Raw genomic sequence first — 101,251 nt, 5'->3', positions numbered from 1 at the left:
TCGTCACGTGCGATCGCAAAAATTCATTTTTTTCTAAACCATTTCAGGGGCGAGTGCTGTAACTAGTATTATGAAATAAATGTAAGGTTGCTCATGCTCTGGCTTTTAGGTCTTCACATCTTCGGTCTTCTGATCTGGTTGGCAACCGTGTTGTATTTGCCAATCTTAATTGCTACTGAGTCGAAAATGCGCGAAGACTTTATCGATATTCCATTTGGAATGGGGTCGGTAGCGCGGCTGATATTCGCGTATGTGGCTTCGCCCGCGGCTATCATTTCTATTATTGCGGGAACATTGGTCTTTGTAATAAACGACACCCTTACTTTCTGGCTGATGGTGAAACTAACCATTGTGACGATACTGGTGATATTGCACGCGAGCCTTGGGCTACTGATAACGCGCCTTGAACGCCAGGAAATGCGTTTTCTGGCAGGCTTTAGCTGGTGCTTTCTGATAGCGATATTTTGCGGCGTCGGAAGCATACTGTTTGTGGTCCTGGCAAAACCTGCTGCACCTGGTTTTGTGCCATGGCCAATCTAGGGCTCAACTTAGCGTTCATTATTTTGAGGCGCGTAAGGTAAGGTTAAATGTGGTCAGCGATAGCGTCATTACTGCTAGAACGGCGTGAGCCCAGGCTGCGACAATATGGCGAATAATACGTACAGTAAAAACATCAATGGCACCGGCAAGGCTGGCCAAAACACCAAATGCCAGTCCAGCAGCAGTAAGCCAAAAACTGGCTTCAGCCCAGAAAGGATCGCTGGTAAGGATAAATACAATATCTGTGACAATGAGTATGAGCAAAAACGCGATGGGAAAATGGATCAGGGCTGGATGTAGCGCATGCCCCCTAAGTGAAGCGCGGCTGCTGATTATTGAATTCGACATAGAAGCGTCAGATCCTAAATACCGTTTAAGGAGTGAGTTTGGTAAATAGAGTAACAGAATATCTTTTCACTGCCAGTGCCTTATTGTTGGCAGGTTGCAGTGAGCCGTATTCCATTCTCGCCCCGGCAGGTCCGTCAGCCAAGGCGGTTACCACAATCTGGTGGGGCATGCTCACGGTTGGAGTCGTGGTATTACTGGGGATTTGCTCACTCTGGTGGTATGCCAGCTTCCGACGCAATCGTAAATATAGCGATGCAGATGTAGATGAGCGCGCTGTGCGAATTGATGTGCATGCCAGACAATGGGCGTGGGATGTAACCTATCCGCAACATGATATTGAACTAACAGATGAAATTCATATTCCTGTCGATACGCCAATTGATATTCATGTGACTAGTGCGGACGTGATTCATGGCTTCTGGGTGCCACGGCTAGGAGGAAAGATTGATGCGATCCCGGGGCACACGAACATCGTGCGTTTGCAAGCCGATGAAGTAGGTGAGTTCGGTGGCCAATGCGCCGAATATTGCGGCCTTTCTCACGCTAAAATGCATTTTAAAGTCATTGCTCATTCTGCTGAGAAGTTTGATGCATGGCTCGTCCAACAAGGTAAAACACAATGAATGGCAAATCAGAACTACACAAAAATTTTGCCAAGGTATGGGATAACCTACCTGGGTGGGGCAATCTTGCAGCGGTAAACCATACTTCTATCAGTCAGCGATTCATGCTAACCGGGGTGATCTTTTTTCTCGTAGGCATTTTGCTGGCAATGCTGATCCGCTCGCAATTGGCGTTGCCAGGTCAGACACTCATTACTGCCGACCTGTATTCACAGGTTTTTACTATGCACGGCACTATTATGATGTTCTTGTTTGCCATTCCGGTTCTGGAAGGCGCGGCGATGTATCTTATTCCAAAGATGATCGGCACGCGCGATCTAGTCTTTCCCCGTTTGAGCGCCTTAGGCTATTACTGTTACCTCTTTGGAGGGTTGATTTTGCTGTCAAGTCTGGTGCTAGGCATCGCGCCTAATTCGGGCTGGTTTATGTACACACCCTTATCCAGCGACGACTATTCCGCTGGCGCGGGCTCAGACTTCTGGCTACTCGGAGTGACTTTTGTAGAAATATCTGCAGTATCAGCAGGTATTGAGCTTACCGTCTCGATTTTGCGTACAAGAGCGCCGGGCATGAGTTTGAGCAAAATGCCTATTTTCTGCTGGTATATTCTCGCGATGGCGTTAATGATCGTGTTCGGTTTTCCTCCGCTGATTCTGGCTAGCATTCTGTTAGAGCTTGAGCGGGCAGCGCAAATGCCTTTTTTTGATCCTAACGCTGGTGGTGACCCTATTTTATGGCAGCATTTGTTCTGGTTATTCGGCCATCCTGAAGTTTACATTATTTTTCTGCCGGCAGCGGGTATGGTCTCCACTATATTGCCAGTGTTCGCGGGTCGACCGCTGGTGGGATATCGTTGGGTTGTATTATCAGTAATCATCACTGGGTTTATCAGCTTTGGCTTATGGGTACACCACATGTTTACCGTCGGGATCCCTCATTTGGCCCAGGCATTTTTTTCCATTGCCAGCATGCTGGTGGCGATTCCCACAGGCATTCAGATTTTCGTTTGGTTAACGACATTGTGGGTAGGCCGTGTTCGGTTTGAACTGCCGATGCTATGGATTTTTGGCTTTTTGTTTATCTTCGTTTGCGGTGGGTTGACTGGTGTGATGCTAGCACTGGTGCCCTTTGACTGGCAGGTGCACGATACGCACTTTGTAGTGGCGCATTTTCATTATGTGCTTATTGGCGGAATGTTCTTTCCGCTGATCGCCGCCCTATATTACTGGTTGCCCCATTTTTCCGGACGAATGCCGTCTATGAGAATGGGACGCTGGGCGTTTGGCTTGGTGTTTGTCGGATTTAATTCAACGTTTCTGATCATGCACCTAACTGGTCTGTTGGGCATGCCACGCCGAGTGTTTACTTACGAAAGTGGCCTGGGCTGGGATTGGTTAAATCTGAGTTCTTCCATTGGTGGCTTCGTGCTCGCGATTGGTATTCTAATGCTCGTCTTAGATGTGACGCTACATTTTCGATATGGTCGAAAGGCTTCATCTAATCCTTGGCAAGCTGATACATTGGAATGGGCCACGGGCATGCCGCCGGTGTCTTACAATTTTGCCAGTATCCCTGAGGTAAAATCACGTCATCCACTATGGGACGACCCGTCGTTGATTAATAGCATTCCAGCTGGCGAACATGGCTTAAAAAGTATTAAGCACGGGCGACGGGAACTGTATGGAACAGATGCGATTAGTGGCAAGCTAAAAGAAGTTATTCATATTCCCAGCCATTCGTGGTGGCCTCTAATTTGTGCGGCTACCCTGGCGGGGTTGTGCATCAGCCTGGTGTCTAAAGCGTATATGGTCGGCATCTTTTTCGCCATATTGGGTCTAGGCTTCTTTTTACGCTGGAGTTGGGAGAACGGCACGCACAAGACGATGGCACCACTGACGGATGAAGAAGCGAGCCGGGGAGAGCCGCCTCTGCACTCGCGTACCTTTGACGGCCCAGGGTTATGGGGTATGTGTGTGACTCTGTTAGCTGACGGCACCTTATATTTGTCGCTGCTTTTCGGTTGGTTATATTTGTGGACAGTTTCACCAAATAAAACCTTACCTGACGTGTCGGCAATTTCGCCGGTTTTAATGGGGCTAAGTGGTGCGTTACTGACCATTGCAGTGACTTTGTATCGCCGTCTGAATCGCTATTTGCGCCGTGAGCAAGAGAAGTCGCTCGCTAAGTGGCTTTGGCTCGTTTCAGCCTGTGGAATGGGTCATGTTGGACTATTGGCTTTCATCACTGTTTCGAGTGACCTGCAATTTACGACTAATGCGTATGATGCCGTATTGTTGGTGATGCTGGCCTTTTTGCTTTTCCACAGTATCATCAGCGTGATCACCACTACGCTCCAGGCACTGCGGGTTAGTTATGATTACATCAGTACAAAGCTGTCCTATGAAATTGTCGTAATGAGCCCCATGTGGTTGTTTACACTTGTTATTTTTTGGCTAAGCTTCGCAAGCTTTTTGATCTTACCAACAATATGGGAGGCTAAATGAAAGTTTCCCGCGCGCACCCTTGGCATCTTGTGGCCGGGTTTGTGATTTGGGCGCTCTGGTTTGTATTTACTTATGGCGGAGTCGCGGTGGCTTGTCAGCTGGCTAAACCTGCGGCCGAGGCGGGCCCATTTAATTGGATAAACCTTAGTTTTTTAATTCCTACGTTTCTTATTGTTATCTATTTGGGAATTTGCGCCTTTAAGTCGTGGCACGTAGCGGCAAATGCAGAAAATGAGTCGCGCTTTTTACTGCGTGTAGCGGCGACAAGTTATCTTGCTTCGGCCATTTCGACGCTGGCTGTTGGCATTCCTCTTTTGGCGATGGCACCATGTATTTAATTATTCTCGTAGCAACGTTATTGTTTTGGTCAACCGGTGCATGGGCGCACAACCCCTTTACCAGTGGTGGCCAGGACGCGTTTTCCGCTAGCCTTACGGCGGTGATAGTACTGATATTCTGGATAATCTATGTATGGGGCTGCCGCTACGCTACCGCAGTTGTATGGCGGAGATGGCTATTTCATATCACCATTTTGATCACCTTTTTTACCATTTTGGGTCCGTTGGACGAATGGGCTGAACATAGCTCTGCTGCGCATATGACCCAGCATATGTTTATGATGGTAATAATAGCGCCAGCTTTCGCTTTGGCTCGGCCATTGCCACAGTTCTACAGGGCTTGTGGAGCATATGGGGAAAGATTATGGAAATATGCATTTAAAATCACTCAATATCCGATGGTATGCACCTACTTTCACGGTATGATGATCTGGTTCTGGCACATCCCGAAATTTTATATGTTGGCGTTGGAGAATCCCTGGATTCACGTATTCGAACACGCCTGCTTTCTGATATCGGCGGTATGGTTTTGGTGGGCCTGCTTACATGCCTTTACCCGTAAAGTTCCCTATGCGTTGCTGGCACTGTTGGTGACGCTAATGCACACGGGCTTTTTAGGTGCGTTTCTTACCTTTGGCAGCACTCCTTTTTACGGTGAATCCCGCAACCTTGCCGATCAGCAATTAGCGGGACTTATCATGTGGGTAGTAGGTGGAGTGCCCTACATCACCGCAGCATTTTGGGTGGGGCATCGCTGGTATAGACAGCTACAACGAAAATCGCTGACTGTTTAATTAGAAGGATTTGTACGTGAGGACTACCGGCCTCGGAGGATAGTTAGCAATCTTGTCATAGAAAGCGCGCCATTACGCGCTTTCTCGTCACCAAATCAAAGCTTGTTAATTAGGCAGCTTCAAGTTCAGCTTTAACCGATGACAGCGCAACATGGTCGTCCATCTCAATAATCATTTTTGCCATGAGCTGCGGATAACCTTTAGCCAGAGCAGCAATTTCCTTACCATCTTTGCGAAAAACTGCGAGGTATTGTTCGTCTTCCGGTGTGCCCACCGCTTCGATTTCGTCCCACTCTTTTGCGTGGCCTACGTATTCAAACTTTACATCAAATTGCTGTGTCCAGAAATAAGGTGTGCGATCAAATGCTTTACGTTCGGCAGGGTAGGCTAGGCTCGCGAGTATATTTTCTGCTGCGCAACGACCATGCTGCTGGGCTAGTCGCCAGTGCTCAATGTGCATTTCTTCGCCATTATACGGATAACTGGTAATATCACCCACCGCATAGACATCTTCAGCAGCTTCAAGGAATTCGTTCACTTTCACCAATCCCTGATGCGTTAATGTAAAGCTATTGAGTAAATCTTTATCAGTCGTTATGCCGGTAGCTAGCAGCACCAGATTGGTTTCCAACGTTTCGCCACTTTCCAGCTTCACTGCGGTTACTTTTTCAGTACCATGAAATCCACTTACTGTGCCCTCGACAAACTCGACGTCATGCTTCTCGTGTAAATCACGGAAATACTGCCCGATTTGGGTTCCAAATTGTTTTTCAAACGGCACCGCATCAGGTGCGATAACCTTTACCCGTATATTGTCGCTACGCTGCTTTAATGAAGCGGCCACTTCCAGACTAATAAAACTGTTGCCAACAATGGTAATATTGTTCGTGTTTTCAACGTCAGCTAATAGACGTTCCACATGCTCAATATTTCGAAGCGTATGGATCCCCAACAAATTAACGCCGGGTAAATCCGGCCGTATGGGGATCCCGCCTGTGGCAATAAGTAATCGATCGTATGTCAACGATTGACCATCATATAGCTCAATTTGATGGGCGGCAGTATCAATTCCGGATACTTTAGCCACTAGGCGTGTAACTTCTGTGATATCCATGTCGTCTTGATTAACAAGGGGGTCTACCTCATCAGGTTCCATGTCGCCCGCTGTCACAGCTTTGGTAAGCAGTGTTCGGTCATAAGGTGCATCTGCTTCTGGATCAACAACAGTGATCCGACCGTGGTAACGATTGTTCACCAGACTTTGCAGAGCGGCAGCGCCTGCTGCGCCAGCGCCGACAATCACAATATGAGAATGTGCGTTAACTGCAGTTAATCGGTTTTGTCGTTTATCGGTGCTGTCGGTGGCCTGTTCGGGATCCACAAGTACCTCGCCGTCACGTATTTCAACCGCATACCGAGATAATCCTGTTAGTGCAGGTGGTTCGCATACATCAGCAGAGGCGATATCAAAAGTGCCTTTATGCCATGGGCAAACCAACTTGCCTCGACATACTGCACCATCTTCAAGAGGCGCACCTTTATGAGGGCAATCGGCGCTGCTGGCATAAACGTTTTCACCGTCACGAATGAGAAGAATTTCTGTATCGTTAAGGGTAACGCGTTTAGGTTTGAGGTTTTCAAGGCGGTCTGCAGGACCGGCTGAGATAAATGACATGAGAGGCTCCTTATCCAAATGGGCGCCGACACCGTGTGCCAGCAAGGAAGTATTGCGAGACTCTAGACCATCAAGTTTTATTCCTATTTGCGCATTGAAAACATTAAATTTCATTTTACGGTCGTGCAATCTTACTTATTCAATTAAAATCATTAGCCTATGGCATTTATTAACCAACGCGGTGTGGCAGCAAAGGCTCCTTGCATGATGGCTCCCCAAACCAATCGTGTTTTTACTACAAAGTATATTCCTGTCGTTCGCAAGTTTTACACTGTCCCGCCGCATTATCGATTATCAAGCAGACGCGGCGCGTTTCCCTAAATTGCCGAAGTTGATTAGATTTTGTCTATTTTCATCGTTTTCTCTCTGTCAATGACCCGAAACGCGGGTTGATTCGTTACTCAATAGTAACCCTCTTAATTTTAGGTTTCTGGCAAGGACTTATTGATGGCACAACAAGCAGCAGAAAAGCGGATTGTTCTGATAACTGGTGCATCTGGCGGCGTAGGCAGTGCACTTTGTGAGGTGCTGAAAAAAGATTATCACCTTATTGGGTTGGATTTGACACCTTGCGAAAGTGCCCATGAAAGTTACGAGTGCGATTTTACCTCCAAAGACTCCATTTCCCTTGCGCTGTATAAAATTCATGAAAAACATGGCGGTCATATTGCCTGCGTGATTCACCTTGCCGCCTATTATGATTTCTCGGGCGAAGACAACCCCTTGTATGAGGCTCTCAATGTAAAGGGAACGGCGGATTTTCTAACCGAACTGCAGCGCTTTGATGTGGATCATTTCATCTATTCCTCCACCATGCTTATTCATCGGGCAGGCGTCCCTGGAGAAAAAATTACCGAGGATACGCCCATCGAGCCAGGCTGGGCCTATCCGCAGTCTAAAGCCGATGCCGAAGAAGCCATTCGCAGCCATCATGGCAAAATTCCCTATACCCTGTTACGAATGGCAGGCTTGTACGATGACCACACCGCTGTTCCCACTTTAAGCTATCAGATCGCCCGCATTTACGAGCGGCAATTTAAGAGTTGGGTGTACTCGGGCGATAGAATGGCCGGACAAGCTTTTTTGCATAAAGACGATATGGTGTCATTGTTTACCGAGCTGGTTAAAAAGCGCCATGAAGTGCCCAAAAAAAATGTACTATTGGCCGGCGAAGACAGCGTAATGGGTTATCAGGCGCTGCAAAATCGAATTGGTCATTTGATTTATGGTGAACGAGAGTGGAACACCATCGAAATACCAGAGTATGTTGCTAAATATGGGGCTTGGTTGGAAGAAAAAACCGAGCCAGTGGTGCCTGACGCCTTTGATCATGGAGAAAAGCCGTTCATCAAACCCTTCATGATTGATTTATCAAGTGATCATTATGACCTTAATCTCAGCCGGGTGAAGGAACAGTTAAATTGGCGACCACAGCACCACATTTATGATGCACTGGAACGGTTAATTGACAATCTGAAAAAAGATCCGCCAGGTTGGTATAAAGCCAATGGCATCACTTTGCCAGACTGGATGCAAACGGCGAAGGAAAAAGAAGTTAACGCCAACGCAATTCGTGAAAAGCACGAAGATCATTATCGTGACGCCCATAGCAACTTTATTTGGGCCCACTTTATGAATATCGGGTTGGCGTTCTGGTTGTTAACCGCGCCATTTTTGTTGGGGTATGAAAGCCGCGCAATGACGATTAGTGACATGGGGTCGGGACTGGCACTGCTGGTGTTTGCCGGTTTAAGTCTGTCATGGCGAATGAGCCAGGCTCGCTGGGCCGCGGGAATTGTCGGATTTTGGGTGCTCTCGGCACCGTTGGTGTTCTGGGCTCCTACGGCGGGGGCCTATCTGAACGGCACGTTAGTGGGCATGCTGATTATTGCTTTTGCCGTGTGCTCGCGGCCAACGCCCGGTGTATCACTAATAGCGGCGGAGACCGGCCCCAATATTCCGCCCGGTTGGGAGTTTAATCCGTCAAGCTGGGTGCAACGGATGCCTATTATTTTGCTCGCATTTGTAGGTTTTTTTATTTCACGCTATTTGTGTGCCTTCCAGTTAGGACATATAGACGCGGTATGGGAACCGTTTTTTGCAGGCGGGGGCGGTGACCCGAAAAATGGCACCGAAGAAATTATCACATCTGAGGTATCTGAGGCGTGGCCGGTTCCCGACGCCGGGTTAGGTGCTATGACTTATGCGCTGGAAATTCTTACCGGCCTGATGGGGTCAACCCGCCGCTGGCGCACCATGCCCTGGTTGGTAATGCTGTTCGGCATTATGATTGTGCCATTAGGCGTGGTGTCGATTTTCTTCATTATTATTCAGCCCATCGTTATTGGAACCTGGTGTACACTTTGCCTGGTTGGTGCAGCAGCCATGCTGATTCAAATTCCTTATTCGCTGGATGAGCTGGTGGCAACTACTGAATTCTTATGGCGTCGTAAAAAGCAAGGTCGCCCATTGCTACGTATTTTCTTTACCGGCGATACTGATACAGGAGCCTGGGAGGGTGATGAAAGAGAGTTTGAACGGGGCCCCATAACAGTATTTAAAGACATGATTGCAGGAGGAGTTACTTTGCCCTGGAATCTTGCGCTCTGCATTCCTGTCGGAGTTTGGCTTATGTCCACTCGTTTGACGCTGGGGACCGAGGGCAGCACGGCTAATGCTGATCATGTGGTGGGAGCTCTGGTCCTGACAGTCGTTGTTACTGCTACTGCCGAGTCTGGGCGCATGGCACGTTATGCGCTTGTTCCTCTAGGCCTGGCATTATTTACCACGCCATTTCTGCTCGGTGCCCCTCTGGTTTCAGTTGTTTCAAGCTTGCTATGTGGCGCATTGCTAATTGGGTTGAGTTTACGAAAAGGTCATATTAGAGCAAGCTACGGGAAATGGGATAAATTCATTGTTTAGGAAAATAAGAGGGCTTCTTCAATCAGGTTATCCCTCTTGTCGGCAAAAAGCATGGATAATAAGCTGCTCCCACAGGTCGCGCTAGAGGCATGTAAATGAATAAGTCTGTTTACGTCAAAATCGCTTGGAAATATACCGGCAGTATCCCTTGGTAATCACATCATTACCTCTTATCACTTACCAATTTACGAAACTCAAATCGCCAAGACGAATGAACAAAAATTTCAAAAAGCCTGACTTGCCGAGTTACAGCGCTCTTCAATGATCTTGGCCTTTTTGTTAATAGCATAAAGATGGAGCACATACTGAAGAGCATTTGAAGATTGCGAAGAGTCTGGAGGTATGCCTCCTTTGGTTATCTTTACAGCATCTAACTTCAAGAAGTAAAGCTTGACTTGACCGTCTGGAAATTTGAACCTGTCTCTGACAGTTTTGGCTGAGATGAACCCGTTAACTCCTTCTGACTCTATCCATCTGCTTAAAACTGGGAGCATACCTTCAAGTGGAACAAGCTCAATTAGCCATCGAGCCATACCAACAATTGGAGATAGTGCTATTAAATAGCGTTCAAGTTCATCAGTACTTCGAAAATTGACGTAATTGTGCCCATGTTGTTTGTTTTCGAACAAATAGTTTGCCGCCCAGCGGATCTCCGCAGCCTTGTCTTCAGGCAAGGTCGAAAGCCTTTTGCTTATCGTAAAGCAATCGGTCATTTCTATTGCGCTATTTACCATCGGAGGGGTTAGCTTTTTTGAGCCTGTTGGATAGAGCCTGCTTTGTCCTCGTTTAGTCCAATATTTGTTGTGCTCTTTAATTTTTTTCGCAGCTAAGACGACCGACTCAGCCCATGAGAAGTTTTGAGCAAGTGATGTCGCAATAACACTTATTTCCACTCCTCTATCAAATTTCCGCAGAATTTGGTCACATTCAGAAAGTAAGTGATTTTGATTGTTAATTTCAAATAACTTGTTCACAGATGTTACCTCCTTTTCGCGTGAGCCAACCTTTTGTATGTACTTTAAGTGATGGTCAAGCATACCTTTCATGAAACAATCGGAGATTTCCGTTTTATCGCTTTGGTCGTTAGTTACCATTTTCTTCCATCGGTCCGCTGTTGATGGGCGTACATTTGTCAAATTCGCCCAAAAATTAATGTCGTATTTTGAAACCTCAACATAACCTGCTTCGTGGATAAGTAAGTCAGTAAAATGGCAATACGTTGATAAAGTTGTGTTCGGAGATAAATGACCTGCCAATGCGCTTAATTGGTAAAAGTCGTCTTGAGTGTTACCGTTGAGTAGCACGTCTTTGATTCTGCTCGCATGCTCATGAGAGTAAGGCGTGAGCCTCGTTAATGATTTATCTGAGCCAAACAGGACAATTGTGAGATATGAAATAAGCGAATGCCTTAATTGGTACATGGGGCAGCTGCACGCCATGTAGGCTGAAAGTGCTGAGCTCACTACCTTAAAAATGGCATTAATATTGAAGAGACGGTCAAAGCGGTGATCAGATGAAAACAGCAATCGGTTGAGCGAATTCTGTGTTTCTTGCTTTCTGTTGCTACAATACGCGAGCAACAAGTTTCGTTCGTTCTCCTTAAGCAAGGCCGAAAGAGGGATTTTTCGATAACCTGAATAGCTTTTCACCGAGTAATATTCGTTTGCTCTGACGGTTATGGTAAGAAGGTTTACCGTGTTCAAGTCTGATTGCTTTAGCTTAACCACTTCAAACGGTCTAAGTCCTACTCGTCTCATAAGAATGAGCATAAGATGAAGCTGCTTTATTGTGTGCGGCGATTCATTTGGAAACAGCTTAGGTAGGTCTTCAATGAGTTGCAGGAAAGCGGTTTCGTTAACAGTAGTACTTCGAACATGCGCTTGCTGCCGACCAGATGTTTCCATATTTTCGGGAAGCGGTAAGGAATAGGAAGAATTGATAAAAATGAAAAATTTGTTGAGGTCATCTATGGCGCGCTGATCTCTTTTCTCTCGTAAGTTAACGAGTTCGGAATAGACCTCTGACATTGCCCCTTCATCGTGAGAAATTAAATCGCATTGTCTTGTAACTTGAAGCCATGCTCGACCGATGTTTGATATAAATCGTAGAGCTGTAGATGGTGCTTTCCAGCTCCCTTGGTTAAATTCACTGAGTATGAAATCAGCCAGAATTACTTCAGGAGAAATGTCACTATCCAGTTTGATTATCAATTGTTTTAGCGACTTTTTTACGTCTACCGCATTTCGCTTTCTTCCATATTCATCTGTTTTTCGAGTTGATTGACGCAGTTCTGCCAAAAAAATTTTTTCATAATAAGAGTTATGCTCTGTGGACTGCTTTTCACGTGAAGAAGTTAATACGCCACTACTTTCGGACATTTCTATGAACATTGGGCGGGACGCAATAATTTAAGACATAGCAGAATGATCGGAGCAGCTCGTTATTTTACCTCGTATGGTTGCGCCCAGAAAAGCAGGGCAGCTGTGTGTATGAAGCCGTTCAAACACAAGAGAAAGGCCGTGAAGCCACGAATCGCTTTTGAAAACGTTAACCGATGCATCAGGTAGCGTTCGATTTAAAAGGTCTTCGATATAACAGAATGCGTTTTTCTGCAATGGCAATATGCTTTTGCCGCACTTTAAAACGCCAACAAGTGCTGCAAAAGAAATTGGGTCTGGATACCAACTTCGACTTGTAAATCTATTTTCGTCAATTACGTAATTCGTTGGATGCGCTTCAGAATTAAAGATAAGATGAACAGACAGATAACCATGGTGATAGGTTATAAATTTGTTCTTATCTTCCAATTTTGCGGCAAGGGCATCTAACATCTCATGATTGCAGAGTCCGCCATGAACTGTGGACAAAAAAAACAACCACTGTAATCTGAGCTCTGAAGCTGGAACATAGGTAGTTTCAATTTCATGCAGAACTAAGTGGTAAGCTTTTATCAGAAGCTTGAAACATGCCTCCGCACTGCTGTCAAATGTAGTTTGCCTTTGAGGTTTAGTTCTAAATGGTCGACCAATCAGTCTCTCATGGAGAACCGACTTAAGGATTGTAGTCCTTTTTGATTTGCCCATTCTGCAATCAATTTCATCGAATAGCTTTCTCAACTCCTCAGTTTTATTCTCATGTGTAGCATCTTTCCAATAGTCTCGCTTGGTCAAATCCGCTATCAATTGATCGGCACAATACTCAGCCTGTCTTTTAATTGGCGTTCCAGTCGTCAGCTTGTATTCTTCGATAGCGGAATATTGTGTAATCATTGAAACACCTGGTTAACACGTATTAACGGAACTGAGAATTCATGTACAACCATCTCTATTTCATCTCGGACCTCATAGAGCCATTCAAATGAAGCGCAAGAAAAACGCGAAAATGAGTGTTCAAGCGGACGGTGATGCCCCATGTAAGCAGCAATTTTGTGGCGGCAAACTCCTCTATTTACCAACTCGGTTGCTAAAGTATGGCGGTGCCAGTTCAAAGGTAGAGGAAGATCGTCTCTGAACAAATTCTTTAGGTATGACTCTGTTACAGGTGAAAAATCTTTACCACGCCAACTGTGAAAAAGTGGCTTTTTGCTGCGTAAAATCGCCTGTATGCCCTCTGCTATTTCAGGAGAGCGTAGTGCAATCTTAGAAGCGAGTAGAGTAAGAAACTGAACATACTCAGAAACAACAGTTTTTCCCAGTTTTCCGAGTGGTATTATTCGGGTTGAGCTTGGCCCCTTATCAGTAATCTGAAGGTACTCATAATCATCTGTAAAGCGATCGAGCTTTTTAAATGGTGACTCGCACGGTCGATGAAGCGTTAGCAATTGGAGGAGTTGCAAGATGTAAGCTGAATACCAAGTAAAGAGTGCTTGCGGACGATTGAACTCAATACTATCTTCCAGCTGCTCTGTAATGAATGAGAAAGCTTTTTTTACACCTTTTGCATTCAAAGCCCATTTTGAGCCGAACCTACCTGAAACCTCGAGTAAGCCGACTTTTTCAGGAGTCTGGCAAATCCAAGCAACGTATTTAGCGTGCTTTTCTCTGATTGATTTCGTTTGAAAATTCACATAATAATGTTGCATGTGAACGTCTTTATCAGTGGACTGGATAAAGTCCATTTCAAATGAATTAAGGTCGAAACGCTTACCTTCAAATCGAATTACGTTTTCCAAACGCCGCAACGTAATCTTTTCATGAGGAGGGGATAGCTCAGAAAGTAATTGCTTCAAGCCCTTCTCAATTTCAGCAAAAGCTGGTCTGGAATCCCTGATTTCTTCAAGCTGCCTTGCAAAGGGAGCTGGGATAATAATAAATGCATTTTTAGAACTGTGATGAAACGAATCGCGCCAACCCAACGGAACTACGGTTGACTGAAATAACCATGTCGAACCCAAGAGTCCATTTCCCGTCGGATCCAATCTGAGATGCACTGTATCACTCAATAAAAGTTGAAGGCTTCGTCCGCTCAGCAGAATGCACATCCCCATACATGCAAGACTATTGTGGGCATTGGCTACAAAGTACCGGGCAACAGATCTAATACTATCTTCATCAATCCTGGTCGGCTGGGAAGTCAGTTTTTTTATATTCCGTCTGGCGTGTTCTACACCGTAACGCTTCTTAGTCATATTCATGTGCCTTGAGAATCCGATAAGCTGGTATATAACGAGCCGTTGCGCTTCTTCAGGTGTCTCCGGATGGTATTTCTATCCGCGCCAAGTAACTTTGTAACTTTGGCTGTCGGGGAGGTGATAGTGGGCAGTTCTAATAAACCATCTTGTAAGTGAGGTGGGCAGTTAAGAGCAAAAGCATAAGCCGCACTCAAAACCGATGAATATTCAGTGCTAGTCAGCAACTTGAATAAGATGTATTCCCAAGATAATTCTGTAATAAGACTGTCAGCTACATCGTCAACGGAGAGTAAATGGATTTTCGCATCGCGAGGGCAAGTTTCTATATATGACCAGCCTGAGAACAGTGCAAAACGGCCTTGTGGTAACTTGGTTGCATAAGGTAGTTCTTGGAAAGCGGTCGTCATTCTGGAATAGAATTTTCGCGAACCGATATAGCGACAAATGGCTAAACAATCATACGCACCCAAAGCAAGATCGTGTATCTGAAGCTTGCTGACACTGACACGCTTTACAGCCCCGACAATTCCATTCATAAGTGACTCTCCAACAGCGTAATAAACACTATTGTAAGGAGTTTTAACTCAAGAAAGCCGGACTGAAGAGAAGCATAACTTCACTTTCTTTTTTGCTCAGAAGAAACTAGGTATTTTTAAGGGGTTTTTTATCTTAATTTGGGTAAAAAAGTTTTGAAAACGTCTTGGTCTTAGAAGGTATATGACTTTTGCCTTCTCGCTTCGTCGCCTTGAATGTGATGAAAAATAATGTGTCATTTTTTCGTCTGAAGATAATAGTGCCCTTCGCAGTGCGTTAAATGTTTATGCAAATTTGTCCCTTGAGTAAAGGTGGATGGAGGCGCTTTGTTAGAATTTAACGGGCTGTTCAATTCAAGGCGGTAGACCAACTTTTGCACGAACCATAGCTTCCAGGTCGAAGAGCGATGCATCAGGCATACATGGATATGTTTTAGCTTTTGAGCATAACAAAGCTAACTGTTCTTCTATTGTCTCGTAGTCTCTCTTAAAATCAAGATTAATGCCAAATGGAGCTTGCGTGATAATTTTTTGTACACGAGAATCAAGAGGTATGGTCCAAACTGAGTAACCTCGATATTGCCAAAAATTTCTACTTTGCTTCGGGCCAATCCCTCGTATATCAGTTAATAATTTTGCTGCAGAACGTTCGATTTTCAATCGCTCCTCTCTCTGATCAACGTCTACAGATAAAATTTTACGTTGGTACAACTTAATCCTATGCCAGTTTGTCTCGTCAGAAAGCCATTCAAAAGCTTCGAGTAAAAATTGTACTTTTTTGCGATTATCAGTGAAGCCCTGAACGTACTTCGCAATATTAGTTTCGTTTGAACAAACCTCGCTCCACTTAAGGTATGGTGAGCCTAAAGCAATTTTAGTTCTATTATTACCGCCAGTTGACCTTTGCCGAGTCGATAAAATTGAGACCATTAAACCTTGCCAAGCCCCATCAATATTTTTTCTTCTCTTTCTTCCTTCAGTATTTCTCAAATAGCGGGTCTTGAAGAAGGAGTTATCTGGCAAAGAATGCCCCATCTTTTGTAGTTCTTAACAACTCTTACTGAATCTTTCATTTGATAATTGCACCCTAATAGAAAATTGTACACAAACATTTTGTCACTTCGGAAAAATACATCTTTCACATACTACTGCACGGATAAAAATTTAATTTATATGAGTCCTTCAGACGACGGGACTAAAGCCAAGCTCACCGTTAGTTTGAAAAGTTAATCAAGCAAACTGTTGCCGGCGTAGACTTTGAGTACAGACTAAAAAAGCAGATCGAAGGATGAAGCTTTCTGAGCCAAAAATAAAACTTAACAAGCATGAAAACTACTCTAAATAAGTTGTTCGGAAACATCCCGCGAACGGTTCGGGTGGTCGATATATGTTCAATTTGAACATATATTTTGGACGACTTGTTGTGACTTGACCGTGACCACCGGGGTTAATTGTTGTAAATTGAACTCAGGCTTAATGGGGGTTAAGTTATTGATTAATTGTGTGAAGTCTGTTTTCGCCGGTTATCCCCGAACTATGCCGTTTGGCGTTAATGCTCTCCGGAGGCAAAGGTCATAGGCTCAAGTTTGTAGCAAGTATCTCTAGAGGTAAAATGACCAGTTACGTATCAAAATAGATCCGACCCTCGCATTGTTAAAGCTTCAAGTTGATGGTTAATACGATCTAGAGATGAATTGTCTAATACGGTTTTTTTAGACAAAGCATAGTGTTTGGTTAATGAGTTATGATTCATAATTGGAATAACAGGCTTTTGTTTATATTCTATGAACCAGCCAGGAATAACTACTACGGGACTAGCTACCACACTCATACCGGTGCTTTGAGTTAACTGCTTACTTAGCCAATCTGCTTGTCGCTTTGCTTGCTCAACCGTCGACGTATCTGTGTAATGTGGGAACTGAATTTTTTCGCCCTCTACGGTTAGTTTGTGAGAACTCTTAGAGTTTTTTACGTTTGGTTTCCGCCTTCCTTTAGTTTCGATAGCTAACACACCTCCAGGGAACGTTAGTACATGGTCAATATTGAAATTAGGTGCCTGTACGTCGTGAAAAACTCGTACTCTATTGTCTGATATTTTCGACAAAGCGAATGAAACTGCCCACTCGGCTTCTATTCCTAATCTGGCGATTCTAATTTTACTGAAGGCTCTTAATGCTTTGGACAGCGAATAAATAGCGGCTGCAAAAAAGATAATGCCGTATATCAACCAGTTCTTTGATACGTCCACGAAACCTAGCAGCTCAGCAATTGTTGGTAATGAAAAAGGCAGTTGGAAATATAAGGTTGAGAGTAGTGCATATACCAACATGTCTAGCGAAGAGTCTCTATGCTGCTGCAACAATGTAAAGGCAGGGATTCGTGCCGTACGTGCATAGTCAAAAGGTATACGTGATTTTTTATCTGTAATCTTGTTGTAGCAAGCGGCGAAAAGTATCACTAACGCGAAGGGGAAAAGAGATATCGTCATTACGAAAAATATTTCCATGTACAGTCCTTGTTTCAAAGTACTTTAAAATTTTAAGTTGAAATGATGAGTCCGCGAACCTTTGCATTTACCTAGATTATTCACAATTCAACTCAATAACTCCCAAGTCACATTCATCGGTTTTTCACTCTCATGACTTATATATTTCACCTCGCCATAGAACATAAAAGGTGAGGCTGTTCTCCCTCTCAATTTACTCTCTCGAACGAAAAGATAAACGCGGCTACCCAATTTCTGATGTTGAATTATTTCTCTGCCACGCTTATTACTTGGTGAAGTGCTGTTTTGCGACTGCCAATGAAAATGTTTATCGTCAATAAAGTAATCATGGTATTGATGTTCGCTGCCTTTCCCTTGTTTGTTTAGGGTAACCAACAAAATTTGAACACTCTTTTCTTTGAGTACGACATGACCCGATTGCCAATTTCCAGGGTTAAAATCTTCATTAAACAGTGGTGGGATCTCTTCACGCATTAGTTCTTGACCTACAAAAAGCTCAAGCGGGTCGACTTTTCCTTTTAGACGCGCGAAAGTCACCATTTCTTCACTTGCCATGAGATCATCATAATCTGGATTAGCTGCTCTCAATATATAAGAGCCATCTGGATTTTTGAGTACTTTTCTCAGCAAGTACTGATTGTCGCCAGTTTCATCCTGCCTTTCGATGGCGACTATTGTATTGCTAATACTACCAGCATTATTTGGTGTAATTTGCTCTAAAAGCAGGTAGTCACCATCATAAATAGGGTTCTTACCGCCGTTCATGGAATTACCAGATGCACGAGCGATGAAATGTCGAGAGTTGTCTATATTTCCATAGCCATATGGTGCATTTACAAGTTCGGACGCCTCCGCGTTGCCCGTTTTGAAATGCCCGCAAGCTATTTTGATGTCAGGGAAAAAGGGAAGCTGCACTTTCTCGTGAAACTGAACGATATTATTGGAAGAAGGGGCCGTTATAGCTAACTTCTTATGTCTGTATTTGGCAAGACGTTGGTTATTAATCTCAACGGTCATTGCTAAAAACAAATCATGTTGAATTGCTGTGATACTTTGTTTGAAATGAAATTGCTGATTGCTAATGTTAAACCATGAAACCTTCGATTCAGGCTCTTCAGTACACCAAAACTTAATCGGATTACTGCGCCAATGGGCTCGCCATTCTGATTTATTTAACGACGCCAATTGTTGTTTGCTTCCCGGTAAATCTAAAATCCATTCTGGGTTATCTAAAAACCACTGTCGTGCCCACTCTGCTAAATCATCAACACTTACCTGAGATTGAAAAGCTTTATGCTCAATTAACGTGGCGATTAATACTAACTTGTAGCACTTCGAAGTACGAGTAACAGCTAGATCTTTAAACCACTGTAGGTGCTCTTCAAGCACTTCCAGTTCGTCAGCTTTGAGGTCGCCCTTGCTATCAACAAACTCCCACCATGATCCCCTATTTCGTCTAAGCTTTTCTAAGCTCGCGCCTGACTGATAGAGCTCTGTATAAGTAGGCCTTCTACCTAAGGTTTCTTTTAACTTATCGTATTGGATATCAAGCTCGTCTTCAGATAGGCTTGTTAGGAAATCGATAAATTCTAAGTCAAAGTTTACGTAACAACCGGCTGGAAGTAGTTTATTGGCATTTTTTGCAAGGTCGACCATTTTTTTACGGCCTTGCGAGCCATCTATAATGCTAGCTAATAACATTTCTGGGCGGTTTAAAAAGCTATGGTGATTACCCACAAAGTCTAAAATAATAAGCCTATCCTTTCCTTCGCTTTTACGAAGGCCGCGCCCCATTTGCTGTAGAAAAAGTATCTTCGATTCAGTAGGCCTGAGCATTAATACGGTATCTATCTTCGGTAAATCGACGCCTTCATTGAATAGGTCTACCGAAAATAATATTTTAATTTTACCGTTGTTAAGTTTCTCTAAGGCTTCGCTGCGCGTAAGTGAAGAGTCCGAGTGAACACTCGCTGCTGCTACACCTTGTTGATTAAAGTAATCTGCCATGTAATCGGCGTGTTTGCGCGATACGCAAAAAGCCAGTGATACATCTTGAGACTTTGACTTCCACTCAGTGAAAACATGTTTTGCGCGGCCTTTGGTCGCTAATTTATTAGATAGCTTTTCGGGGTCGAATTTACCATTGCGCCAGGGCAGGTGCTCGTAATCTACTTCTTTGTCGAAAATACCGAAATAAGAAAAAGGGCATAGCACATCTGCTTTTACGCCATCGAACAGGTCTTGCTGGTAAATAAGATTGTTGTCACATAGTTCGAGGATATCGCTACCGTCAGTCCTATTCGGTGTTGCGGTTAAACCTAACAAAAATGACGGCGTGAAATGCTCTAATAATCGTTGATAACCACCCGCAGCGGCATGATGAAACTCATCCACAACGATATAATCAAAAGCAACAGCTGGAAACTTAGCTAGATGAGACGACTGTCCAATTGTTTGGATAGAGGCAAATAGAAAGTCATATTCTTCATCCTTTTGCCCTCCACTGTATCGACCTACCTTTTTGTTTGGGTGTATCTTAAGAAAGCTAGCCTCTGCTTGAAGTAATATCTCTTCTCGATGTGCTACAAAAAGTACTTTTTTTGCATTTATCTGCGCAACATCAAAAGCCGCTAAGTATGTTTTACCCATACCTGTTGCTAGTACCACTAGACCTTTCTGAATCCCTCCTTCTCGAGCCTGCTCTAGTGCTGCTAGTGCTGTTACTTGGTGCACTCTTGGCTCCGGAATTTCATGCTCTTTTTCATCTGGTAAAGATGCAGCAGAGTGAGTTGGTGTAACAACTCTTGCAGTGTTGTACCTAATTTCGTAATCAGCTATTAGGTCATAAGTTAATGGCTTAACTTGAGGCAAAGTGAAGAGGTAGCGATACTGCTCTCGAATTTCCTCAATTCTAGCTATCGCTTCTCTATCGTTGTCGTTTGGATAGTCAATTCGGTAGTTCCACTCAATACCGTCGGTAAGTGCAGTTTTACTGATGTTGCTAGAGCCAACAAACGCTCTGGCTGAGGTTAACGTTTTGCCACTATTTTTGACAAAAATATATGACTTTAAATGAAAGCTGGTGGCTTGCTTACTTTCAAAGATTTGAATTTCAGCACCTCGTTCCTTAAGCAACATTAAACGCTTCAAGGCTTGTGGTTCAGTTATGTTCATATAGTCTGAAGTCAGCAATGACAACTTTACATTGCGCTCTTCCGAATTCATCGCATCTTCAATGTCTTGAATGATAAGGCTTAGGCCCGACATACGAATAAACGAAACTGCGATTTCTATACTTGTCGCATTTTTTAGGGCGTCGCGAATTTCATGTAGAAGGTACTGCTTGTTTCTACCGGTAACCAGATAATTTGAGGCAGTCATTATCCCCTCACCACTTCAACCGTAACCCACTTTACATCATCACGCTGCAAGCCATCTTGGCTTGGAACAGGGTTTAAATTGCGTGCAGTTAGTCCGTTGCTTTGCGCTAAAGTCGCCAATTCCTCATAACTGACAGGGTGCATGGGCCTTGCATCATCATTGGGGCCGAAACGAAGGCTTATATACATGATTCCATTTTCTGAAAGTAAATCAGCTAAACGGTTTAACGCGAGTGGCCTTTCAGATTCTGGTAAATGCATCCAAACAGCAGAAAGCAGTATTAGGTCGTATGTTTTTGGCGCTTGGGGTAGGGCGGTAAGCGCAGGTAAGCTGGCGCTACACCATGTAACACTGTTATGTGAATTGGCTTGCGCTAGCTTTCTTAGCTCATTTGCAGGCTCTACAGCTATTACTTTCCATCCTTTTTCGGCTAACCAATTTGCATCGCGGCCACTGCCAGCGCCTACGTCTAACGCAAAGCCTGCTTCAGCTTGCTGTAAAGATGCTTTCCAATCAGTGTGCACACTTTCTGCATCAACCGAATTGTATAAGTCGAAGTAATGCTGCGCTTTTTCGCTGTAATGCTTAATGGTGTTTTTTGTACTGCTAGTCAAAATGTCGATGCCTCCCTGATCTGAGGTACAGATTATCGCATTCCCACAAACGCAGCCACCTTACCATTTTGTAAAATCTCTTTTTAGAAACTTAAATAGCAATAATTATCATTTAAATTAGCTTTAATTTATCTTATACTCCCCCGCCGTAAAGTTCTTAACCCTTCATAACCAAATAACAGAGAAAACCATGAAACTAAGCAGTTTATTTGCACTAACGCCTATCGCGTTTGCTTTGTCGGTAAATGCGCAAACAACTCATAGCGATACAGTAGAAGTTAAAGAAGCAGACGTAGAAAAAATTCGTATTGTAGGTGTTCGCCAAAACCGAGTTAGCCGCGGTGCAACTGGCTTAACCATGGAAATCAGTGAAACGCCTCAGTCTATCAGTATTCTTTCTGAAGACCTTATGCAGTCGTTCGGTGCGTTCAATATTAACGACGCACTAAAGCTAGCACCAGGTATTAACGTAGAAGAGTGGGAAACTAACCGTACTAACTACACCGCACGTGGTTTTGAAATTAAAAACACCCAAATTGATGGTGTAGGCCTGCCTAACGACTGGGGTATTGTCACCGGTTCGGTTGAAGCTTACGGCTACGAAGAAATTGAAGTTATTCGTGGTGCGAACGGCCTGCTTACTGGTGTAGGTAACGCGTCAGGCACCATCAACTATGTGCGCAAGCGTCCTACTAACGAAGAAGGCGGCGAAGTGGGTGCAAGCATTGGCTCTTACAACTTCAAGCGCGTTCAGGGCGATTACTCTATGCTGCTTACAGAAGACGGCAGCTGGGCGGCGCGCGTAGTAGGTAGCTTTGAAGATAAAGAGTCTCACCTAGATGGTTTAGAAAACGATCGCGGCTTTGTATACGGCGTTATTGATGGACAGCTAACTGATAACGCAACGATAACCTTCGGTTTGTCATACCAAGACGCCAATACCGACGGCAACACGTGGGGCGGGCTAGTATTTAACTATACCGACGGTACGCAAGCTGAGTGGGATATTAATGACACCACTACGCAAGAATGGACTAAGTGGGATACTGAAACCACTAACGCCTTTGTTGAACTAGACTATGAGTTCGACAACGATTGGCAATTGCTACTTAGCTATAACTTCCGTGGATACGAAGATGAAAGTAAGCTGTTTTATGCTTACGGTGCCATTGATAAAGAGACTGGCCTTGGTTTAGTTGGCTGGCCAGGTCGTTACGATTCTGAAATTGACTCTCACCTGTTAGAAGGCCGTGTATTCGGTGATTTCGAGCTGTTTGGTCGCAGCCATGAAGTTAACTTTGGTGTAAGTCACGCTACTAGCGACGACGTGTCTTTTGTTCATGCGTTTGACTACGCTACTACTCCTGCATACGGCCCAACACCAGCATTCCCGTACGGCTTGGATGCGATTGCTGAGCCTGAGTGGTTAGGCGTGTCTGAGTACTCAAATATTGAGCAAACACTAACGCGTTACTTCGGCTCTGCTCGATTCAGCGTAACAGACGCAATGCACATCATCGCTGGTTTTAACGCGATCGACTTCGAGCGTACTGGCCAAAACGCGGGCGCGGTTATCGATAACTCAGAAAGCGAAGCCAGCCCTTATGTTGGTGCGACTTACGCGGTAACAGAAGATGTTAATGCTTATGTGAGCTACTCTGACGTGTACCAGCCACAAGAACAGTATGACGTAAACGGCCAATACCTTGACCCAACTAAGGGTAAGAACTTTGAAGCGGGCTTCAAGGCACAGTGGTTCGACGACAGACTACTAACAACTTTCGCTTACTTCACCGCTGAACAAGATAACTTGGCAGCATATGCAGGTACTAACCCTGAAACTCTTCAGTACTACTACAAAGGCGTATCGGTAGAGTCTGACGGTTTTGAAATTGAGCTAGCGGGCCAGTTAACTGATGATCTGCGCATTAACGCGTCTTACACCAACATTGATGTAGAAGACGAGCAAGGTAACGACGCTAACCTATGGGCACCACGTGATGTAGTGACGTTCCAACTAGGTTACACCGTACCGCAAGCGCCAGAAATTGAAGTAGGTTTTGGCGGTAGATGGCAGTCTGAAATCAGCAACGTTGACTACAATGTTAAGCAGGGCGCATACTTCCTAGGTAACGTTTATGCTTCTCACGCGTTTACTGAAGATTTCACTGTTCGCATGAACATCAACAATATCTTCGACAAGAAGTACATTAACAGCCTACATACGGTTGGTTACTACGGTGCGGGAATCAACGCTCAGTTGAGTGCATCATATACGTTCTAATATGAACCAAAACATGAATAATAAAAATGCGGCTTCGGCCGCATTTTTCTTTTCAATTATGACTACTGATATTTCTTAAGCTCTAGTCGTGACACCATGCCTTTATGCACTTCGTCAGGGCCATCAGCTAAGCGAAGGGCTCTTGCACCAGCGGCAAATCGCGCTAGTGGGAAGTCGCTACACATACCCGCACCGCCGTGAATTTGTAGTGCCATATCTACCACGCTTTGTAGCATATTCGGCACCACCACTTTAATGGCTGAGATTTCGGTCATAGCGTGCTTTACACCTAAGTTGTCAATTTTCCAAGCGGCGTGGAGCGTGAGCAAGCGCGCTTGCTCAATAGCCATGCGAGCATCGGCTACGCGTTCTAAGTTGCCACCTAAGCGTATGATTGGTTTACCAAACGCAACCCGTTCGTGACCGCGTTTAAGTGCAAGCTCTAGCGCTTTTTCTGCCATGCCGATAGCGCGCATGCAGTGGTGAATACGGCCTGGGCCCAAACGCCCTTGTGCAATAGCAAAGCCTTTGCCTAAACCCATAATTAAGTTGTCTTTGCTCACGCGCACATTATCGAAATGCATCTCTCCGTGGCCGTAAGGCGCATCGTAATCGCCGTAGGCATCCAGCATGCGCTTAATGGTAATTCCCGGTGTATCAAGCGGCACTACGACCATACTGTGGCGACTGTGCTTGTCGTTATCGGGGTTAGATAAGCCCATGAATATAGTTATAGCAGCGTTAGGATGGCCTAACCCTGTCGACCACCACTTTTTACCGTTAATGACTACGTCATCGCCATCTTCAATAATGGTTGCGGCCATATTGGTGGCGTCAGATGATGCAACATCAGGCTCTGTCATACCAAACACTGAGCGTATTTCACCTGCAAGCAATGGTTTAAGCCATTTCTCCTTTTGGGCGTCGTTGCCGAAGTGATACAGCACTTCCATATTGCCGGTATCAGGCGCATTACAGTTAAAAATCTCTGGTGCAAAGAGGTATTTCCCCATGCGCTCTGCCATAGGTGCATATTCAAGCGTGGTAAGACCCTGGCCTAGCTCGGCATCGGGCAAAAACAGGTTGGCTAACCCTGCTTCACGCGCTTTTGCTTTAAGCGCTTCAGTACCAGGGTGCAGCTTCCAGGCTTTCCAGTCGCCGTGATTATTTTCTTTATGGTGAAAGTCGTAAACTTCATCTTCAATTGGCGCTATATGCTCGGCTATAAAATTATCGAGCTTCTCTAGTAAGGCTTTGGTTTTGTCGTTATGTGAAAAATCCATAGGGCACCTTTTAACATTCATTGAATTTGTACTAATTAAATATAGAGAGTAATTGCTTCGCATCTCGCATTTGGGTCGCCGCAAGTTAAAATGTAGGGGCTGTCTCTAAAGCGTGCGATAACGGTTCGTTAAACGCATAGTAAAGAAAGTTGTTAAGTGAATGAAATGAAATATAATCCTTAAATAGTGTGAATTTCATTCATGGTGGTGGCAATGTTCGAAAACAGACAATTCGAGAAGTTGGATCTAAACCTGCTCAAGGTTTTTGAAGCGCTTTGGCAGCATAGGAATATGACCCGCGTAGCTGAAGCGCTTCACATTACGCCATCGGCCGTTAGCCATGCCATGCGCAGGTTCAGGGATATTTTGGGCGACCCACTTTTTGTTAAAGAAAAACAAAGCATGTTGCCTACTGCGGCCTGCGAACGGTTAGCGCCCGCTATTCTAAAAGCCCTAAGCGATATCCGAAACGCATTAGGGGAGTTTACCGACTTCGATCCGTTACACAGCCATCAGCGCTTTGTTATTGCCATGCAAGAGTCTCTAGAATTAGGCGTTTTACCTGTTCTGCTTTCAACCCTTGAAAAACAAGCTCCTAATGTCGAAATAGTAAGCACTCGCTTACATCGAGATACAATGCTGGCAGACTTAACAAATCGAAACCTCCACCTTGTCATTGATATTGGTCGCGCTGTTGCCGCGCCCATCTCTCACTCACTATTGCGCCGCGACACCTACAAGGTGCTTATGAATAAGCAAAACCCGCTGGCACAAAATATAGATAAGAAAAAGTATGTGGCGGCACGCCATATAACGGTGTCGAATCGAGCAAAAGGGGCGTCGGTAGAAGAAATTGCGCTGCAGCAACTAGGTATAAGCCGTCCTTCATTATGGCGTTGCCAAAACTATCGCGCCGCGGCAGATGTGGTGGCTAGCACTAACGCTTTGTTAACTTTGCCAGGCTCTGTGGCCGATGCGGTAAGCGATGATAACCTGATTAGCACCAAACTGCCGTATCAGCTTCCCGCGTTGGAAACTCACCTATACTGGCATAGCCAGCAGGAAGGCGAGCCCGGGCTAATGTGGTTACGCAATTTAATGCTACACTTGTTCGCTGAATCTGGTCTTACCAGGTAGGTTCTGATAGGATTCAGCGCTATAGACATTATCACGCAGCTCACACTTTACCAGCGCTTAGCGGGGTTCAGTGCTAGCGTACATGAGGTATGTCAGATACCACGGTTGGCGCGTGTTTTGGTGAAAAGGAAGCAGTAATGAATATTCACACACTTGCAGGCTACATACAGCATATTTATCTTGTTGAAGACAGCAAGGGGTTGCTGTTGCTTGATGGCTGTAGCCGCGCCGATGTAGACAACGTGTGTCGATACATTACGCAAACCTTAGGTCGTCCGTTAAGTGACTTAAAGCTGATTGTGGTTACACATATGCATCCAGATCACGCCGGAGGCGCCATTAAACTACGTGAACGTACTGGTGCGCATGTGGCATCTCATCCCAAAGCCATTAATTGGTATGCTGGGTTTGCTGGGCGTACTGCTCACGGCATAGATTTGTTGCTAACCTGGTGGGTGGCCAATCGTATTGGCAAGCCAAGAATGCCTATTTGGTACAATCCAATACTAGCGCCAGATATGACGCTTGCCGACAATCAGTTACTGCCTGGTTTTCCTGATTGGCAGGTTATGTACACGCCGGGCCATACCGACCACGATTTAACGCTTAAACACATTCCAACGCAGCAGGCCTACATTGCCGATGTATTGGTACAGGTGAAAGGTGAGCTGGTACCGCCATATCCGTTGTGTCACCCAAACCAATATCGCGAAAGCTTAAAGAAGCTGGCCCAGTCACATATTGATACATTCTTTTGTGCTCACGTTCCGCCCACCAAAAAGTCAGATATCGATTTTGAACACGTTATTGAAAACGCGCCGCGCAAACCTAAGAATCACTGGCATTCCAGTAAAAATCGCATAAAGAAAAAGCTATTCAATAAGACTCGCGAGCATTAGTTTATTAGCTGTCGCTAACGTTACTTATTTACGAAGCGGCGTGTTTAGCTGGCACTGCCCTTGCTTTTCTCCCTTAATAACCACATTAATCCTATAGGCATATCTATAATAACGAGAGGGCAATAATGTATAGGCCACACTCTCTGGATATTATTTTTAAAGGTTTAGGTTTAAGGGAATAGGAACTGCAAAAGGCAGAATACAAACAAAATAATGCAAAAAAATATCGCTACGCTTTTTGACAAGACTCGGGCAATGGCGTCGCTAACTGGCGACAAACTTAGCAGTGTGTTTAACAAAGAAACCCACCGATTCACCATTACCGGGCTAAGTCGAAGCGGTAAATCTATGCTGTTCACCAGCCTTATCACTATGCTGAAAAGCCGTAGTGAAGAGGGCTATGCGTGTTTGCCTTTGCTACGTTATTTGCCGCCATCCCAAGTGCTTGATATGCGCATAGAGCCTATTGAAGGCTACAAACCGTTCCCGCATATACAGAACATTGCTGATCTTGAAAACGGCCAATGGCCTAAAGCCACCGAAGAAGCATTCGGTTTTAAGCTGGTGGTGCGTTTAAAAGAAACCGCGTCATTGAAGCGTCATGTACTGCCTCATAGCGATGTGGTGTTTGAGTTTATCGATTACCCTGGAGAATGGGTGACCGACATTCCCATGCTAAGTAAAACCTATGCTCATTGGTCAGACTCTGCGTGGGCTCAGCTTAGCAGTGGGCCGCAGCAGTATTTTGCCAACCAGTGGAAAGCGTTTGTTAATCAGTTTGATTTTGAGCAAGAGCCAACCGAACAGCGCATTCAGTTGCTGGTTAATGCCTATCGCGATTATTTGGTAGAAGCGAAGGCCAACGGCATATCTCTTCTTCAGCCGGGCAGTTTTTTATTGGAATCGAGCGACTTCGATTGGCAGGCCTTTGGTTTTACGCCGCTTCCGTCTAGCATCACCAGCGATGTATCACATCCTTGGTTTAAGATATTCGACAAACACTTTGCTAAATTCCAAAGTGGGTGGTTAACGCCGCTGAAGCAGTCCATTTTCAAAGAAACCGACAAGCAGATAATTCTTGTCGATTTGTTTGAAGGGCTTAACTACAGCAGACAGCATTTGTATCAGTTAAAAGAAACTCTGAGTCATTTGGCCGACACCTTTGTGTACGGGCAAAGCACGTGGTTTTCACGCAATGTGCTGAAAAAAGAACAAATAGGCAGAGTGGCGTTTGTGGCCACTAAGTCTGATTTAGTGCCTGTAAGTCAGCGCGCTAACTTACTTAATTTACTTACCCAAATTACCGAAGGGGCGAGAGCACGGTTTGACGGTAAACCCATACAATTCGAGCATTTTTTAGTGTCTAGCATGCAAGTAACCGATGAAGGTAGTAATGATGATGCTATTCGTTACAAAGACACTGATGGCCGCTATGTAGAATCTACGTTCGAACCTATTCCCAGCACTCTGAAAGAGATGGAAGAGGGTAGCCACTTTCCAGTACCTGATGTGAGTGTACCTAGCGATTTTAAGGCGCGTATTTTAGCAGGTAAGGGCGTAGATAGATTGCTTCAGTTTTTACTGGGCAAAGGAGAGTAAGAATGAGCGATAAACCTTATACATTTGACGAAAGCCCAGAAGAAATAAGCCAGTCTACGCTTAGACGCGATGCAATTTACGGCGATGTCGGTGAGGAAGAGCAGCATAATGCGGTGACTGGATATGGTAAACCTAATAATGACAATGAAAGTGATGCGGTAACAAAACCGCAGTACAAAGCCAAAGTTAAAACACAAACCTTAGACATAGCGCAGCCTGAAACCAAACTCCCGCAACAAGTTACCGAGGATGTATGGGAAGTGGATACTAAAAAAGGTGGCCTGTCGTTAGGTACGGCAACATTAGGATTTGGCGTTGTTTCATTAATTGGCTTTTTCGTTTTTGAAGCTTATACCACCCTTGCGGCAAACGTTTCTGAACACCCCATCGGTACAGGTGTACTAGGCGCGCTATTAGTTGGGTTTGTTAGCTGCTTTAGTTTTTTGAGTTTTAAAGAGTGGCGAGGCTACAAGCAAGTAAATACGGCAATGGAAGATGCAAGCGTTATCCGAGATTTGCTGGCTAGTAATGGGGTAGAGCCCTTAGCGAAACAAAAGCCTTCAGCGGGAGGAGAGCCTTCAGCGCAAAAGGAGCCTTCAGCGAAACAAAATCCATCAGCGGGAACAGAAGCATCGCCACAGAAAATAGATCGCGTGCTAAGTCAGCACGGCAAACGCTTTTCACGAGGGTCTTACGCGGCGCATTGTTTCGACCGTTATAAGCAGCAGCTTCAAGACGATATGTCAGGCCCAGAACGATTAGGTCTGTACGAAGACACGGTACTAAAACCTGTTCAGGAAAAGGCGCACAAAGTGCTGAATAAAGAGTCGGTGACCGCCGGAAGCCTTGCATTTATAAGCCCAAATAATCTTATTCAAACTTTTGCTGTGGTATGGATTAGCTTTCGTACCATTCGTAGAATGGCCCGCGTGTATGGACTAAGGCCAAGTACAGCAGGGAACTGGAAGTTATTAAAAGTGTTGGCGCAAAACATTGCGGCGCAAGGCGTGTTTGACTTAGCTACCGACGAAGTTGCCAATCAAATTGGCGGCAGCTTGTCAGCGAAGTTTATGGAGAATTCAGCTGAAGCGATTGCTGCGGGTGCGCTCAACGCCCGTTTAGGGCGAGCGTTGATCAAATTACTTAAATAGCACGTCTTGCCTGCTTGTTAGGCTGCGCTAGTGATTTTGAGCAGCCAAATTACAACAACGGTGTGTTAGCGAAAGCCCCAAAAGGTTGCAGTCATTACGTTATAGCGCCTTTTTAGTGGGTACTGCTACGTTAGCAAAGATTAATCCCGCCACTAGCGACATAAAGATAAGAAATACTTCTTGCCCCAAATGGTCGGCCTTCACAAAGTCTTGGCCTGTCATAAACGAGTTCAAGCCAATATAGGTTTTAGACCCCGGCACCAGCACTATAAGCCCGTGCATAGCCACAATAGTTGCGGGTTGGTTAGCAATGCGGGTGAACGCATTAGCAAAAATGCCTAACGCAAATGCACCCACGAATGCACCTAGCCCAGGGCTCATGTAGTCAGAGCTCCATGCGGTAGCACTGTAGGCAATAAATGCTGCTGCCAATGCCCATGGAATGTGTTTAATACGCGTTCTGAATATTGCAACTAGGGCAATACACAGCAAGAATACCGCTAGCCAAGTAGCCCAGTAAGGCAGCGATTCTGCAGGGGTATACACGTTTTCACCAAATGCACTAAAGCCCACTGACACACCCAAAAAAGCACCGAAATACAGCTTAAACAGCTGCATGATGGCGTCCATAGTACGAGCCGTGCCCGACACCATGTTTCGCGATGAAAGCTCGGCAAGGCCCATTGTCAGCGCTAGTCCGGGTACAAATACAATCACCGATGAAAGCACAACCAGCGGAATGTTAATGCCAGGGTCAACGTATTGACCAATAGCACAGGCAAGAATGCCGCCAACGAACGCGGTGACAGGCTCTAGCATCAAGTTTACGCGTTTAGACTGCTGTGCCCATAAGGTCCAAAGATAAGCCACAATACCCAAGGCACCCGACCAGCCAATTTCACTCCAGCTTGCACCCATTAGCATAGCAAACGCGCCGGTGGCCATAGCAAAGGCTACGCCTGTAACCCATTTACCGTAAGGGCTGCCCATGGCATCTATTTCATTTAAGCGCTTGTCAGCTTCACTTAAGGTTAATTTGCCCGACAGCAGTTCGCTGGCCAGTTCATCGGTGAGCGACAACGCGTTCATGTCTAGCTCGCCTGGAAGCAAACGCGCAGCGTGGTTATATTCGTCTTCGTGACGGTCGCTCCAGATAACAAAAGTGAGTGAAGTTGGCGTCGAAATAAATGAAGCGTGTACACCTAAATACTTAGCGACTTCGCCAAGGTAAGCTTCAAGACGGAACGCAGGGGTACCGTACTTGTGCAGCATTTTGCCTAGCTTCACTATAAATCTACGAATTTGAATAAATTCAACGGTATCCAACGCACTGCCCTTTAGTTTTGATAAATCTAATATGAGATAAATGAGACAAAAAAGCCAGACGCATAGGTAAAGTGTCTGGCTAAAATTTGGGCGGATTGTACGGAGGGTTTTGCACGAAAGCAAAACAAATTTTCTCTTATTTTCCCTTACAAAAACTAATCGATTAATCCATTAAAAGTGCGCTATTTTAGCGCGAGTTTTCAAACGAAAAATACAGGTATTCTTGCGCTTAAACACGTTCTGTAAACGGCATCCAGTCTTTCCATACGGGTTCCAGTCCTTTCATTGAAAGTGCGCTCACGACATCTGATACAGATCGGTTGTCGTCAATATCGAATTGATTTAGTGCCTTCGATGGGGCGCTGTAACCGCCAGGCTGTGTTTGCGACGCTGCACTCATAGACGTTATGCCAAGTGGCATTACGCCATCCCGAAATACTGCCGACTCTCGGGTAGACAGCGAGAGTTCTGCTTGTGGGTTAAAAATGCGGTGGGCGCATATTAGCTGCAGCAAATCTCGCTCGTTAGGGAGTTTACTGTTGGTGAGGGCGTTGCCGCCAGTGCTGTTACCTTCACAGCTACGAAGGCGCGGAAAAGCAATAGATACACGGCTTTGCCAGTAGTGTTGCTGTATTAACTTGCCGTGAAGGGCGGTCATGGCGCTATCAACCCGCCAGTCGCCTAAACCCAGTAGTGCGCCAATGCCTATTTTATCAATGCCGGCTTTCCCTATGCGATCGGAGGCTTCTAAGCGCCATAGGAAGTCCTGTTTTTTACCTCGAGTGTGGTAATTAGCGTAATGCTGCGGTGAGTAGGTTTCTTGATACACTAACACCGCGTCTAAGCCCAGGTGCTTCAAGGTTTCATATTGCTCGCGCTTTAAAGGTTGTACCTCCATCATAAGGTAGCTCACCTTTTCGCGAATGGCGCTTAGTGTTTGCTCAAAATATTCCATCCCCACTTTGGTTTCATGTTCGCCAGTAACCAGTAACACCTGTGAAAAGCCTAAATCTTTGATGGCTTCAATTTCGGTCAACACTTCGCTTATAGACAGGGTTTTGCGCTTTATTTTGTTGCTCATTGTAAAGCCGCAGTAGGTACATTCGTTGGCACACAAGTTTGATAAATACAAAGGTACAAACAGCTGCATGGTATTGCCAAAGCGATGGCGAGTAATTGCTTTAGCGCGATAGGCCATGGCTTCTAAGTACTTAGCGCCAGCGGGAGAGATCAGCGCCATGAAGTCGTCTAAAGAAAGTGTATCTTTACCTAACGCTCGTTCTACGTCGCCTGCTGTTTTGCTGTTTATCGACATGGCCACATGCGGCAAGTCTTGCTGCATTAATGCCTGCGCTACCTTCATACCGCCGGCTCCAAAAAGGCGGTAAGCGGGCTAGAGGCTTGGGCAAAACTGCTGGTAGCACCAAGTCCAGCTTCAAAGACTTTTCGCCCCGTTTCTACGGCACTTGCGAAAGCTGCTGCCATAGCAACTGGGTCCTTAGCCGTGGCGATGGCCGTATTCACCAATACTGCGTCTACTCCCAGCTCCATGGCCGCCATAGCTTCGCTTGGCTTACCAATGCCTGCATCTACAATGACGGGTATCGACGCTTGCTCAACAATAATTTGCAAAAAGGGTTTGGTTTGTAAGCCCTGATTACTGCCAATAGGCGCGCCCAATGGCATAACGGCAGCGCAGCCTACCTCTTCTAAGCGTTTACATAAAACGGGGTCTGCTCCGCAGTAAGGCAAAACGTGAAACCCTTTTTTAACCAGTGCCTCTGCGGCAAGCAGGGTTTCGATGGGGTCGGGCAACAAGTAGCGTTGGTCTGGATGAATTTCCAGCTTCACCCAAGGGCTACCTAATGCTTCGTACGCAAGTTCGGCGGCGAATATGGCTTCTTTTGCGTTCTTAGCTCCCGACGTGTTCGGCAAAAGAGTAACGCCCAATGCTTTTAATGCCGAAAGCGTTTCATCTTGTGAGCTATGGCTGGCGACACGCTTCATTGCCAAGGTCACCATGCTGCTCTTGGCTGCCTGTACCGCGCTTTTCATGGTGTCCGGGTTACTAAATTTGCCAGTGCCAGTTAACAGGCGGGAAGGGAAGGTGTGATTTGCGAGTGTTAGCATTTTAGCCTCCTGCCACTAGGGTGAAGATATCCACGGTATCGTTGTTACTTAAGTAGGTTGTTGGCCATTCATTCTTGCTGATAATGGCGGCATTTTTGGCAACGGCGGTGCCTTCGTCTTTCAATTGTTTAAGAGCAATTAATTCACTAAGTGATATAGGAGAAATCACGCTCATTGGTTGATTGTTCACGTTGATATTAATTTGGGTCATTGGCATACCTCACAAGAAGAAGAGGGGGGAAGCTTGAAACTTTGAAGCGTACCTTGGCCTGCATGGGCGTTTACGTAATGGCCCCATTTAATATCGGCATCGAAGCCTCTTGCCAGAAATAACAAGGCTTGGGTAGCTTGGTGGCATGCTGCCATGCCTACTACTGGGCCCAGTACGCCTTTGCTAACGCAATCCTCGCGTACGGCAACATTATTCACTAAACACTCGTAGCAACCGCAGGTGGCTGAGTTTTGAGGCAAGTTCAGCGCTTGCCAGGTAAGCCCACTGGCTGCGGCAATAAAAAGCGGAATAGATGCGCGAAACGAGGCCAGGTTTATCTGTCTTCGTACCGTCACGTTGTCGGTACAATCCAGCACGCAGGTGGCTGATGCAATTAATGTTGGTAAGTTGTTACTATCAGCAAATAAGCTTTTAAACTGTATGTTTAAATGCGAATTCACTTTACGCAGTTCATTGTAAAGCGACTTGGCTTTAAGCTCGCCCAGGTGCATTTCGTTGTAGCTTAGCTGGCGCTGCAAATTACTAATGTCGACGGTGTCACCATCTATAAGTGTAATGTTGCCCACGCCTGCGCCTGCTAAATAGCGGGCGGTTAAGCTGCCTAATCCTCCTAAACCAACGATAACAGCGTGTGCACTCGCCAAATTAAGCTGTCCGTCGTGATCAATGCAATCAAGTAAAAGTTGTCTGCTGTAGCGACGTATATCCTGATGCGCTAACTGCTGGCCCACTGAGTGACTAAGTGAATGAGTAGCTGAATGACTAAGCAAATCCAGCCTCCTGAACCAATGCTTGGTAGGCTTTTAGCGGGTGTTCTGCCTGAGTGATTGCACTTACCACAGCAATGCCGTTAACGCCGGTTTTAGCTACATCGCCTATGCGCGATAAGTTAATACCACCAATAGCAACGGTGGGAATGCCATCGCAAAGCTGCACATATTTTTCTAATCGTGCTACACCTTGAGGCTTCGAAGGCATGTCTTTGGTATTGGTGGGGAAGATATGACCAAGGGCAATGTAAGATGGGTTTAAAGCGCGAACACGTTGAATTTCAGCGAAGCCGTGCGTTGATATTCCAAGCCGTAAACCCGCACTACGGATGGCGTTTAGGTCTGCGGTGTCGATATCCTCTTGTCCCAAGTGCACTCCGTAAGCCCCGAGTTCTATGGCCAGCTCCCAATAGTCATTAATGAATAATTGGCAGTCGGTGTGTTTCACCAATTCTATTGCCTCTTTTATTTGCTGACGAATGTCTTCTTGGGAGCCTTGTTTAACCCGCAGCTGCATGATTTTTACGCCCGTTGGCCAGAGGCGGGCTATCCATTGCACGCTATCCACTACAGGGTAGATGCCTAAATGAGTATGAGTAAGTGCAGGAAAGTGGCCTTCTTTACAAGACGAGGCTTCAAGAAGGGTATCCTTATCCCGCTCTTTTTCATTGGCAGTGGCACCACGTTGGTGAAAGGTCACCAGCGGAAAGCTCTCTGGTTTTGCGGGAAAGCCGTTGGTTCGTGCAAAGTAGGCGGTTAATTCGTTACTTATGGCGTTTGCGTTAGCCGCTGCGCATTGCTTTGGTAGTGTATGGCCACGAACTTCGCTGACGTAAGCATTAGCAAGCGTAAGTGCGTCTTCAATGCAGTAGTCGTGCACAATGAATGCCGCTAATGCGCTGGCTAACATACAGCCTGTGCCGCGAAGGTTGCCGTTAGCGTATTTCGGCTGGCTAAAACGAAGAGTGTGAGAGGCACAAACAAAAATATCGCTTACATTTTTTTGCCAGTGGGCGTGACCGCCTTTCACGTACACGCTCTTTGCGCCTTTACCCCTTAGCCGATTGATTGCAGTTAGCAAGCTCGCTTCATCAACAACAGGCAAATGGGTGAGCCACGCAAGCTCATCGATATTTGGCGTAACGATATCTACCGTATTCAACAGTTCGTCAACTACGCTTTCGCTTAACTCACTCAGCACGCCACCGGACGAGGTAGACAGTACAGGGTCCCATACAACGAAGGGGCGAGGGTTAGATGTTTTTTGAATACGTGCACACAACAACAGCGCTTGCTCATCATTAGCAATAGCGCCAATCTTAATAGCGCGTGGCGGGGTATCTTCAAACAGCACCTGCCACTGCTGATTTAATGCCGACGCGCACATGCTTTCCTTACTAAGCATGATTGAGTTGGACTGGACGGTAAGCTGTGTAGTGAGCACACAAGCATGGATGTTCAGATCGGCCAATGTAATGGCGTCGCGGGTAACGCCCGCACCACCGCTACAGTCAACGCCTCCCACACACCACACTACAGGAAGTGCAGTGGTGAGGTTGTTGGATGCAGGGCTTATGGACGCTTTCGCCATCATGGTAGCTCTACCTTGCTATCTGCAGTGTGATAAAGCTCTGCGCCAGACTGATTGAAGGCCTGGGCCATCTCTTTCATACCTTTTTCTTTCTCAAACTCTTGCTGCTGTGCTTGTTTAGCCACATCGCGCACTTCCTGAGAAATTTTCATGCTGCAAAATTTAGGGCCGCACATAGAGCAGAAATGCGCAACTTTGCCAGACGCCTGCGGCAAGGTTTCATCGTGATAAGCGCGCGCGGTATGTGGGTCGAGAGCTAAATTGAACTGGTCTTCCCACCTGAATTCAAAACGAGCTTTCGACATGGCGTTGTCGCGAATTTGTGCACCTGGGTGTCCTTTCGCCAAGTCGGCAGCGTGGGCTGCAATTTTGTAGGTGATCAGCCCCTGTTTAACGTCTTCTTTGTTAGGTAGGCCCAAATGCTCTTTAGGTGTTACATAGCACAGCATTGCGCAGCCATACCAACCAATCATGGCGGCACCTATACCTGAAGTGAAGTGATCGTAGCCAGGAGCGATATCGGTGGTGAGGGGGCCAAGGGTATAAAACGGCGCTTCGTGGCAGTGCTTAAGCTGCTCTTCCATGTTCGCTTTAATCATATGCATTGGCACATGCCCCGGGCCTTCAATCATTACCTGAACATCGTACTCCCATGCAATTTTCGTCAGCTCACCAAGGGTACGTAATTCAGAGAATTGCGCGTCGTCGTTAGCGTCAGCTACGCTACCAGGGCGCAAGCCATCACCTAGCGACAGCGCCACATCGTACTTAGCGCAAATTTCGCAAATATCGTGAAAGTGCTCATACAGAAAGCTTTGCTGGTGGTGGCTTAAGCACCACTTTGCCATTATCGAACCGCCGCGCGATACAATGCCGGTTACCCGCTTTGCGGTAAGGTGTACGTACTCAAGCAGCACGCCAGCGTGAATGGTGAAGTAGTCTACGCCTTGTTCAGCTTGCTCAATTAGGGTGTCTTTAAACATCTCCCACGTTAAGTCTTCGGCTACACCGTTTACTTTTTCTAGCGCTTGATAGATGGGGACGGTGCCAAGAGGAACAGGACTGTTTCGCAGCAGCCACTCTCGGGTTTCGTGAATATTTCTGCCGGTAGATAAATCCATGATGGTATCGGCGCCCCAGCGCGTTGACCACACCAGCTTTTCTACCTCTTCTTCAATAGACGAGGTGACTGCTGAATTACCAATATTGGCGTTAATCTTTACTAGAAAGTTACGCCCTATAATCATTGGTTCTAACTCGGGGTGGTTGATGTTGCATGGAATAATGGCGCGGCCTGCGGCCACTTCCTGGCGTACAAATTCTGGCGTGATGGTATCGGGTAAATTCGCACCAAAGTGCTCGCCTTTGTGCTGTTGCGTCAGTTCGGCATCTTTAATGGCTTGGCGGCCCATATTCTCGCGAATGGCAATGTATTCCATTTCAGGGGTAATAATGCCCTGTCTTGCGTAGTGAAGCTGGGTTACGTTTTTACCTGCTTTTGCTTTTAGTGGTTTGCGGCTGCGAATAAAGCGGAAATCTTCGGTAAAAATGTCGTTTTCACGCTCTTTCGCAAAGCTTGACGAAACGCCCTCTAATTCAAGGGTATCGCTGCGCTCTTCAATCCACTTTTGGCGAAGTGGGTTTAAACCTTTGTGTACATCTATGTTTTCTAGCGGGTCGCCATAAGGGCCAGAGGTGTCGTACACAGGAATGGGCGGATTCGGCTCTAAAATAGGGTTGTCTTCGGTTCCACCCACTAAACTGTCGTGTTGGTGAATAAGGCGCATGGCCACACGAATATCGTCACGGCTGCCACACTCGTAGTGGCGTGTTGAATTTGGGTAAGCTTCGCCCGCAAGTTCATTAATGAATTGTTGTGCTTGTTGGCGCTGTTCGCGTCTGTTCGACATAGCATTTTACCTTGTAAATTTAGGTTCTAAAAATGCTTGTCAGGAGTGAAGGAGAATACAAAGTGTAAGTGTAGAAGGGGATAACTCCGTTACTTTAGCGAGATTGTTGGTAAAGGTTTTGGTGATTGCAGCCCTTTACACCCTTGATGTTGACTTGGCGATAAACTTAAACAGTTTACCTTGAGTGACGAGCAGCACCGTCATGGGTGTGTCTATATCAACAACAGCAAAACAACTTCGCTTCACAACGCTAAACTACGGTTTAACATTGTGCACATTGTATTTTCTTGTTCCCTTCGCAGGTATTAGCCTGATCAGGTTCTACGGATCCCACTTTCGCGGTCTCAGCTTACTGGGTTAACAGTGAAGCACTCCGACAAGTTGTTTAAGTCAATTCGGGTTGTTGTTGAAACAACCCGAATTGAGAATTCCTTTTTACTATATCTTCAATTTTACGGGTAATACAAGTACTACCAGAAAGCTAAATGAATATTCATCTAGCTGGCTAGCTGCTGACCTTCCTTGTAAAGCTGAAGTGCAGTGGCTGTGTCGTGCTTGCGTTCGCTAATTGCAGACAGCAGCAATAAGTCTTCTTTGCGCGACTTCATTTTAGTGGCTTTAAGCAGGGCTTTTTCTGCCAACACATCATCGCCTGAGTTAAATGCAACTTGGCCTAGCGTGGAGTATAGCGACACGTTTTCTTCGTCTTGCTTTATCCAGCTTTCAAGCAGTCGTAGTGATGGCGATGCATCAGGAATATTAAGCTGCGTGAACAGCGGAAACAGGGCGCTATTCGGGCCACGTTTTTGCCATTCAACTAGCAAATTCTGTGCGTCGGCATGCATACCTTGGTCAAGTAACTGTTGAATGTAGGCCGCGCGGTAAGCATCGTCGTGACGAAGCTTACGAGGTAGGGTTTCCCAATACGATTTAAGCTCGACAGCGCCTTGTTTGCTGGCAATTTCGGCAAACTTACCTTTGGCGATGCGCTGGCTCCATGTAGTGTAGTCTGCTTTGGGCAATGCTTTACGCCAGCCTGACAAATTTTCTTGAAGTACTTGCCATTTACCTAGCTTGGCAAGAATTTGCGCTTTTAACTGCACAACTTGCTTGTTTTCACGGTCTTGCTCGTCAAGCTCGTTAAGTTTCTCTAGTGCCGCATCGTATTTTTCTTCAGCCATATCAATACGCGCGTGCATGACCGTTGCGGCTACTTTCGCTTTTGGAAAGTCAGTTGCCTGAACAAGGAAATAACGGGCTTTGGCTAAATCGTTATTGGCAAAAGCAATTTGCGCTGACGCCAAATAGTTAACGCCTTCGAAATCGCCGTTGGTGGTTTTGCTTAGCGCCTTTTGAGCCGTATCAAAATCACCTGCAGCCATTGCGTGTAAGCCGTCGTAAAACGCACGCTTACGTTTGCGCTCACCCAAAGTGCCGAACCATTTATGTGAACCTGTGATCAGGCTTAACGCCCACAATACAAGTCGAGATAGTACGTACCAGGCAATGACGGCACCTATCACTAAAATACAAAAGCTAATCACCGTCATTTCAACAGCGGTATTACCCAGTGATATGAGTACGTAGCCCTTATCGCCTAACAACATTGGGCCAACAATTAGTGCAACAACGAATGCGGCTAATACCGCAAGGGCAATAGCTAACCATTTCATAGTGCACTAGCTCCTTGTCCGAACACCTGCTTAACGCGGCTATCCAGTAAACGCTCTAGCGGTTTTTGTGACGCTAGCTCAGTTGGGATAGGTCGCGAAATATCGGTAGCAATGAGGTTTTGTAGTGCATCTACAAAACCCGTTACCTGGCTTTTTTCTGTGTCGAACTTTTCAATAATTAACGTTTGAGCGTATTGAAGCGACTGGCTGTAAAGTCCTGCATCGCCCTGAAGCGCGGCAGTTTGCGCGTGCATAAGCTGCAGACGAAGCTGCTCTTTTGCTAGGAACTGGGCTTCTAGTGAAAGCACTGGTTCAACCGGGCCTTCAATAGTTTTCACCGTAAGAAAATCGTTCACCAGTGAACGCCACACTTTTGCAAGGTTCTCCTGCCAGTCGTCAGCTGACTCCGATAAGGTCGTGTCTTCTGCATTGGCGTCTTCTGGTTTTTCGAAGGTATCAAGTGGCAGTTTGTCAATTTGAGCAATCATGCCTGTAAGCGCGAGAGCGACGGAACTTTGTGATACAGGGTTAAGCTGTTGTAAGGTTTGAATATCTTCAGCAAGGTTTGCGCGAACCGGAAGTACCGATGGGTCGGCCAACGACTTTAAGCGTTTATCTGCGTTAACTAGCAGCAAAATTGCTGTGCGTACGTCGTTTTCCAACCAAAGCTTTCTGCCTGCCATGCGAACTAAGTAATCAGCTTCAGCAATGAGCCAGTCTGCCGGGCGGCGACCTTCCATATTATTTAGTTGCTCAAGCGTCGATTCAGCTTGCAGCGTCAGCTTTTCGTTTTGCGCTTTTAACTCGGCTACCGTGCTTTCTAACGTCTGGTTGGTGCGAGCTACTTTGTCGATAGAGGCAACAAGACCAGCGCGCTCACGCTCAATAGTGTTTAGCTGAGAGGTCGTCGTTTGAAGTGCAGATTCAGAGTCCTTGCTTGCCGACTGTTGCTGCATGTAATACCAGTAACCTGCGCCAGCCATACCAAGCACAATAAGGAAAAGGATGATTACAACAAACCACAGTAGACCATTTCCCGACGATTTCTTTTTAGCAGCACCCGATGGTGTTGATTCACTGTGCGTGGCAGAAGATTCGATAACGTCTTTTTCAGCTTCCACTTTCACGAGTTCCTCTTTTTGTGGGCTACTTTCATTGTTGTTGGCCATTCAATACTCCCAGTTATCCTTTACCCAGGCGATGAGTGCCTGATCGGTGGCTCGCTGACAAACCGCTACCTCTTTAATGCCTTGGCTAGTGAGGGTTTTGGCAATTCGATCACTCACTGTTAACCATTTAATAGATTTAAGTGCTTGGCCAAATTGCGCAATTAGTTGCAGTGCCATTGCTTCGCTTGTAGCGATAATGCCGCTAACTTCGCCCATTTTCCACCGTTTTGTGTAAATTGGGCTTGTAAGTTGCTCTCTCTTATAAACGCAAAAGCTATTAACTAAAATACCTTTTTCGTCTAATCCTGTGGCTATGGCGTCGCGCCCACCTTCACCCTTAATGATAACGACATGCTGACAGTTTGCCTCATTAAGTTGGTGCATTGCCAGTATACCTTCGGATGTATGGGCTTCGGGAATAGCAACCTGCGCCGATGAAAACGCCTGAAGTCCCGCTTGTAATTTTCGTGCAGTGGCATCGCCCACAGCTATGATCAATGGTAATTCGTTAGCCGTTTCGCGTAAGCCTTCAATAACGGTGTCTACAGCATATACGCTGGTAACAACAATTGCGTTTACTGCATTTGACGCTAAAAATTCTGCAGCAGCTTTTCTTTCAGACGAAATATCAATGATGTTAGACGTGGCAATGCCTACCGCGTCAATTCCGGCTTTTTCAAAGGCAGAAGCGCTTGCTTTTAACTTTGGCAGTGGGCGTGTAAACAGCAACATACTATCGAATTTTCATCCTTTTATTTTACTGCGTAAACCTGCACGCATTCGACAAACTATAACTTAGTTATAAAGCGCCTTTAAGATTTCACCGGCACCTTGCTCAAGAAGGGATTCCGCTACTTCAACACCAATATCTGCGGCTTTTTCTCGCGACGCTGTAGCAGAAGCAAAGAGCAGTTCTGAACCATCTGGCTTACCAACCATACCGGTTAGTGTCAGCACATCGCCATCAAGCGTGGCAAAGCTACCAATAGGTACTTGGCAGCCGCCTTCCAATCTCTCGTTCATGGCGCGTTCCGCAGTAACGCGTGTATTGGTGTCCGTATGGTTCAGCGCCTGTAGCAACTTAATTAGCTCTTCATCGTCGTTACGGCACTCAATACCTACGGCACCTTGTCCAACGGCGGGTAGTGAAATATCAGCGGGTAACGGCATGCGAATACGAGATTCCATTTCAAGGCGAATAAGGCCAGCAGAAGCTAAGATAATGGCGTCGTACTCACCTGCGTCTAGCTTGGCTAGACGAGTATTCACGTTTCCGCGCAGGTCCTTGATGATAAGGTCAGGGCGATACTTGCGAATTTGGCATTGTCTGCGAAGGCTAGACGTACCTACTACTGCGCCCTGGGGCAGGGCATCTAAACTGTCGTGGTTATTTGAAACAAAAGCGTCGAACGGGTTTTCTCGCTCACAAATAGCGTGAAGGCCAAAACCTTCAGGAAATTCAACGGGTACGTCTTTCATAGAGTGCACGGCAATATCGGCACGGCCTTCAAGCATGGCAATTTCAAGCTCTTTTATGAAAAGTCCTTTACCACCAATTTTCGCCAGAGGTGTATCTAAAATTTTGTCGCCCTGCGTGCTCATAGGCACAAGCTCAACGGTCATTGACGGATAATGCTCCAACAATTTTGCCTTCACATACTCTGCTTGCCAAAGCGCTAAAGCACTTTTTCTAGTAGCAATTCGAACGGTGCGGGTAGTGTTGAGGTGACTCATGGCTATTCCAAACTATATAAAAAGAAACTAAAACGATGTATCACATAACGTCATACGATATATCCCGTAGTATACGCATTTTCTGTATTAATGTTTGAAATTAGGCACAGTTTTCTCCTTGGTTATTATTGAACATTCAGTCTATGCTGAAAGGAATAATGGTTAATTAGTTTTAAATGCGGAGATAAGTCTTTTTATGGACAGTTCGTCGTTGCGTCAATTACTTAGAAGTGCCCAGCAAGATGAAGCGGAAGCAAAACGAAGGCGCTTAACGCTATATTTCATATCTTATGTTGGTGGCACCATTATGGCGTTTATGGCGTGGATCAACATGGGTACAAACAACCCATTGCTCGTTGGAACGCTGGCGGGGTCAGCTGCTTTTGTGTACGCCAATGTGGCGTTATCCCATATGTTCCCTCGCGTTGATGTCTTCTATTATCTAGCAGGCTTAGTGGTAGCATTTACCATAAACGGCTTGGTTTACACCGGCGGCCTCAATAACACCGGGCTTTATTTTATCTTTCCCCTGCTTTTTATTCAGATAATTGTTGTGCGTTTTAAGCCCGCTATGGTTTACGTGGCAGTAACTCTGGGTATCGCTATTTTTATGCTCTACAATCAAGAAAAAATAGTGGCTGAGTACCCAGCAGAACATGTTTCCCGTTTCCTAATCGCTACGTTCTGTTTCATTTGCGTCGCCTTTATAGGTGAAAATTTCTGGCATCAAAGCAGAAAAGAAATGCTGCGTGAAAATTTAGAGCGCATGCGTCAGGCTAATACCGATCCACTTACAAAACTTCCCAATAGGCGGTTTCTTGAAGCTGTTTTTTTTGAACGCGCAATGCAAGATCCCGGTGCTCATTTCCCATTAAGTGCGGTGGTGGTAGATATTGACCATTTCAAAACAATCAACGATACCTATGGCCACGATATTGGTGACGAAGTGCTTATACACATCACTCGCCTAATGAAAGAAGCAGTAAGAACTACTGACGTGGTGGCAAGAACCGGTGGTGAAGAGTTTTTGGTCCTATTCCCTCATGCAACGTTGAGCCAAGCGGTAAAATTAGCGGAAAAAATAAGGAAGGTGGTTGAAGCTAATCCGTTTGTAGAGGGTGATGTGAATCACTCGATAACCGCAAGCTTTGGTGTAGCCACAGCGCTTACTGATACAAACTTGCACGCTTGTTTGAAGCAGGCCGATGACAACCTTTACAAAGCTAAAAATGCGGGGCGCAACAGAGTCGTCGAATAGTTTTGGAATAAACATGAAATAAAGAAGAGACGGAAGGCGCGACTTTTCAATCGACAGACGTGTACCCACTTACGCTAAGAAGAAAGCTGGCTTTTGTTGCTTCACCAGCTTTCTCTTTTGTTTAAATACTAGGGCCTGTTGATCTTTATTATATGAACGTAATTTGCAGCAAGAACCAACAGGCTCTTAAGGCATTACCCTAGAACTTTTTGAAGCCAAGCACTTATGTCGTTAAGCTCTTGCATACAAACATTGTGCTGCATGGTGTAAGTCTGCCACGTGGCATTAAAGCCACTTCCGCTCAGCGTTTTAAACGCAGCATTGCCCATAAATACCGGCACCACTTCGTCTTGCTCACCATGTGCCATCATAATTGGCGTTTCACGGTTTATATCGTTTGCTTCGCTTCCAAGAAGTGATGGCTCGCACATGTAGGTAGATAGAGCGATAACACCTGCAAATTTATTGGCATATCTAGGTGCTAAGTGCAGAGCAATAACACCGCCCTGAGAAAATCCTGCAAGTACAATACGTTCGCTAGGAATGCCACTTTCAATTTGTGCTTCGATAAGCGCTTCTACCTGAGCAGCCGACTCTTTTACACCTTCTAAGTCCGCACGGCTTTCAAAATCTAACGATTTGATATCGTACCAAGCGCGCATTCTCATGCCGCCATTGATAGTCACAGGGCGTTCTGGAGCGTGAGGAAAGAGAAATTTAACCGCCATTGATTCGGGTAATTTTAGCTCGGGCACAATAGGCGCAAAACCATGGCCTGAATCGCCAAGACCGTGAAGCCAGATAACGCAGGCATCAGGCGTAGTGGATGGGTTTATCTCTACGCACGGCAGAAGTTGCTGAGTCATGCTTTATTTCCTAGTTTTGGGGTCAGAGTACATTTAGGGCCAGAAAAAGTACTCTGACCCCATTAATTTTTGCTGTGGTAACCCATCGGCATAAGCTTGGTAAAGTGATCCAAGTTTTCACTATGCAATGAAAGGTACGGCACAACCGCTTAATATGCTATCATTGCCACTTGAAATCACCACATTTTGAAAGAATTTTAATACCCTATGGCTTCACTACTCGGCAACTTATTCATTCTTGCAGCTCCTTCTGGAGCAGGAAAATCAAGCCTTATAAAGGCGCTAATGGAAAAGTATGAAAGCAATACAGCTACGCCAATGCAGGTGTCTGTATCTCATACAACACGTCAACCTCGTCCGGGTGAAGTCGACGGCGTGCACTACCATTTTGTGAGCCGAGAGCAGTTTGAAGCGCTGATTGAACAGGGTGTGTTTTTTGAATACGCAGAAGTATTTGGCAATTATTACGGCACATCCCGCGTGACAATTGAACAAACTTTGCACCGTGGCATTGACGTATTTCTAGATATCGATTGGCAGGGCGCGCGCCAAGTTAAAAAGCTTATGCCAGACACATGCGGTATTTTCATTCTTCCGCCTTCACTCGACGTGCTAGAGCAGCGTTTAAATAATCGCGGTCAAGACAGTGAAGAAGTCATTGCAGGGCGTATGGCGCAAGCCGTAGCTGAAATGTCTCATTTCAATGAATTCGAAAGTGTAATTATCAACGACGACTTCGCGACTGCATTAAACGATTTGGAAGCCATCGTTACAGCACAGCGACTTCGCACGGGAAAACAACAAATGCGCCATCAAGTGCTATTGGACGAACTGCTCGGTAGCGCGTAAGCTTAACTTAACAACACGTGTTTTGTTTTAGCATCGAACGATCGCTGCATAAATTGCATGATCTGACTGCTTCAAATTCAAACAAAACGCTAGGATCGCGCCACGTATCTGTGTATACTACGCGGCCGTTTTTTGAATAACTTGCTCAACCTAATTTTCGGAGAAATACATGGCTCGCGTAACTGTAGAAGATGCCGTAGATAAAATTGGTAACCGCTTTGACCTAGTGCTTGTTGCTGCACGCCGTGCACGTCAAATTGCCACTGAAGGCAAAGATCCTATGGTTGACGTTCAAAACGATAAGCCAACTGTTACAGCACTTCGTGAAATTGAAGAAGGTTTGGTAACGGCTGCTACGCTTGAACAAGCAGAACTTCAAGCTCAAGAGCAGCAAGAACATGCTGAATTTGCATCAGTAGCAAACATCCTATCTGATCAATAAAACCTCTTTTTAACGGTTTTATCGGTATTTTAGCGCCAGTGCTTTGAAAAAAGCACTGGCGCTTTACTTTTGGCGTATTGGCTTCTTGCACAATTAAACGTATTCTTAGGGTTGTAACGTTAGATAAGGGTCACGCTTCACTGTGTATTTGTTTGAAGGTTTAAAGCAGAAAGTTTTAGAGTACTTACCAGCCGACCGCGTTCAGTTGGTACAAGAATCTTTTGTGCTTGCGCAAGAAGCGCATGACGGACAAATGCGTTCAAGCGGCGATCCGTACATTACTCACCCAGTTGCAGTTGCCGGTATTTTGGCTGACATGCACCTTGATCACGAAACGATCATGGCGGCACTCCTTCACGACGTTATTGAAGATACCCATTACAGCAAAGAAGACTTAGCCGAAGCTTTTGGCGATACCGTTGCTGAACTGGTAGAAGGTGTTAGTAAGCTAGATAAACTCGCGTTTAGCACTAAACAGGAAGCGCAGGCGGAGAACTTCCGTAAAATGATGATGGCCATGGTGCAAGACATCAGGGTTATTCTTATCAAGCTTGCTGATCGCACGCACAACATGCGCACGCTCGGGTCATTACGACCAGACAAGCGCCGCCGCATTGCGCTAGAAACGCTAGAGATCTACGCGCCAATCGCCCACCGCTTGGGTATTCACGACATTAAAAATGAGCTTGAAGATTTAGGTTTTCAGGCCATGTATCCTATGCGCCATCGCGCACTAAAGTCTGCTGTGCGCCAGGCCCGCGGTAATCGTAAAGAGATTATCGAAAACATTCGCGAAGAGCTGAACACTCGTTTAGACGCCTACCAAATTGAGTCGAATGTATTGGGTCGCGAAAAACACTTGTATTCCATTTACCGCAAAATGAAAAACAAAGAACTTATGTTCAATGAGGTAATGGATATTTATGCGTTTCGCATCGTTGTTCAATCGGTAGATAACTGTTATCGCGCCCTCGGTGCTATGCATGGGCTGTACAAGCCTATTGAAAACCGTTTTAAAGATTATATCGCTATCCCTCGAACCAACGGCTATCAGTCGTTGCATACGTCATTAATTGGCCCGCACGGCATTCCTGTGGAAATTCAAATTCGAACCCAGGAAATGGACCAAATGGCAGACAAAGGAGTGGCGGCGCACTGGCTTTACAAAGAGCCTGGCGATAATGGCACCACTGCACAGCTTCGAGCGCGCAAGTGGATGCAAAGCCTGCTTGAGCTTCAGCAATCGGCCAGCTCATCCTTTGAATTCATCGAATCGGTAAAAACCGACCTGTTCCCTGATGAAATTTACGTATTTACACCAGACGGACGTATTATCGAGTTGCCAATGGGCGCAACCGCCGTTGACTTCGCTTATGCCGTGCATTCCGATGTGGGTAATACCTGCGTAGGTGTGCGCGTAGAGCGCAGAAACTTTAGCTTAAGCAAGCCGCTTGAAAACGGTCAAACCGTGGAAATTATTACCTCGCCGAAAGCGAAGCCTAATGCGAACTGGCTAAACTTTGTTGTGAGCGCTCGCGCGCGAACCCGTATTCGTCAGTATCTGCGTAAACAGCACTCTCAAGAAGCGGTCAACATGGGTAACCGTCTACTTCGCCATGCGTTAGGCAGCGTGAAATTAGACGATATTCCAAACGAAGATATCGAACGTGTGGTGGCCGAAACTAAGCATGCTAATTTTGACGATTTGCTAGTAGATATCGGGCTTGGTAACGAGCTAAGCGCAATTGTAGCGCGCCGTTTATTGGGTGAAAGCACAACAGACTTATCAGACAAGAAAGGTAATGTGGCTATTCGCGGCACAGAAGGCCTGCTTGTTCACTATTCTCGTTGTTGCCATCCTATTCCAGACGATGAAATTGTAGCGGTTTTAAGCCCAGGCCGCGGCATGACTATTCACCAAATTGGGTGTAACAATATTCGCAAGCTTACGCGAGAAGAACCTCAACGCGTATTGCCCATGCAGTGGGACGACAACCCGCAAGGCGAATTTAAAGCGTCATTGCGTATAGAGTTGTTTAACCATCAGGGCACACTGGCAACTTTAACGAACACCATTTCAGGGTGCGATTCCAATATCATTGGTCTGCAAACTGAAGAGAAAGAGAGTAATATCTACTTTATTGACCTTGAACTTACCACGCACAACCGTGTGCACCTGGCTCGCGTAATGAAGAAAATACGTACCATGCCGGAAGTTCAAAGAGTGTCTCGTCATAGTCAATCACGACACTAATTACTACACTATTTAGGAACTACTATGTCTAAGTCTATTATTCAGACCGATAAGGCACCTGCTGCTATTGGTACTTACAGCCAAGCAGTTAAAGCAGGTACTACCATTTATCTTTCAGGGCAAATTCCTCTTGTTGCTGAAACTATGGAAATGGTTTCTGACGACTTTGAAGCGCAAGCTGTACAAGTTTTTGAGAACATTAAAGCGGTGTGTGACGCTACGGGCGGCACTACAAACGACTTAGTGAAGGTGAACATCTTCCTTATCGACCTAGGTCACTTTGCAACGGTTAATGAAATTATGAGCCGTTACTTCACCAAGCCTTACCCAGCACGCGCAGCCGTTCAGGTGTCGGCATTGCCTAAAGGTGCACAAATTGAAATTGATGGTGTAATGGAACTGCCGGAGTAAGCCATGTCACCTGAGCGTTACCAACGCATAAGACAAGTGCTGGAAAGAAGGCAAACAGATCTTACGGTTTGCCTTGAAAATGTACACAAGCCGCATAACGTATCTGCAGTAGTGAGAACCTGTGATGCAGTGGGTATTCATCGCGTTCACACCGTGTGGGAAAAGAAATACCAGTTTCGTCGCGGCACCGCTATGGGCAGCCAACAATGGGTGCGTCAAACCAATCACGATAATATCAACGACGCGATGGCTGAATTAAAAGGTCAAGGTATGCAGGTGCTGGTAACCCACTTATCTGATACCGCTGTCGATTTTCGTGATATTGATTACACCAAGCCTACGGCTATTTTGTTTGGTCAAGAGAAATACGGTGCCTCTGATGAGGCGAAAGCCGTTGCCGATCACGACATTGTTATTCCTATGATGGGCATGGTGCAGTCGTTGAACGTATCGGTAGCCGCAGCGCTAGTACTTTACGAAGCCCAGCGCCAACGTACTATTGCAGGTATGTATAACACCCAGCAGTTACCAGAAGAAGAGTGCCAAGCATTGGCCTTTCAAAATGGTTACCCGCGTTTGTATAAACTTTGCCAACGCAAAGGTTTGCCTTTGCCTGCTATTAACGCCATTGGTGAAGTGGATGCCGACGATAGCTGGTGGAAAGAAATGCAGATCACAAAAGCAGAAGCAAACGCGCTAGAGGCCGACTAGGGCCTAACCTATTGGTAGCACTTTTAGTTTTGCTCGTACTTGTATAGGGGCCAGCGTAAAAAACTGGCCTAAAGCGTACTCGCCAACCCCTCAACAATCCTTTACACTTCTTTTCCTATAACATGTTGAATAACACCAGCTTGTGCCAATTCAAAGGTTAAATAGTTAATGTTCCAAAAGAAGGATATCGCTTGATGCAAGCACTGGCCACTACACCCATTACTGCGCTTAAAGGCGTAGGCGCAAAGGTGGCAGAAAAGCTTAACAAAATAGGTTTGTTTACCCTTCAAGATATTCTGTTTCATCTTCCTCACCGCTACGAAGACAGAACCCGTATTTATAGCGTGGCAGAGTGCCGCCCGTTTACTCATGTAAGCGTGCAGGGCCAGGTAATGAGCGCCGACATTCAATATGGCAAGAAGCGCATGCTGGTGGTCAAGCTTAGCGACGGTACGGGTACCATAACCTTACGCTTTTTCCACTTTGGTGCGGTGCAGCGTTCAATCATGACACCAGGCAACACGGTGCGCTGTTTTGGAGAAGTGCGTACTGGCAAGTGGGGCATTGAGATGATGCACCCAGAGTTTAAGCTTGTGGATGAAGACGCGCCACCATCAGAAGAATCACTAACCCCGGTTTATCCCACTACCGACGGTGTAAAACAGCTAACCCTTCGTAATTTGACTGACCAAGCTTTAAAGCTTTTGGATAAAGGGGCGCTGGCCGATTTGCTGCCCGACGGTATTTACGATAATCAAATAAGCCTGAACGAGGCCCTTCATCTGGTACACAGGCCGCCGCCTGATGTCGACGTTCACGAAATGGAAGAGGGGTTGCACCCTGCCCAGTATCGGTTAATTCTTGAAGAGCTGCTGTCTCATCACCTTAGTGTGCTTAAAGTGCGAAAGCTATCAGATGCGCAGCCTGGCATTCCCATTAAGGTGAATCAGCCGCTTATCGATAAAATGCTTGCCCAATTACCATTTTCACCAACGGGTGCTCAGGCTCGCGTGGTACAAGACATTCAAAAAGATATGCAGCATGCGCGACCCATGATGCGCTTGGTTCAAGGAGACGTTGGCTCGGGTAAAACCTTGGTTGCCGCACTGGCAGCGTTATCAGCCATTGGGGCAGGGCATCAGGTAGCGTTAATGGCGCCCACAGAGCTATTGGCAGAACAGCACGCCAATAACTTTCGCGGATGGCTAGAGCCTTTGGGAATAGAGGTAGGTTGGCTTGCCGGAAAGCTTAAAGGCAAAGCCCGTAATGAAGTATTAGCGCGGTTAGAAGCCGGTGATATTCAAATGTTGGTGGGTACCCATGCTATTTTCCAAGAAAGCGTGAACTACCAGCAGTTAGCGCTGGTTATTGTGGATGAGCAGCACCGTTTTGGCGTGCATCAACGGTTAGCCCTTCGTGATAAAGGTGAGCAACAAGGCCGCTATCCTCACCAGCTGATCATGACGGCAACGCCTATTCCAAGAACGCTGGCCATGACGGCCTATGCCGATTTAGACACTTCGGTTATTGATGAATTGCCACCGGGCAGAACACCGGTACAAACTGTGGTGCTGCCGGATACACGCCGCGCTGATGTGATAGAGCGAGTGCGTCAGGCCTGTAAAGAAAATGGTCGGCAAGCGTATTGGGTGTGTACGCTTATTGATGAGTCGGAAGTGTTGGAATGTCAGGCAGCAGAAGACGCTGCGGTTACCCTGCGTACCGCGCTGCCAGACTTACACGTTGGCTTGGTACACGGGCGATTAAAACCCGCTGAAAAAGCGCAGGTTATGGCTGACTTTAAAGACGGAAAGCTGGATTTATTGGTCGCAACTACCGTCATTGAAGTAGGCGTAGATGTGCCCAATGCCAGTATCATGATTATTGAAAACCCTGAACGCTTGGGCCTAGCGCAGCTTCACCAGCTTAGAGGGCGAGTAGGGCGTGGTGCGGTAGAAAGTCAGTGTGTACTTATGTACCAAAGCCCACTATCGAAAACCGCTACTCAGCGCCTTGGCGTATTGCGTGAGTCTAATGACGGGTTTTATATTGCCCAGCGAGATTTGGAAATTCGTGGTCCGGGTGAGTTTATGGGGACAAAACAAACCGGAATGGCCGAGCTTAAAATAGCAGATCTTGTGCGCGACGCCGCTCTTATTCCTAAGGTTCAGGAAATTGCCTATACCCTTTGGGACAAGTATCCCTCTCACGCTCAAGCCATCATTAATAGGTGGATAGGGCACAAGGAGCAGTACGGTCATGCTTAATCATGTGCCTTTAATCATTTGTGATGACGCCAATAGCGATGACGCTAAATTAATTAGTGCAATCAGTGAGAAGTGGGGTTTTCCTGTTGTCAGCAGCAGTGAAAAGCCTACCGAAGGCCTGTATCTACAGGTACAAAACGGCGTGCTAGGCCTTGCCGACGCAGGCGAGAAAAAAGTGAACCCAGTAGAGGTTGATTTTGCATCGCCCGCTAGTTTGTATCGCAAGCAGCACGGTGGCGGGCGCAAAGAACCTATTGTTAAAGCCATTGGCCTTAAAGGTAACGAAGCGTGGCATGTGGTAGATGCAACACCTGGGCTAGGTCGTGATGCCTTTGTTTTGGTAAGCGTTGGCTGCAAGGTCACAATGATAGAGCGATCGCCCGTGGTTGCCGCCTTACTTGAAGATGGTATTCGCAGATTAGCGCTTAGTTTTCCGGAACTTGCAGCTAAAATGTCGCTTCAACATGGAAATAGTGCTGAGGTAATGCAATACTTCACTGGTGAGAATGTGAACGCTATTTACTTAGACCCCATGTTCCCACACAAAAAGAAGTCAGCCTTGGTGAAAAAGGAAATGCGGCTGTTTCAGCAACTGCTTGGTCATGACCCAGACGCAGATGCGCTGTTACCGCCAGCACTAGAGCTAGCCACGCACCGGGTAGTGGTGAAACGCCCAAACAGTGCAGACGTGCTGGCAGGAGAGAAACCCTCCATGGCAATAGAAAGTAAAAAACATAGATTTGATGTGTATTTGTGTCAAAAACCCTAGGAGAACAACATGATACAAGTTGGTAGCACCTTGCCCGAGGTGGATTTCGGTCTTTTAGTCAATGGAGAAGTGACAAACCCAGGCACTAATGAACTTTTCTCGGACAAGCGCGTTGTGTTGTTTGCAGTACCAGGGGCGTTTACGCCAACCTGTTCACAAGCTCATTTGCCGGGCTATGTGGCGCTTGCAGACAAAATTAAAGCCAAAGGGATAGATAGCATCATTTGCCTGTCTGTTAACGATGCGTTCGTTATGGATGCGTGGGGCAAAGCGAATAACGCTGAAGAAATTATTATGCTTGCCGATGGCAATGGTCATTTCACAAAGCAAATTGGCTTAGATATGAACACTAGCAACTTCGGTGGCTTGCGCTCACTGCGCTACTCTATGCTTGTAGAAGATGGTGAAGTGAAAAAGCTTAACGTTGAAGATCCAGGTCGTTTCGATGTAAGCGATGCGCAAAGCATGCTAGATAGCCTTTAAACCGGCAAGCACGGCATTAAGATATCAAGAAGCCCGCAACCACGGTTGCGGGCTTTTTTTATTTAGATGTTTGTGAATATTCGTTAATACCAGTCCGCATAGTTAATTACTCGCCCTTCGAGAAGGTCTGGCAAGCTTCTGAGTGGGCAACTATCTATGCGGCTTGGTATTCTTTACTTAAGCGTATACTTGGTTGCCATTTTCATTAAAATGTAACCTATGTATGATCTGGCGCTCTGTAAATAGCGTTGAATATCAGTACGTTCAGTGAAGGTTAATGAACTAACATGCAGTATTCTGTGTCGAAAGTGCAGAAAAAATAAGGGCTAACACACTACGTTACTTAGCATGTGGGCTCGTTCAGTTACCTTTACTTGCTTAATGATAATAAGTATCATTTGCGTGAAAAGACAAACGTTTTAGGAATAATTATGACAACAACACTGAAAAAAATGAGTGCTTTGGTACTGGCTTCTGCGGTCACTTTCTCGATGCTATCTTCTCAGGCGCTTGCTAACGGTGCCATTGGCGATCACGTGAACAATCTTCACGCGCACATCGGCGAATATACGGAAGAGGTACATTGGTTAGAGAGCAAGTTTGGCAGTGTTGTTGATGCATATGAAGCAAAAGATAAATCGCTTAAGACCGATGCACTGATTGAGTATTGGGAAGAGGTGGATTTTCACTCTGCTATCGAAACCCAGTATGTGCCTATTTACGCCTCTATTTGGCAAGGTATTTATGGTGTGAAAGTCGCCATTGATGAAGGCAAGCCTGTTGCAGACGTGCGCGTAGAGCAAGAGAAGCTAAATCATGCCTTGTGGCAGGCGTTAGGCGCAGTTAAACTTGCGTCCCAGTATCAAAAGAAAGGCTTAGTGAACAAGGTTCAAACCACCGAAAAAGAACCTACCACAGGCCCTGAAGTTATCGACGATATTAAAACACGTCTTGATCGTGTTGTTGCTAAGTACGCGGAACAGCTTCACGAAGTAGCAACTACACTCGTTCACGATACTTACCTTCAACGATTTGAAGGTGTGGAAGGTGATTTGATTGCGAAAAACGCAGCTTTGGTTGAAGACTTGGAGAAAGACTTTAACGTAACGCTTCCACAAGCTATCTCAAAAGACACTGGCGTTGATTCAGTTCGTAAGGTCGTAGAGTCTATGCAGGCCAAACTTGACCGCGCTCGCGCACTTTTGGTTGAAGTAGAACAAAGTCGTAAAGACGTATTTTAAGGAAGGTGTATGCAACGTAGAACATTCTTACAAGGCTTAGCAGCGGCCGGTGCATTATCTGGTTTGCCGTTTAGTCTTGCTCACGCTATGACACAAACAGGCAGTGTGTCAGTTGAGTCACTGCCTAAATTGGAAGGTGATCTCACACTTTACTTAGGTCGTGGTGAAGGTGGCTTGTACGAGAATGTTCTAAAGGCCATCGAAAAGCGCAATCCAAAGCTTAATCTTAAAATAAGACGCGGCGGCTCTGCGGCATTAGCCAACACCATCGTCGCTGAGACTAAGGCAGGCGTTAAACGCGCCGACCTTTTCTGGGCCGTAGACACGGGCTCTATTGGCATGGTTACTGATGCTGGCGCGGCTAAGCCGTTGCCAGACGACCTTACTGCGCAGCTGCGTGAAGATTTTCAGTATCCGAGCTGGTCACCGGTAACAGGTCGTGTGCGTACACTGCCTTATAACACTGAGCGTGTTAAACCGGAGCAAATCCCTGAAAGCGTGATGGCATTAGCCGACAGCGATTTAAAAATTGGCTGGGCACCCGCCTACTCATCGTTTCAGTCTTTTGTCACTGCAATGCGCATTTTAGAGGGCGATAAAGCCACTAAATCATGGCTTAAAGGCATTAATAAGCACTCGAAAAAGTACGCAGGCGAACTTGGTGTAGTGATGGGCGTTGAACGTGGTGAAGTCGATATCGGCTTTGCGAATCACTACTACACCCTTCGCCTTAAATCAGGTAAGCCGAACGCAAACGTAGCGCTTGCGTACAGTAAAAGCGACGCAGGTTGCCTAGTAAATGCGTCTGGTATTGTGGCATTGAGCGACGGTGACTTGCCGGTTAACTTTATTCGTTACCTGCTTTCGCACGAAGTTCAGTCTTATCTTGCTCGCGAAGCCTACGAAATCCCTCTGGTTCAAGGGGTTGAACAGCCGCAAGGCTTAGCTGACCTAAGTACGCTGTCACCGCCTGAAATGGACCTTCGTAAACTGGCTGACTTACGCCCTACACTTAATCTTATGAGGGAAGTTGGCGTACTGTGACAAATTGGCCAAAGTCGTATCCACTGGCACTTCTTATCGCGCTGATGGCTTTATTGCCCGTCGGCGTTTTGTTTTCTCTAGCTCAAGATAGTGCGCAACTTTTCGATACCCATAACCTAAGGGTACTAGCGAACACGGTGTCATTGGTGGTGCTTACCATTATTGGCTCTGTACTTATCGGAGTGCCGCTTGCCTTTTTAACCGCTTATGTGCAGATGCCATTTAAGCGGTTTTGGCTCATTTTACTTGCCGCGCCATTAGCACTACCAAGCTACATTGGCGCATTTGCGATGTACTTTTCATTTGGCACAGGTGGCGAAATTGAAAACGTACTGGGAATTAGCACTCCACCTATCAGCGGCCTTTGGGGCTCTGCGCTGGTCATGAGCCTTTATACTTATCCATTTGTCATGATGACAACCCGTTCAAGCTTACTGAGTTTAGATGCAAGCTTAGTTAACGCGGCGCGTACGTTAGGGTTAACCTTAGGCGCAAGCTTATGGCGAGTGGTTTTACCGCGTGTTGTGAATAGCGTTGCCGCAGGGGCACTCCTTGCTGCACTTTATGCGTTATCCGATTTTGGTACGCCTGCAATAATGGGCTTTGACACTTTCACCCGTGTTATTTTTGTTGAGTATAACGCCTTCGGTCTTAGTCAAGCCGCCATGCTGAGCCTTCAGCTAATGGTTATTGTTGGGCTTATTCTATTTATAGAAAGTCGTATTAGTGGCGCTCAAGAGCGCCCAGGTAAGCATTTATCGTTGTTTCCTGCTCGCTGGCAGCGAAACCTAATGTTGCTGGCTACTATGCCGGTGGTATTTATGGCTATTGTGCTTCCCCTTGCTATTTTTACGCTGTGGTTAGTGCGAGAAGGCGCCGGCGGTTTTGAATTTAGCTATGCGTGGAACTCAGCTCATGCGTCATTTATTGCAGCGATTGTTGCTGTATTGCTAGCCATTCCGGTGGCTCACGCCGCTATTGCCGGAAAAGCTGGACGTTTTATGGAGCGCATTACTTATTTTGGCTTTGGGGTTCCGGGTATCGTAATGGGGACAGCCCTTGTTTATGTTGGCCTGCAGTTGCCCGCGCTCTATCAAACGTTAAGTCTGCTTGTGATGGCTTATGTACTGCGCTTTATCCCACTTGCTGTGGGAAGTGTAAGAAGTACAGCTGAGAATATTGATTCAGGTCTGGTAAAAGCTGCTCGCGTGCTGGGCGCTAGCCCGCGTGAGGCATTTATGCGAATTACGCTGCCGTTAACCCTTCGTGGTATGATTGCGGGTGCAGCGCTTGTGTTCTTAGAAGCCATGCGCGAACTACCTGCAACGCTTATGTTAGGACCTACAGGATTTGAAACCTTAGCTACCTATATGTGGCGAGTTTACGAAGCGGGTTACTTTGGCCGCGCAGCCGTGCCAGGGCTTTTACTTGTTTTATTATCAGGTGTGGGGTTAATTCTCATGCTGTCGGGCGAAAGAAAAGCCCAGTTTACCGTTACCGAGGATGATCGTTCGTAATGCTTAGTGTAAATAATTTGTCTGTGAATTATGGGTCTACCCGCGTTGTCGACAAGTTAAATCTTGAGCTTGGACAAGACGAAATCCTGATGCTGGTGGGGCCAACCGGCTGCGGTAAAACCACCATTTTGCAAGCGTTGGCTGGGCTTATTCCTATTTCAGAAGGTGCTATGAGCCTAGGTGAATGGGAAAGTACAGCAAACAAACATGTTCCGCCTGAAAAGCGTAACGTGGGTATGGTGTTTCAAGACTTTGCGTTGTTTCCTCATCTTACCGTTCAGCAGAACGTTTGCTTTCGTTTAAAAGACACTAAGCTGGCCGATCATTGGCTTCAATTATTAGGCCTAGATAACTTCCGCGATGCAAAACCTGCACGTCTTTCTGGCGGTCAAAAGCAGCGCGTTGCGCTAGCAAGAACGCTAGCTCACGAACCTTCCTTTGTATTGCTAGACGAACCCCTTTCAAACCTTGATGCTGCGCTAAAAGACAGCTTGCGCTGGGAAATTCGCGATGCCTTAAAAAAAGCAGGCGTACCTGCTATTTGGGTAACGCACGATCAAGAAGAGGCGCTAAGCGTTGGCGATAGAGTGGGTATACTTAATAAAGGTGTGCTTGAGCAATTAGACACACCTGAAGCCTGTTACTCTTCTCCTGCCAGCCGTTTTGTGGCGCGTTTTATGGGCGAAGCGAGCTTCTTAAGTGCGACGTTCGATAGCAGCGCAGCAAATACAGACAAAACAGTGGTTACCGATATTGGTAATGTGCCGGGCACACCGCTTCAAGGTGCAAGCGGCAACGTAGACTTGTTGGTACGCCCTGACGATTTAAGCTTAGATGCTGCACTAAGTGAAACTAACTGTACGGTTGAATGGGTACGCTACGAAGGCGAAAGTCGGCTTTACGCGGTTGTCTTAGATTGCGGCGACGAGCTTAAAGTACGAGTAAGCCACGAAAATGCTATAAAGCCCGGTACTCGCGCCTTCGTACAGTTAATAACCACACATCCATTGGCCGTTTTTCCTAGAGGTTAATTGTGATCAAGCGCGATGTAATTGTTATAGGTGCAGGAGCTGCAGGGCTTTTTTGTGCGGCGCAGGCCGGCGCGCGCGGACGCAGCGTAGAAGTGCTCGATCACGCTAAAAAAGTGGGCCGAAAAATCCTGATGTCAGGAGGTGGCCGCTGTAACTTCACTAACATGTATGCAGGCCCTGAAAACTTTCTTTCGCAAAACCCTCACTTTTGTAAGTCGGCACTAAGTCGCTATACTCAATGGGACTTTATTGGCTTGGTTGCCGAGTATGGCATTGCCTACCATGAAAAAACCTTAGGCCAATTGTTTTGTGATGATAGCGCCAAAGAGATCGTCGATTTACTGCTTAATGAGTGCAACAAAGCGGATGTGACGATTACTACTCGTTGCGAGATTCTAAGTGTTGAAAAGAATGAAAGTGGGTACTCACTTACAACCTCGAATGGTGAGTATGAGTGTGAATCCCTTGTAATTGCTACCGGCGGTTTAAGCATGCCCAAGCTAGGTGCCACGCCATTCGGCTACAAAATAGCGCAGCAATTTGGCCTTAACGTATTACCTACTCGTGCAGCACTTGTTCCCTTTACCTTGCACGATAAAGATAAAGACACACTGGCAGAGCTTAGCGGTATCGCAGTTGATGTATATGCCAGCTGCAACGACACTACGTTTAAAGAAGCGATGTTGTTTACCCACCGAGGGTTGAGCGGCCCTGCCATGCTACAAATTTCCAGCTATTGGGAAGCGGGTGACAGCTTAAGTATCAACATGCTACCTAACGACGATGCTACGGCGCTTCTACAAACTGCACGCACAGAGACGCCAGACGCATTGCTTGCTACCTGTTTAAATAAAGTATTTCCAAAGCGTATGGTGCAGAGCCTTATTGAGTATCATAGTTGGCGCAACGTGCCGGTGAAACAGCTGACTCACGGCGAGTGCGACGCCATTGCTGACACCCTAGAGAATTGGCAAATAAAGCCAAACGGCACAGAAGGATATCGCACCGCCGAGGTTACTATAGGCGGTGTAGATACCAATGACCTATCATCAAAAACAATGATGGCGAAAAATGTCGAAGGCCTGTACTTCATTGGCGAAGTGGTTGACGTTACTGGTTGGCTAGGTGGCTTTAACTTCCAGTGGGCATGGAGCAGTGGTTGGGCAGCAGGGCAGGTGGTTTAGAATGAACCGGCTTAACTAAAACGAAGACAAAGTAGCCTTATAGACCTCTGAATAAAACCCATTCGATTTCTATAAATATCAAATTAAAACGAAGACATTCTAGTATGAATAATTTTACTGAATCTCACATGGACTTTGCAAAACCCGTATTTCATCGAGATGTTTTTGATGTCTCGCGATACTTAACTACTGAAGAATTCGTGGTTGAGCCAATCATCTGGAAAGCCCATAGGAAATTTTGGCACTTCGGGATGAAGTGTAACTAGCGCTTTTACTTTATTATGCCATTGACTATCTGGACTAACCTGCCTCATTAGGTGACCTAACATAAGTAACACCATATAAATACGACGCTTAGGCTGAACTTGGCTGGGCTCAAGTCTGTCTGGCAACTGCCAATTATCACCATTTGGAATCTTAGGCTGAACAGACAATTCTCGATTCCAAAGTCGACTATGATGTGCGCAACAATTCCTCACAAAGTTTAGCGTATGCAACCAACTTTCAAGAACCTCTTGAGGTAAGTCAAATCTTCTAGCGATATCTTTACGGTCATTATCTTTTGCTAGCCCTCGATATAGGTGAGATATACTCCCAAGAGTTAATTCTTCCACCATCGCCCAACCTGGCATTAACTTAGGAGAATCATATGTATGTTGGTAGAAGCGGGCATAATTCTCTCGGACTCTTCTTTCAATCCGCCGATCTTTAACTTCGGCAGAAACGGAAGTTCGTTCAATCTTTTTTACATCTCTCTGAAGATCGTTGGATTCTTTTGATTGCTTATCTTCGATTTCTTTCAAAAGTCGTTTGTGCTGGTATGAGGATTTAAATAATGATTCATTCAAGTACCAGTGGGAGCCACTACATATATCATCAGTTTGATGCTTGTTAGCCATAACGTTATTCAAGGTAGCTCGGATTGCAACTTCTACTCTCTCAATAGCGTCCATAATGAGCAGCCGCAATTCTCTATCAAAAGCGTACAAGTCCACTATTTGTTTAAATTCAGTTCCATCTTTGAATTGATGATCTACAACTTGTTCGTTTATATTCTTTTGGAATGGGCGCATATATGCGCTAAGGCGAAAATAGCTTATTACTTCTAAATATCTTTCCGCACGTTCTGGATTTTGAATGGTTAGACCGCGGTGCTGAAGAATGCCGATTTGTTCTGTAATACTAACCGCGGGTTTGTTGAATTGATTCATTATGCCTTATCTTCCATGACGTAAAATTCAGGCATAAAAAAGCCCGCACAATTTGAGCATTGTTAAGAGGCTTGGCGGGCGTGTTGCTTATAATAGTAGTGATATGCATGCCGCCCGTCAACCACATTCATCTATTATCTTCAAAGTATTAACTCACAACACAACGAAAATTTCAAACATAACCTCATGTATATTAAAGCAAAACAGTAATCCCTATTCAGCACAAAAAATTCATTCTGATACAACGGTCGCACCTGCAAACACAACACTGTCCCAATCACACCACGATCTTGTGGCTCCTCCTTCTCTCTCCTCTTTTAACGCGTCAGTCGTGGCCTTCAAATGGGCCTATTGACCAGCCGTTTATCCGAGTCCATGTTAAGTTCTAGCGTAATAACAAGCACATAGCCGCAGACCACAGTCCGTGCGGGAGTTAGTATCAAAGTGATACTAACTCATTGTTTATAAGAGACTATTGATCTAATCCTTACCTTATACTAGCGTAAAGAGAGATACCACTGACACGATAGCATGACGTGCTCACTTACCCCGATGGTTGGCTACTTTACACACTAACCGCTAACAACGCCGCTCCCCAGGTTTGTCTAGTCACGCTCTTCAATGACAATTCGATTAGCGTTCACTGCGCAATACAAGGTGCTGTACCTATCCATACGAAAGAAGGTAGCTATCATTGGACGGCCTCAAATGGGGAGATCTCGATACTGCATCCACTCAAAGAGGGCTGCGTGCGCTCATTACAACGGGTGTTATTGGACAGCGAACTGGCAAAGTGGCGTGCGGCACACGTGACCGTGCAACGTATCCGGGTCAGTGATATTTCCCTCGACCCAGCATAAAGGAGACACCATGACAGTGTATTGCAATTTTGTATGGAAGGTGGGTGCAGACACGGAGCCTCGCCCTCTGCTGACCCAGTTTGCGCAGGAACACTTTCACGTCCATGAGGCCGTGCCCATCGATACCACTCAATATGGCATTGATCATGGCTTGAATGATGTGCGAGCAGTCTTCAAACCGGAACAACGTTGGATCGCTTTCTGCTGTCGCTATCAGCATGATGTGGTCGCGACTGAAGGCAAAGTCCTAGCATTCGCCCAGGCCCACGGCCTGACGGTCGAGCGCATGCGAAAGTAAGGACATGCCGATGCCGTCGTCGTTTGCCGCTGATTTGGTCTTTACGATCATCCCATCGCCGACCACCCGCTTGGCTGCCACCCATGTCGGGGTAGAAGTTCTGCATGTGCCTACCGGTTTAATTGTCCGCTCCGTGGTATTGCCGTCACAGCATCTCAATCAACAAGCCGCTCTGGCGATTTTGGCGAGCCGATTAACGGCTCATGATTAGGGGTAATGTATCGTAGGTATCAACGAGAAAAGAATTAAAAATACCACGGGGTACACTTCGAATTATGCAGCCAGTTAGATAAACATGGATTAGCATTCTGGGTCAAAGAAGCTTGTTAGTTGTGCCGCTACCGATCTTTTTGACACTGTACCCAACGGCCTTATATCCATTGGCACGCTTTTTCCACATTCGTTGTAACATGGGAAAGTCATCAACATAATCGTGCACCGTGACCTCTGTTTTATTTGGGTGGTGACGCTGAATACGGCCAGCGTACTGGGCAACAATCCCTTTCCAGGAAATTGGGAGGGCCAAAAACAAGGTATCCAGATAAGGCAGGTCAAAGCCTTCCCCCACATATTTACCCGTCGCAATGATGACAGTCCTTTCAGGTAATCCCTTCTGAATCAGTTCAATCCGCTGTTTACGGATCTTAGTACTCACACCACCATGCAGCTCAATGGTATTGATGCCTTGTGTATTTAATTGCTCGCTGAGTATTGCAATATGTTCTTTACATTCACTGAGCACCAGACATTGACGCTTGGCTTCTATTGCCTGGGCAATGCTGCGGGTGATGAGCTGATTTCGAGACGCATTATCTTGCAGGTATTGATACAGTTGGGTGATTTTTACCGGCTCCGAACCATCCACCCAAGTCGCTGGAAAAGCGATTTGGGTGTCGCAGCCATAGGCCGTTTGACTGAATGTTAACGACGCTGGTTTAGACTCAAATAACACCGCACCAAGTTGAAAATACATTAGCTTTTCCAACCCATCTTGTCTTTTGGGCGTCGCGGTAAAGCCAACCAAGAATTGAGGCGCGACGTTCTTTAACAACGTTTCATAGTTTGAGGCCGGAATGTGATGGCATTCATCGACAATAATTTGCCCATAGCTATCTACTTTGTCATGAATATCAATGCCATTTCTACTGATCAGGCTTTGATACGTCGCGACGTCGATCCGTCCGTTTAATTTATCCTTCCCGCCCAGGAGAGATCCCATCTCAGCGTCTTTGAGGAATATCTTGCATCGCTCAATCCATTGTTCCGCCAGCGCCTTATTGTGCACTAATACCAATGTATTGACTGCGCGTTTGGCGATTAATGCCAGTGCAACAACGGTCTTACCAAACCCCGTATTCGCAATGACCAGTCCATGTTCATTCTCCAGTAAGGCTTTTAGCGCTTTCGCTTGCTGGCTGCGAAGCGTGCCCTCAAAACGCAGGGCCGGGAGTCGCTGACCAGCATAGCGTTTATCCTGATATCGGATAGTACAAGCCTGTTGTTCCAGTAACGCTTCAACTTGTCCTTTTAGTCCTCTGGGCAGGTGCAGATAGCCCGATTCAATGTGCGCCGCACACAGATAGCGAGGTACGCCAATCGTTGAAAATCGCATCGCCTGGCGTTTAAAAAATTCAGGATTGGCAAACACCGCTAACTTCTTTAACGTTGCGACCAGTTTGTTGGGTAAAACCGCAATAGCAATATACAGCTTGTCAGCCACGACGATGTCGATTGTCGCGGGGCAGTCGTCAATTTTGGGCGTATTAAGGGTCGTCGATTTTTCCCAGGGTTTTAACTCGGCGACTTGCGGTTCCACGTCCACATAATCGGCGAGACGCTCGAGTAGTTGCCGTATAGTGTCAGGTGATAGTTTGCCCGTCGCCGCCAGTGCTTGCCATTGATCTTCGACAACACCCCCGTCAGTATCAATAAAGCAGGCGTTTCCCGACAAGCGAGGCTGCTTTTGTAACGGTAATGCAATGAGGTTCCCCATCCCGCCGCTGGGTAAGACATCTTGGTTGGGAAACATGCGGTCAAAACAGTCAAAGTTAAGGGCCGGGTATGTGTCCATGGTCAGATTGAGCAACGCTGTGCCCAATTGGCGTGAGGATTTTGCGTCTGTCGCTTTTTCAAAAAAGAGCCATAAATGACCGCCTTGTCCACTACGGGAACGCTCAACTAAGTAGCCAATAGACAGTGACTCACACACGTTTCGCAGTGCCGATATTGCCTCAAACCAGTCCGTTTTATCGAAGTCAAACGCTAACAGGTAACATTCATTTTGCGCCGTTAACGGGTAGATCCCAATCGTGCGTTGCCCTCGAAGATGGGCATTAATGGCACTGTCATCAAAGCGATGGAAGGCTTGGTGGGCACATTCTGAACATGCCGTTTTGGGCTTGTTGCAGATCCCAGCTTGCCATTCATTGGCACAGGAAGGGCTGTATCCGGCTTTGCCTTGCTTAGACTCCCAGCGGAAGGGGTAGACATCTTCGCGTCCTCGAAAGTATTGCTTAAACAGGGCAACCTTGGCCTCGGGTGTCTCAGATTGACTGAAGTACTGTGCTTGATGCGCCATACTTTGTTGCAAAAGCGCACTACGTTCGTTAAGCAACGCCGTTTTTTGTTCTTCCAATCGCGCCAGCGCTTCGACGATTTGCGCCAGCCGCGCCTGGGCTCCCGGGATTGTCATGCTACTCAAGCTCCATTATCGTTTGGCATAGGCCCGTTGTGGGAAAGGAGCGCTTCACGGTTTAAGCAAGTGTGCTCCACCTTAGACTTGGAGCTTATCACGAATGCGCTATCCCAGCGCTGAGGCATCCATTGCGTTTCTTGGGGCAGCGCCAGAGGGTGGTCGGTGAGTTTGCGAAAAGTGCGATAACGGGCACGTTCAGGGGAAAAAGACCGTCAACCGCGATTTTGGCCGTCATGGCGCATAAAGAAGGAATATGTTTAATAAAAAATATCCAGATTTACAAGAGTGTGATGAACATGTTGGTGGAACAGTCTATACAGGTAGACACTCATACATTCAGTCCATTAAGTGGGAAGATTTTATAAAGAGCCCTACTCTATACCTCGATATTACTACCGAAATTAGAGACGACCTAGATCGCTATAACATTTCAAAACTTGTTACTGTTGAAGAGTAATCCAACGAAAACTGGACTAAATAACAGAAGAGAGAGCAACATAGCGGATTAAAAAACGAAGACAAAGACATAATCCATTAATATTCAACATTGTATGGATTTGTATGGTATTGATATAAGTTAGTTCGTCTTCGCTCTAATTTCATCTGTCTTCGTTATAATTACTTCAGCTCAAGAACCTCACCACGCTCCAAATTGTCGTACACTTTGCGGAAATCAAAGAACTAAACGGTTACTAAAACCGGAAACCTAGCGAAATAGCATAGACAAAGGGGTCAATTTCAATAGCGCTCACTGAGCCCCGGGTATCACCTAGGTTAAAGCTTGCTTCTGTGTCTATGTCTATCCAACGAACGGCGGCATTCAAAAACCATCTTTCGCTTAACTGATAGTCTATTCCCACTTGTGCGGCTAAGCCAAACGAGTTATCTAGAGATAAGTCACTAAGCCCTGCCTCTTCATTAGCTCCCGTAAATTGCTCGTCATAAATAAACGTATAGTTTAGGCCCGCACCCACATAGGGCTGAAAAGCACTTGATGGATCGTTAAAGTAATAGTTAACCGTCACTGTGGGCGGAAGGTGGGTTACTTCGCCTAGCTGGTTACCTGTTCCTAATGGGTTATCGATAGCGAAATTAACGTCATGTGTGAACGGTGTTGCGGCTAATACTTCTATGTTAACCCTATCCGTGATGAAATAGGCCGCGGTGAGGCCCAATTGCGTGTTGTTATCAATGGTCAGGCCAAAGCCCAAGTCGTCACCCACGTTAATGTTTGAAGACGATTCGTCAGGTGCAACCGTGGCAAAGCCACCTCGGACGATAATGTCGCCTTTTTCAAATGCAACTGCACTGGATGCTGAAGCTATAAAGGGAAGGGCGGTTAGTGCTAAAGCTAAGTTTTTCATCGTAGTCTCTCAGTCTGATAATTGAACACAGATAAGACTAAACAGACTTACTTAAAAAGAACTTTCTAGAAGATTAACGTTAGATTAAAAGCCTTCGTCATATAAAAAGCTAAAAACGGCGCAGAATTGCGCTGTAATCAAAACGACATACCAATTGCTAGACCAGCAACCACTGCACTTTTATGATTTCGATGATAGTCGTAATGAAGCTGCGGCGATATGGTAACCCCCGATACTTCAAACTCATACAAAAAGCCTAACCGGGCCACCTCCATTTTATGGCTGCCGTGGAACTCAACGCCGGGGCCTATTTGTGCAATAAAATTATTGGTAATGTGCAGGTCAGCAACAAGCAAGTAGGTATAAGCGTCTAAGTCTTCAAACGCGTATTCAGCCACAAAGCCTACGCCTAAAAAGTCGCTCACACGGTATTCGTAATCGATACCTAGTGTAAAAGCGTTTCCGCACTCTTTTGTGTAAGTGGTACCTACCAATGCAGATAAATGATGGGGTGACGTTTCCCAATGATGAGCATTTCCCTTTGCAACAACAACGGGGGCAAATACTAAGGCCGCAACCAAGCCTAACGCTATTTGAACTCGCATAGTGATGCTCACATAAATTTAACGGTGACTACCTAGAAAGTTTCTTTCTAGCACTAATGAGAGCGTAGGCATCAAATGGCTATTTCACCAATGAACTTTAGTTGAAGTAATCGATAGGCCTAACTTAGTCGGCGTTAGGGGCATAGTTAAGCTTACATCTACCCATAACATCAAAATCTCGCTAAGGTGTCTGAATACAAGCCACCGAAGGAAAGAATAAAATAATGATTGATGAGAAACAGAAGGTACGTTTTTTAGATGCTTGTACCGAACAGCTTATCGCGCTTTATACAGCCAGCAAAAACGGTAAAAAGGTCGATGCTGAGAAATATCGGGTACAAGGGTTTATGCACGCTGGCGAGCTTCTAGGGATAATTACCAATGAACAGGGCAAGGCGCTGATTGCCGACTTACATGTACAGGTTTTTGGTGAAACTATTGATGAGCGAGCGACAAGAAAACGTAAACTTAATGCGCTAAAAGAATCTGATCCCGATGCATATATTGAGATTCCCGCCATTGAAAGACGTTAATTTAAGTTAAGCAAAGTTACCTAAACCGACTTTGCGAGATTCTCGTTTCTAAGACTATACTTTGCCCCACACTATGATGAAAAAGCTGTAAAAAGAGGTTGCAGCTAGTTCGAAGCAGGGATGAAAACAAAGTTTAACAAGAGGCAACCCGTGCTTAAGCAGTTAGTTTACAGAAGTCAGTCGACGGTAAAAATTGATGAAAATGAACTTCTTAAAATAACAAACGATTCACTGCCATTTAATGCGAAAAACCACATTACAGGTATTCTTTTGTTTGATGGGGAATACTTCTTTCAAGTGCTTGAAGGAGATTGTGAGAAGGTAAACGCGCTTTTCGAACATATAAAAACAGACAGTCGTCACAGCAACATTATGAAAGTGACCGAAATGGTCATTCACAAACGCGATTTTGGAGATTGGCATTTAAGAACGCTTTCTGTCGCAGAAGGAAGCCGCTGCTATTGGTTACCTTCGGACATTAATATTAGCCGGGAAAGCCGGATATTTGCGCTTCTCAACAGCTTTGCTTCTGGGAAATGGCGAACTTGTTTAAGTGATAACGCGCGCAAAGACGTAAGAGCTAACGTTACGACGTCAGAAAAAGCAGTTAAACCCTTCGAAAACTCTGACATTCAGTTTGCCTTTCAGCCTATTGTGGATACCTACAGAGCTCGTGTCTCTTCAATTGAAGCCCTAATCAGAAGTAACGATGGGAGATACCCTGAGACTATTTTGGAGGAGCTGGTTGGGCCGGAAAAGTACGATTTTGACCTGAAAAGCAAAGCTATAGCAATTAAGCAAGGCGCTGCGTTGCTATCTTCAGACCAGTCTTTATCCATCAATTTATGCCCCGGAGCGATTACCTCCACCGTCAACGTCGCAGACTACCTTCACGAATTGGTTAAACGCAATAAATTGAAACCACAGCAGCTTGTTATCGAAGTTACCGAAACAGAAATAATCAGCGAAAGTGACACATTTTACCAAGCAATAGAGCAGATCCGTTCACAAGGCATGAGAGTCGCTATAGATGACTTCGGCGCAGGGTACGCAGGGTTATCGTTACTCGCAGACTTCACACCAGACAAAATTAAATTAGATAGAAAAATAACGACAGGCATTCACGAAAGCGGGCATCGACAAGCAATAACCGAGGCTGTACTCGAGTTTGCCAACTCTATGGGAATTCCCTTGGTGGTAGAAGGCGTCGAAACGATTGATGAGTGGCTGTGGTTGCAGCATGCGGGTGTACAAAGATTTCAGGGGTTCTTGTTCGCAAAGCCCAAATTAAATGGTGTTAGTGGTATTGATTTTTCCTTCGACGGCGCTAGCAGCTAACTCCGCATAGGAAAAATATACATTTCTTGTCATTCCGCAGGACATTTTTCAGCGTTCTCACATTTTTAAACTAAGCTTAATGGGTGTGAGTTTTTATACCAGAATATAAATACTCATAACTCATCTTTGTGTAATAGCCGTACAGGGATATTTTTGCTACACGGATTTAGCTGCGGTACCAGTAGGAAGCAAATCTATGGCATGTGGAGTGTCGCGTAATTTTGTTCGCTTGTTGTTTGGGTTGATTTTGCTGACGTTCGGCACGTTTGCCAATGCAGCGTGCGTCATTAATGCTGAAAATGGTACTTCTGATACTGATACCGATAGTGCTCTGTCTATCGTACTTAAAGAAGGTGCACAGCGACTTTCGTTAAGCTGCGATGTCAACGCGACTCACGTTCTCTATTTCCCAAGAAACTACCTTTCTTATAATCAGCTGTATGACAGCGAGATGCAAAAAGTCCCCAAGTTAACCGGCGCATTTGAGTCCTATGCAATAGATAATACCCATAAGCGTCTATTTTTGGATATTAACTCTCAGGTACAGCGACCTGTCAGGCTAAATATCGCTACGTTAAATGATTTTCAGACGTTGGCGTCAATACATACCTTCACATTAAGCTTGTTCATCGGCTTTTGCTTAGCGTTAACCTTGTACGTAGGAATGCTGGGAACGAGTATGCGCAACTACGGCTTTTACTCCTACAGTTTCTATGTGCTCAGTGCGGCAATTTTCTTTTTGCTTCAAGAAGGGTTACTGAACATTGCGTTTCCCCATGTCGCCTTTTTCTCGAACTTTAAACTGCATCTGTTATTCGCAGGGATCACGGTATTTGCTGCGGTAAAGTTTCTTGATCAACTACTCGATTTCAAAGCACTGCTAAAAGTATGGCAGCGCCAGTTTATTCTGGGAATGGCGTGTTCGGCACTGGCACTTTCATTTGTGCAGATCATTCTGTCCACTTCTGATGCGATGAGAGTAAATAGTACGCTAAGTCTTATCACGCTGATAACAATGACCTGTACGCTATCAAGCTGTGTTTACGCCGCCTACCGCGAAGTACATTGCTCAAACTTAGTATTAATGGGTATTGCTGTCATGGTGTTTTCCATGATGTTTCGATTGGTTTTTTCAGATGTGTCAGCGTTTATGTACCGCTACGGACTTATTGTGGGAATAACTATTGAAGCGTTTATTTTTGCTATTGCCACGTCGAGAAAAGTAAAAAAGCTCGATGACGACAGGCTTAGTGCATTCAAACGTGCGTCTACAGATTCCTTGTGTAAAGTGCTAAACCGCAGTGGATGGGAAGGAATAGCACAAAGCCTGCTTACTAACTTCAACAAGGAAGGAGGATATTTGACCTTGCTATTTATCGACGTTGATAACTTCAAGGAGATTAATGATCATTACGGGCACCATTGCGGCGATAAAGTGCTGCAGGTTATTGCTAAAATTCTGCTGAGCCGATGCCGAGACCAAGATGCAGTAGGACGCCTTGGTGGCGATGAATTTGTGGTGCTAAGCCACTGTTACAGTGAAGGACAATCTGAGCGCTTGGCTGCGCGCATAGAAGCCAGTCTTCTGGAAAGGGATATTAGAACCGATAACGTTGTTATTTCTGTTACGGCAAGCGTAGGCACATACATCACAAATGAACGCTGCAAAGATCTCACCACTCTGTTAAATAAAGCAGATAAACTGATGTACAGCGTTAAGGAGAAGCATAAGACGGCTCAATTGGCGTCTTCTTAATTAACCTTCCAGCAACGTATCACACACGCAGTGTATTAGGGTCATTTAAGCTGCGCTTTCGCTATATTCTTTACGGCTTTGGTCAAGTCGGCAAGCGCTGCCGATTCAAGGGTTGTCCAATGCCAAAATAACGGTACACCAAGCTCTTTTTGAGGAAATAACGGAACGAGATCGCCTTTGTTAACCTCTTGTTCAACTTGAAGCGTAGGTAGCAAAGCCCACACCACGCCATCAAGCGCCATTTTGACAAAGCCATGGGACGATGGATACCAATGACAAGTTGTAAAAGAGGGGGCTATGTTCAAACACTCTCGTTGATAATCAGTCAGCAAAGTCACATCGTATTCGTCGTACAGCAAGCCCGGTGTACTCATCACGCTCTGGGGTGATATTTCTTTATGCAGGTATCGCTCAATGAAGCGAGGCGATGCATAAAGTTGATAGCGCATAGTCCCCAGTCTTATAGATTGCCCACCGGTAACGGGTGTACCTGTTTGGCTGATACAAGCCATAACACGGCCTTGCTGCAATATATCTCGGGTTTGAGTTTGATCCGCATTAACAATATGAATCGGGTTGGCACGCTTATCACTAAACGCGGCCATTACTTGCGAGAACCAGGTGGCTAGGACATCGTTATTCACGGCAACGCTTATAGGTGCAGCCGACGCTTCTAATCCACTTTGTATATTCAGCGCTTCTTCTAATACGCTTACTTTTTGAATATGAGCAAGAAGCTCTTTTCCTAGTGGCGTAGCGCGAAGTGGCTTGGTGCGAACCATCACTGGGCCGCCCACACTCTGCTCTAGCCGTTTTATTTTTTGCGATACCGCCGACTGGGTGAGGTTTAGGGCCTGTGCACCTTTTTCAAATCCGCCGTAGCGTAACACTTCATGAAAGCATCGAAGCGCGTCGTAATCCAACATTAATGACTACCTGTGAAAAGAAGGTTATAAGTATTAATTTTGCTTATTCAAAACAAATATCATTAATTTAATTTAATTTAGTCTTTCAAGGTGTATAAAATCAAGCCAATTATTCAGCATGTAACCTTAAACCGCGTTACAGCTATGGCGTTTGAACTTATTTACACTAAGAGGCATTTATCATGTTGGCGGCAGCAACGAGTGGTTTCGTGATGGGCGGTACCCTAATTATTGCAGTAGGCGCACAAAACAGTTTTTTGATTGAGCAATCGATGAAGCGACAGTGGACAACCTTATTTGTCCTGCTGTTTATCCTAAGCGATGCTATCTCAATAAGCTTAGGTGCGATGGGCTTTGGCTTGCTGTTGCAGGAATACCCAATGCTGGTGTCTATCACCAAATGGGCTGGTGTTGCGTTCTTATTGTGGATTGCTTTTAACAAAATAAAATCATCTTTGGCCAACGACGCGCTTGTTTTAGAAATGGCGAAAAAGCAACTGTCGTTCAAAAAAGCACTGCTCATAGCCTTGGCAGTAACTTGGTTAAATCCCCACTTTTACTTAGACACTTTATTATTGATGGGAAACTTAGCTAGTCAGTGGCAAGAAAATAAATGGTGGTTTGTGGGTGGAGCTATTGGTGCATCTGTAGTTTGGTTCGTAGGTTTGAGTACCTTAACCGCACGTTTTGCGCACCATATGCAGCGCCCTAATTTCTGGCGTTGGTTTAACCGTCTTAATGCTGCGGTATTAGGTATGGTAAGTATTCAGTTGGCGAGTTTGTAAGGCAAAAGCGCTAAATAGCAAAATATTACGACGCGTCGAGTACGCTTTATGATTTAAGACGGTACGCTACGCATCTGTGATAGTTGACGATGAGCGCGAAGAGAGGGATAGACTGGTGAGCTGGATTTATTTGATTGTGGCGGGCCTTCTGGAAATTGGTTGGCCTGTTGGGCTAAAAATGTCACAAGAGGCGGAAACCCGCGTAATGGGTATTTTACTTGCGGTTGGGTTTATGGCTGCCAGTGGTTTTTGTTTATGGATGGCGCAAAAACAAATTCCAATTGGAACGGCGTACGCTGTGTGGACAGGAATAGGCGCCGCGGGAACATTTTTAGTGGGTGTTATGTTTTATGGCGACCCCTCGTCATTGGCACGATATTTCGGCGTAGCACTTATTGTTGCAGGAGTCGTTGTCTTAAAGTTGGCCCACTAAAGTTAGGTCCAATTACAAAAAAGCCCGTTAGCTTAGTGACTTCACCGCCTTCATAAGCGATGGAGTTAGGCGCACCTTCGCATAGCGGTGTAATTGCAACGAATTCCGGCGGATTAGTGACATCGGTAGTAATGTTATGGATTGGAGGAACTGCGCTGGCTTTACTCATCATGCTCACCGGCATACTGATAAAGGGGGCCGGGTAGAACAACATAAGAAACCCGACAATGCTGGTGAGGGCAATGAGTGCTTTCAAGTGGGCTCCAAAGTTATTATTTTATTTTTACTAAGCTACTTTAACCGTGAACGTTGCGTTTTGGATTACTTTCTAGCAATAAAGTCGGTACTAGGCCAATATTTAACATGTTTGTACACTAGGGCCTGCTGGTCTTTAACGTACATCAATGACCAGCGAGCCCTGGATGAACCCTATTTAAAGCAAGGTAATTGGTTTTGCAAAATCAGCCTGATGCCAGCGAAGCTTACGTGCTTCAAGCCGAACTACTTGTTGATACGTTATCGACACAAAAGCCGCTTTTTCAACGTGGTGTAAGCGAGTATGAGCTCATTGAAATTCTGAAAAAAGCGCCATATCAATTTTTTGATGACGCTTCGTTACGAGAGCCTTTAATGCTCTTTAAAACCCATTTCATTGTGTTTCACGCCCTTTATCAACTTAAACGAAGTTGGATAGAGCAGGGCGAAGGCGTGCTAGACATTCATACTCTTAATATTAAGCTAAACCAAGAAAGTGCCCACAGCGACAATGATAAAGAAAGCCAAGATAAGGTTGGAGCAATAACCGAAGCTGATGCCTTAGCTGAATACTACTTAGACTGGGGCAATTTTGAGAAGGCCGACAGAAAAAGTGTAGATGCACTGCTCAATGCGTTTTGGCATCGCATGGCCTCAGGAAACGCGCACACCTTTGAGCAGGAAGATATTGCTGATGCCCACGCGCTTCTGGGCCTGCCCCAAGATGAACATGTTTCTTTGTCGGTACTAAAACGAGTATATAAAAAAGCCCTGCAGTTGGTTCACCCTGATAAGGGAGGAACGCAACAGGAAGCCCAAGACGTCATTCACGCCTACCAGTTATTGCTGGGTTATTATTCGTTAAAATAGAACGTTAAGTGCATTGTGATTTCGCTTTATTCGTATAACGTATACACGCTCAGGTATTTGACCGACAACTTCAGTAATTTCAACTTCATTGACTTTTATTATCATCTATAAATGCGCACAATATGACCTATAAGAGCGTAGATCCGTATCAATGATCGCTTAACTATGCCACTTCAAAACCAATTATCGCAGTTTCAGGCTTTGAAATGCGCTAGATAATTCGGTGCACTGGAAGCAATAAGCTTTAATTTTAAAATTGGATATGCAGAGCAAAGGCCGTGTTCTGTACAAAAAGTTATTGGGAAATAGAAAATTTATGAGTCGCATTTTTTATGTTACTGCAGCATTAATAACCCTTGTCGGCGTTATTGGGTGTTCGAATGAAGGCGAGCAAGCACAGCAAGGTGCTCAGCAAGGTATGCCTGCACCCTCAGTATCGGTAGTTACACTGAAACAAGAACCTGTAGTACATGAAATGGTGTTACCGGGCCGAGTAAGCCCGTCTCGTCAATCTCAGGTGCGTCCTCAGGTAGATGGTGTTATTACGGAGCGCTTGTTTGAAGAAGGCGCACATGTAGAAAAAGGACAGCAGCTTTATCAAATTGACGAAGCCCGTTATCTAGCACAGTTAAATAGCGCAAAAGCCGATTTGAAAAGCGTTCAAGCGAACCTTAAAACGTTGGAAGCAAAGGCGCGACGCTATGACGACCTTGTTGCGCAAAACGCGGTAAGCAAACAAGAATATGACGACGTAATTGCTCAGAAAGATCAAGCGCAAGCGGCAATTAGCGTAGCTGAGGCAGCTGTTGACGTAGCGAAGGTTAACATGGGTTACACCAAAGTGTACGCCCCAATCAGCGGACGTATTAGCCGCTCTTTTGTTACTGAAGGTACCCTTGTTACTACGAACCAATCTCAGCAACTTGCAACCATTACACAGCTTGACCCAGTTTTCATTGATATGCAGGAGTCAGGTGCGTCAATTATTACGCTTCGTCAGTCAATGAGAAACCAAGGTTCGATGGATGTTGAATTAACGGTAGATGAAGTAACAGGCAAGCGTTACGACCAAACAGGCAGCGTTAAATTTTCTGAGGTAACGGTTGATGAGACCACAGGGTCTGTAACACTTCGTGCTGAAATGCCAAATCCAGATGGCGTATTGCTGCCTGGCTTGTTTGTGAAAGGCCACGTCATTACTGGACGCGAAAATGCGCTGCTTGTTCCTCAACGCGCAACGACACGCCAACCAGACGGTTCGCTTTCAGTTTATGTTGTTAACCAGAACAACGAAGTAGAAGGTCGTACCTTGGAAATAGGCAAAATCTATCGAGACCAATATGTTGCCCTAAGCGGTGTGAGCGAAGGCGAAAAGGTAATTGTAACTGGATATCAGAAGGTGAAGCCTGGCGCGAAAGTTAATCCGTCAGAGTGGCAACCATCATCACGTGGCTCACGATAGCAAACAAGGGATTTAAGTAATATGGCTCGTTTCTTTATAGACAGGCCCGTGTTTGCATGGGTGCTGGCAATTATCACAATGATGGCGGGTGTGCTGGCAATTACCTCACTCCCCATTGAACAATATCCCAAGGTGGCACCGCCCTCGGTGACTATCTCAGCAACGTATCCTGGAGCATCTGCAGAAACCGTAGAGAACTCGGTTACTCAGGTAATAGAACAAAGCCTGACGGGAATTGATAACCTACGTTATTTCTCGGCAAGCAGTTCGAACAGCAGCATGTCTATTACGCTCACTTTTGAGCCTGGTGCTGACCCTGATATTGCGCAAGTACAAACTCAGAATAAGGTGCAGGGTGCACTGCCGCTGTTGCCTACTCAGGTACAGCAACAAGGGGTAACCGTAACTAAAGCAAATAGCGCATTTGCATTGGCAGTTGGCTTCTATTCTGAAGACGACTCAATGACGCAATATGACCTGAGCGATCTGTTAGTTTCTCAATTTCGCGACCCGATTTCCCGTGTTAATGGTGTGGGAAATGTACGGGTATTCGGTGCGCAGCGTTCAATGCGTATATGGTTAGATCCAGATAAACTGTACAGCTACAATCTTACACCTACTGACGTTCAAGGCGCTGTTCAGGTACAAAATACTGATGTGTCTGCTGGTCAACTAGGTGGTATGCCTGCAATAGAAAATCAGCAAATCAACGCGACAATTCAAGCGCAGAGTCGCCTTCAAACCGTTGAAGATTTTGAAAACATCGTACTTCGCGTAAATACCGATGGTTCTCAGGTTCGCGTGCGTGACGTTGCGCGTGTTGAACTGGGTGCGCAAAGCTACGACGTTATTGTTCGATACGATCGCAAGCCTGCATCAGGTATGGCGATAAGCCTTGCCTCTGGCGCAAACGCACTAGATACCATTAAGGCAGTAAAAGCCCGAGTTGAAGAACTGCGCTCGAATTTGCCAGATACAGTTAAAGTGGTTTACCCGGTTGATAGTTCTCCTTTTATCGAGCTTTCTATCGAGTCGGTAGTTCATACGCTTATTGAAGCGGTAGTACTGGTATTCTTGGTGATGCTACTGTTCCTTCAAAACTGGCGTGCAACGTTAATCCCTACCATTGCGGTGCCAGTGGTATTGCTCGGCACCTTTGCTGTGCTACTGGCATTTGGCTTTAGTATTAACGTGCTAACCATGTTTGCTATGGTACTTGCTATCGGCCTGCTCGTAGATGATGCCATCGTGGTGGTGGAAAACGTTGAACGTATTATGGAAGAGGAAGGTCTCTCACCTGCCGAAGCCACTAAAAAGTCGATGACTCAAATCACAGGTGCACTTGTTGGTATTGCGGCCGTGCTTTCAACGGTATTTATCCCAATGGCGTTCTTCAGCGGCTCAGCAGGCGCTATTTATCGTCAGTTCTCGGTTACTATCGTGTCGGCTATGGCATTTTCGGTATTGGTCGCCATTGTCCTTTCACCGTCTTTGTGCGCCACGTTATTGAAAAAGCATCCGGAAAACCATGACAAGAACAAAGGCTTCTTTGGCTGGTTTAACCGCACGTTTAACAAAGGCCGCGATCGCTATCAAAAGACAACAACTCACATGGCGCAACGCTTTAAGCGCTATTTCGTTGTTTATGGTTTGCTGGTAGGTGGTATGGCATTTATTTTCAGCCAGCTTCCTGGCGCGTTTCTTCCAGATGAAGACCAAGGGCGTATGATGGTGTTGGTAAGCACACCGCCTGGTGCAACAGCTGGCCGTACGCTCGAGTCTATCAAGCAAGTGGAAGACTATATTCTTGAACAAGAACAAGACGCGGTTAACGGCATGTTCGCGGTTGTGGGCTTTAGCTTTGCGGGTCAGGCGCAAAACGCGGGTATGGCTTTCTTAAACTTCAACGACTGGAGCGTAAGAGACGAAAATAATTCTGCGTTTGCAGTGATGAACCGAGCTTTTGGCGCGTTTAGCCAAATTCAAGATGCCTCAGCCTTTCCTATAGTGCCTCCGCCTATCATGGAACTAGGTAATGCAACGGGCTTTGATATGCAGCTGGTCGACCGTGGTGGAAATGGTCACGAAGCGCTGATGAATGCGCGTAATCAGCTGTTGGGCATGGCAGCGCAGAATCCAAAGCTGGCTGGCGTTCGCCCCAATGGTTTAAGTGACGTACCTCAATTTAAAATCAATATTGATAGCGAGAAAGCGTCGGCACTTGGATTGAATTTAAGTGAGATCAATAACGCGCTTCAAATAGCGTGGGGGTCCAGCTATGTAAATGACTTTATTGATAAAGGTCGAATAAAGCGTGTTTACATGCAGGCAGATTTGCCTCATCGCATGACCCCTGAAGACTTGGATAAGTGGTTTGTTCGCAACAGCGACGGCGAGATGGTGGCGTTTAACACGTTCTCGACCACTGAATGGGTGTATGGCTCACCTAAGTTAGAGCGTTTTAACGGCGTGTCGTCTGTCAATATTCAAGGTAGTGCTGCTGAAGGTATCTCTTCGGGTGAAGCAATGGCTGAAATGCAGAAATTGGTTGAGCAGTTACCGCCAGGCTTCGCAATTGAATGGTCAGGCCTATCTTATGAAGAGCAAGAAGCAGGCTCGCAAGCGCCTATGCTTTACGCACTATCAATCTTGATTGTTTTCTTGTGCTTAGCGGCCCTGTACGAAAGCTGGTCTGTGCCATTCGCCGTTATGTTAGTGGTGCCTTTGGGTATTCTCGGCTCTGTAACCGCTGCGTTTATTTTCAACTTGCCGAACGATGTGTACCTGCAAGTAGCGTTTTTGACTACCGTAGGTTTGGCGGCGAAAAACGCTATTCTTATTGTCGAATTTGCAAAAGAACAGTACGAAAACGGCGAAGATTTAATGACTGCGGTTTCAAATGCAGCCTCTCAGCGTTTCCGCCCAATTCTAATGACGTCAATGGCGTTTATTTTGGGAGTAACGCCGTTAGCACTAGCTAGCGGAGCAGGCGCAGCCAGCCAAAATGCAATAGGTATTGCGGTTATGGGTGGTATGTTCGCCGCTACCTTCTTGGCGATTTTCTTCGTGCCCATGTTCTATGTGCTGGTAGAAAAACTCTTTCACAGGGAAGACAAGTAACAAGCAAGTGCGCTAGAGTGGGAAAAACTTTTCATTTTTGAATAGGGATATCGGTAATGACCACCGTTGTTTTTTCTCACGGCAAAGAAAGCGGTCCATGGGGCAGTAAAATAACAACGCTTTCAAATGTAGCGAGCGATATGGGTTTTGGCGTAGAGAGTATTGATTATCAAGATCTCGACTGCCCGGAAGCTCGCCTAGCGCGACTTAAAGAGTTTATTGCTGAAAAGTGCAATGATGTTGTTCTGGTTGGCTCAAGCATGGGCGGCTATGTATCACTTGCCGCAGCAAGCCAAATCTCGGCACGAGGCGTATTCCTTATGGCTCCTGCACTGTATTTGCCAAACTACGAAATTCAACGGTTCCCCTACGACGGCTACGTGAGCCTAGTGCACGGCTGGAATGACGATATCGTGCCTATCGAAAATAGCTTAAAGTATGCGCGCCATCAAAAAGCTCAGCTCTTGTTACTTAATGACGGCCATCGCCTAGCGAATAGCAAATCTGTTATTTCTCCGTTTTTCAGAAATTGGTTGGAAAAATTTCGATACTAATGATGAATCGGTAAGCCTACGACCAATCGCTTATAGTTCACGCTTAAGCAAATGCGGGAAAGCGCCTGTTTTTATGGCATGATGAGTTATTGCTTAAAACAGGGCAGATGGAAATGACATTTAGTTTACCTCAAGCGCCACAATGGTCGTCGCTGATAAAGTCTGGTTGCCGTGTCTTTGTTGGCGGAAATGCCTCGGTGCCGCATGCACTAGTGCAGCATCTCATTGATAACAGCGAAGGGTTTAGCGACATCGAGCTGGTTCATATGCTGGCTTTAGGCGACACCCGATGGGTGAAAGAAGAGTATAAAAACCTCTTTAAAGCGAATACATTCTTCATTGGTGGCGAAGCCATGCGTAAGGCGGTCGATGAGGGCCGCGCTGACTATACCCCCGTTTTCCTGTCTGAAATATCAAGCTTATTTAGCGACGGTACGCTAGCACTGGATGCTGCGCTGGTTAACGTAAGCCCACCCGATGAATTCGGCTATTGCTCACTAGGTCCTGCTGTGGATATTGCTATGTCGGCAATCAGACAAAGCAAAAAGGTCATTGCTCAAATTAATCCTCAGGTGCCAAGAACCGCCGGGCACTCTTATATTCATATCAGCGAAATAACGGCCTGCATTGAAGCCGAAGAGCCGCTTGTGGAAGTAACGCCGCCGCCTATCGATTCGGTGGCAGAGAGAATTGGTCAGTATGTTTCAATGCTGGTGGATGATGGTGCAACGCTGCAATTTGGTATTGGGAAAATACCGAGTGCCACCCTTAAATATCTGTGTAACCACAGAGACCTAGGCATTCACAGCGAAATGCTCACCGACAGTATTATTGAACTGTTGGAGTCGGGTGCTATCACCAACAAGAAGAAGACTTTCCACCCCGGTAAAATTGTTACTAGCTTTGCTATTGGTACTCGCCAGCTTTACGATTTAATCGACAGCAACCCTCACATCGAGTTTTATCCAAGTAGCTACGTAAACAAACCCACCAATATTGCCAAGAACGATAATATGGTTGCCATTAACAGTGCGCTTGAAGTGGATTTAACCGGTCAGGTGGTGGCCGATTCATTGGGCTACGACTTTTACAGTGGCATAGGCGGGCAGGTTGATTTCGTAACGGGTGCGTCTATCAGCAAAGGTGGGAAAGCGATTATAGCGCTGCCTTCTACTGCCAAAAATGAAACCATTTCCCGTATCACACCCCGTATCAGTGAAGGGGCGGGTGTTGTTACTTCGCGGGGCAATGTTCAGTACGTGGTGACCGAATACGGCATAGCATCGCTTAAAGGCAAAAGCATTCGAGAGCGTGCATTGGAACTTATTCGTGTAGCACACCCCAAATTCCGTGCAGCGCTCTTAGAAGAAGTAAGACAGCATTATTGGGTGCCTCATTATCAGGAAAAGTACCCAACCGATATTCCTGAGCTGGGTGCTATTCAGCTTAAAAAACTGAATATTCAGGGGGAAACCTATTACATGCGCCCGCTGAACCCCGCCGATGAAAGGCGTTTGCAGGAATTCTTTTACTCCCATACGAAAGAAACACTAAGGCTGCGTTACAACTACGACCCGAAGCAAATGTCGCGCGAAAAGTCGTGTAATTTGGTGTCGGTGGATCAAAGCTCAGATGCGGCGTTATGTATTGTGAGGCAAGAAGGCTCCCGTATTACCATTCACGCAGTAGGGCGGTTTTACTTCAATCCAAATGACAATACCTGTGAAGCAGCGTTTGTTACCCGTGAAACCCAGCAAGGGAAGGGGATGGCAAGCAGGCTGCTAAACGAATTGATCAACGTTGCGAAAAAACGAGGCATTGCAAAGATGATGGCCTACGTGCGTGGCGATAACAGCCCGATGATTGCCATTTTCGAGCAAGCGCAATTTAAACGGAAGTTCACTGGCGACCCCAGTGACATAGAGTTAGTACTAGATGTGGCATCACTCGCATGACAATTAAAATTTTTCGCGGCAAACACGGCACTAAACACGACTTAGGGAAAGATCATCCTGAGTCACCGGATCGCCTGTTCGCCATAGACGACCAATTACTGTCTTCTGGACTCGATATGGTGTGTGAGCACGCTGATGCCACGCCTATTGCTGAAGCTTATATTAAGCTAGCCCACGATCCTTACTATGTGAAAAGTGTATTTGAGCATGCGGCTCAGTCCATATTTAGCGACCACGAAAAAACGCTCTATTCCGAACGCAAGGATAACGTCGCATGGTTAGACGAAGATACCGGCTTGATGCGACACAGCTTAAATGCAGCACTTGAGTCGGCTGGTGCGGGATGTAATGCGGTGGATTGGGTTATGGAAGGCAGTGACAGGCAGGCGTTCTGCGCGACAAGGCCGCCAGGTCACCACGCTACATACGACAGCGCCATGGGCTTCTGTATTTTTAATAACATTGTTATAGCTGCGCGCTATGCCCTTCAAAACTATGAACTAAAGCGCGTTGCCATAATCGATTTTGATGTTCACCACGGAAACGGTACCGAGCAAATTGTTGCTGGCGATCAACGCATCATGCTTTGCAGCAGTTTCCAGCATCCTTTTTATCCACACAGTGGTTCACCGGTGTCGGCAAGTAATATTCTTTCTGTGCCGCTAGAAGCAGGCTCTACAGGTGAAGTATTTAGAGAAAAAGTGCAGCACTGGTTTAACGCATTGCGCAACTTTCAACCTGAGCTGATTTTTATCTCAGCGGGTTTTGATGCCCACGCAGAAGATCCTATGGCGCATTTGCGACTGGTGGAAGACGATTATTTCTGGATAAGCCAACAACTTCGCGCAGTGGCTGACGAGTGTTGCCATGGTCGCATAGTCAGCATGTTAGAAGGTGGCTACGATTTAAGTGCACTAGGCCGCAGTGTGGTGTCGCACCTTAAAGGTATGAGCCGCCCTATTGAAGAAACTCAATAGGGTCTCATAGCAAGTGAATTATCGTGTTGTTAATTCAACGGGTAAACACGGTAATAGATACCAGCTCAACACCGGTGCATCAGCCTTCATTTAACTTAGGCTATCCATCGTGTAAGCATGTAAAGGCCAGCACCTAACATGGCAAGGTTTTCGGTAAGCGAGATAAACCCAAGAGGAAGGTCTGAATTACCGCCCACACAGGCGCACTTAAGTTCACGTTTATCGATATATACCGCTTTAATAACTGAAACTGCACCTATTGCACCGATAAAAATAGAAACAGGTGAAACTAATAGTGCAGGAAGCCCCGCTAGCATACCAAGCCCAGCGAACGCTTCTGCGAAAGGGTACACATATGCGTACCTTACGTGCTTCATTGCAAGTAAGTCATAGGTAATGAATTGATTTGAGAACGCTACAATGTCCTGTAGTTTTTGTAATGCGAGGATCACCATGGTGACGCCAATGAAATTCATTATGAAAGGTTCAAGACCTGTCGGGAGTCCACCTTTTAGCATGAGCGCAAATACTACAAGGGCGGCTAAAGAAAAAATCACAATGATAGGTGTGTAGCGCGAACCGAACTCACTTTCTTGCTTCAAATTGAAATAATCTCGTAAGTCATCATAGCCACCAATTCGCTTATCATCGATAAACGTTTGCGGCGTGGTTTTCACATTGTGCTTCTCTTTAAAAGCGTCAGTTTCACTTCGGTTGGACAAGTGATGGTCTTCAACATCGTAGCCCTTCCTTTCTAGCAAATCTTTCGACTTAAGTCCGAAGGGACAAATGTGATCAGGGGTAACCATGCGATAAAGAACGGCGCGCTTTGACATTGTGGACTCCTTGTAAACCTTTCACGAAACGGCACCTAGTGCGCAAAATATGCGCGCCTTCTGCCATGTTTATAGTGATATCACGATATACAAAGATAAGTTACATAATCCATGCCAAGGGTTTAACAGAAGCATCCAGTTGCATCAGTATTAATTACCGCACCGTTGTAGGGGAGTTGTGTGGTATAGCTTACAACCTGTTCGACAAGGTTCTTTCCGGTAAAGCATCCGTAGCCCGTTGCGTATGGACCTAAATAGCGAAGCTGATTTTGCATGTCTAAAACTATAAGCGCGGGCACTGCATCAAGCATAGCGGCGAGTTCTGGTACGTCTTCTATATTCACTCTGACTTGATGAAAGTCATTTCCTAGCTTTGTTAATAGCTGAGTTTGGTGAGGTGTAGTTAACGTTTCACAGTAGCAACGAGACTGCGTTCCCACATGAATAACAGAACCAGGGGCAATATTTTGTTCGTTTAGTAGTTCGACAAGTGAAGCGTCAAAATTAGGCGCTGTTGTGCGGTGAAGTAAATCACCATTTGGGTCGAAGGAAGAAAGCTGGCGCTGACCGTAAACCAATAAGGCGGCGAGTAAACTCACCGCCCATAACAGCAAAAGTATCCAGCTTGTTTTTTTATGCATAACCCAAATGCCAACAGCGTGCTTCTAGTGCTTTTGGCTAAAGCTTAAATCGCTCGATAGCACTGCGCATGCGTTGAGAGATTTGTGATAACACCTCAACTTCGCCTGCCAGCGATTCAGCGGTAGCCAGTTCCTCAGAAGTGAATTCGCTTAATCGCGCCGTACTTTGCGCTATAGAAGACGATGCGGTTTCTTGCTCCACCGCTGATGTCGCTATTTCGGTCATGCTTTCGCTCGCTTCGCGAATTTGCTGCATGATCTGGGTCATGGCTGAAGTGGCGTTATCGCTCGATACAACGGCTTCATCAACCAGCTGAATGCAGGTTTGCATTTGTTCGACTGAACTGGCGGTTTGGGCAACTAGCTGCTCAGTAATACTTGTGATTTGGTCTGCACTTTCTTTTGAGCGAATAGCCAAAGTGCGTACTTCATCGGCAACAACGGCAAAACCTCTGCCGTGTTCCCCTGCGCGGGCTGACTCGATTGCTGCGTTCAACGCAAGTAAGTTGGTTTGCTCGGCAACGGCGGTGATGGAGCGCATTGCGTCAGAAATATGCGCGCACTGCTCGTTAAGCGCCGAGTTTGTCTGCGCTGCCGCATTTAATGTGTTGCGCAGCGAATCTATGGTGCGGCTTGTGTTGGAAATAGAGTCGCGCGTAGTCTGCGAAGAACTTTGTGCCGCAGAGGCTTTGTCGCTGGCAAGGGTTGTTTGTTCGGTAGATAGCTGCATCGTTTGTGCGATTTCTTCTGACGATGCCGATACCATGGCAATCTCTTGGTCAGTGTTTCTGCTGATTTCAAACATGTTGTTTGCCGCCAGCTCCATCTTGTCACAGCCTCTAACAACTTCGTCTGTTAAATTTGAAGCAAGCTCAATTAATGCTTTTACTTGGTCGATGAGCTCTGCGAAAGGTCTAACAATCTTGTGGCCTCGGTTAAGCTCAATAGATAAATCGAGTCTACCGTCACCCTTTTGCATGGTCTCAATAGCTAAGCGCAGTTCAGCCGCACCGGCACCTTCTTGATGACTTTGTTTAGCCATGTACATCAAAACACCGCCCTCAGAAAGCGCGAATACGGCGTGCATCAGCAAGATAGGAAAGGTTACGTGACCTTCTTCAAAAATAAATAACGGCGCGCCGCCCGCTTGTAAAAAGAAGAACGAAATATGATGGACAGCAACGACTGCGGTGCCGGTTGCAACCACTTTCCAGTCTCTAAAGTAGGAAAGAAATGCCAGAAGAACAAAGATTTCAAAGTGGACTTCAATTAACCCGAATGACTGGTGGATGTGGAGGGCTGTTAGCAGTTGAACACCGATAGCCATCGCATGGCGACTTATCGCTGAATAGGGATTTTGCAAACTAAGTACAAGTGGTACGACAGCAATTGGAATACCAAGAACAAATGCAGGAAGAATCTCGCCAGTATAAAAACCGATGCCAATCGCAATTAGCAGTTGGATAACAATTACAACGCGAAAAATCTTGTGACCTTCTAGGAGCCAAGGGTACTGCATGCCAATCTCCGACAAGTATTTGGGATTAAGTGTAGGTTAAAAATGAGGGCTGTGCTAACTTCGCCACAGTTTACGTAAGCCACGGTTTTTACGCCATTTAACTTTTGTATAGAAGTTACCATTATTAAAAAAGTTTAATCTTCGAATGCCTAAATAAGCTAAAGGACACAATCATGCCTGCCATCGCCTTTCTTTCTACTGACCACCTTGAAGACTTCTTTGTGTACGACGAGCTTTTGATCCCGTTTTTCAATAATAACGGTTGGTCTGTAGAAACCATATCTTGGCATAGTCAGTCAGAAAACTGGGATAGGTTTGATTACGTGATTGTGCGCAGTACATGGGATTATCAGCAGCATCCAGAGGCCTTTCTGGCTTGTTTGACTCAAATTGATGCGTCGAGCGCAACCTTGCTCAATCCATTGCCTCTTATGCAGTGGAATATTGAAAAGCACTACTTAAAAGACCTACAGGACAAGGGCGTGCCTATTGTAAGTACACGGTGGAGTAATGCATTTAATAACAGTGTTATTGATGAGGCCTTTTCCCATTTCAATTGCGACACTGTGGTGGTTAAACCTACGCTTAGCGCTAATGCTGATGATACGTTTAAGCTCTCGGTCTCAAATTGGCATGAACAGCAACAGGCGCTTTCTGATACGTTTAATCAACGTGATTTCATGATTCAACCTTTCTTAAATAGCGTGGTTGAAGAAGGGGAGTACTCGCTTTTCTATTTTGGCGGGAAGTACAGCCATGCCATTAAAAAGGTGCCGCAGAAAGGCGATTTTCGCGTACAAGAAGAACACGGGGGGAGCTTACATCCCGTTACCGTAGATGAAGAACAACTAGATATTGCCCAGAAGGCACTATCAGCAATGCCTTGCGAAGCACTTTATGCACGGGTTGATTTAGTCAGGCAGGACAGTGGCTGGGCGATAATGGAACTTGAACTTATTGAGCCCTCTCTTTACTTCAATTTAGATGAACAGTCTCCCCTGCGCTTTGTCGACGCATTGATAAGCTTTCATTTGAATAGGGCCTAAGCGTTGAATAAATGAAAAGTGAAGCCAGCAAATTATAGGTTTGCTGGCTTACTGATAGGAAACTAACGCTCTAATTTAGTGCTAACGCAGCGTCTTCTCAGTTCGTCCCTGCTTTATCGTCCCGTTTCTGCTTGATTCAGAATTCTTAACTTGAGCACGGCTTACTGAAGAAGTCCTCGCCCGCTCAATTCGTCTTGGCTTACTGCTCTCTCGAGCCACCGGCTTGTTTTGCGGACTCGTTCTTTCAATTCGCTCTCGATTTATGTTTTGTTTAGCTGGGCGTTTTAGCGTGTTTTCTCTATTAGCATATCGCTTCGACTCTGACGGCGTTGATATCCGAGCGGGTTTGTCCCGCTTTAACTGGCTTAGCGTCCGGTCTCTAGTCGGCTTCTCACTTCTGCTCGCCGCTTGATTGCGTTTTAGCGCGTACTCAATGGATTGTTTGCGGCTTACCGAGTCTTGCTTGTTCTGAAAACGACTTTCTCTAAGTGGCGTTACCTGTTTTGGCTCAATAGTGCGTCTTACCGTCTTGGTATTTTCGGTACGCGCAATGGGTCTTACGGTATTTTTGTCATTGTGGCGTTTCGATGTGTTTACCGTGCTAGCGTGTTTATTAGACAAGTGCTTTGCCCGCGACACACCCGCATGTTCATATCGCGAAGGCGCATTGTGAACTACTCGAGTAGAGTAACGCGCACGACGATGCACCGTGTTGTGTTCCCAGCGACGATAGTCTCGGCTTATTACGCGTTTTCTTGGGCTACCGTGATAATACCGGCGCACAGGCTCGCGGTGAATAACCACATGGCGGTTATGCCAGTGCACGCTACCAAAGAAAAAGAACGTAGAAAGATGGATGCTTGGAGACCAATAGACATTGCTATGATGATGATAGCTTACGTGATGACGCCAGCGAACTGGTGAAGTTGTGTGCCACCAGTGACCGTACACAACATGAGGGTCGTAATAAGGCACATACACCACTTCCCGCTGACGGGGCTCAATGTAAATTATCTCGCGAGTAGGCTCACGTTCCCGTTCAACTTCAATGTAGTCATTGGTCACCAGATTGCCAGTGTTGAAGGCGTGTTGTCGAAGCACCTGCACGCGGTCTAGCACACGGCTTTGATCAATTAATACGTTATCACCAAGTTGCTGTAACCACTGAAGATCATTCGCCATGGTGCTGAGTAAGTCGGTAAACGGAGCAAGTGCTTTTACGCTGGGATCCCAGTTAACACTCGCCAGCACATTTTCCACCTGTTCCGGGGTTAAATGTTTGTTGCTTTGGCGCCAGCGGTCGGCTGCAACTACATCAAGCGGGTAGGTAGCCGCAATCAGTATGTGAGTAAGCAGGGTATCAGGATAAAGCGCAATGGGCGCAAGTACACTGTCTAATTCAGCGTCAGAATATTGCTGCGTTGACGCAGAAACATGTGCAAGGTTGGCGTTCGACTGAGCGATGGCAGGTAGCGCTGAAACACTAGACAATGCGACAATCACAGATAAGGTTATGTTTTTCATACATTCTCCTTAGCGCATGAGCAACGGCTTTTCGCGCGCTAAATGGTAAGTCTGTATACGTTATAACCAGTCTATGATTAACCCAAGCTGAATAGAAAACGCCCACATTGGTGTGGGCGTCTTTAAGGAACTCGTCTATTTGAAAACGTGGGGGTCGAAAGCGTGCCCAAGCTTTTCTGTTTTCGTCTTTAAGTAATGCTTGTTGTCTTTGGTGATACCGTGGTCAATAGGCTTACGTGCAACCACGTCTATACCAAGTGCTTTTAGTGCTGCCAACTTTTTCGGGTTGTTTGTCATAAGCTCAACATGCTTCACACTCAGCGTATCTAGCATCAGCTTGCAGATATCGTAACTTCTTAAATCGGCGTCAAATCCAAGATGTTCGTTAGCTTCTACCGTGTCCATGCCGCTATCTTGAAGGTTGTAGGCGCGAATTTTATTTAAAAGACCAATACCGCGACCTTCTTGGCGAAGGTATAAAAGCACACCGTGGCCATTATCGACGATATTTTGCATGGCTTTTTCTAATTGAAAGCCACAGTCACAGCGAGTGCTAAATAAAGAATCGCCTGTTAAGCATTCTGAATGGATACGAATTGGCACAACGTCGTCTTCTTTCCACTCTCCATAAGAAAGGGCAACGTGTTCTTGGCCGCTGGCTTCAACAAAGCCGTGTATTTTAAAATCACCCATGCGAGTGGGTAATTTTGCGGTACTGACATATTCGTATTTAGGCTGTTTGCTACTCATGTTACTTCTACACTTTGGACAGTAGGCAATAAGTGGGGATGACTTCTTTTTTTGCAAGTCTACCATTTTATTATACGCGAGTTGACGCTAGTGCTATCACTTTTTTCGTAAGACGTATATTAAGTGCCGTTATTAAAGTGGCGTAAACTCTCGCAGCGGGGCAGGCTTTGCAACGCTATAGCCTTGGGCAAAATCAACGCCCATTTTGCCAAGTTGTGCCATGGTGCCTTCATTTTCAACGAATTCCCCGACGGTTTGCATACCCATGGCTTTCGCTACATCATTGATTGACGCAACCATAGCCGTATCTACACTGTCGTTCAGCATATCCTTGATAAACATACCGTCAATCTTTACCTGATTAACCGGCAAGCTTTTGAGGTAACTGTACGAAGAGAAGCCGCTACCGAAGTCGTCAAGAGCAAACGAGCACCCAAGGCGATTAAAGGTACGCATAAAGGCAAGGGTGTCCTCCATTTTTATTATCGCTACCGACTCGATCACCTCGAAACAGATCTTGTTGTAAGGAATATTAAAGGTTTCGAAAGCGTTTAAAATGAATAGCGTAAAATCTCTGTCTGCTAATGAATGGCAGTTAAGGTTTATACTGCATCGCCTTAACTCAGCGAGATGTTCAGGGTTTTCAGACAGCCATTTGAACGTATTTGTGACTACCCATTTGTCGACATTTACATTCATTTCAAAGCGCTCGGCCGTGGGTAAAAAATTAGCGGGCTCAACAATTTTCCCGTCTTTTTCCCTTAGGCGCAATAGCACTTCATAATAGTGACCATCGCTGGCTTTGCTCAAAGGCCTTAATGACTGGTAATAGAGTTCAAAGCGCCCTTCTTCCAAGGCGTTGTTTATAGAAGAGACCCAGTCCAACTCACGCTGATAGCGCTGCATGTTCTCGTCATCTTTATTATATTTATGCACCTGATTTCTGCCTTGCTCTTTGGCAAAATAACAGGCGGCGTCAGCCATACTTAAATACTGCCCTGAGCTAACGTTACTATCATCGCACACAACCATGCCAATACTCACGCCCAGATTGAATATTCGGTTATCCCACATGAACCGATAGGCCTGTACTGCATTGAGTATTTTCACTGCATTGAGATATACCGCATCAGCATCTAAATCTGAATAGATAACGCCAAACTCATCACCCCCGAGTCTTGCTAGCTGCGCGTTGGGTAGCAGCGTATTTTCAATCAGGCGAGCGACGTCTTTTATGAGTACATCTCCCGCTTTGTGACCGCAGGTGTCGTTAACGACTTTAAATCGGTCTAAATCTAAAAAGAGTATGCACACAGGTAACGCGCTGTGGTTATGTACTTTTTCCTTGAAAACAGATTCAAATTGCCGTCTGTTGTATACACCGGTTAGTGAGTCGTGAGTAGCCAAATACTGAAGGCTTAAATCGGATTGCTTTTTTTCCGTGATATCAATAATTGAGCCGTACAGGTAAGTTCCTTCATCGTTCTCGCGGATCTGGCAAGACAATGAAAACCAGAACTCTGTGCCGTCCCGACGTTTTCCCCGTATCTCTTTTCTGGTGACATGGCCTTGCTGTGATATCTCACCTAACAATACATGTCTGTCTTCTGGTGATGCGTAAAAGGCTTTTGTGCTTGCCCCCTCGCTAAGCATTTCTTCCTCATTCTCATACCCAAACACCTTGCACATCGCAGGGTTAACTGAAATTAGCTTTCCGTCCCAGGTTGATGTGTAGTGTCCTTCAGCGGAGTTTCGGAACAAGTCATAAAAGTGATTTAAGCTAGAAATCGTTTCAGCTTGTGAGGAGAGCTTATGTTGATTGAGTACCTGCTCTTTTGTGATGACCGCAAATCCAAAACACAGGAAACCCAAGGTTAAGAAAAACAGCATACCCATCGCGACATCGACAGTATAAATAAGGTCGCTGAAAAGGTTTTGGGTCACCAAAGCGTAAAACGCAAAGAAAGATAGCCAGGCCAGAATATAAGTGGTGCTGACAACACTACTGTCTTTGTCTTTAAAGATAAGAGCGAGGGTAACGTGATACAAACCCATCGCCGCTGTGAGTATAAGCAGCGTGATTGTGACCATATAAGCATTTACGGTAAAACAGTAAATGGTAGCAGCAAGAGGTAGAGCATAATTTAGCAGTCTTAAAACGAATGGCACACGAGAGAACAGGTGATGAGTCACTTTTCCAATACACAGTAGTAATACGCCGAAGCATACGGCGTAAAAATGCTCGCTGGCGTTAGTCAGGCTAGGCCAAAACGCGAGGCCACCCTCTGTAATGAACAGCAACGCAATAAGCACCAATGACGACATGGTTAGCCAGAAGCGGGTAGGAATGCGCTGACATAAGTAGGAAAAAAGAAAATAGGAAGCAATGAGTGCCATCACACCCGACACAGCACCAAGTAAAGTCAGCATATTAGTGTCGTGTTGAGCAAGCAGGTCTCGCTCCCATAGTGACATTGGAAAGTACTTTAGCCCTTCGTCTTTCACTGCGATTAGTAACCGAGCGTCTTGGTATGGTTGAAGGGTGAAAGCAAGCCTGATATTTGGAAGCGGTTGTCTTAACGAATAGTCACCTTTACCGGCTTGATAACGGTACGATTTTATAATTCGCTGGCTGCTGTCTAGAAGATAAATCTGCAAATCATCAACGTTTAGACGGTCGATATTAAGTACTAAGGGAATGGCACTATAGCCAGAGTGAACAAGCTCTGTTGAATACCACACACGTTCTGTTGAAGAAGCCGTTGCTGTTGCTGTTGGTGTTTTTGTGGAGCTTCCCGTCAATACATCAAAATAGGTTGCGCTATTAGGTGCAATTGATACCCGTGCATAATGGTTGATGATTTCCCTTTCGAAAGACTCATCGATAACAAGCCGCGGGCTGGCAAAGGCGTTTATGCTCAGAACCACCCAACTAATGAGCAAAGCTGCAACGTACTTTGTGAGCTGGGAGATTGGCACTAGCATGATCCTTGAAGCGCTAATTATGTGTTTTCTATAGAATAATACTAGTCTGTCCTAAAAGCCAAACAGAAAGAAAAAGGTGTGGTGATACTTATGTGTTTTGAAGATACTGGTAGATCGCATTCGGTGATTGTTGAGTGCCTACCGGTTCCAGCCAAATCGCCTCGCAAAGCCACTCAATGCAAAGTATGCATTGAAAATCTGTATTGCTGGATTGGGTGGTAACAAGCGCCTGAAAGCGATCGGCTCCCCAATCTGCGTCGGATAGTGAAAAGTGAAAAAGTTCACAAAACTGCTCTGCCCACTGCTGAGTTTTAAGAGGCGTTAAAGGTAATGCAACGCGGATTTCTACGCTTTGTTCGTTAACCACGGCGTGCTGTTGAATGTCTTCTTTGGTGAGATTTTGCATAGAACTTATCAATTCGCTGGTTATTGTAAACCTGCTTGCTTTATAAAGTGTATATAGTACAACACAAAAACAATAGCGTTAATCTAAGTGTATTAAGGACGGGGTATGCTAACACTTCACCATTTAAATAACTCTCGCTCGCAGCGAATTTTGTGGCTTCTTGAAGAGCTAGGCGTAGAGTACAAAATAGAATTCTATCAACGAGACAGTAAAACAAACCTAGCGCCGGATTCATTGCGCGCTGTTCATCCGCTGGGACGCTCTCCGGTGCTTACTACGCCGCACGGTGCTATTGCCGAGTCTGGTGCTATTGTGGAATACCTTGTTCGCCATCACGCTACAGACGCATTTTCTGTACCTCAAGACCCAGAGGCACTTCAACAGTATTGGTTTTGGCTGCATTTCGCTGAAGGTTCGCTAATGCCGCCACTAGTGGCAAACTTAGTGCTGGAGAAAGCGCGTCAAAAAGGTTCGAAGCCTTTCTTTATTAAGCCAATTACTAACAAACTGATAGACGGTATTTTAAATGCCTATTATGGCCCTAATTTAGCGCAGAGCTTACGCTATGTGGAATCTTACTTAGCGAAAAATACTTGGTTTGCGGGTGACGCCCCCAGCGGCGCTGATGTTCAAATGATATTTCCGTTAGAGTCGTTGGTAGCCAGCGGGCGTGCGAAGGACTTTACTGCCATTCAAGGTTACGTAAAACGAGTTCATGCCAGAGAAGCCTACAAAGCTGCGCTTGAGAAAGGGGGGGAATACGCTTACGCCTAGTGTGTTTATCTCTACTGCGTGCACTTTTACTTTGTGCAAACCCTGCGGCCAGCTGGAAAACAGAATCTAGTTGGCCTGCAAGCCCTCAGTGCTCTCGATTTATGTAATCATCAATAAGCTGGATAAAAGCCTCACCATAGCGTTCGAGTTTGGTTTGGCCTACGCCGCTTACATCAAGCAAGGTGTTGCGCGTAGTGGGGAGTTTACACGCCATATCCACTAAGGTGGCGTCACTAAATACCACATACGGCGGCACTTCATTTTCTTCGGCCAACACTTTGCGTAAGTGCTTAAGACGGGTGAACAACGTTCGGTCGTAGTTAGCAGGCGCTTGTTTTGCTTTTTTCTTGTCGGGCTTAAATTCAAGTCGTGGAACGGCAAGCTGAACCGCTACTTCACCTTTTAACACAGGCCGAGCGGCCTCGGTTAAGCGCAATGCGGCATGGGCGGTAATATCAACGCGTATAAGGCCTTTATGAACAAGCTGGTTGATAATGTTGTGCCAGTAGCTATCCGATTTATCTTTACCTATGCCGTACGTGGAAAGCTGGTGGTGACCTGCTTCCTGAAGGCGCCTAAGCTGCTTGCCTCGCAAGACATCAATGACGTACTGGCTAGAAGCTTGCTGTGAGAGCCGAAGTACACACGACAGTACTTTTTGCGCAATCACTAAACCGTCGATCATCTTAGGTGGGTCTAAGCAAATATCGCAGTTGCCACAGGCGCTGTCGCTGAACTGCGAGAAGTAGTTCAATAGCACTTGTCTACGGCAGGTTTGTGCTTCTGAAAAAGCTTCCATCGCTGCGAATTTTTGAAGCTCTATTTGGTTGCGCTCGGCTATTTCACCTTGCTCTATCCACTGTTTTACGCGGGCCGCGTCTTTTTCATCAAACAGCAATAGGGCTTCAGACTCCAGCCCATCTCGTCCCGCTCGGCCGGTTTCCTGGTAATAGCTTTCTACACTGCGCGGAACATCGTGGTGAACCACATAACGCACGTTCGATTTGTTGATACCCATGCCAAAGGCGACGGTGGCCACTACAATATCAATTTTGTCGTTAAGGAACTGGCGCTGTACTAGCTCTCGCTCGTCGTTATCCATACCTGCGTGATATGCAGCGCAGCGAAAGCCTTGTTTGAATAATTTGGCGTGCAGGTCGTCGACTTTCGCGCGGCTGTTGCAGTAAATAATGCCGCTACCTTCTTGCTGTTTTACGTAAGCAACAACTTGATCAAAGGCTTTGTATTTGCTCATTACGCGGTAGCGAATATTAGGTCTGTCGAAGCTGCCTTTATAAACCAGCGGGCCGTTAAGGTTTAGCTGCGTCAGTATGTCTGCTTGGGTGGCCGAATCTGCAGTCGCTGTGAGTCCAATAACAGGAATAGAGGGGAAGCGGGATTTTATTTGCCCCAGAGCGCGATAATCCTGCCTGAAATCGTGCCCCCAATGGGAAACGCAGTGCGCTTCATCAATGGCAAATAAGGCAATGTCGGCGTGCGCAAGCGACTGCTGAAAATAGTACTGCATTAAACGCTCAGGCGACACGTAGAGCAAGTCGAGCTTTCCTGCTTGAAGTGCGTCATTTATGCGTGCTTGTTCGTCTGCTTCTAGCGTTGAATTGAGATAGGCAGCTTTTACGCCCAGCGCTTTAAGCTGTTCTACTTGGTCCTGCATAAGCGATATAAGCGGTGACACAACAATAGCGGTGCCTTGGCGCACTAACGCAGGAATTTGATAGCACAGCGACTTGCCACCACCTGTTGGAAGCAAAACAAGTGCGTCTTTACCTTCACATACTTGGTGAATGACTTCGCCTTGACCGTCGCGAAAAGCATCGTAACCAAATACATCTTTTAAGACGGTTTCTGGTGTTTTTACACGTTGCGTTTCTGGCGCTAATTCTGATGGAGCTATTGCAGTTGTCATGGCGCTGGATTTTACGCGTTTTTGGCGACGTCTTCACGGGGCAATTTAAAAAACTAGACTAAAATTCAGCGATAGTCCTGATCAGAGGGGCAGCAGCTCTTATAATTTATTTTGATTCAACATCATTGGTTGGATGAATTTCCGTCAAACTTACGTTCGGTAGTAATGTTGCTTATAAGCACATTACAAATATCAATTCATCAAGGAAAGCGAGTGGATAACAAAACGACTAATAAAGACGAAGCTAAGGGCAGCGAAACACTAAACCATGAACTAATGATTAAACATGTAATTGCGCTTTTTCGTGATACTATGTCGTTTAACCAGTTGCTGGGCTTGGAATTTGTTACTGAAGGAGAGGGGCTGGATACACAGATCTCCCTGCACCTTGATTGGCAACCAGCGCTGACCGGCAATCCAATGCAAAAAATCCTACACGGCGGTGTAACAGCGACTATGCTAGACACCATCGGTGGTTTAGTTTCAATTGTAGAAACCATCAAACAAACCGCACGTGAACACCTTGCGGACCTTCAAGTTAGATTGCCCACCATGGGCACGGTCGATATGCGCGTTGACTACTTAAGGCCGGGAAGAGGTGAGCGATTTATTGCAACAGCGATGATTATACGCAAGGGCAGTAAATTAGTGGTTTGCAGAATGGAATTGCACAACGAAAAAGGCGACCATATAGCCTTTGGAACAGGTACATACATGCTGGGGTAGCAGCCACGCCAATTGGTTTGCACCACCCCATCACGCCTGTTTTCAAGCTGTGCAAAGGAAGTGAGCGGTATTAACGGGAGGTGTAGCATGGCAGAGCCATTACCAGATTTAATTGAAGAGATTGTTACCGAAAGTATGGGTGACGATCCGGCGACCTTGTTAGCCGCCCTTGCGGGGCAAGACGAGGTATACATCGCATCACTGTTAGAATCGTTGCCCGTAGAAAAACGTTTGGCCGTATGGGAAGGCATTCCTCGCGACCGTAAGCTCGACGTATTGGTTGAGATGCGTAGCGACCCCCGTGAAATTCTTATCGACAATACGCCGCACGACGAATGGGCGTCTATTTTTGCTGATATTGACGCAGAAGATTTACTGGAACTACTCGATTCATTGCCAAAACGGCTTGTCGATATGGCCTATGAATCACTTGATTCTAAAGAGCGTAAGTACTTCAGAGAAGCGACACAATTCCCCGATAACCAAATAGGGCACTGGGTTAACCACGAGCAGTTAGTGTTACCTTCGAACGCGAAAGTACGCGAAGGGCTACGCTTATTAAGACGTGACATACCTCAGCATTGTGACAGCATTTTTTTGGTGAACCGCTCAGGTCAATTTTCCGCGCTGGTTAAAATTAGCCACCTCTTCAATGCGCAAGATCACGTGTCGCTATTCGACTTGTCAGAAGAAAGTGTGACGACCATTCAAGGGGCTGACGACACTATGAATGCGTCGCTACTTGTTCAACGTTCTGGGCTTGCGTCGCTGCCGGTAGTTGACGAAAACAACAAGCTTCTCGGCCGGTTAGATGTGACCTCGGCAAGTGAGTTGGTTAACGAGTTTTACGAACGCCAAGTGATGGCTTCGGCCGGTATGGATGAGGACGAAGATTTATTCTCGCCTGTGGCGAAAAGTGCAAAAAATCGTGCCCTTTGGCTTGGCATTAACTTGCTTACCGCATTTTTAGCCTCGTGGTTTATTGGATTGTTCGAAGGCACCCTTCAACAAGTGGTTGCCCTTGCGGTACTGATGCCGGTTGTGGCAAGTATGGGAGGCATTGCAGGTAGTCAAACGCTAACCCTGATTGTACGCGGCTTGGCGTTGGGGCAGGTCACGCCTGCCAACTTACGAGCGCTGATGGTGAAAGAGCTTAAAGTAGGCGGCGTTAATGGCGTGATTTGGGCCTTGGTAATTGGCGTTGTTGCTTATTTCTGGTTTACCGATGCCATGTTAGGGTTGGTTATCTGTTTGGCCATACTGTTCAACATTGTAGCCGCCGCACTTGCAGGCGTGTTTGTGCCTGTAATATTGGACAAGCTGAAAATAGACCCTGCACTGTCGGGGTCGGTCATTTTGACTACCGTAACTGACATAGTAGGCTTTGTAGCATTCTTAGGTTTGGGCACACTGTTTCTGCTGTAGCACCATTCCTGCGATAAACCTTGTCTTGTTTTTTCATGACGAACGCATCTTAGGCCCCACTGAATGAGCACATTTAGCGGGGCTTTTTCATTTTTTGTTAATTTCGTTTCATTAATTATGCCGCTTGTTACACGTGCTTTGCCGCATTGGAAAGCGTTAAGGGTTGTGTATTCACCTAACCTGATAAACAATACGCGCCTTCTTCCCCCGAGTTTCGTTGGAGTCAGTCTTGTCTAAGCAAACCAGTGCCGCTCAAATCGGCGTTATTTGTGCAATTGCCGCTTACAGCATGTGGGGTGTTGCACCTGTTTATTTCAAACAGTTGATGGTATTGCCGGCTGCTGAAATCCTAATGCACAGGGTAATTTGGTCTGTAGTGCTGTTGGTTGGGCTTATTGCCGCGCTAAAGCAGTGGCCCAAAGTGGGCGCCGCCCTTCGCAATAAGCGCGTTATGCAGATTTTATTCGTTGCAGGCTTGTTACTCGGAGCGAACTGGCTCTTGTTTATTTGGGCAATTAATAACGACCATATTCTTGATGCAAGCCTTGGCTATTACATCAACCCTCTTATCAACGTATTTCTAGGTCGACTTTTCTTAGGTGAAAGGTTGCGTAACTTACAGCGTGTAGCCGTTGGGCTTGCCGTTATTGGCGTGGCTATTCTTATTTTCTCTTACGGCCACGTGCCGTGGATTGCTCTGGTGCTTGCGGGAAGTTTTAGCGTGTATGGCTTATTGCGCAAGCAAGTGGCTGTAGACTCGCTACCCGGCCTGTTCATTGAAACTTTAATGCTCTCGCCATTCGCTATTATTTACTGGGTCTTCTTTGGCTCTGAGTACAGTAACTTATTTAATAACGACGCCACACTAAATACCCTTATTTTAGCGGCTGGCATTGTAACTACCGCGCCACTACTTTGTTTTACCGCTGCAGCAAGGCGCATTATGTATTCAACGCTGGGCTTTTTTCAGTACATTGGCCCAACGCTTATGTTCATACTGGCGGTTTACCTGTACGGCGAACCACTTGAAGAGTCGCGCTTGGTAACCTTCGGCTTTGTGTGGTTTGCGCTTATCTTGTTTAGTGCCGACTCGCTAGTTAATTACCGCAGTCAGCGTAAAGCGCGAAAGCTAGCGGTGGAGTAGGGGCTTTTGCGCACAAGTCTTTATTTAAACGTCGGACAGCTTAGCGCCGGTTGATTGAGTGAAAAGCTAAAGCAGTGAAGCTTGCTCTTGCTGAGGAACATCTGGTGGTTCGCACTTCACTTGGTTACGCCCACTATTTTTGGCGGCGTAAAGCTGCTTGTCGGCAAGGCTTAGTAGCTTATCTACGCGCTGCGTGTGGGCGCCACTTACCCCAATACTGCAGGTCACTTTAATGTCGCTTTTAGGCAGCTGAATAATTTCCGCTTCCACCACTTTTCTGAAGTCGTCTAAACGCTCACAGGCTTCTTTTAGTGGTGTTGACGGCATGTATATACAAAACTCTTCGCCACCAAAGCGGGAGATAATTTCGTCCGGAAAATAAAACTCAATAAGGGCCGCCATGGCTTTTAGCACAATGTCACCGGCGTCATGGCCATGGGTATCGTTTATCGATTTGAAAAAGTCTAGGTCAATAAGGGCGAGAGCGTGATCCTCAGACAGGTTTTGGTGTTGCACAGTAACCATGTAGAAGAAGTGGCGCCTGTTAGGCAAACCTGTTAAATAGTCGGTGTTGGCCACACGGCGAATTTCTTCAACGCTCTCAATATATTCCACGTTCTGCATCACGCGACACAAGAACTCTTCATGACAGTAGGGCACTCGCAAGAAGTCATTTGCACCACTCTTAATAAAGTGCGCAGACATTAACATGCCTTTGCCTCCAGCAACGCCCATAATTGCCAGCTGCTCTTTCGAAAAGGCTTTTCTTAAACTGGCGACAAAGTGCGTGCCTGTCATATCAGGTAACGTGTTGTCAGTGATAACAAGACGTACGTTTTTGTGTTCAGACAAGCATTGCATAGCGTCTGTAGCCGTTAGGCATTCAAACGCAATAAAATTGTGGCGCTGAAGTAATGAAACGGTTTTTGAGCGCAACACCCGATTAGTGCTTACCACGACGACGCCGGTAGACTTGTTTTTTTCTAATCGGCTAATAAGACGATTGAGGTAGTCGTAGTTCTGCGAATTTTCTTTGGGAATGTAATCGACAACGTCACGTTCTAGGACTTTATCGCGAATAGCGCTATCTAAACTTTCTGTTGTAGCAATGGTGGGAATGAAAGACTCAACCGTACAGTCGATGGCTTCGCCTTTTGGTGCATCGGGAAGAGAGTATGCCACAATAGCACACAGAAAGGTTTCCGGCATATTTTGCGAAAACCGTGCTTTGCCTTCTGTCAGCGACGTTGCGCCAACGGGGGTAAGGCCTGCCCGGCGTACTAATTTCGCTATAAGTTCAAGGTTGCCTTCACCATTTTCGATGATCAGCACGTGTTGCTGCATACATTTCAACTTAGGTTTAGGCTACCTTGCCTATTAATAATGTTACGCTTTCTCCAGCTTTGCGTAAGCAAGTACCAGCCATTTGCTGCCAAATTCGTCGAAGTTTACTTGAACTCGACCGTGCTCACCACTCCCTTCGTAGTTAAGTACGATCCCTTCGCCAAATTTACGGTGTACAACTCGCTCACCTAAACTAAAGCCCGTTTCTTCAAAACTGGCGTGCGACGTCGCTTGGCTAAAGCGGTTGTGCACGGGCCGCGAAATAGTCGATTTCAGCCTAACCTCTTCAACGCAGTCTGCTGGCATTTCGCGAATAAATCGAGAAGCAGTATGATACTTATCTTGGCCATAGAGTCGACGACTTTCTGCGTAAGTAATATACAACTTTTGCATTGCTCTGGTCATACCAACATAGCAAAGTCTGCGTTCCTCTTCCATTCGACCTGGCTCGTCGTTAGTCATTTGGCTAGGGAACATACCTTCCTCTACACCTGCTAAGAATACCAGCGGAAATTCAAGGCCTTTGGCGGTGTGTATGGTCATCATCTGCACGGCATCCTGGTCTTTATCCGCCTGGGTTTCACCCGCTTCCAGCGACGCATGGGCTAGAAAGGCTGCTAGAGGAGACATTTCTTCGGCTTCTTCAGGCACGATAAAGGTTTTACATGCAGTAACCAATTCTTCCAAGTTTTCTAGTCGTGCTTGGGCCTTTTCTCCGCGCTCTGCTTGGTACATGGCGTACAGACCAGACTGGCGAATAGCTTTATCGGCTTGTTGGTCAAGGGGCTCATCTAACGTGGATTGCTCTAGCTCAGTAATTAGCAACACGAAGCTTTGCATAGCGTTTAGCGCGCGGCCTTTAAAGCCACCTTCATTAATGAGCAACTGACACGCCTGCCACATTGAACAGTTGTGCATTCGTGCGGTGTCGCGCACTTGCGATAAGGTTTTCTCACCAATACCGCGACTTGGGGTGTTTACTACACGCTCGAAAGCTGCATCGTCGTGCGGGTGGCTCACCATACGCATATAGCCAAGGGCGTCTTTAATTTCTTGGCGTTCGAAGAAGCGCAGACCGCCGTATATGCGATACGCCAGCCCTTCGTGTAGCAAGGCTTCTTCCAGTACTCGAGACTGGGCGTTGTTTCGATAAAGAATGGCGGTATCTGTAAGGGCGTTGCCTTGATTAAGCCAATCTTTGATTTTCGAAACAATAAAGCGCGCTTCATCTAGCTCGTTGAAACCCGCATATACAGAAATCAGCTCGCCTTGCGCGTCTTCCGTCCAAAGCTCTTTCCCTAAACGGCCCGTATTGTTGTCGATAACCGTGTTCGCCGCTTTAAGAATGTTTCCTGTAGAGCGGTAATTCTGCTCAAGGCGAATAGTAGTAGGCTCGTTGAAGTCTTTCAGGAAGTGCTGAATATTATCTACGTTTGCGCCGCGCCAGCCGTAAATAGACTGATCGTCGTCGCCAACAATCATAATGTTATTATTACCACCACTACACAGCATACGAAGCCATGCATATTGGATATTGTTGGTATCTTGGAATTCGTCTACCAACACTGCACGGAAACGACGTTGATAGTGGGCTAATACTTCTGGGTTTTTAGCCCATAATTCATGTGCGCGTAGCAACAGTTCAGCAAAATCTACCAAGCCTGAACGGTCACAAGCGTCTTGATATGCCGCATAGACTTCGCGCATGGTCTTTTGAATATGATCGCCGTGGGTTTCAATGTGCTGAGGGCGCAAGCCTTCGTCTTTGTTGCCATTTATGTACCACTGAATTTGACGAGGCGCCCAATGCTTTTCGTCCAGGTTCATGGCCTTCAGAATGCGGCGAATAAGTCGATATTGATCGTCCGAATCAATTATCTGAAAATTCTCAGGCAAGTTGGCTTCTGCATGGTGCGCACGTAGTAAGCGATGCGCAAGCCCGTGGAAGGTACCAATCCACATATTGTGCAGGCTGCGACCCATCAACGACTCTATTCGGCCGCGCATTTCTTTGGCTGCTTTATTGGTAAAGGTTACTGCCAAAATAGAAAAAGGGGCGATGTTTTCGACTTCCATTAACCACGCAATGCGATGCACTAATACGCGGGTTTTACCACTGCCCGCGCCAGCCAAAACTAGGGCGTTAGATAGTGGGGCTGCTACTGCTTCACGCTGTTTGTCGTTTAGCTCGTCTAGCAGTCGAGATACATCCATAGTGTGGTACCTGTTAGTTGATAGTGTTATACATTCAGCAGCGCGCTATTATGCCACCTGCCTGTTGATTTATACAGTCCAGTTTTTCCCAGTGAAGATAAACTTCAACGGCATTATACGTTCGTGTGCAATTATGATTTTAAGTATTAGTTAATGAAAGATACGAGCGCTCTGAACATTCTATTAAATTAATGGAAGCACTCAGTTAGACGCAGCGAGAGAGCAGAGTGCTTTAACGATGTATACATGTACGATACGGTTATTAGCTATAACGAATTAATTCGATAAATTGATCGAATTATGCGCTTGGTCGGTATCACATCGGTATTGCATCACATCAAACTCAGGTAAACTTTTACGCGTTCCCTTTTGTCAGCATAGATATGCACAGCAAGGAACAAGTTTAGATTGCTTACCCAATTTTCTGATAGAACACAGCATTTTTATAAAACGGGACTTGCTCATGACCGCACTTACTACGCCCATCGATTTTTGGTCTACGCTGAAACAAGAAGCGCAAGTTGTTGCTGAAAAAGAGCCTTTGCTGTCTAGCTATGTGCATGCCAGTGTTCTTGCACATCACAACTTTGAATCGTCGCTAAGCTTTATTCTGTCGAACAAAATGGCAGACGACGTCATGCCTGCGCTCGCCATTCGTGAAGTTTTCGATGAAGCTTACTTACTTGAGCCTGGCATCAGCGAAGCGGCTATTGCTGACATTCTAGCGATTAAGGCGCGGGATGCGGCGGTCAACGATTACCTCACTCCCTTACTTCACTTTAAAGGTTTTCATGCTGTGCAAGTACATCGCATGGCGCATTACCTTTGGGTTCATGGGCGTCATCAGCTTGCTTTATTCTTACAAAGCCGCAACTCGGCAAGCTTTGGTGTAGATATCCACCCTGCTGCGCGTATTGGTAAAGGCGTCATGTTTGACCACGCAACTGGCATTGTAGTGGGCGAAACTGCAGTAGTTGAAGACAACGTATCTATTTTGCAGAGCGTTACATTAGGTGGTACCGGTAACGAGTCGGGCGACCGTCACCCTAAAATTCGCCAAGGCGTGTTAATCGGCGCTGGCGCCAAGATCCTTGGAAATATTGAGATAGGTGAAGGCTCAAAAGTAGGCGCAGGTAGCGTTGTACTTAATAGTGTTCCAGCTCACGTTACTGTGGTGGGTGTTCCAGCTAAAGTGGTTGGGAGACCGGTTTGTCAAAGCCCATGTGAATCCATGCGCCAAAACGTACTAGAAGATAACTCCCACGTATAAAATTGGGGTCAGAGTCTGAGGTATCCCCACAAATAATATTGCGATATCAATAAGATAAAAAAGATAGGAACATTCATGACGTTTGGTGATCAGATCAATC

The 101,251-nt window shown here is 46.0% G+C and carries 82 protein-coding genes, 1 pseudogene and 1 riboswitch; of the genes and pseudogenes, 44 read left to right on the top strand and 39 right to left on the bottom strand.

Annotated elements, in window-relative coordinates:
- Positions 1–93: 93 nt before the first annotated feature.
- Positions 94–540 (top strand): CopD family protein, encoded by a 447-nt coding sequence (locus MHN09_RS05055; protein WP_239239441.1) that lies wholly within the window; start codon positions 94–96, stop codon positions 538–540.
- Positions 541–558: 18 nt separating this feature from the next.
- Here the strand turns inward: MHN09_RS05055 and MHN09_RS05050 are convergent, their stop codons facing one another.
- Positions 559–888: a DUF2231 domain-containing protein gene (locus MHN09_RS05050; protein WP_239239438.1), complete on the bottom strand. Its 330-nt coding sequence runs from the start codon at positions 886–888 to the stop codon at positions 559–561.
- A gap of 38 nt (positions 889–926) precedes the next feature.
- Between MHN09_RS05050 and coxB the strand changes: the two genes are divergently transcribed.
- Genes coxB through MHN09_RS05030 form a run of 4 tightly spaced genes read left to right on the top strand, consistent with a single transcriptional unit; the run spans position 927 to position 5,147 of the window.
- A complete protein-coding gene (coxB, locus tag MHN09_RS05045; RefSeq protein WP_239239435.1) occupies positions 927–1,511 on the top strand; it encodes a cytochrome c oxidase subunit II in 585 nt (194 codons plus the stop codon).
- Complete coding sequence (gene ctaD, locus MHN09_RS05040; protein WP_239219654.1) at positions 1,508–4,015, top strand: cytochrome c oxidase subunit I; 2,508 nt, start codon at positions 1,508–1,510, stop codon at positions 4,013–4,015. Before coxB ends, ctaD begins: the two co-directional genes overlap by 4 nt.
- Positions 4,012–4,353 (top strand): hypothetical protein, encoded by a 342-nt coding sequence (locus tag MHN09_RS05035; protein ID WP_012519723.1) that lies wholly within the window; start codon positions 4,012–4,014, stop codon positions 4,351–4,353. Before ctaD ends, MHN09_RS05035 begins: the two co-directional genes overlap by 4 nt.
- Positions 4,344–5,147: a cytochrome c oxidase assembly protein gene (locus MHN09_RS05030; RefSeq protein WP_049587401.1), complete on the top strand. Its 804-nt coding sequence runs from the start codon at positions 4,344–4,346 to the stop codon at positions 5,145–5,147. Before MHN09_RS05035 ends, MHN09_RS05030 begins: the two co-directional genes overlap by 10 nt.
- A 109-nt stretch (positions 5,148–5,256) precedes the next feature.
- Here the strand turns inward: MHN09_RS05030 and MHN09_RS05025 are convergent, their stop codons facing one another.
- Positions 5,257–6,822 carry an FAD-dependent oxidoreductase gene (locus tag MHN09_RS05025; RefSeq protein ID WP_239219656.1) on the bottom strand — a complete coding sequence of 522 codons (1,566 nt, stop codon included), beginning with the start codon at positions 6,820–6,822 and terminating at the stop codon, positions 5,257–5,259.
- A 447-nt stretch (positions 6,823–7,269) separates the two neighbouring features.
- Between MHN09_RS05025 and MHN09_RS05020 the strand changes: the two genes are divergently transcribed.
- Positions 7,270–9,744, top strand: a complete 2,475-nt coding sequence (locus MHN09_RS05020) for a vitamin K epoxide reductase family protein (RefSeq protein WP_239239432.1) — start codon at positions 7,270–7,272, stop codon at positions 9,742–9,744.
- A 224-nt stretch (positions 9,745–9,968) separates the two neighbouring features.
- Here the strand turns inward: MHN09_RS05020 and MHN09_RS05015 are convergent, their stop codons facing one another.
- From MHN09_RS05015 to MHN09_RS04980, 8 genes are all read right to left on the bottom strand, one after another.
- On the bottom strand, positions 9,969–12,122 hold the full coding sequence (locus MHN09_RS05015; RefSeq protein ID WP_239239429.1) for a hypothetical protein: 2,154 nt from the start codon (positions 12,120–12,122) through the stop codon (positions 9,969–9,971).
- Positions 12,123–12,152: 30 nt separating this feature from the next.
- Positions 12,153–13,013: a hypothetical protein gene (locus tag MHN09_RS05010; protein ID WP_239219660.1), complete on the bottom strand. Its 861-nt coding sequence runs from the start codon at positions 13,011–13,013 to the stop codon at positions 12,153–12,155.
- The gene (locus MHN09_RS05005; RefSeq protein WP_239219662.1) at positions 13,010–14,371 is read right to left on the bottom strand and encodes a hypothetical protein; all 1,362 of its coding nucleotides are present in this window, start codon (positions 14,369–14,371) and stop codon (positions 13,010–13,012) included. The genes MHN09_RS05010 and MHN09_RS05005 overlap by 4 nt, the downstream gene beginning before the upstream one ends.
- A 2-nt stretch (positions 14,372–14,373) precedes the next feature.
- Positions 14,374–14,910, bottom strand: coding sequence for a hypothetical protein (locus tag MHN09_RS05000; RefSeq protein ID WP_239239427.1), 537 nt, complete (start codon positions 14,908–14,910; stop codon positions 14,374–14,376).
- A 351-nt stretch (positions 14,911–15,261) separates the two neighbouring features.
- Complete coding sequence (locus tag MHN09_RS04995) at positions 15,262–15,930, bottom strand: hypothetical protein (protein WP_239218780.1); 669 nt, start codon at positions 15,928–15,930, stop codon at positions 15,262–15,264.
- Between the two features lie 604 nt (positions 15,931–16,534).
- Positions 16,535–17,413: a nuclease-related domain-containing protein gene (locus tag MHN09_RS04990; RefSeq protein WP_239218782.1), complete on the bottom strand. Its 879-nt coding sequence runs from the start codon at positions 17,411–17,413 to the stop codon at positions 16,535–16,537.
- An 87-nt stretch (positions 17,414–17,500) separates the two neighbouring features.
- Positions 17,501–20,794, bottom strand: a complete 3,294-nt coding sequence (locus MHN09_RS04985) for a DUF3427 domain-containing protein (protein WP_239218784.1) — start codon at positions 20,792–20,794, stop codon at positions 17,501–17,503.
- Entirely contained in the window at positions 20,794–21,408 is a 615-nt protein-coding gene (locus MHN09_RS04980; protein WP_239239425.1) for a class I SAM-dependent methyltransferase, read from the bottom strand. Before MHN09_RS04980 ends, MHN09_RS04985 begins: the two co-directional genes overlap by 1 nt.
- Before the next feature lie 190 nt (positions 21,409–21,598).
- Between MHN09_RS04980 and MHN09_RS04975 the strand changes: the two genes are divergently transcribed.
- Positions 21,599–23,692, top strand: coding sequence for a TonB-dependent siderophore receptor (locus MHN09_RS04975; RefSeq protein WP_239239423.1), 2,094 nt, complete (start codon positions 21,599–21,601; stop codon positions 23,690–23,692).
- Positions 23,693–23,754: 62 nt separating this feature from the next.
- Here MHN09_RS04975 and MHN09_RS04970 read toward each other — a convergent pair whose 3' ends face one another.
- On the bottom strand, positions 23,755–24,975 hold the full coding sequence (locus MHN09_RS04970) for an acyl-CoA dehydrogenase family protein (protein ID WP_239239421.1): 1,221 nt from the start codon (positions 24,973–24,975) through the stop codon (positions 23,755–23,757).
- Between the two features lie 213 nt (positions 24,976–25,188).
- Here MHN09_RS04970 and MHN09_RS04965 point away from each other — a divergent pair, with 213 nt between their 5' ends.
- The 4 genes from MHN09_RS04965 to MHN09_RS04950 all read left to right on the top strand — a co-directional run bounded on the left by MHN09_RS04965 (position 25,189) and on the right by MHN09_RS04950 (position 29,761).
- Complete coding sequence (locus MHN09_RS04965; RefSeq protein WP_239239419.1) at positions 25,189–26,112, top strand: LysR family transcriptional regulator; 924 nt, start codon at positions 25,189–25,191, stop codon at positions 26,110–26,112.
- A 137-nt stretch (positions 26,113–26,249) separates the two neighbouring features.
- Entirely contained in the window at positions 26,250–27,011 is a 762-nt protein-coding gene (locus MHN09_RS04960) for an MBL fold metallo-hydrolase (RefSeq protein WP_239239417.1), read from the top strand.
- A 255-nt stretch (positions 27,012–27,266) separates the two neighbouring features.
- Positions 27,267–28,610 (top strand): YcjX family protein, encoded by a 1,344-nt coding sequence (locus MHN09_RS04955; RefSeq protein ID WP_239239415.1) that lies wholly within the window; start codon positions 27,267–27,269, stop codon positions 28,608–28,610.
- A 2-nt stretch (positions 28,611–28,612) separates the two neighbouring features.
- The gene (locus MHN09_RS04950; RefSeq protein WP_239239413.1) at positions 28,613–29,761 is read left to right on the top strand and encodes a DUF697 domain-containing protein; all 1,149 of its coding nucleotides are present in this window, start codon (positions 28,613–28,615) and stop codon (positions 29,759–29,761) included.
- 99 nt (positions 29,762–29,860) lie between these two features.
- Here MHN09_RS04950 and MHN09_RS04945 read toward each other — a convergent pair whose 3' ends face one another.
- From MHN09_RS04945 to hemC, 11 genes are all read right to left on the bottom strand, one after another.
- Positions 29,861–31,087, bottom strand: a complete 1,227-nt coding sequence (locus tag MHN09_RS04945) for a threonine/serine exporter family protein (protein ID WP_239239411.1) — start codon at positions 31,085–31,087, stop codon at positions 29,861–29,863.
- Positions 31,088–31,316: 229 nt separating this feature from the next.
- Positions 31,317–32,450, bottom strand: a complete 1,134-nt coding sequence (thiH, locus tag MHN09_RS04940; RefSeq protein WP_202941590.1) for a 2-iminoacetate synthase ThiH — start codon at positions 32,448–32,450, stop codon at positions 31,317–31,319.
- A complete protein-coding gene (locus tag MHN09_RS04935) occupies positions 32,447–33,217 on the bottom strand; it encodes a thiazole synthase (RefSeq protein WP_202941591.1) in 771 nt (256 codons plus the stop codon). The genes thiH and MHN09_RS04935 overlap by 4 nt, the downstream gene beginning before the upstream one ends.
- A gap of 1 nt (position 33,218) precedes the next feature.
- Positions 33,219–33,428 carry a sulfur carrier protein ThiS gene (gene thiS, locus MHN09_RS04930; RefSeq protein ID WP_014947794.1) on the bottom strand — a complete coding sequence of 70 codons (210 nt, stop codon included), beginning with the start codon at positions 33,426–33,428 and terminating at the stop codon, positions 33,219–33,221.
- Positions 33,425–34,219, bottom strand: a complete 795-nt coding sequence (locus tag MHN09_RS04925) for a HesA/MoeB/ThiF family protein (protein WP_202941592.1) — start codon at positions 34,217–34,219, stop codon at positions 33,425–33,427. Before MHN09_RS04925 ends, thiS begins: the two co-directional genes overlap by 4 nt.
- Positions 34,212–35,813 carry a thiamine phosphate synthase gene (gene thiE / locus MHN09_RS04920; protein WP_202941593.1) on the bottom strand — a complete coding sequence of 534 codons (1,602 nt, stop codon included), beginning with the start codon at positions 35,811–35,813 and terminating at the stop codon, positions 34,212–34,214. The genes MHN09_RS04925 and thiE overlap by 8 nt, the downstream gene beginning before the upstream one ends.
- A complete protein-coding gene (thiC, locus tag MHN09_RS04915) occupies positions 35,810–37,720 on the bottom strand; it encodes a phosphomethylpyrimidine synthase ThiC (protein WP_239239409.1) in 1,911 nt (636 codons plus the stop codon). Before thiC ends, thiE begins: the two co-directional genes overlap by 4 nt.
- A gap of 274 nt (positions 37,721–37,994) precedes the next feature.
- Positions 37,995–38,106: riboswitch (TPP riboswitch) on the bottom strand.
- Between the two features lie 111 nt (positions 38,107–38,217).
- A complete protein-coding gene (locus MHN09_RS04910; RefSeq protein WP_202941594.1) occupies positions 38,218–39,393 on the bottom strand; it encodes a heme biosynthesis HemY N-terminal domain-containing protein in 1,176 nt (391 codons plus the stop codon).
- On the bottom strand, positions 39,390–40,562 hold the full coding sequence (locus MHN09_RS04905) for a uroporphyrinogen-III C-methyltransferase (RefSeq protein ID WP_202941595.1): 1,173 nt from the start codon (positions 40,560–40,562) through the stop codon (positions 39,390–39,392). Before MHN09_RS04905 ends, MHN09_RS04910 begins: the two co-directional genes overlap by 4 nt.
- Positions 40,563–41,294 (bottom strand): uroporphyrinogen-III synthase, encoded by a 732-nt coding sequence (locus MHN09_RS04900; protein WP_039226924.1) that lies wholly within the window; start codon positions 41,292–41,294, stop codon positions 40,563–40,565. It abuts the gene before it with no gap.
- Between the two features lie 63 nt (positions 41,295–41,357).
- A complete protein-coding gene (gene hemC, locus MHN09_RS04895) occupies positions 41,358–42,296 on the bottom strand; it encodes a hydroxymethylbilane synthase (protein WP_014947801.1) in 939 nt (312 codons plus the stop codon).
- A gap of 196 nt (positions 42,297–42,492) precedes the next feature.
- On the opposite strand from hemC, the gene MHN09_RS04890 reads away from it, so the two are divergent.
- Entirely contained in the window at positions 42,493–43,554 is a 1,062-nt protein-coding gene (locus MHN09_RS04890) for a GGDEF domain-containing protein (protein ID WP_239239407.1), read from the top strand.
- Positions 43,555–43,748: 194 nt separating this feature from the next.
- Here the strand turns inward: MHN09_RS04890 and MHN09_RS04885 are convergent, their stop codons facing one another.
- Entirely contained in the window at positions 43,749–44,420 is a 672-nt protein-coding gene (locus MHN09_RS04885; RefSeq protein WP_239239405.1) for an alpha/beta fold hydrolase, read from the bottom strand.
- 207 nt (positions 44,421–44,627) lie between these two features.
- Between MHN09_RS04885 and gmk the strand changes: the two genes are divergently transcribed.
- The 13 genes from gmk to MHN09_RS04820 all read left to right on the top strand — a co-directional run bounded on the left by gmk (position 44,628) and on the right by MHN09_RS04820 (position 58,623).
- Positions 44,628–45,269 carry a guanylate kinase gene (gmk, locus tag MHN09_RS04880; protein ID WP_156077709.1) on the top strand — a complete coding sequence of 214 codons (642 nt, stop codon included), beginning with the start codon at positions 44,628–44,630 and terminating at the stop codon, positions 45,267–45,269.
- Between the two features lie 169 nt (positions 45,270–45,438).
- Positions 45,439–45,711, top strand: a complete 273-nt coding sequence (rpoZ, locus tag MHN09_RS04875) for a DNA-directed RNA polymerase subunit omega (protein WP_014947805.1) — start codon at positions 45,439–45,441, stop codon at positions 45,709–45,711.
- Between the two features lie 142 nt (positions 45,712–45,853).
- A complete protein-coding gene (gene spoT, locus MHN09_RS04870) occupies positions 45,854–47,965 on the top strand; it encodes a bifunctional GTP diphosphokinase/guanosine-3',5'-bis pyrophosphate 3'-pyrophosphohydrolase (protein WP_039226917.1) in 2,112 nt (703 codons plus the stop codon).
- A 24-nt stretch (positions 47,966–47,989) separates the two neighbouring features.
- Positions 47,990–48,376, top strand: a complete 387-nt coding sequence (locus MHN09_RS04865; protein ID WP_239239404.1) for a RidA family protein — start codon at positions 47,990–47,992, stop codon at positions 48,374–48,376.
- A gap of 3 nt (positions 48,377–48,379) precedes the next feature.
- The gene (trmH, locus tag MHN09_RS04860; RefSeq protein ID WP_014975317.1) at positions 48,380–49,087 is read left to right on the top strand and encodes a tRNA (guanosine(18)-2'-O)-methyltransferase TrmH; all 708 of its coding nucleotides are present in this window, start codon (positions 48,380–48,382) and stop codon (positions 49,085–49,087) included.
- A gap of 194 nt (positions 49,088–49,281) precedes the next feature.
- A complete protein-coding gene (gene recG, locus MHN09_RS04855; RefSeq protein WP_049587128.1) occupies positions 49,282–51,354 on the top strand; it encodes an ATP-dependent DNA helicase RecG in 2,073 nt (690 codons plus the stop codon).
- A complete protein-coding gene (locus MHN09_RS04850; RefSeq protein WP_239239402.1) occupies positions 51,347–52,123 on the top strand; it encodes a class I SAM-dependent methyltransferase in 777 nt (258 codons plus the stop codon). Before recG ends, MHN09_RS04850 begins: the two co-directional genes overlap by 8 nt.
- Before the next feature lie 9 nt (positions 52,124–52,132).
- Positions 52,133–52,606, top strand: a complete 474-nt coding sequence (locus MHN09_RS04845) for a peroxiredoxin (protein ID WP_014996861.1) — start codon at positions 52,133–52,135, stop codon at positions 52,604–52,606.
- 431 nt (positions 52,607–53,037) lie between these two features.
- Positions 53,038–53,847, top strand: coding sequence for a hypothetical protein (locus tag MHN09_RS04840; protein WP_014947811.1), 810 nt, complete (start codon positions 53,038–53,040; stop codon positions 53,845–53,847).
- A gap of 9 nt (positions 53,848–53,856) precedes the next feature.
- A complete protein-coding gene (locus MHN09_RS04835) occupies positions 53,857–54,891 on the top strand; it encodes an extracellular solute-binding protein (protein WP_049587125.1) in 1,035 nt (344 codons plus the stop codon).
- Positions 54,888–56,408 carry an iron ABC transporter permease gene (locus MHN09_RS04830; RefSeq protein ID WP_014975321.1) on the top strand — a complete coding sequence of 507 codons (1,521 nt, stop codon included), beginning with the start codon at positions 54,888–54,890 and terminating at the stop codon, positions 56,406–56,408. Before MHN09_RS04835 ends, MHN09_RS04830 begins: the two co-directional genes overlap by 4 nt.
- Complete coding sequence (locus MHN09_RS04825) at positions 56,408–57,439, top strand: ABC transporter ATP-binding protein (protein ID WP_168533143.1); 1,032 nt, start codon at positions 56,408–56,410, stop codon at positions 57,437–57,439. Before MHN09_RS04830 ends, MHN09_RS04825 begins: the two co-directional genes overlap by 1 nt.
- Positions 57,440–57,441: 2 nt before the next feature.
- A complete protein-coding gene (locus MHN09_RS04820) occupies positions 57,442–58,623 on the top strand; it encodes an NAD(P)/FAD-dependent oxidoreductase (protein WP_239239400.1) in 1,182 nt (393 codons plus the stop codon).
- 182 nt (positions 58,624–58,805) lie between these two features.
- Here the strand turns inward: MHN09_RS04820 and MHN09_RS04815 are convergent, their stop codons facing one another.
- A complete protein-coding gene (locus MHN09_RS04815; RefSeq protein WP_049587122.1) occupies positions 58,806–59,834 on the bottom strand; it encodes an Abi family protein in 1,029 nt (342 codons plus the stop codon).
- A gap of 870 nt (positions 59,835–60,704) precedes the next feature.
- Here MHN09_RS04815 and MHN09_RS04810 point away from each other — a divergent pair.
- Together MHN09_RS04810 and MHN09_RS04805 are read left to right on the top strand one after the other, a co-directional pair.
- A complete protein-coding gene (locus MHN09_RS04810) occupies positions 60,705–60,992 on the top strand; it encodes a hypothetical protein (RefSeq protein WP_187446314.1) in 288 nt (95 codons plus the stop codon).
- 10 nt (positions 60,993–61,002) lie between these two features.
- Positions 61,003–61,203, top strand: coding sequence for a hypothetical protein (locus MHN09_RS04805; RefSeq protein ID WP_152910877.1), 201 nt, complete (start codon positions 61,003–61,005; stop codon positions 61,201–61,203).
- Between the two features lie 102 nt (positions 61,204–61,305).
- On the opposite strand, the gene MHN09_RS04800 is transcribed toward MHN09_RS04805, so the two are convergent.
- From MHN09_RS04800 to MHN09_RS04790, 3 genes are all read right to left on the bottom strand, one after another.
- Positions 61,306–63,684 carry a DEAD/DEAH box helicase gene (locus MHN09_RS04800; protein WP_239239397.1) on the bottom strand — a complete coding sequence of 793 codons (2,379 nt, stop codon included), beginning with the start codon at positions 63,682–63,684 and terminating at the stop codon, positions 61,306–61,308.
- 695 nt (positions 63,685–64,379) lie between these two features.
- On the bottom strand, positions 64,380–65,051 hold the full coding sequence (locus MHN09_RS04795; RefSeq protein ID WP_049587115.1) for an OmpW family outer membrane protein: 672 nt from the start codon (positions 65,049–65,051) through the stop codon (positions 64,380–64,382).
- 137 nt (positions 65,052–65,188) lie between these two features.
- Positions 65,189–65,656, bottom strand: coding sequence for a hypothetical protein (locus MHN09_RS04790; RefSeq protein WP_014947817.1), 468 nt, complete (start codon positions 65,654–65,656; stop codon positions 65,189–65,191).
- 224 nt (positions 65,657–65,880) lie between these two features.
- Here MHN09_RS04790 and MHN09_RS04785 point away from each other — a divergent pair, with 224 nt between their 5' ends.
- From MHN09_RS04785 to MHN09_RS04775, 3 genes are all read left to right on the top strand, one after another.
- A complete protein-coding gene (locus tag MHN09_RS04785; RefSeq protein ID WP_014975326.1) occupies positions 65,881–66,189 on the top strand; it encodes a hypothetical protein in 309 nt (102 codons plus the stop codon).
- Positions 66,190–66,339: 150 nt separating this feature from the next.
- The gene (locus MHN09_RS04780; protein WP_049587137.1) at positions 66,340–67,527 is read left to right on the top strand and encodes a diguanylate phosphodiesterase; all 1,188 of its coding nucleotides are present in this window, start codon (positions 66,340–66,342) and stop codon (positions 67,525–67,527) included.
- 208 nt (positions 67,528–67,735) lie between these two features.
- Positions 67,736–69,283 (top strand): diguanylate cyclase, encoded by a 1,548-nt coding sequence (locus MHN09_RS04775; protein ID WP_231514228.1) that lies wholly within the window; start codon positions 67,736–67,738, stop codon positions 69,281–69,283.
- 41 nt (positions 69,284–69,324) lie between these two features.
- Here MHN09_RS04775 and MHN09_RS04770 read toward each other — a convergent pair whose 3' ends face one another.
- Positions 69,325–70,209 carry an ArgP/LysG family DNA-binding transcriptional regulator gene (locus tag MHN09_RS04770; protein WP_239239394.1) on the bottom strand — a complete coding sequence of 295 codons (885 nt, stop codon included), beginning with the start codon at positions 70,207–70,209 and terminating at the stop codon, positions 69,325–69,327.
- A 182-nt stretch (positions 70,210–70,391) separates the two neighbouring features.
- On the opposite strand from MHN09_RS04770, the gene MHN09_RS04765 reads away from it, so the two are divergent.
- Both MHN09_RS04765 and MHN09_RS04760 read left to right on the top strand, forming a co-directional pair.
- Positions 70,392–70,994 carry a LysE family transporter gene (locus tag MHN09_RS04765; RefSeq protein ID WP_014975330.1) on the top strand — a complete coding sequence of 201 codons (603 nt, stop codon included), beginning with the start codon at positions 70,392–70,394 and terminating at the stop codon, positions 70,992–70,994.
- A gap of 115 nt (positions 70,995–71,109) precedes the next feature.
- A complete protein-coding gene (locus tag MHN09_RS04760; protein ID WP_014947823.1) occupies positions 71,110–71,427 on the top strand; it encodes a multidrug efflux SMR transporter in 318 nt (105 codons plus the stop codon).
- Between the two features lie 31 nt (positions 71,428–71,458).
- Here the strand turns inward: MHN09_RS04760 and MHN09_RS04755 are convergent.
- A pseudogene (locus MHN09_RS04755) lies at positions 71,459–71,683 on the bottom strand (DUF1499 domain-containing protein); the annotation flags it as partial.
- A 197-nt stretch (positions 71,684–71,880) separates the two neighbouring features.
- Here MHN09_RS04755 and MHN09_RS04750 point away from each other — a divergent pair.
- The 6 genes from MHN09_RS04750 (at position 71,881) to MHN09_RS04725 (ending at position 80,620) form a co-directional block, all read left to right on the top strand.
- Positions 71,881–72,552 (top strand): DNA-J related domain-containing protein, encoded by a 672-nt coding sequence (locus MHN09_RS04750; RefSeq protein ID WP_239239391.1) that lies wholly within the window; start codon positions 71,881–71,883, stop codon positions 72,550–72,552.
- Positions 72,553–72,868: 316 nt separating this feature from the next.
- A complete protein-coding gene (locus tag MHN09_RS04745) occupies positions 72,869–74,014 on the top strand; it encodes an efflux RND transporter periplasmic adaptor subunit (RefSeq protein WP_014947826.1) in 1,146 nt (381 codons plus the stop codon).
- Positions 74,015–74,035: 21 nt separating this feature from the next.
- Positions 74,036–77,134: an efflux RND transporter permease subunit gene (locus MHN09_RS04740; RefSeq protein WP_014947827.1), complete on the top strand. Its 3,099-nt coding sequence runs from the start codon at positions 74,036–74,038 to the stop codon at positions 77,132–77,134.
- 56 nt (positions 77,135–77,190) lie between these two features.
- The gene (locus MHN09_RS04735; RefSeq protein WP_014947828.1) at positions 77,191–77,688 is read left to right on the top strand and encodes an alpha/beta hydrolase; all 498 of its coding nucleotides are present in this window, start codon (positions 77,191–77,193) and stop codon (positions 77,686–77,688) included.
- Positions 77,689–77,801: 113 nt separating this feature from the next.
- Positions 77,802–79,643, top strand: coding sequence for a bifunctional acetyl-CoA hydrolase/transferase family protein/GNAT family N-acetyltransferase (locus MHN09_RS04730; RefSeq protein WP_239239389.1), 1,842 nt, complete (start codon positions 77,802–77,804; stop codon positions 79,641–79,643).
- Positions 79,640–80,620, top strand: coding sequence for a histone deacetylase family protein (locus MHN09_RS04725; protein ID WP_239239386.1), 981 nt, complete (start codon positions 79,640–79,642; stop codon positions 80,618–80,620). The genes MHN09_RS04730 and MHN09_RS04725 overlap by 4 nt, the downstream gene beginning before the upstream one ends.
- A gap of 95 nt (positions 80,621–80,715) precedes the next feature.
- Here the strand turns inward: MHN09_RS04725 and MHN09_RS04720 are convergent, their stop codons facing one another.
- From MHN09_RS04720 to MHN09_RS04710, 3 genes are all read right to left on the bottom strand, one after another.
- Positions 80,716–81,456 carry a glutaredoxin gene (locus tag MHN09_RS04720; RefSeq protein WP_014975335.1) on the bottom strand — a complete coding sequence of 247 codons (741 nt, stop codon included), beginning with the start codon at positions 81,454–81,456 and terminating at the stop codon, positions 80,716–80,718.
- Positions 81,457–81,578: 122 nt separating this feature from the next.
- The gene (locus MHN09_RS04715) at positions 81,579–82,097 is read right to left on the bottom strand and encodes a DUF6436 domain-containing protein (RefSeq protein ID WP_239239383.1); all 519 of its coding nucleotides are present in this window, start codon (positions 82,095–82,097) and stop codon (positions 81,579–81,581) included.
- 37 nt (positions 82,098–82,134) lie between these two features.
- Complete coding sequence (locus MHN09_RS04710) at positions 82,135–83,616, bottom strand: methyl-accepting chemotaxis protein (RefSeq protein ID WP_014975337.1); 1,482 nt, start codon at positions 83,614–83,616, stop codon at positions 82,135–82,137.
- 173 nt (positions 83,617–83,789) lie between these two features.
- On the opposite strand from MHN09_RS04710, the gene MHN09_RS04705 reads away from it, so the two are divergent.
- Entirely contained in the window at positions 83,790–84,662 is an 873-nt protein-coding gene (locus MHN09_RS04705) for a hypothetical protein (RefSeq protein ID WP_239239381.1), read from the top strand.
- 81 nt (positions 84,663–84,743) lie between these two features.
- Here MHN09_RS04705 and MHN09_RS04700 read toward each other — a convergent pair whose 3' ends face one another.
- From MHN09_RS04700 to MHN09_RS04685, 4 genes are all read right to left on the bottom strand, one after another.
- Positions 84,744–86,186, bottom strand: coding sequence for a DUF3300 domain-containing protein (locus MHN09_RS04700; RefSeq protein WP_239239379.1), 1,443 nt, complete (start codon positions 86,184–86,186; stop codon positions 84,744–84,746).
- A gap of 135 nt (positions 86,187–86,321) precedes the next feature.
- Positions 86,322–86,936, bottom strand: coding sequence for a GTP cyclohydrolase II (ribA, locus tag MHN09_RS04695; RefSeq protein ID WP_049587102.1), 615 nt, complete (start codon positions 86,934–86,936; stop codon positions 86,322–86,324).
- Between the two features lie 132 nt (positions 86,937–87,068).
- Positions 87,069–89,921 (bottom strand): EAL domain-containing protein, encoded by a 2,853-nt coding sequence (locus MHN09_RS04690; protein WP_239239377.1) that lies wholly within the window; start codon positions 89,919–89,921, stop codon positions 87,069–87,071.
- Positions 89,922–90,009: 88 nt separating this feature from the next.
- Positions 90,010–90,327, bottom strand: coding sequence for a hypothetical protein (locus MHN09_RS04685; protein WP_061093944.1), 318 nt, complete (start codon positions 90,325–90,327; stop codon positions 90,010–90,012).
- A 105-nt stretch (positions 90,328–90,432) separates the two neighbouring features.
- Between MHN09_RS04685 and MHN09_RS04680 the strand changes: the two genes are divergently transcribed.
- Positions 90,433–91,101, top strand: coding sequence for a glutathione S-transferase (locus MHN09_RS04680; RefSeq protein WP_039226895.1), 669 nt, complete (start codon positions 90,433–90,435; stop codon positions 91,099–91,101).
- 85 nt (positions 91,102–91,186) lie between these two features.
- Here MHN09_RS04680 and recQ read toward each other — a convergent pair whose 3' ends face one another.
- On the bottom strand, positions 91,187–93,028 hold the full coding sequence (recQ, locus tag MHN09_RS04675; protein WP_239239376.1) for a DNA helicase RecQ: 1,842 nt from the start codon (positions 93,026–93,028) through the stop codon (positions 91,187–91,189).
- A 213-nt stretch (positions 93,029–93,241) separates the two neighbouring features.
- Between recQ and MHN09_RS04670 the strand changes: the two genes are divergently transcribed.
- The 3 genes from MHN09_RS04670 (at position 93,242) to rarD (ending at position 96,323) form a co-directional block, all read left to right on the top strand.
- Complete coding sequence (locus MHN09_RS04670) at positions 93,242–93,754, top strand: thioesterase family protein (protein ID WP_239239374.1); 513 nt, start codon at positions 93,242–93,244, stop codon at positions 93,752–93,754.
- An 87-nt stretch (positions 93,755–93,841) separates the two neighbouring features.
- The gene (locus tag MHN09_RS04665; protein ID WP_168462706.1) at positions 93,842–95,179 is read left to right on the top strand and encodes a magnesium transporter; all 1,338 of its coding nucleotides are present in this window, start codon (positions 93,842–93,844) and stop codon (positions 95,177–95,179) included.
- 229 nt (positions 95,180–95,408) lie between these two features.
- Positions 95,409–96,323 carry an EamA family transporter RarD gene (gene rarD, locus MHN09_RS04660; RefSeq protein WP_239239372.1) on the top strand — a complete coding sequence of 305 codons (915 nt, stop codon included), beginning with the start codon at positions 95,409–95,411 and terminating at the stop codon, positions 96,321–96,323.
- 66 nt (positions 96,324–96,389) lie between these two features.
- On the opposite strand, the gene MHN09_RS04655 is transcribed toward rarD, so the two are convergent.
- On the bottom strand, positions 96,390–97,667 hold the full coding sequence (locus MHN09_RS04655; RefSeq protein ID WP_239239371.1) for a diguanylate cyclase: 1,278 nt from the start codon (positions 97,665–97,667) through the stop codon (positions 96,390–96,392).
- A 42-nt stretch (positions 97,668–97,709) separates the two neighbouring features.
- Positions 97,710–99,881 carry a DNA helicase II gene (gene uvrD / locus MHN09_RS04650; protein WP_014977964.1) on the bottom strand — a complete coding sequence of 724 codons (2,172 nt, stop codon included), beginning with the start codon at positions 99,879–99,881 and terminating at the stop codon, positions 97,710–97,712.
- A gap of 463 nt (positions 99,882–100,344) precedes the next feature.
- On the opposite strand from uvrD, the gene cysE reads away from it, so the two are divergent.
- On the top strand, positions 100,345–101,151 hold the full coding sequence (gene cysE / locus MHN09_RS04645) for a serine O-acetyltransferase (RefSeq protein WP_014947845.1): 807 nt from the start codon (positions 100,345–100,347) through the stop codon (positions 101,149–101,151).
- Positions 101,152–101,251 lie beyond the last annotated feature (100 nt).

Source organism: Alteromonas sp. MmMcT2-5 (assembly GCF_022348315.1).
GTDB classification, from domain to species: domain Bacteria; phylum Pseudomonadota; class Gammaproteobacteria; order Enterobacterales; family Alteromonadaceae; genus Alteromonas; species Alteromonas macleodii.
This window is presented reverse-complemented; position numbering and strand designations above follow the sequence as displayed.

Coding starts and splice junctions, on each gene's coding strand:
- MHN09_RS04840 (WP_014947811.1), top strand. CDS start 53,038: ATGACAACAACACTGAAAAAAATGAGTGCTTTGGTACTGGCTTCTGCG.
- MHN09_RS04770 (WP_239239394.1), bottom strand. CDS start 70,209: ATGTTGGATTACGACGCGCTTCGATGCTTTCATGAAGTGTTACGCTAC.
- recG (WP_049587128.1), top strand. CDS start 49,282: ATGCAAGCACTGGCCACTACACCCATTACTGCGCTTAAAGGCGTAGGC.
- MHN09_RS04850 (WP_239239402.1), top strand. CDS start 51,347: ATGCTTAATCATGTGCCTTTAATCATTTGTGATGACGCCAATAGCGAT.
- MHN09_RS04905 (WP_202941595.1), bottom strand. CDS start 40,562: ATGGCCAACAACAATGAAAGTAGCCCACAAAAAGAGGAACTCGTGAAA.
- MHN09_RS04825 (WP_168533143.1), top strand. CDS start 56,408: ATGCTTAGTGTAAATAATTTGTCTGTGAATTATGGGTCTACCCGCGTT.
- MHN09_RS04900 (WP_039226924.1), bottom strand. CDS start 41,294: ATGTTGCTGTTTACACGCCCACTGCCAAAGTTAAAAGCAAGCGCTTCT.
- MHN09_RS04985 (WP_239218784.1), bottom strand. CDS start 20,794: ATGACTGCCTCAAATTATCTGGTTACCGGTAGAAACAAGCAGTACCTT.
- MHN09_RS04975 (WP_239239423.1), top strand. CDS start 21,599: ATGAAACTAAGCAGTTTATTTGCACTAACGCCTATCGCGTTTGCTTTG.
- recQ (WP_239239376.1), bottom strand. CDS start 93,028: ATGACAACTGCAATAGCTCCATCAGAATTAGCGCCAGAAACGCAACGT.
- hemC (WP_014947801.1), bottom strand. CDS start 42,296: ATGAGTCACCTCAACACTACCCGCACCGTTCGAATTGCTACTAGAAAA.
- MHN09_RS05015 (WP_239239429.1), bottom strand. CDS start 12,122: ATGTCCGAAAGTAGTGGCGTATTAACTTCTTCACGTGAAAAGCAGTCC.
- MHN09_RS04785 (WP_014975326.1), top strand. CDS start 65,881: ATGATTGATGAGAAACAGAAGGTACGTTTTTTAGATGCTTGTACCGAA.
- MHN09_RS04890 (WP_239239407.1), top strand. CDS start 42,493: ATGGACAGTTCGTCGTTGCGTCAATTACTTAGAAGTGCCCAGCAAGAT.
- MHN09_RS05020 (WP_239239432.1), top strand. CDS start 7,270: ATGGCACAACAAGCAGCAGAAAAGCGGATTGTTCTGATAACTGGTGCA.
- MHN09_RS04990 (WP_239218782.1), bottom strand. CDS start 17,413: ATGGAAATATTTTTCGTAATGACGATATCTCTTTTCCCCTTCGCGTTA.
- MHN09_RS05050 (WP_239239438.1), bottom strand. CDS start 888: ATGTCGAATTCAATAATCAGCAGCCGCGCTTCACTTAGGGGGCATGCG.
- gmk (WP_156077709.1), top strand. CDS start 44,628: ATGGCTTCACTACTCGGCAACTTATTCATTCTTGCAGCTCCTTCTGGA.
- MHN09_RS04815 (WP_049587122.1), bottom strand. CDS start 59,834: ATGAATCAATTCAACAAACCCGCGGTTAGTATTACAGAACAAATCGGC.
- MHN09_RS04795 (WP_049587115.1), bottom strand. CDS start 65,051: ATGAAAAACTTAGCTTTAGCACTAACCGCCCTTCCCTTTATAGCTTCA.
- MHN09_RS04790 (WP_014947817.1), bottom strand. CDS start 65,656: ATGCGAGTTCAAATAGCGTTAGGCTTGGTTGCGGCCTTAGTATTTGCC.
- MHN09_RS05000 (WP_239239427.1), bottom strand. CDS start 14,910: ATGAATGGAATTGTCGGGGCTGTAAAGCGTGTCAGTGTCAGCAAGCTT.
- MHN09_RS04725 (WP_239239386.1), top strand. CDS start 79,640: ATGACAATTAAAATTTTTCGCGGCAAACACGGCACTAAACACGACTTA.
- MHN09_RS04865 (WP_239239404.1), top strand. CDS start 47,990: ATGTCTAAGTCTATTATTCAGACCGATAAGGCACCTGCTGCTATTGGT.
- trmH (WP_014975317.1), top strand. CDS start 48,380: ATGTCACCTGAGCGTTACCAACGCATAAGACAAGTGCTGGAAAGAAGG.
- MHN09_RS04685 (WP_061093944.1), bottom strand. CDS start 90,327: ATGCAAAATCTCACCAAAGAAGACATTCAACAGCACGCCGTGGTTAAC.
- thiS (WP_014947794.1), bottom strand. CDS start 33,428: ATGACCCAAATTAATATCAACGTGAACAATCAACCAATGAGCGTGATT.
- MHN09_RS04960 (WP_239239417.1), top strand. CDS start 26,250: ATGAATATTCACACACTTGCAGGCTACATACAGCATATTTATCTTGTT.
- MHN09_RS04950 (WP_239239413.1), top strand. CDS start 28,613: ATGAGCGATAAACCTTATACATTTGACGAAAGCCCAGAAGAAATAAGC.
- MHN09_RS05005 (WP_239219662.1), bottom strand. CDS start 14,371: ATGACTAAGAAGCGTTACGGTGTAGAACACGCCAGACGGAATATAAAA.
- MHN09_RS04690 (WP_239239377.1), bottom strand. CDS start 89,921: ATGCTAGTGCCAATCTCCCAGCTCACAAAGTACGTTGCAGCTTTGCTC.
- MHN09_RS04655 (WP_239239371.1), bottom strand. CDS start 97,667: ATGCAGCAACACGTGCTGATCATCGAAAATGGTGAAGGCAACCTTGAA.
- MHN09_RS04965 (WP_239239419.1), top strand. CDS start 25,189: ATGTTCGAAAACAGACAATTCGAGAAGTTGGATCTAAACCTGCTCAAG.
- MHN09_RS04885 (WP_239239405.1), bottom strand. CDS start 44,420: ATGACTCAGCAACTTCTGCCGTGCGTAGAGATAAACCCATCCACTACG.
- MHN09_RS04810 (WP_187446314.1), top strand. CDS start 60,705: ATGACAGTGTATTGCAATTTTGTATGGAAGGTGGGTGCAGACACGGAG.
- rpoZ (WP_014947805.1), top strand. CDS start 45,439: ATGGCTCGCGTAACTGTAGAAGATGCCGTAGATAAAATTGGTAACCGC.
- thiH (WP_202941590.1), bottom strand. CDS start 32,450: ATGAAGGTAGCGCAGGCATTAATGCAGCAAGACTTGCCGCATGTGGCC.
- MHN09_RS05030 (WP_049587401.1), top strand. CDS start 4,344: ATGTATTTAATTATTCTCGTAGCAACGTTATTGTTTTGGTCAACCGGT.
- MHN09_RS04700 (WP_239239379.1), bottom strand. CDS start 86,186: ATGAAAAACATAACCTTATCTGTGATTGTCGCATTGTCTAGTGTTTCA.
- MHN09_RS04835 (WP_049587125.1), top strand. CDS start 53,857: ATGCAACGTAGAACATTCTTACAAGGCTTAGCAGCGGCCGGTGCATTA.
- uvrD (WP_014977964.1), bottom strand. CDS start 99,881: ATGGATGTATCTCGACTGCTAGACGAGCTAAACGACAAACAGCGTGAA.
- MHN09_RS04740 (WP_014947827.1), top strand. CDS start 74,036: ATGGCTCGTTTCTTTATAGACAGGCCCGTGTTTGCATGGGTGCTGGCA.
- ribA (WP_049587102.1), bottom strand. CDS start 86,936: ATGAGTAGCAAACAGCCTAAATACGAATATGTCAGTACCGCAAAATTA.
- cysE (WP_014947845.1), top strand. CDS start 100,345: ATGACCGCACTTACTACGCCCATCGATTTTTGGTCTACGCTGAAACAA.
- MHN09_RS04955 (WP_239239415.1), top strand. CDS start 27,267: ATGGCGTCGCTAACTGGCGACAAACTTAGCAGTGTGTTTAACAAAGAA.
- MHN09_RS04720 (WP_014975335.1), bottom strand. CDS start 81,456: ATGTCAAAGCGCGCCGTTCTTTATCGCATGGTTACCCCTGATCACATT.
- MHN09_RS04765 (WP_014975330.1), top strand. CDS start 70,392: ATGTTGGCGGCAGCAACGAGTGGTTTCGTGATGGGCGGTACCCTAATT.
- thiC (WP_239239409.1), bottom strand. CDS start 37,720: ATGTCGAACAGACGCGAACAGCGCCAACAAGCACAACAATTCATTAAT.
- MHN09_RS04705 (WP_239239381.1), top strand. CDS start 83,790: ATGCCTGCCATCGCCTTTCTTTCTACTGACCACCTTGAAGACTTCTTT.
- MHN09_RS05010 (WP_239219660.1), bottom strand. CDS start 13,013: ATGATTACACAATATTCCGCTATCGAAGAATACAAGCTGACGACTGGA.
- ctaD (WP_239219654.1), top strand. CDS start 1,508: ATGAATGGCAAATCAGAACTACACAAAAATTTTGCCAAGGTATGGGAT.
- MHN09_RS04845 (WP_014996861.1), top strand. CDS start 52,133: ATGATACAAGTTGGTAGCACCTTGCCCGAGGTGGATTTCGGTCTTTTA.
- MHN09_RS04710 (WP_014975337.1), bottom strand. CDS start 83,616: ATGCAGTACCCTTGGCTCCTAGAAGGTCACAAGATTTTTCGCGTTGTA.
- MHN09_RS04800 (WP_239239397.1), bottom strand. CDS start 63,684: ATGACAATCCCGGGAGCCCAGGCGCGGCTGGCGCAAATCGTCGAAGCG.
- MHN09_RS04730 (WP_239239389.1), top strand. CDS start 77,802: ATGACATTTAGTTTACCTCAAGCGCCACAATGGTCGTCGCTGATAAAG.
- MHN09_RS04805 (WP_152910877.1), top strand. CDS start 61,003: ATGCCGTCGTCGTTTGCCGCTGATTTGGTCTTTACGATCATCCCATCG.
- MHN09_RS04735 (WP_014947828.1), top strand. CDS start 77,191: ATGACCACCGTTGTTTTTTCTCACGGCAAAGAAAGCGGTCCATGGGGC.
- MHN09_RS04715 (WP_239239383.1), bottom strand. CDS start 82,097: ATGCATAAAAAAACAAGCTGGATACTTTTGCTGTTATGGGCGGTGAGT.
- MHN09_RS04745 (WP_014947826.1), top strand. CDS start 72,869: ATGAGTCGCATTTTTTATGTTACTGCAGCATTAATAACCCTTGTCGGC.
- MHN09_RS04935 (WP_202941591.1), bottom strand. CDS start 33,217: ATGCTAACACTCGCAAATCACACCTTCCCTTCCCGCCTGTTAACTGGC.
- MHN09_RS05055 (WP_239239441.1), top strand. CDS start 94: ATGCTCTGGCTTTTAGGTCTTCACATCTTCGGTCTTCTGATCTGGTTG.
- MHN09_RS05035 (WP_012519723.1), top strand. CDS start 4,012: ATGAAAGTTTCCCGCGCGCACCCTTGGCATCTTGTGGCCGGGTTTGTG.
- MHN09_RS04910 (WP_202941594.1), bottom strand. CDS start 39,393: ATGAAATGGTTAGCTATTGCCCTTGCGGTATTAGCCGCATTCGTTGTT.
- MHN09_RS04970 (WP_239239421.1), bottom strand. CDS start 24,975: ATGGATTTTTCACATAACGACAAAACCAAAGCCTTACTAGAGAAGCTC.
- MHN09_RS04680 (WP_039226895.1), top strand. CDS start 90,433: ATGCTAACACTTCACCATTTAAATAACTCTCGCTCGCAGCGAATTTTG.
- MHN09_RS04665 (WP_168462706.1), top strand. CDS start 93,842: ATGGCAGAGCCATTACCAGATTTAATTGAAGAGATTGTTACCGAAAGT.
- MHN09_RS05025 (WP_239219656.1), bottom strand. CDS start 6,822: ATGTCATTTATCTCAGCCGGTCCTGCAGACCGCCTTGAAAACCTCAAA.
- thiE (WP_202941593.1), bottom strand. CDS start 35,813: ATGATGGCGAAAGCGTCCATAAGCCCTGCATCCAACAACCTCACCACT.